The organism is Aquimarina amphilecti (genome assembly GCF_900109375.1).
In the GTDB taxonomy this organism is placed as follows: Bacteria; Bacteroidota; Bacteroidia; order Flavobacteriales; family Flavobacteriaceae; genus Aquimarina; species Aquimarina amphilecti.
In genome coordinates, this window is record NZ_FOAB01000012.1 from 1 (window position 1) to 96,896 (window position 96,896).

The window sequence follows — 96,896 nt, forward strand, 5'->3', positions numbered from 1 at the left end:
CGAAAACAATCTTCATTGCCAGTCGTTAATCGTAAATTACCAAGGAATCGAACCCCAAAAATGAACCTAATCACCCTACTCCAGTATAACTTTTATTCTTATGAACTTCGCTTGTTTCTCAAAGCGGGTGCAAATATACAACCACTTTTTAATTCCACAAAACTTTTTTGAAAAAAAATTAAAGTTTTTTTTAGAACCTAAATCAAATTAAAACAAAACAATAAAGCCCCGTAAAACCTAACCTAACAAACAAAATCAATCTCAATGAACTAACAAAACAATATCCCGTTTTGCGGGTGCAAACATACAACCCTTTTTCTAATCAACAACAAAAAAAATAAGTATTTTTTTAAAGAAATTTAGAACTCTCTGGTTTTTAAAAAGTTGGAAAGCGAAGATAATAAAATTAATCAAAATATAAGGTAAAAGTTTTTAATAATATACTTAAACTTCTTCACTCTCTAAATACTATAACAAACACTAAGTTAACACTTTGAACAAAACACTTAATTAATCAGGATCAAAATCTAAAAGTTTCAAATGAAAGGTAATCATCAGGAAGTGTCCCGTAAATAATGAAAATAAAACAACACTAATTCTTAGTAGCAGTAGTTTTTATAGTGTCATTCCATTTATTCCTAAGATCATAAAAACTAAAATCCAATGCAGTTTTTTGTTCTTCTAATATATTAGACTGGAAACTTCTTTGTAATATATCTTCAATCCAATAATCTTCTTCAATGTTAATTGGGTCATATTCTTCCTTCAAAGAAATACTAAAAAGCTTAGCTGTACTATTATACCAGAAAGCTTTCCAACCACTCCTATACTCCTTTACTAAATCAAACATTGTCTGACCAGTTTGTCTATGTATTAACTTTACCAAAATCTGACCTTCAGTACGAGTCATTTTCTTTAACTCTGCCGTAAATTCTTCCTCCATATACTTTTGAAGAATTTTAATATACTTTTTACGAGCTTTTTTAGACTTAATACTTTTTAATCTTTCATTTAACTCTGTTAATCTGTCTGACGCCAGTTTAGCATACGGATATACTTTTCTTGTTTTACGTCTTAATATAAGGTACTTTCTTCTTGCTAATCTATCTTTAAACTTTAGCTTACCCAATATTACTACCTCATCAAGATCAATAGCATCATGTGGTATTGTATCTCCTTCTATAATATAGTACTGCACATACCCCGTAGAATCGGTTTTTATTGAATCTATTTCTTTTTGACACAAAACGGTCAATGGAAATGATATCATCAATATGTACATTATTTTTTTCTGCATAATAGATTGTGATCTTCTAAAATCATTCCAAAATTAACAATAAACAGTTTGTAAAGTGTAAAATCTTTGTGAATATTATTAACTTCGTACAAAACAAACTTATATAAATGGCTAAAAAAAGTATACTAAATAAAAAGTCTTTGACTTTTCTAGAGAAGTATTTGAACAATGCAGCGCCTACAGGTTATGAATGGGAAGGACAAAAAATCTGGATGGATTATTTAACACCATATGTAGATGATTTTATTACCGATACGTATGGAACTGCTGTTGGCGTCATTAATCCTAAAGCTAAATACAAAGTAGTAATTGAAGGACATGCTGATGAAATTTCATGGTACGTAAACTATATTACAGACAATGGTTTAATTTATGTGATAAGAAATGGTGGTAGTGATCATCAAATAGCAACGTCAAAACGCGTAAACATTCATACCAAAAAAGGAATTGTACAAGGCGTATTTGGCTGGCCTGCTATACATACTAGAAATAAAGCAAAAGAAGAAGCTCCTAAATTAAATAATATATGCATTGATGTTGGATGTAATACTAAAGAAGAAGTTTTAGCTCTTGGAGTTCACGTTGGTTGTGTCATAACATATCCTGATGAATTTTTTATTCTTAATAAAGATAAATTTGTTTGTCGCGCATTAGATAATAGAATGGGTGGCTTTATGATCGCTGAAGTTGCTCGTTTATTAAAAGAGAATAAAGACAAACTTGATTTTGGTCTTTATATTACTAATTCTGTACAAGAAGAAATAGGTCTTAGAGGTGCCGAAATGATAACACATACTATACAACCTGATGTTGCTATAGTTACAGATGTTTGTCATGACACAACAACTCCCATGATCGAAAGGAAAACTCAAGGTGAAACCAAAATAGGTGATGGTCCCGTAATCTCCTATGCTCCTGCTGTACAAAACAGACTTAGAGAATTGTTAATTGATACTGCAGAAAAGAAAAAAATACCTTTTCAGCGTATGGCTTCTAGCAGATCTACAGGGACAGACACTGATGCATTTGCATATAGCAATGGTGGTGTTGCTTCTGCTTTGATTTCTTTGCCGCTGCGCTACATGCATACTACTGTAGAAATGGTTCATAGAGATGATGTAGAAAATGTTATTCGCCTTATTTATGAAAGTTTACTTTCTATAAAACCAGGAGAAACTTTTAGTTATTTTGAAAAACCTAAACCAAGAACAAGAGCTAAATCAAAAAAATAACAAATAAAAAAAAGCCTCTGAAATATGAGGCTTTTTTTATTTATAACACCTATAAAGCATTATCCATTATCTCTTGAACAATCTCAGGGTTTAATAGTGTACTAGTGTCCCCAAGATTAGATGTATCTTTGGAAGCTATTTTCCTTAAGATTCGTCTCATTATTTTACCACTTCTTGTTTTTGGCAATCCAGGTACAAATTGTATTTTATCTAATTTTGCAATTGGACCTATGCGTTCCGTAATCTGTTGATTGACCTCTTTACTTAAATTATCACGATCTCTAGATTCTCCTACTTCTTTAAGAATTACAAAACCATACAAAGCATTTCCTTTAATATCATGAGGGAATCCAACAATAGCAGATTCTGCAACCGCAGGGTGCTCATTAATAGCATCTTCTATCGGAGCAGTACCTAAATTATGTCCTGAAACAATAATCACATCATCTACTCTACCTGTTATTCTATAATATCCAACTTCATCTCTAAACGCTCCATCTCCAGTAAAATATTTATTTTCGAATGCGGAAAAATACGTTTCTCTATATCGTTTATGATTACCCCAAATTGTCCTAGCCATTGACGGCCAAGGAAATTTAATACACAATCGACCCTCTACCTGGTTACCTGCAATTTCGCTTCCATTTTCATCCATTAATACTGGTTGTACGCCCGGCATTGGCAATGTAGCATATGTAGGCTTAGTTGGTGTTGCAAATGGTATTGGTGAAATTAGAATACCTCCTGTTTCGGTTTGCCACCAAGTATCTACAATAGGACACTTCTTTTCTCCAACATGATCATTATACCAATGCCAAGCCTCTTCATTAATTGGTTCTCCAACTGTACCTAATACTTTTAGGCTTGATAGATCGTATTCAGTAACATAATCTAAATTTTCTTTTGCCAAAGCTCGTATTGCGGTTGGCGCAGTATAAAACTGGGTAATCTTATGTTTTTGAACAATATCCCAAAACCTACCAAAATCAGGATAAGAAGGCACACCTTCGAACATTACCGTTGTAGCTCCATTAGCTAATGGACCATATACGATATATGAGTGTCCTGTAATCCAACCAATATCCGCAGTACACCAATAAATATCATCTTCTCTATATTGAAAAACATTTTTAAAACTATAAGCCGTATATACCATATAACCAGCTGTAGTATGCATCATTCCTTTTGGTTTGCCGGTAGATCCAGAAGTATAGAGTATAAACAAAGGATCCTCTGCGTCCATAATCTCCGGAATACATTCTTCATCAGCGCTATCCAACAAAGGTTGTAACCATTCATCTCGATCGGACTTCATCTGTATATCAGAGTTTATTCTTTTTACTACTAAAACTGAGGTAATACCTGGACAATCTTCTAAGGCATCATCAACTATACCTTTTAAGTCAATTGTTTTAGCCCCTCTATAAGATCCGTCTGATGTAATCACCATTTTAGCGTCGCAATCATTAATTCTTGTAGATAATGCTGTAGCAGAAAACCCGGCAAATACAACAGAATGAATAGCTCCTATTCTAGCACAAGCTAATACTGAAACAGCCAGCTCTGGAATCATTGGAAGATAAATACATACTCTATCACCTTTTTTAATTCCTTTACTTTTAAGAACATTTGCAAATTTACAAACTCTTCTATGGAGTTCATTATAGGTAATATGCTCTGCAGGTTCTTGAGGATCGTTAGGTTCGAATAAAATAGCCGTTTTATTACCTCGAACATATAAGTGTCTATCGATACAATTTTCTGTAATATTTAGTTGAGCTCCTTCAAACCATTTTACCTCTGGTTTGGTGAAATCCCAGTCTAACACTTTGTCCCATTTTTTTCTCCACAAAAAATGCTCTTCTGCCACCTCTCCCCAAAAAGTTTCTGGGTTACGAACAGACTTTCGATAAACCTGAAAATACTCTTCAAGATGTTTTATGTGATAATTACTCATTATAGTTGGTTTTATATTTTTTAAACGTTCAATTTTTAATAACCATTTTACCTTTCAAAATTATTTAGGCAAACAACACTTTTCTGTAGCTAAAAAACTACTAATTACATATTTTCTAAACTTTACATCATCTTCTTTTATTCAATTAAATTGTTTATCTCCGCAATAATTTTTTTGACCGAAAATGGTTTCGTAAGGTATTTATCAACCCCCATTTCTAGACCTTTTTCTATATCGGATGATTTATTTTTAGCTGTTAAAAAGACAACCTTAACGTCTTTTGTTTTTTCGTTTTCTCTTATATATCTAAGTGTTTGGTAACCATCTACATTTGGCATCATGATATCCAATAGTATTACACTTGGTATATGAGTTTCTAATATTTGGATTGCTTCACTCCCATCCCTTGCTATATATACTTCAAAACCTTGTTTTTTAAATGAATATTCTAACGACATCACTATATTCGGTTCATCATCAACTATTAGAATTTTTTTCTGCATCTCTTGTTTTTTTATCTTTTTGTAAGATAAAAATTTCTTTGACTTTTCATCCTAAAATCCATCTACTACTCTTCTATTTTTAGATTCTTTGGTAAATCAATCATAAACATCGCTCCTTTACTATAAGAATCATCAATACGTATAACACCATTATGGCCTTCTATTATCTTTTTACAAATTGCTAACCCCAATCCACTTCCTATAGGTTTTTTTATATTTTGGTTATGAGATTGATAAAATTTTTCGAATATACGTTTAGCGTCATTCCTTGGAATACCCTTACCATTATCCTGCACAGAAATTCTTATGAAATCATCTTTCTCTACAACAGCGACTTCAATAAATCCTTCATTCTTGTCTACGAACTTAATTCCGTTGGATAACAGGTTCGTTAACACTTGTAGCATTCTATCCTCATCATACAAAGCTATTATTTGGTCCGAAGACTTAATTAATGAAACTGATATACATTTTTGTTTCGCTATTGTATATACTCCAGCAATTGAATTTTCTACAGTTTCTACTATATTTTTATTTTTTTTATCAAAAACTTCTCTTCCCGACCCTAATTTCTCTAAATCTAATATGTTATGGATCAATGTAGACAGCCTTTCTGAATCCTTTAAAATAGTATCCAAAAACTGAATCCTCAAATTATTTGATATATCATCATCGTTATCTAACAATACTTCTGATGCCGCTCTTATAGAGGTTATTGGAGTTTTTAATTCATGAGCTACTGTATCCAAAAACTCATCCTTTATTTTATCCTGTAGTTTAAGTTCTTCATTCGCCTTCTTTAGGTCATCTGTAAGCTTGACAAGCTCTTCTGATCTTTGCCTTAAAAATTTATTCGTAGAAATTGTTTTTTTACTTTCCTCTAAAATTTTTAAAACCTCTACTAGAGTTACAGGCTGCTCTTTTACCACACTTGCAATTAAAATTCGAGAAGAAGCTCCTCCAATACTTCCGGTAAGCAGTTTTTCGGAAAAGTTTATTAATCTAGAATCCGCTTTCTTTATATCAACCGGAAGATCATGCTTCGCATAAAAGAGTGTTAATGCTCGTTCTGTTCTTTGAATACCTAAAAACCTAATTAATAAGTTTTTTATATCCGAAACATAAGCCTCTCCTTTCCAAACATAAGCGCTTTCTTGCAAAGAATCATAACTATTATTTACAAACATTTCTGCATAGTTACGCTCTCTATAATTACCTTTTCTAGAAAGTGATAAGGACAAATAAATAATTGTATTAAAGAACATACTCCAAAAAAAAGCATGTGTAACAGGCGTCATAAAATCAATACCAAACAACTGATAAGGTCGCAATAATTCTATACCAAAGGCTCCATTTGCTATAAAATCAGTACTACCTATAATTATATCTAAAACAAAAGGTAGGATTAATGTATATATTGTTATAAATGTACCTGCAATGATTCCAGATTTAGCGGCTATTGCAGAGCCTCTATTCCAAAATAAACCAATGAAAAACGCTGGCGCTAGTTGTGCAATAATCACAAAAGATATTTGACCTATTGAAAATAAAGATAATTGCACATTAAAATTGATATAAAACAAATAAGCACCTACTATCAAAGAAAAAATCGCAATTCTTCTAATGTTTTTAATATAGTTAGAGTTTCGTTCGGGATGACTTCTACTAAACTTATCAAGAAATCCATATGGTATAATTAAATTATTACTAAGCATTACGGATAAGGCTAATGTGGAAACAACTACCATAGATATTACTGCAGAGAATCCACCAAGAAATACTAAAATCGCGAGAATCATATTGTTATTTTGTAATGGTAGCAATAACGTATAATAATCAGGATTCAAATTTTCACCAAGACTTAATTTACCTCCCCAAGCAACAAATATCACAAACACATTAAACAACAAAAGGTAAAGCGGAAATAACCAAATAGCTTTTTTTAAATGAGACTCTGAAGTGTTTTCAATAACCGACACTTGAAACTGTCTAGGTAATAAAAAAATAGCAAAGAACGATAGAGCTATCATAAAATACCAATTGATACCAGCCTCTAATCCAGAGAAAGTAATTAAAGATTCAAAATTCTCGGAAGACGAAATTTTTTCATAAATATCGGTTGTACCATCAAATAGGAAATAAGTAACATATACCCCTATGATCAAAAAGAAAACTAATTTCAGTACAGATTCTACAGCAACGGAAAACACTATCCCTTGCCTCCTTCTTGTAGCATCTGTTACTTGCGTTCCGAAAAATGCAGCAAACAAAGCTAAAAGAACAGCCACATAAAAGGTAGTATCCTGAAAAATGGAAGTTGAAGATGAAATTGTATCCTTCGAAATAATTGCAAAGGTTTCCGAAATTGCTTTTAACTGCAATGATATATATGGCAAAATCCCTAATACACAAATTAACGTAACTAATGCTCCTAAAGAACGGTTATTACCATAGCGCAATGACATAAAATCAGCGATACTGGATACTTTTTGCTGTTTAGAAATTCTGATAATTTTTTTAAGCAAAATAATCCATAGGGGAAATGCAATAACAGGCCCCAAATAGGTAGTTAAAAAACTTATTCCAGAAGTAGCTGCAATACCTACACTGCCATAGTATGTCCAAGCAGAACAGTATACCGCAAGTGATAACGAATAAACATAAGCATTATTCACCCAACTACTCTTTGCCCTTTTTTCTGCCCAGAAGGCAATTCCAAATAAAAATGCTAAATAGGCAACAATTATAAATATTAACACGTAGTTATTCATGATACCTTTTTAAAATAAGAGCAGACACTACAATTGCTAAAGCCCAAATCAAGAAAATAAAGAAGTACATTATAGGAAACCCAAACACACTTCCAAATTGATTAAATATTAAGACTAAGGGAATATTGAATAACAACAATAAAACCAATGATAATATGATTAATTTTTGCTGATGACGTTTCTTCATTTATAACCTGTATAGTTTATAAACCTAAGCGATCCACAATAATACTGAATCACTTAGGTCATATATTTCTTTTAATGATCGATAGCTGCTCCTGCTTCACTTGGAATTCTAATATTATCTACGATCTCTTGCACATCTTTAGGAGGTGCGCTAGTAAACTTACATACTACTAACGAAACAACGAAGTTAATGACCATCGCCACTGCACCAAAACCTTCAGGAGATATCCCAAACCACCATTCGCTTGATGGAGGAAGCGTTTCATCAAACCATCCAAGTTTATATTTGATCATATACAATAACATACATAATATTCCAACAATCATTCCTGCAACTGCACCTTCTTTATTCATTCTTTTGTAAAAAATACCCAATACTATTGCTGGAAAAAAGGAGGCTGCTGCCAAACCAAAAGCCAGTGCCACTACTGCTGCCACAAATCCAGGAGGGTTTATTCCAAAGTATCCCGCTACGCATACTGCAGCTACTGCAGAAAGACGAGCAGCAATAAGCTCTCCTTTTTCAGAAATATCCGGTTTGATCATTTTTTTAATCAAATCGTGTGATACTGAAGATGATATTACTAACAATAAACCAGCTGCCGTAGACAAAGCTGCTGCCAACCCACCTGCAGCTACTAAAGCTATTACCCAGTTAGGAAGGTTTGCGATTTCTGGATTTGCCAATACCATAATATCTCTATCTACAAATAATTCATTTTTTGTAGCAGCATTCACATTAGTAATTACTCTTTCGCCATTTTCACCACGATTTTCACCGTCAAAAATTGGTTTATTTTTATTTCCTTTCACAGAATGCCCATTAGCATACTGAACTTGACCATCTCCATTTTTATCCGTCCATCCAAGCAATCCTGTATCTTCCCAGTTCTTAAACCACTCTGGAAGCTCTTCATATTTTTTATTTTGCACAGACTCGATTAAGTTTGTTTTAGCAAAAACAGCAACCGCAGGAGCAGTAGTATATAAAATAGCTATTAATAACAAAGCATATCCTGCAGATTTACGAGCATCTTTAACTCTTTTAACTGTAAAAAACCTAACTATCACATGTGGTAGTCCCGCTGTACCAACCATCAATGCCAATGTTATCGCAAAAACATCTAGTGTTGATTTTGAACCATCTGTATAAGCTGCAAAACCAAGTTCTGTACTAAGCCCATCCAACTTATCTAACAAATACATTTCAGATCCATCTGTCACTGTACCACCAAAACCTAATTGTGGAATAGGGTTCCCTGTCATTTGGATAGAAATAAAGATTGCAGGTACCATAAAAGCAAATATTAATACACAATATTGCGCTACCTGGGTATATGTAATACCTTTCATTCCCCCTAATACAGCATAAAAAAGAACAATTATCATCCCTATAATTACACCTGTATTAATATCAACTTCTAAAAATCGAGAAAAAACAATTCCTACACCTCTCATTTGTCCGGCTACATAGGTGAAAGAAACCAATAAAGCACAGAATACAGCTACTGACCTTGCTGTCTTAGAATAATATCTATCTCCTATAAAGTCCGGCACTGTGAATTTCCCAAATTTCCGAAGGTATGGAGCTAATAATAAAGCTAATAAAACATAACCTCCTGTCCATCCCATCAAATAAACAGCTCCATCATATCCAGCAAATGCAATAATCCCTGCCATCGATATAAATGAAGCAGCACTCATCCAATCAGCAGCAGTTGCCATACCATTGGCTAAAGGAGAAACCCCTCCTCCTGCTACGTAAAATTCTTTTGTCGAACTGGCTCTAGACCAGATAGCAATACCTATATATAATGCAAACGTTACTCCTACTAGGATATACGTCCATAATTGAACACTCATAATTTCATTTCTTAAATTGTTACACTAATTTATTTCTAACATTGGGAGATTTGGATTTCCCAAGAGATTCTTTTTGAATAGAATAAAATTTTAAAACCTTATTCTCAAGATTGATTCAAAGATTGCAGATAATCTAAATATAGTTATCTACATTAATCTTTATCGTAGCCATATTTTTTATCCAACTTGTTCATTAAACGTACATATACAAATATCAAAACAACGAATACATAAATAGAACCTTGTTGAGCAAACCAAAAGCCAAGGCGGAAACCACCTAGTCGTATATTATTTAAAGCATCTTTAAATAAAATACCTGCTCCATATGATACTAAAAACCATATTGCAAGAAGAATAAAAAGATATTTGACATTTTCTTTCCAATAGGCTTTAGCCTTTTTCTGTTTTTCTATCATAATTCTGGATTTTATAAGTATATCATGGCTTGCAAGGTTAACAAACCTTGTGCATCATTATCACCATACTTTGTGTTTTGATACTCTAATGTTAGTTTAGAGTTATGTCCACTAATATATGCATTAGCTCCTATACCAAAACTGGTAGCATTATCATCAATAGCATCTATCGATCTTGTTTTTAATAAAGCATAGGGTTGAAATTTTATTTTCTTATCCGCATTAGGAATTACATATCCCACATGTCCGTACAACATGGATCCTGTTTCATAAGTTTGTCCCAATGTAAAATTCTCTCCATAATCATTATTCTGATACGTAGCATATGCAGTTATAGCCGAACCATTATCTCCAATTGGAGCATCATAAAAAGCATCAACCGCAAAAATTGCAACATTTTCTCCTTCTAAAGTACCATCTGCATTTGCACGAACACTCCCATCGGGATGATAAAAGAATCCCGCACCTACATTAAACACTTTTTTACCACCTAAATAAGTTCCTACTTTGTAAGGTAAGAAATTTGATTCTTTGTCCATGAAATTATACTCGAAATATCCAGCAAAATTCTTTCCCGCATCTTTAGATCCTAACAACCTGCGCCCTGCATATACTGCAGGCCCATTAGCCACAGGATCGGTTGCTTCCTGAAGATTATTGGTTAAAGACTCATTCACAGCAACCTGATATTGAAATTTACCAAAAGAACCTTTAGCATAAATCCCAATATGACGTGCAAATTGATCTGACAATCCTATGGTGGCCCATGATTGTCTGTTATTATCTAAAGTCATCATATTAAGTGTACTCTGATTATTTAATCTAGAAATCCCATTCCAATAATGTAAACCACCACCAATTGCGTGATTCGCTCCAAGACTATATTGTACCCAAACTCCATGAAAAAACAATTGAGAGCTTTCTCCGAGCCCAGTAGGACTTTGATTATTAGCATTTAAACTATTTAATCCAAAATGAGTAAGAATAAGAAAATCTTTATTTATTTGTGAATACAACAATATACGAGCTCTTCTAATACTAAGATTAGTTTTACTTACATCATCAGGAACATCATCATTATATTGCGCCCAAAATTGAGCCCAAGAAATTACTCTAAAATATTTCGAGCCATCCTCATTAAGCTTCACTTTTAATCCTCCTGTATAATCAGGGGAACCTTGTGAATACGAATACTGAAAAGTACAAAGAACTATACCTATCAGCAATATTATTTTTTTAAACATTGAGTTCTAAAGATTAGATTAGTAATAAAATGATATTGTGCACACCACTAATCTCTTAAAAACCACGAGTTAAATAAAAACTAATATAGCTTTTTGTTAATTTGTTATATTTATTTACGAAAACGCTCCCATTTTATAAGCATAAACTTATCCCCTAACTCAGTCACAACAAAACCTGCACCTGATAAATTATCTAAATCTTGAAAATATTTTGACAACTCTGAACCATTAAGAATTTTATAAGTTGGGTGATAATCATAATTATATGGCCTTTTTATATTATACTTTTTCACCCAGTTCATTATACTAACATGTGAAACTCCCAAAATCCGCTCTATTTCTCTATACGTCAAACCTTCTAAATACAACTGAAGCGCCTTATTCACATAGTAATCATCAATTTTCTTTCCTATTTTGTTTACTGAAAAATAATAATCACACGATTTACATCGATATCTCTGCCTATTATTAACTACACCGCTCTTTATGTACCTATTAGAACCACAGTTTGGACAGGTTTGAATTTTCATATATATTTAATTTGCATAAATATATTAATTTAGCAATAAAAAATTAATAATTATTAACATCAAAATCTAACAAATACTTATTTATCCTTAACTTTTAATATTAAAATCGTTAAGTTTTATAAATTATAATGCTAATTTAATTTCTTTGCGTTTATGGCGGATGAACTAATAGACATATTGGATAAAAACGGTGAATTCACGGGAGAAGTAAGATTAAAATCCGAAGCGCATCAACTAGGGCTTTATCACGCAAGTGTCCATATATGGCTATACACAAACGATAAAAAAGTGTTACTGCAAAAAAGAGCCAAGAATAAAGACACTTATCCAAGTCTTTGGGATGTATCCGTTGCAGGACATATCTCTGCAAATGAATCCAAGGAAGATTCAGCTATACGGGAAATTGAAGAAGAAATTGGTTTATCTCTGAACAAAAAAGATCTAGATTTTATTGGAAGTTATCTATCAGAAAAACAACCAACCATTAAGATAATAGATAAGGAGTATCATTATATATACTTAGTAAAGTTAACCCAACCAATAGAAAAGCTTACTCTCCAAAAAGAAGAAGTTGATGATGTTAAACTAATTCCTATTGAACAGATAAAAAATGATTTAAAGAATTTAGAAACCACAAAACAATACGTTCCTCACGATATTGAATATTATAATTTTATTCTTAAAGAAATCACAAATCGATTCGAATAATACCTCAATTACTAGTAACTATCGTAACTTTAAAATAAACATTCAAAACTATAGTATTTTTGTATTGAAATTAAAAAACCAATAAACAAAAACTATGAAAAATTCAAATAATACTACCGTAAAAGAATTAAATGTTCTATTAGCTGATTATCATTTATACTATCAAAAGCTTAGAAACTTTCATTGGAACATAACTGGACGGAATTTTTTTGAGTTACATCTTAAGTTTGAAGAGCTATATGAAGATGCTAAATTAAAAATTGACGAAATAGCCGAAAGAATTTTAACTCTTAGAGCAAAACCTATCAGCAATTATAGTTCTTACCTAACAACTTCTTCTCTAAAAGAAGCTGAAACTAATTTAGTAGATCACGAAATGGTGACTATGATTCTTAGAGATCATGATACTATTTTAAAACAATTAAAAATAGTTACAAAGAAAGCCGAGGAAGCAGGAGATGATGGAACCTTAGACATTACTGGAACATATATTGCGGATTTAGAAAAAACAAGCTGGATGTTAGATGCTTGGAATCAAAAAAGTTAAAACTCATATAAATTGAAACTAAAAATATTCACTCTCTTAGTATGCATTACATTATCTGTTAGTTGTCAAAAGAAAAGTCATCAGGATTTCTTAAAAGTAAATCAATTATCAAATTCGTTAAAGGAAATATCTGGAATTACTGGTTTCCCTAATGAACCACATTTATACGCTATAAATGATTCTGGAAATGATAATGTACTTTTTCGTTTAGATAAAAAAGGCAAAATTCTAAATAAAATCAAGATTCCTAACAGTAAAAATGTTGATTGGGAGGACTTGGCCTATGATCATCAAAACAATTTATATATAGGTGATTTTGGAAATAACAATAACGATAGAAAAAAATTAAAGATCTATAAAATCTCCGGGATTTCTTCAAATACTCCAGAAACTAGTGTTATAGAATTTACTTTAGAAGATCAGAAAAAGTTTCCACCATCTAAAAAGAAAAGAAATTTTGATATAGAAGCTTTCATTTACAAAAATGGAAGCTTTTATCTATTCACCAAAAACCGGAGTACTAAATTTAATGGAAAAACAAAACTATATAAACTACCTAATGCAGTAGGAGAAATACAGATAGCCAAACTAATTGACAGCTATAAAATATGTGATGACTCCAATGATTGCTTCGTATCTGGTGCTGCAATAAACCCCAAAGGAAACAAAATTGCATTACTTACCTATAACAAAATATTTATTTTGTCAGACTTTGATGGAGATAATTTGTTTAATGGAGAGATCAAAAAAATAAAGCTTAATCACTTTTCGCAAAAAGAAGGTATTTGTTTTAAAAACGATTCAACCTTAATTATTGTTGATGAAAAAAGGAAGAATTCTAAAGGAAAAATATACGAATATCGTTTAAACGAATAGTGATATTTAACTATTTCCAATCCTCTTCTAACATAGCAAATTCATAATTATCAGACCAGCCTGTTTTAAGTGGTAACACTTTTCTTTTGTGACCTTCTTTGATCATTCCTATTTTTTCTAGAACTCTTACAGAGCCTATATTTTCAATTGCACAACCTGCTTCCACTCTATGCAATCCAATTTCTTCAAAACTAAATTTCAATATTCTTCTAGCTGATTCAGTCGCATACCCTTTTGACCAAAAATCTGGATGCAATTTATACCATATAGATCCTATGCTATACTTTGGATTTCCAATTTTTAGAGAAACCAAACCCATAAACTCTTCATTAGCAATATTTTGTATCGAAAACACAAACTCTTTTCTCATTTCAAAATCATCTATCCATTCTTGTAGATATACATTTGTAACTTCTTTGTTTGTAGGTATACCCAAAGCATTATATTGATCAACTTCTGGAATAGAAAGTAATTCATGAACCTCAGACAGGTTTGATACTTCAACACTTTTTAATAGTAAACGATCTGTAAGTAATTTAAATGTTTTCAAAATAATTAATTATAATTTATATGATATACAATCTAATCAAACTTTAGGTAATTTAAAAAACCAGAAAGTTATCAACACACTCTCACTTAAACTAAAGGTTTAACTCTTTGTCGACAAAAACAATAAAACCAAGACTTGGTGCGTATAAAAAAGTAGTACAAAACTTACTTTTTAACAATTACTAATATCCAACAACACCTTTACAGTTGATTATTAGCGATTTACAGTGTTTTTTATTATTAAATTAGCAAGAGAGAATCTATTCAAAACTATATGATTTTCTCTATATAACCCCCAAAACCCTATTTTATATATGAAAGCCTATCCAGCTTATCTAATGTTGATAACCTTTTTTTCATCTGGTCTACTTTTTTCACAACAAAACGTACTTATCGATGGAAGCGAAGTTTCTCAACACAAAATACAAGAAACTACAAGTAACAACTCAAAAATTATCAAAAAAAAAGCAACACCTCTATCTATTACAAAAGCACCATTGATTGATAAGGCCAAAACCAATAATATAAAAAGTAAAGCCATTTCAAAAACATCTAATAAACCAGTTACGTCAATACCAAGAACTACAATAGATTTATTTTAAAATAACATTTTGTTTTGTGAGCAGATTAATTAACTGCTCCTTAGTAGAAACTCCTAATATTTCGCATCTTATATTGGGAGTTTCTTATTTATTTCCGTTGTTAACAAAACAATTGCATGGTTAGGAGCACAAAAAAGTTGCAAACTATAAGTTTCAGCACCTTTATTAGTGTTTACATCAAAAGAGTAATTATAAAAACAGAAAGTAGGCCTAAAGTAAAGGTAGCAACTAACTTATATAAAAACCTTACAATATCGATGAACATTCAACCTACAATTCAAAACAGGAATATCAAATATCCAAATCAATTTCTTTTAAAAACTTAATCCTAATCCAAAAGTAAAACGTAAACCATCTTCACTACTAAACAAATTAAACTGACCGGCAATTGTATCCACTGCATTTACCCAAAATCCTCCACCTATAGAATCATGCCAATTATCCGCATCTTCTCCATCGAACCATACTCGCCCAATATCATAACCTCCATATACTCCAAGTTGTAAAGGCAACAGGCCTGTTTTAAATTTATTGAAACTATATCTTAGATCTCCACTAAAAGCTAGCGCCTTATCTCCAGTAAAACGCTCTTCTCTAAAACCTCGTAAACTATTGATTCCGCCCAAAGTTGCTGCTTGATAAAACTCAAAACCATCTCCTATCATAAATTCTCCTTGCACGTCAGTTTTCAATACTAGTTTTCGGTTTTTAGTAATAGCATTATAAAATCCTAACTTAGGATTAACATACCCAAAAGTTCTATCCGAATCATCAAGGTTCATTTTAGAACCTCCCTGAAGTTTAAACACCATTCCTGTGGTTGGATTAGCGCTAATATCAAAACTCTTATATTCGTAATTCAGGTCTATTCCTGCAAAGAATTTTCTTTCGAAGAAATCAGGATCAGAAGTAACTAGACCTAGTCCTGAAGTAATAAATCGTCCCTGCGAATCCTGCACTTCTACTCCTTCATAAGACCCAGTTATTGTAATTCCGTTACCATATCTTCCTTTTTTGGCAACACCCAGATCTACTGACCAAATCCCTGTTTTTACTCTATTAAAATCTAACCCTAAATCATCATCTAGATTTATAGTATTATTTCCAAACCCAAAAAAGTTCTGAGCAAAATTCTCGCTTGTATATTTTCCTCCGATTAATAAATTCCAATTACCGATAGCATTTACAAACTCTCCTTTGTAAGACACATCATAGCCTTCTGTAGCAAAGTAATATGCTGCTTTCATCGTATGCTTACTTTGATAAGGGTTGTTATTAAAACCTCTTACAGTATAAACATCCGTAACATTTATATTAAACCCATCATCCGGATTAAATCCTACTAATGGTGTTAAAGTATTCGTTTTATCTATGTACTTATTATAATCATAAGTATTATGGTTATAATTATTACTAAAAATAAATTTAGCACCTCCCTTTTTATTAATTGTATTTGGTTTTGATTTATGATCATACACTCTTATTTGTCTTCCATTTTCGATAGTATATATATCATTATTTTGCCCACCGACTATCCTAGTACAAATAGGATTACTCCCTTTTCCAGAAACAACAAACTCATCATCATCATCAAGACCATATATCCATATTTCTTTAGTTTCTTTAGAAAAAATAGTTCTTTCATAGAAAGGTTCTTGAGGAACTCCATCTTTTATTCTAGAAATCTGTATCGTTGTTTGATTATCTCCTCTTATTATTTTAAAATAATCATCCTTATCAGTACCTCTAATAATAACTTGTTTTGAAAGGTATTTATAATATCTTTCAGCAATACCCACAACATCATCTCTTCTTTTCTTTAAATATCTTTTTATTCTTTCTACGGTATCATCTTGTAATTCTTCGGGTAAATTTCGAAACGCTTGATCAATTGCATCATCATTAAGGTTTTCCTTTATATACTTTGCTTGTTCCAACCAAACTTCCTTGTTAGAGCTTTGAGCAAACGTCCTATCTAATCGTATTCCTGACTCATTAATCCATCTAACATTTTTTAACTCATCATCATATACTTGAAACTTCCTTGTTAAAGGAACAATAAATTTAATTACATCTAAAAGGCCTCCATCATAGTTAGAAAACACCTGATCTCTATCTTTTGGAATCGGACGGTACATTTTTTTATTTTTCGAATCAAAACGAGACCATCTCCATTGATCAGAATGTCTATCCCAATCCCCTAAAATCATATCAAACAACCTTGTACGAACGTAATGCGGCTCATCCATTTGATATTCTTCATCTTTTCTTAAATTTTTAAGCAAATCATCAGTGCCTTCTATGTCATCAGGTTTTCCGAAAGAAGCAAGACCTTTATGCTCCTTTCCAGGACGTTCTTCAAGAAAATACATTTCATCTCCAAAATCTTTGTTATAAGCTCCTAATGCAGGGTGTTTCGGAACATAATACACCGTTGAGTTAGCATGGTATACATCGATTGCATCAGCTAAACCTCCTACAACCAAAAATGCATAAGGATAACTTGATGTATAAAAATCAGAAAGAAGTTCTTCTGTGAATGTATCATCAAAATCATTTTCTAAATACGTATCCTTGAATGCACCTTTTTGAAGAAACTGGGTAACACTCTTCCTCATAGCTCTTAAGCTATAACGTTTACCAGTACTATCCACCAAACGTAATGATCTAGTAACTTGTCCTCCTCCTCTTCTATCTATGGTAAATCCCCCCATCAAAGTATCTAAAGTAACTATAGGGATTTTAATATCTGTACTATAAACTTTTCTATAATGATCTCCCCATAACGATTGATAAAAATTGGATTTTGAGGTTTCTTCCTTATTATATATAGAAGCAGAAATTTCATTATCAAAAGAATTATTTAGGTTATCGGCGTCATACCCTTCTGGTTCTTTATGTACACTTGTCTGATAAACCAATTTTACACTTCCATCTTCATTTCCGTAAAAGCGTACATTTGATGAGCCATCCTTATAAACATCTAATACTGCAAAACCTTGATTCGGGTATGAAAACAACCCATCTTTCCCTAATGAAGCGGCAGAAACTTTAGAGCCTGATCCAGAAACTATTTGTTTTAGCCCCTTACTATCTATATACTGTAACGAATGCTCGTGTCCAGAAGCGAAAATAACCCTTTCATTATCCCTTGCTATTGTGGATAATCTCCTCATTAATTTATTGTAGCTTTCATTATAGCGATCTTGTGGAGACACTCCTCCTTGCGACCTTATTTGTGTAGCTAAAGAACCCAAAATAGGAAGAGGGATTTTCTTTTTGGAAGGAAATATGTGACTCTTAAAACTATATTTACCACCATGCGGTCCATTTGTAAACATTGGATGATGCATCGCTACCAATATAGTTTTCCCGTTATGTTTTTTAAGTTCTCCTTGTATTTCATTCAAAAACTTATCTCTAGTCTTAATTTCGCAATCATCATTGATGGTTGGGGTTTTATTCCAATCAGCCAAATACCATTGGGTATCCAGAATAATTAACTGAATTTGATCACTTACCTCAATACTTTCTATAGGGCATCCCTTTGATGGTAAAAAAGATTTTTTGTTACTTAACTTCTTTCTTACATACTTTTCTTCTCGCTTTAAACCTTTAACACCGTCATTGTACCAATCATGATTTCCAGGAATAAAAACTACATCTCCATCAAAAGAACCTGCTGCTTCAACCTGAGCATTGATTCTATGTTCGGATAATGATCTTTCTGAAGATCCTTTCTCTGGCATCCCTTGCTGATAAATATTATCTCCTAGATAAATGAGATAATCATCAGTAGTTTTTTCTTTTTCAATGATTTGTTTCAACGCTTCTAAACCAAGAGTACTTTCATTCATATTTGCATTTCCAGCATCTCCGACCAGATAGAAACTTTTTTCTATCTCCTTATTTGGTAATTTTTTTGGAAAATTTTCGTCTAAATATTGAGGTTGATACGTTGCGCAAGCGTTTAATAATAAAATGGAGATAATTAAGAACGTCTGTATATTTTTATTCATAATGGAGTACATTCATTTTTTTTAATTATTTTGGTTACTGAAAAATTACAACATGAACGAGTTAGTTGAAAAAACTGATAATTTTGTTTCTGAACTTTTTACTAAAAAACTTCCTGAAACCTGTATCTATCATAATTATACACACACCAAAAGAGTATTTAAAAGTACAAAAGAAATTATTGACAATACTAATATTTCGGAAGAAGATAAAGATATATTATTATTGACCGCATTACTCCATGACACAGGTTATTCCGAAAGCCTTGATAATCACGAAGAACATAGTGTTATCATATCAAAAGCCTTTTTAAAAGAACAAAATATTTCTGAAGATATTATTAATAAAGTTTCTTCTTTGATATTGGCTACCAAAATGGAACATAAGCCTATTAATTTATTAGAAAAAATTATTAGAGATGCAGATGCTTCACACTTAGCAAAAGGATATTTTAAAGAAACTAGTGAATTTTTAAGACAAGAATTTGAATTTAATAATAAAGAAAAATACAGTAGTAACGACTGGTTAAAAATCAATATTGATTTCTTAAAAAATAAACACGAATTTTATACGGAATATGCTTTAAAAAATTGGCAACCTAAAAAAGAAGAGCATCTTTTAGAAATTCTAAATGAACAAGCAATTCTAAAGAAAAAAAAGAAAAAAGCTAAACTAAAGAAATTAGTTAAAGAAGAAAGCCCTGAAAAAGGAATACAAACGTTGTTTAGAGTAACACTTAGAAATCATCTTAAATTAAGTGATATTGCTGACACAAAAGCCAATATTCTTCTATCTGTTAATGCTATTATCATTTCATTAGCACTTTCTAATTTAATTCCTAAGCTTGATAATCCATCTAATCAATATCTAATTTATCCCACTTTAATATTTATTGTTTTTAGTATTATATCTATGCTACTATCAGTACTTGCAACAAGACCTAATGTAACTGGTGGAGAGTTTACGCGTAAAGAAATAGAACAAAAAAAGGTGAATCTATTATTCTTTGGTAATTTTCATAAAATGCCTTTGGATGAATACAAATGGGCTATGCATGAACTGATGGATGATAAAGAATATATTTATGACACCATGATAAAAGATTTGTACTTTTTAGGTAAAGTACTACATAGAAAGTATAAAATTCTAAGAATTACCTATACAGTTTTTATGATTGGTTTTATTACCTCGGCATTATCTTTTGTAATCGCATTTAACACCTTACAGTAAAAAGAAATTATTTACTAATTTCTTTCATTAAATCCTCATAAGTGTAATATTCTTTATCTTCTTTGTTTTTGTTATAAAGAATATTAACCCTTAACGCCTTTAAACCTGTAACACCTTGTAAGTCATCCAACTCCACAACTTCTACTTCATCTTCTAAATAATTTTTAGACTGTAAGAAATTGATATACTTAATGTATTCTTTTTCATCAGTACGTTGAGAATACACAACGACTAATTTTCCTTTTTCGGTTATTCGTTGATTCGTTCCTTTTATCTTAGCCTTATCTACCCTTTTCTTTACTACTTCATATCTCGCATTATACGTTCCATCAACATCAAAACGTTTTTCATCCATCCTAAATCTTACTGAAAGTGATGCATTAAATACTAATACCATAGAAGCTACGTCTAAAGGAACAGGTAAATCTTGTTTAAGTTGATAATACTCATTCTCCATTTCGCACATTACCTGTAACTGCCATAATCTAAGGTTATATAAGTATATTTTATTAAAACTATTCTGTTTTGTTATAGATTCTCCTATATACATATTATGTTCCACACCATCTGTTTTAAATCTTTCGAAATAATGTGGATACATTTTTTGAGCTTCTTTTTGTTTTTTATCTAATAAAGCGGCCATCTTTTTATTGATCAACATAACAGATTCGTCATACGCTTTCCTATGCTTATATAACATATTGGTATTCTTATCTAAAGAATTATTATATTGATTAATCAAACCTTCAAGCTCAACATTAGTTCCCTTAAGATGCTTAAATAACGGCTTAATTTCATTTTTTATAAAATTAAGTATTCGTTGTTCTGTATCAACCTGCAATTGAGTAGATACCGAATTTATATAGTTTTCTATTCTAAATTTAATCTGATCATAAATTGGTAGAGAATCTATTTCCATCACTTTATTAATCACTTTAGCAATAGCCTTTAACTGTAAAATTAAATCCTTTTGTACAGAACCATTCCGAGCTTCTGAAGAGCCTTTGATATCAATTTGTCCAAATAGTGGGTATACATCTTCAAAAACGACTTCTCGAAACGAAGTAGGGTTTTCTTCTACCTTAGCCAAAATAAAACGTTTAGCCTCTTGTCTAAACTTCCAATATACACTTGGATGTATCGATGTACATTCTTGTTGAATCACAAGTTCTAACTCATCTTCTGCTTTTGCTTTAGATCTTAAAACAGAATCCACCAAATAAGGCATGATATCCAATAATTTATTGGCATTGATACTATTTAACTCCTTAATGTTTGGTGAAACAATTTCTAAAACACCTAATAATTTACCATTATTCTCTATGGGTGCGATAATTGCACTTTTAATATTTTGTTTCGCCAGATTACTATACATAAGTTCATCTGGATAAGTATCATGCATCTTTTGAATGTTAGATATCGCAAAAGGTTCTGATTTTTCAAATAAATATTGATAAGTTCCTTTACACAATGCCGTCTCACAACAGTCAGAAAACTTATCATATAAAACATAACTGTCTATTGTTTTAAAAGGAACTCGCTCTAAAACTCCTTCTTCCTCGTTATAATTAGAAAAACCTACCTTAATTTCAGGGAGATTAAATATCCCTCTAAAAATGTTCTGGAAACTTCCTATAAAATCTCCTTGAGTTTTATCATATTTTAACAGGCTTGTTTTAAAATCAGACAACGACACATCTGTTGTCACATCAAATAGGTTTGCGATTACAATACCTTTAAAAATCCAGCTATTAGGTGGAAACTTTTCCTTCCATATGTCTACGTTATCAAAATTATCAATTAAAATTGCAACATCATCATCTGTAATATCTCTAGCGTTATCTGTTTTAATTACCTCTATAAAATCACCATTATATAAAATTCTATAATGACGCATAATTCCAGATGCATCAGGAATATCATAAAAAAATGGTCTTCTGAAATCTATTTTATATCCATAATATTGACTCAAAATTATACTACATCCCATAATGAAATAATGATCTTCATCTAGGTTTTTAATTTGTGGTTCAAAATTATAACCTGCTGCCTTTACAATGTTTTTATAACGTTGGGTAGATTTTACAACCGTATTATTAAAAGGAATAGTAGCTATCTTTATTTCGTTCTTCTGCAAAATTTGGGCAAAAGAATCTTCCAGCACCAATTCTATCTGTGGTAATAATTCTTGTACTCTTTCTTCTGTTGTTATTCCTTCTTCTAGTTCAGGATATTCTTTAGCAATTTTCAAAATACTTTCCGCACGATCACGAAGCAATTTGTTATCACTTTCTAAAAACTCTCTATATTGATCAAAGAACAAAGAGAAACTTATCCTAATATCCAACGGAAATTCATGCTCCAGCACCTTCATAACGGTTTATTTATGGTAGTTTAACAAAAATAACACAAAACTTTGTCACTTAATATCGGCATTAACAATTAATTAATTGAAAAGTTCTTTTCATAACTCATTCATTAACATATATTAAGACGAATATTATAACCTTATTAGGACTGAAAAATTAAAAAATCCATTTTTTTGGTATAATTTCAGAACAAAACCCCTAGTTACATACCTAATTAGACTCCAAATAAATGGATTTTGTTACACTCATTTCGATGTTTATTTATCCCTTTTTTAGAATACAAGTGAAATATTAACAAATACTTATATTTAAAAGTTAATTATTGGGGTTTAAGAACCATATTATATATTTTTACAAACCAAAAAATACTAAGAATGAAAAAAATAGTACTGCTTGCACTCATATTGCTAACCGCAGCATGCGAAAAACAGGAAAAAGGATATTCAATTTCGGCAGAGACGGAAGGTTTTGAAGATGGAGTAACGGTATACGTAAATGCAATAAACCAATCAAACAGACCTACCATTATAGATTCTACTACAATCCAACAAGGTAAGTTTTCGATTTCTTTACCTGTTGTAGAAGACAATGACTTTAACTATTTAACTTTTAATGGAATTCCACAAAATGTATTATTTCTTGCTGAAAATAATCCAATTAAGATGACTATTTACAAGGATAGTTTACGTTCTTCAGTTATAAAAGGAGGCTCTGAGAATCAATTATTTTTTGAATATTTAAAAAAGATGACTGATTATGGAAAAGAAAAACAAGAACTTAGTAATCAATATCAAATAGCTACTAAACTAAAAGAAACTGATAAGGCTGTTAAGTTATCTAAGCAATTACAGACTATACGTGTTGATGAGAATAACTATAGAACAGAAATTGCTGAAAATAATCCTAATTCTTTAGTAGCTGTAATGGCTCTTACCGATTTATTAAATCTAAAAGCTGCTCCAGCTAAACAGGTTAAGAAAATATATGCAGCTGTTCAAGATACTTTAAAAACATCTCGTTTAGGTAAAAACTTAGATCGCCTAATTACAGCTTCAATTGGAAAAATTGATGTTGGTAGTGAGGCTGAAGACTTTTCTGCACCGAATCCAGAAGGAAAAATAGTTTCACTTAAAGAATCTATGGGTAAAATTACCATTATCGATTTTTGGGCTTCTTGGTGTAAACCTTGTAGGGCAGAGAATCCTAATGTGGTGAGAGTTTACAACAAATATCACGATAAAGGATTAAATATTATAGGAGTTTCTTTAGATAGAAAAAAAGATCATTGGACAACAGCAATCGATCAAGATAACTTAGAATGGAACCATGTATCTCATCTTAAATTTTGGCAAGATCCTATTGCCAAAGCATATGGAGTAAGATCAATTCCTGCTACATTTATTATTGATGACAAAGGGAATGTAATAGCTAAAAATTTAAGAGGTCCTGCATTAGAAACTAAAATTTCAGAATTGTTAGGAGAAACATCTTTGTAAATTCTAATAAAATATAATTTTAAGTAAAAAGGGATCTGATTATAGGATCCTTTTTTATTTAAAGCTTACCTAATCGTTGCATAATGAATAAAACGATGATTGGTATTGCTAACAAACCTATCATTAGAAGGTTTTCTTTAAACAAATAAGGAGCTAGAATCAAAGTTACAATATAACCACCAACTGCACCTCCAAAATGAGCATCGTGTCCTATATTACCTGCTCTACTCTTCATTCCGTAAATTGAATAAAGTAAATATCCGATCCCAAAAATATAAGCAGGAATTGGAATTGGAATAAGCATAAGATATAAATTCATTCCTGGCTGAAATAATATCGCAGAAAAAATAATCCCAGAAACAGCACCACTAGCACCAACAGCACTATAATGGTATTCATCTTTATGAAAAAAAAGCGAAAACAAATTTCCTACAACCAAACTACAGAAGTAAACTACAAGAAATTTAACGTTACCTAAAGCATTCAATACTACTGGAGCAAAAAAGTATAAGGTAAACATGTTAAAAAATAAATGCATATGATCTACATGTAAAAAACCAGAAGTAAGCATTCGTATTTGCTCTCCACGTCGGATACCTCCAATATTAAACTTATAGCGTTCTAAAAAGGAATAATCATTCAACCCCTTTAACGACAAAAGAACGTTAGCTACGATGATAACAATTACTACAACATCAAGATTTAACATATACTATATTTTTCCGTTCAAATATAGTATATATTTTGACCTAAAAAGAAGTGACTTTCTTTAGAAGTAAGATCATTTTATACTTTCTCAAAATAGATTACCTTTAGCCGCTTAAAATAGAATTTAATGCAATTATTGATTTATAGTTTAGTATACCCTCTACTTTGGATAATATCTAAACTACCTTGGAGGTTATTTTACTTGTTTTCAACCTGTATTTATATACTTGTTTATCATATTATTAGGTACCGCAGAAAAACCGTAACAGAAAACCTTAACCTTGCTTTTCCTGATAAGGATACCAAGGAAATAAATCGTATCCGAAAAGCTTCTTACAAACATATGTGTGATATGTTTCTGGAAATGATTCGTTCTTTATCCATAAGTGAAAAAGAAATAGTAAAACGTTTCCATATTACTAATCTAGATGCTTTAGTAACCTTAGAGGATAAAAACAAAAGTATTATTACGATGATGGGGCATTATAATAGTTACGAATGGACAAACTCAATTGACTTAATAAGTAAATTTAGGTGTGTGGGAATCTATAAACCAATCAAGAATAAATATTTTGACAAATTAGTTCATAGAATTAGAGGAAGATTTAACTCTCGATTAATCCCTAGCGCTAAAGTTTTTAGAGAAATGACAATGGATCAAAGAAAAGATAATCCTGAACTAAGCTTGTATGGTTTAATTTCTGATCAATCTCCTAAGCTTAATAATGCTACATTCTGGACAGATTTCATGGGAATAAAAGTACCGGCATTTGTAGGGGGTGAAGTGCTTTCAAAAAGATTAGGTCTTAGTATATTTTATCTTCATGTAGAAAAGGTAAAAAGAGGGTATTATGAAGCCACTTTGGTGCCAATTTCCGAGGATCCAAAAAATGAGGATGAATATACCATTACAAAGAAATTCACACAATTACTAGAAGAGCAAATTAGACATAAGCCCGAAAACTATTTATGGACTCATAAACGATGGAAGCATCGAAATGCACAACCACCAAAAGATGCTGTGATTGCTTAATATTTCACTTTTATTTAGGATTATGCTAAGGTTTTTAGACATCAAATAATTTTATATTTGTAGGCTAAGTTAACGTAATGCAACTACTGGTATATCGTCTTTTGTATCCAATTTTATGGATTATTTCTAAACTACCGTGGCGTGTATTTTACATGTTTTCTACTTGTGTGTACATCTTTGTATACCATGTTATTAGGTATAGAAAAAAAGCAGTAACAGAAAATCTTACGCTGGTCTTTCCTGAAAAATCAAAGGAAGACATTTCTAAAATAAGAAAAGCATTCTATAAACATATGTGTGATATGTTCCTAGAAATGGTCAAATCTATTTCTATTAGTGATAAAGATCTACTCGAACGATTTAAAATAATCGATATTGAATCGCTTAAGGAATTAGAAGCAAAAAACAAAAGTATTGTTGTTTTAATGGCACATTACGCTAGCTATGAATGGGCCACAGTTACACAATTATTAATTGATTTTCCTACGGTTGGTGTCTACAAACAAATAAAGAATAAATACTTTGATCAGCTTGTACATCGAATAAGAAAACGATATGACGCACGACTTATAGCTAGCTATAATGCTATGAAAGAAATCACAAGAGATAAAGTAAATGGTAAACTCTGTTCATATGCATTCTTATCTGATCAATCTCCAAGTCTTGCAAAAGCAACCTACTGGACAGATTTTATGGGAATCAAAGTACCTACTCATGTTGGCGGAGCCATTTTAGCTAAAAGACTAGATATGTCTGTTGCTTACTTACAGGTAGAAAAAATAAAAAGAGGATACTACCAAGGTAAATTTATTCCGATTACAGAAAATGCTAAAAACTGTGAAGACTTCTACATTGTAGAAACATACTTGCGAATGGTAGAAAAACAAATTCGGAAAGCTCCGGAATACTATCTATGGACTCATAAGCGATGGAAACATCGTGATGAAGAAATCCCCAAAGACGCAACTATACATTAAGAAAAAAAACACTCTTATCAGTTGAATTAACAAGAGTGTTTTTTGATTTTATTAAATTCCTGCTATTTCTTTAAGCGCAGTAATTGTTTCATTTGCTAATTGATCAGCTTTTTCCTGACTTAATGCTTCTGTATAAATTCTAATAATGGGTTCCGTATTACTTTTTCTAAGATGAACCCAAGAATCGTTAAAATCAACTTTTACACCATCAACCGTACTAACTTCTTCTGCCACATGCTTATTGTGAAATCCTTTTAAAATTTCATCGACATTTAATTCTGGTGTTAACTGCACCTTATTTTTACTCATAAAGTAAGATGGGTAACTATTACGTAATTCACTTACACTACATTTTTTTTCCGCTAGATGCGTTAAAAATAACGCAACACCTACTAGAGAATCTCTTCCATAATGTAACTCAGGATAAATAATACCTCCATTTCCTTCTCCACCAATAACAGCATTATTAGCTTTCATTTTCGAAACTACATTCACCTCTCCTACTGCACTAGCCTCATAAGTACCGTTATGTTTTTCTGTAACATCTCTTAATGCTCTACTAGAAGATAAATTAGAAACTGTATTTCCTGGCGTTTTTCCTAATACAAAATCTGCACAAGCTACTAATGTATATTCTTCTCCAAACATTTCTCCATCTTCACTCATAAATGCTAAACGATCTACATCTGGATCTACTGTAAGACCAAAATCCGCTTTTTCTTTTACGACCAACTCTGACAAATCAGTCAAATGTTCTTTAAGTGGTTCTGGATTATGAGGAAAGTGACCATTTGGTTCGCAATAAAGCTCCACTACCTCAACTCCCATTTGTTTAAGCAGTTTGGGAATAGCAATTCCTCCCGTAGAATTAACAGCATCTACCACTACTTTAAAATTTGCTTTCTTAACTATCTCTGGGTTTACTAAAGAAAGATTTAGTACTTCTTCAATATGCTTGTCAATATAAGTATCGTTGGTAGTAATTGAACCTAAATCATCTACTTCTGAGAAAAGATAATCATCATTTTCTGCTATATCTAGAATCTTTTTTCCATTTTCTGCATTCAAAAATTCTCCTTTGCCATCTAACAACTTAAGAGCATTCCATTGTTTAGGGTTATGACTTGCAGTTAATATAATTCCTCCATCTGCTTTTTCTAAAGGCACCGCTACCTCAACGGTTGGTGTGGTTGATAATCCTAAATCCACAACGTGTATACCTAAACCTACTAATCCATTCATTACCAATTGCTGAATCATTGATCCAGAAATACGGGCATCTCTACCTACAACAACAATAGGATGTTCTTTATTTGTTTCAGCTTTTAACCAGCTTCCATAAGCTGATGCGAACTTTACAGCGTCAATAGGTGTCAAATTATCTCCTACTTTTCCCCCAATAGTACCTCGAATACCCGAAATTGATTTGATTAATGTCATATATATGGTTAATTAAGTTTTCCTTGTTCGCAAATGTACAAGATACCAGTTATTGCTACAATTTAATACCTAAAAAACTTCAATGAAAAAATTATTGCTCATAAGTTTTTTCAAGAAAAAGAATCTGAAAATTTTAAAACAAAATAACTTAAAATGTGTTTGAAATAGCTTCAATACATCCTCTATCAGCCATAGTTATAAAGAATGTTTCATAGTTAGATCCAAAAGTAATATTTGTTGGTTTTTTCCCATTCAACATATACTCTTTTATAAACACACCCTTTTCCGATAATACTACAATACTTCCTTTACCATAGCGGCATATATAAAGATTTCCTTCATTATCACATCTCATCCCATCCAAACCATAATTATCAAAAGAAAAAAACAGTTTCTTATTTTTAATAAAACCTGTATTTGTGATATCATATACCCAAATTTTTCGTTGAACAGATTCATTCACATATAACTTTTTATTATCAGGACTTACCTCTATCCCATTAGTAGTCCCCATATTTCCTTCTAATAATTCGAATCCTTTTTCTTTAGTTACTTTCCAAACATTACCTGTATTCGTAACCCAATTAGGGTCACTGGCATATAACACTCCAATATCGCTAATTGCTATATCATTTGGTTGATTAGCTAAGGATTGATGTGCAAATACTTCTATCTTTTTTGTCTCTGTAGTAATTTTTAATATGTTATGGTTTATATAATCTGCAACATACATTTTATTTTTCCCTCCAAAACGGATCCCGTTTCCAATACTTCCATTGGGAAGTTTTAGAAATAAAGACGCCTTTCCATCTGGAGTAACTATCCCAATAGTTCCTTCTTCTTGATAGTTCACTGCATAAACATTTCCCAAATAATCAGTTGCCGGGCCTTCAATTCCTTTAGTAAAATCTCCCGGTTGTGTGTAATCAACACTTTGTGATATAACATCAAAAGGCGCTAAAAAAAAGAATAAAATCAAATTAAAAAACAAACAATGCTTCATGCTCCTAAATTAAAGTAGCCTAAATTATTTTTTTTGATTGCAAAAATCCTTTTTTTTATACAAACTACGTTATTTATAGTACAAACAACTTTTAAAATAAGATATCGTAAATAAAACTCGTATTTTAACCTAATGAATTTTTTAGCCCATATCTACCTTTCCGGAGAAGATCAAGAACTTAAAATAGGTAATTTTATTGCTGATTCGGTTAAAGGAAAAAAGTTCTCTCAATTTCCAGAACGAATACAACAAGGCATTACACTACACCGCAAAATAGACACATATACTGACAGTCATCCTACAGTTAGAGAAAGTGTATTGAGGTTGTTCCCAAAATACGGTCATTACAGTACTGTTATTGTAGATATATTATACGATCATTTTCTCGCAGCATATTGGAATGAATACTCAACGATTCCTTTAGAAAAATACGTCTCTGATTTCTACGAACTTTTACAAGAATATTATGAAGTACTTCCTAAACGTGTACAAGATTTTTTACCATACATGTTACGCGATAATTGGCTACTTAGCTATGCCACAATTCCAGGAATAGGAAGAATCCTTTATCAAATGAATCACAGAACAAAAAACAGATCTAAAATGAACTTTGCCATAATGGAATTAGAACAATATTATGACGAGTTTGAAAGAGAGTTCAGATCTTTCTTTGAGGAATTGGAATTATTTACAAAAAATGAAATGAGAAAGCTGTGAAAATACTATATCTCATTTTATTACTTTTTATATTTTCTTGTCACGAAAGACAACGAAATAATACAATAACAAATATATGTGACAAAGAAGCTATTTCATCTTCTAAAAACGGATATAACAAAAATTATTATGCAAACTCTATAAATTTAAAAAGTATTGGTCATTACAAAAATGGAATACGACAAGGGTTTTGGAAATATTTTTATCGAAACGGAAATGTAAAAGCGGAAGGACATTATCAAAATGGTAAAAAACAAGGATATTGGAAAGAATATCACACCAATGGAAATGTTAAATCCGAAGGGCATATAGATCATTGTACGCCTTCTGGATATTGGAAATATTATGATAAAAAAAATAACGTTACTAAAGAAATTAATTACTAATAAAACATCTAACACTATGCGATTGCTTTATCTCTTACTTTTTACACTAGTTATCTCATGCAAAACCAATCAAGAGCCAAAAATTACTTCTGAAATAAAACCAGTATTTGGAGTTATTGAAAAAAATGCAATGGTAGTTTCTGCAAGAAAAGAAGCTTCTAAAATTGGAAAAGATATTCTTCAAAAAGGGGGTAATGCATTCGATGCGATGGTTGCTACAGAAATGGCATTGGCAGTCTCCTACCCATATGCGGGTAACCTTGGAGGTGGCGGGTTCATGGTATACAGAAAAAACAACGGAGAAACTGGAGCAATTGATTATCGTGAAAAAGCTCCTCTTGCAGCTTCTAAGGACATGTATCTTGATGAAAATGGAGATCCAATTCCAGAAAAAAGTCAACTCGGTCCTTTAGCGGTCGGAGTTCCTGGCACCATTGCTGGTATATTCGAAGTACATAAAAAATTTGGAACACTCTCCATAAAAGAATTATTAACTCCAGTTGTTGAACTTGCCAAAAAAGGATACGTAATTACAGAAAATCAAGAGAAACGACTCGAACATTTTAGAGAATTATTTATCGAAACAAATAAAGATACTATCTTATATGCTAAGACAATTAAAGCGAATGACACTCTTAAGAATCCAATGTTAGCAAAAACTCTTGAGAGAATTATTGAAAACGGAAAAGATGAATTTTATCAAGGAGTAACAGGAGAAAAATTAGTCGCATACATTAAGTCACAAGGGGGAATAATGACTATGGAGGATTTGAACAAATACGAAGCTAAATGGCGTGATCCTGTTCAGTTTTCTTATAAAGATTTAAATATCATATCTATGTCTCCTCCTTCTAGCGGTGGCGTTTGCCTAGCACAAATCATGAAGATGATCGAGCCATATAACCTTAGTGAATATGGACATAACACATTAAAATCTATTCAAATTATTACTGAGGCTGAAAGAAGAGCTTATGCAGATCGGAGCTTCTACTTAGGAGATCCTGATTTTGTAAAAATTCCAATCGATACATTAATCAGTAATGAGTACTTATCAGAAAGAATGAAAGATTTTGATATGGATAAAGCTACTTTATCCTCGGACCTCAGTTATGGAAGTATTCCTGGGTATGAAAGTAGTGAAACTACTCACTATTCTATAATTGATCAATTCGGAAATGCAATTTCCGTAACTACTACCTTAAATGGAGCGTACGGTTCTAAACTTTATGTTCCTGAATTAGGTTTCTTTTTAAATAATGAAATGGATGACTTTAGTGCTAAACCTGGGACTCCAAATATGTTTGGATTATTAGGCGCTGAAGCAAATGCAATTGAACCAGAAAAAAGAATGCTTAGTTCAATGACACCAACACTGGTGGAAAAAGATGGGGAACTATGGATGTCAGTCGGTACTCCAGGAGGATCTACCATTATCACTTCTGTATTACAAACTATTTTGAACGTAAAAGAATATGGTATGACTATGCAAGATGCAGTAAATGCTCCTCGTTTTCATCATCAATGGTTACCAGATGTTGTTATTTTTGAGCCTAACTCATTTGATAAAAAAATACTCGATAGTTTAAAAACAAAAGGTTACAAAACTAATGAAGAAGAAAGTAGAGTAATCGGTAAAGTAGATGGTATTTTAGTATTGCCTGATGGAAATTTAGAAGGTGGAGCTGATAAACGCGGAGATGACGCAGCCGTTGGTTTTTAATTTTATTGTAGAAATCAATCAACAAAGAAAGCTAAATTATTCGCAAATTATTAGCATATAAATCAATATTCATATAAGAAAAAAGTTAAAAAAACTAAATTACATCAACAAAAACCAACTCCAAAGGCTTTTATTCAATGCCAATGCAACAATATTATCATTAATTGCCACAATTTTTACACCAGAGCTTTCTCCTTAAGAATACTTTAGTAGAAACTTAATTAACATTGTTAAAAACGTAAACACTTTTGAAAAAACAATGTTTAAAATATGTAATTATGATAAAAACATTATTTTCACTTCTGCTATGCGTATGCTCTATTTTTAGCGTGAACGCTCAGTATTCAATTAGTTATGATTCTACTGACCCTATTACTGTTATTGCAGGTCAATCTGTAACATTAAACTATACATATTCTGCATCTATGCAAGTCGACGCTCAATTTCAAATTTTTGAAACTGATAATCCAGGTATTTTTGGAGGAACTACTGCGGTAGGAACGGCAGTTGCAGAATTTCCTACTCTCGATGTAGGTACAGATGCAATGGGCACTATTACTCTAAACATTCCAGCAAATTTACCATTAAGCTCGTCTCTCTCCGGAACAGAATATCGCATTTTCGGAAAACTATCGTCTGAAGCCAATTCTGACGCTACTGCAGACGTTACTTGGGATACTGGAGGTGTATATCCATCAATAATAATAACAGCTCCTCCTTACTCCATATCTTATGATTCTACAAACCCAGTTACTGTTGCTGCAGGAGAATCTATAACATTAAATTACACGTATACAGCATCTATGGATGTAGCTACACAATTTCAAATTTTTGAGGCGGATGTTCCAGGTATATTTGGCGGAACTACTGCAAATGGTACTGCAGTAATTGTTACTCCGACTGTTGTAGCAGGAACAGATATATCAACTACAGTTACTCTTGACATACCGTCAGACCTCCCAATAAGTTCATCACTTTCAGGAACCAAGTATTACATTTTTGGAAAATTGTCTTCCGCGGACAATCCAGATGCAAGTTCTGATGCGGATTGGAGCGTCTCTGGAGAATATCCAGAAATCACTGTTTCGCCAGTACTTAGCACTAATGATTTTACCACTTTCGATAGAGATAAATTATACTTTAATAATGCTTCAACATCTTTAGTTATCAATGATATAAATGATATAAAATCTTTGAGTATTTATAATACTATCGGTAAAAAAGTATACGAAGTTGAAGATATAAAAAACGCAACAAATATCAACTTATCAACACTTCCAAAAGGGCTATATATCGCACGATCTGATTCGAAGTTTTTAAAATTTATTAGATAGAAAAAACATAACAGAATGAAACACTGTTAAAGTCGAAAAAGAATTAAAAAGCCAATGGAATGCATCATTGGCTTTTTAATTCTTTTTTAATTTGATTAACTAATCATAAATTTCATCAAGACTATAATACATAAGGCATCTCAACAAACTAAAAAGCACAAGAAGTAGTATTCTAAATCTGGGAATGATAAGTATTCATAACCTCTCTTCTTTTTCCGGAAGAAAGCAAAGGAATTTCATCTACATAAAGTATATCTATATTTGCATCTATTCCTAAATACCCTTTAAATTCCGTTAACATTTCAGCCTCATTTACTTTGTTATCTGTATTTAGCCTGATCTTATAATTCTTTTCTCCGTACTGAACTAATTGAAACTGTTTATAATCACCGTATTTACATAGTTTATAAGAAACATGAGAAGGAATAATTTCTCCTTTAGTATCATAAATCAAATCTAATTTTCTACCCTCAATTGACGAGAGATAACTGATATTATTTTTATCTAAACTTATAACTCCTATATCTCCTGTATCATATCGAATTATTGGCATTGCATAATTATGTAAATCAGTAACAATAATTCTTCCTCTCTCGCCTGGTGATACTGGAACATCCTTATAAAAATCAAAAACCTCAATAAAATAACTTGCAGAATTGATAATAAATTTAGAACATCCTCGTCTATTATCTTCTTGGGCTAAAATTCCATTCTCATTATTAGAATATCTCGAAATTGGTGAAACTCCAAAATACTTTTCCATACGATTTCTCACATAATCATTAAGTCCTTCTGACATTGTAATAATAGACTGCACATTCGTTTTTATTGGATCAGCCTCGATTTTGTCAAGATATTGACAGATTGTAGTAAATGCCGAAGTATACCCTAGAAAACTTTTTCTTACAGTATTTGATTTGAGTTCTTTTATAAATTCCTCTATTTCTTTATTAGAAAGATTAAAAACACTTTTAGGATATATATTCTGCCACCAGAATCTTGACATAAAATTATGTTTATAATTATCCGGCCAAATTTTCACGTATATTAATTTTTGGCCAATCTCATATCCCGATTTGTATGAAAAATATAAATTATCTCCCGTATTACGACAGCGCTTGCTCATATTCTGCAATATAGAAAACGGAGCTCCTGTAGAGCCACTAGTAGAAACTAATACGCAGTTCTTAGTTTTATATTTTGAAGATTTAAATTCTTCAAAATTATCGCGAATTATGTTTTTATTAATGACTGGAAAATCTAAAATTGAACTATAACCAGAATATTTCTGATAAAACCAAGTAGTACTAACAGCATGTTGAAGAATTTTCTGAAGGTATTCATCTTTTTTGGCCTGTACCGATTGAGAATTTGGATTTTCAATCAATTCCTTTATATCCTTAAAATGATTTTTGATATCATTTCCTTTAAGAATATCAAAAAACCAAAAGATTTTTCTACGAAAAACTTGTGATAGATTCATTAGTATATTCTATTACTCAGACCTATTAAAGATAGGTTCTATAAGCGATTTGCTCTATTAAGAATAACTGTGTGTGAATAAGATTATAAACAGGGGTATTGTTAAGCTTTGATAAAAGTAAACTATTTTTAAATATAAAAACAAAAAAAAAGCACAGTTTTCACTGTGCTTTTTTATATAGAATAACAATTCTTATTTAACTTCTTCAAAATCTACATCCTCTACATCACTACCTTCAGAGTCTCCTCCTTCAGGTTGTGCTCCAGCTTCTGGTCCTGCAGCTCCTCCTTGTTGAGCTTCAGCTTGCGCTTTATACATTTCCTCACTAGCTGCTTTCCAAGCTTCATTGATTTTATCAAGTGCTGGTTGTATAACAGCAAGATCTTTAGTTTCGTAAGCCTTTTTTAATTCCTCTAAAGCTTCTTCTACTGGCTTCTTATTATCATCAGAAATTTTATCTCCAAATTCCTTAAGCTGCTTTTCTGTCTGGAAAATCATTCCGTCAGCTTCATTTAACTTATCCGCAGTTTCTTTAGCTGTCTTATCTGCTTCTGCATTTGCTTCAGCTTCTTGTTTCATTTTTTCGATTTCTTCTTCTGTTAATCCAGAAGATGCTTCAATACGAATATCCTGAGACTTATTTGTAGCTTTATCGGTAGCAGACACTTTGATAATACCATTAGCATCTATATCAAAAGTAACTTCGATCTGAGGTGTACCCCTTTGTGCTGGTGGAATTCCGTCCAAATGAAAACGACCAATCGTTTTATTATCAGCTGCCATAGGACGCTCTCCTTGTAACACATGAATCTCTACAGAAGGTTGGTTATCTGCTGCTGTAGAAAATACTTGTGATTTTTTAGTAGGAATCGTTGTATTCGCTTCAATAAGCTTTGTCATAACATTCCCCATTGTCTCTATACCAAGAGAAAGTGGAGTAACATCTAATAACAATACATCTTTTACATCACCTGTAAGAACTCCTCCTTGGATAGCGGCTCCAACAGCAACTACTTCATCAGGATTTACTCCTTTACTCGGCGCTTTTCCAAAGAACTTTTCTACTGCTTCCTGAACAGCAGGAATACGAGTAGAACCTCCTACTAATATAATTTCATCAATATCACTTGTTGATAATCCTGCCGCTTTTAGTGCAGTTCTACAAGGTTCTATTGTACGCTTTACTAAATCATCAATTAATTGATCAAATTTAGCTTTTGTTAATGATCTTACTAAGTGTTTAGGACCACTTGCTGTAGCTGTAACATATGGCAAATTTATTTCTGTCTGAGAAGAAGAAGATAATTCAATCTTTGCTTTTTCAGCAGCTTCTTTTAAACGTTGTAAAGCCATTGGGTCTTTACGAAGATCCATATTTTCTTCAGCTTTAAACTCTTCTGCTAACCAATCAATAATTTTCTGATCAACATCGTCTCCTCCTAAATGTGTATCTCCATCTGTCGATAATACTTCAAATACACCATCTCCTAATTCAAGAATAGATACATCATGAGTACCACCACCAAAATCAAATACTACAATTTTTTGATCAGTACCTTTTTTATCAAGACCATATGCTAATGCAGCCGCTGTAGGCTCATTAATGATTCTTTCTACTTTAAGACCTGCTATCTCTCCTGCTTCTTTAGTTGCCTGACGCTGTGCATCATTAAAATATGCCGGTACAGTAATTACAGCTCTACTTACATCCTGTCCAAGATAATCCTCTGCTGTTTTCTTCATTTTCTGAAGCGTCATTGCAGACAATTCTTGCGGTGTATATAAACGACCATCGATATCAACTCGAGGCGTATTATTATCTCCTTTTACTACTTTATATGCAGCTCTTTCTGCTTCTTTTGCTGATTCAGAGAATTTATTCCCCATAAATCTTTTAATAGAAGAGATTGTTTTCGTAGGGTTCGTAACGGCCTGACGTTTTGCAGGATCACCAACCTTAATTTCTCCTCCTTCTACAAATGCAATTACAGATGGAGTAGTTCTCTTTCCTTCCGCATTAGGGATAACAACAGGCTCATTACCTTCCATTACAGAAACACAAGAGTTTGTTGTCCCTAAATCTATTCCTATTATCTTACTCATATTAGTATATAAATGTTTTAGTGTTGTTCTAAATTATTTATTGCACTTAAGTCAATGATTATGCCATGACAATTTATATGACAGGATGTCATTACTTTATAATCATAATTGAGTAATTTAAAAATACTCTCAAAAAACAAAACCAATCCACCTATCTAAGTATTCAATAAAAAAAAGTGTTCTTTTTTATCAATCCCCTATATTTACCAACATAATTTCACACTCAATTAAGAATTATGGAATGCATTAGTGTTTTTGATATGTTAAAGATCGGTGTCGGCCCTTCTAGTTCACATACATTTGGCCCTTGGAGAGCTGGAAGACGATGGATTGCTGAACTCAAGAAAAACAATCAGTTTGATCTAGTTCAATCAATAAAAGTTGATCTATTCGGATCTTTATCTCTTACTGGTAAAGGTCACGCTACTGATATAGCTTCTATATTAGGCTTATGTGGATATGATCCCCAGACAATTGATGTGGGAACAATCTCTTCAATAATTGAGGATATCAAATCAAAGAAAGTCCTATTATTTAATAAAGAATTATCCATCAATTTTAATCCAGAAACTCAAATTATTTTTAACAAGGAATTTAAAGAGTTTCATCCAAACGCTATAACGTTTACTGCTATCTTAAAAAACAAACAAGAAACAGCATCTACTTTCTATTCTATTGGTGGCGGTTTTGTTGTTCAAGAAACCAGAAAGAGAGAAAAGAAAAAAATGGAGGCATTTAGAGAGTTTCCACTTCCTGTTCAAAAAGCTACAGATCTTTTAGAATATTGTAAGAAGAAGAACAAAAAAATATCTGAAATTGTATTAGAAAACGAACTTTCTCTTCAGACTACTGAAGAAATAAATTCTAGAATAGGTGATATCTGGAATGTTATGCTAGAATCAATGTATCTAGGTTGTCATACAGAAGGAACACTTCCTGGTGGATTAAATGTAAGGCGTAGAGCATTTGATACTCATAAAAAATTAATTAGCGATTCTGCAAGCTATACTAATCCAACGGAATGGATAGAATCTATTAGAGATACTGAGGTTAAATTTCGCCAAATACTTAAATGGGTTTCTTGTTTTGCTCTTGCTGTTAATGAGGTAAATGCCTCACTAGGAAGAGTAGTTACTGCTCCCACAAATGGAAGTGCAGGCGTTATACCTGCAGTTATGATGTATTATATGGTTATTGAAAATCACGATGCGAATTTTGATGATATAAAGCAATTTATGCTAGTTGCAGGAGAAATTGGTAGTTTATTTAAAAAAGGGGCCACAATATCTGCTGCTATGGGCGGTTGTCAGGCAGAAATTGGAGTTTCATCTGCAATGGCCGCAGGAGCTTTAACTGAGTTAATGGGAGGAACACCAGAACAGGTAGTAATGGCTAGTGAAATTGCTATGGAACATCATTTAGGGTTAACTTGTGACCCAATTGGTGGTTTAGTACAAATCCCTTGCATAGAACGTAATGCAATGGGCGCTATAAAAGCAATCAACGCTTGTGAAATGGCTTTAGATTCTGACGCTGCAAATGCCAAAGTACCTTTGGATAAGGTAATAGAAACTATGTGGGAAACAGCAAAAGACATGAATACTAAATATAAAGAAACTAGTGAAGGAGGTTTAGCTATCAAGGTTAGTTTAAGCGACTGTTAATACTTACTGATGTCTACAGAAGTCTTATTTTACAAAATAAAAAAATTACTTGTTAGCTACTTTCGATTATTTGGATTGTATATACTCTTCTTTATCTGCGTAGCATTACTTCAGAGTATATTTCCTTACTTAGATCTAGAAAAATATTCTCAAGATGGGATTTTTGAAATTCTAAAGGAAAATAAGCTCAAAGCTTTTTTAGCAATGGTAGTCTTTGCTCCCTTTATAGAAGAATTAATGTTTAGAACATTACTAAAACCAAAAACAACAGATCTCCTCTTATTCCTGACCTCTTGGTCTCTTTTTATAATTACATTATTTATTACTTTAGAATTCGAATGGTATTATAGATATCTCTTATCAATAGCGTTAGTGACAGTATTATTTTTTACTTACAAAAAGATAATATCAATATCATTTTTAGAAAAAGCCGTAACTTACTTAAACAATTATCGATCAATTACACTTCAGGTCACATCGATAATTTTCGGTTTCCTACACATCTTTAATTATGTAGACTCTTTTAGGATAGATAGTATCTTATTTTTATTGATTGTTCCACGAATTATAGCTGGCCATATGTTCGGTAAAATAAAAATAGAAAACAACCATATGATTTGGCCGATACTTTTGCACTCGATTAATAATGGCGTTGTATTTTTAATAATAAGTAATAGATACTAAATTATTTACAACCTTTTCTTTTTCTAGTATCAGCAATTGCTATAATTCTCCAAGTAGTTCCATCATTAAATAATTGAAACACATTGACTCCGCAATGACTAAATTGATCATTTACATAAAACTCATATGGAGTCCAAATCTGAGCTATATGTTCATCTGCTTCAATTTTAAAGTCTAACAATTTCTCTAACCATTTCTGATCTTCAGGCCTATTATGTATAACTTCTAGAAAATTATTCATATTAGTTTTCATTGTTTTTACTTCACCTTCCTTTGTTTTTGCTATTGTCTGCATAACAATATTATCATCAATTGTTTTTCTTATTTTAGAGGTATCTCCTTTATGAAATCCATCAAAAAAATCTAAAACTGCTTGTTTTGCATTTTTTTGGTTAATATTCATTTCTTTTTGGGAAAAAATAATATTACAAGAAATTAATAAAGAACATATAATTAAAAATCTACACATAACATTGGGAGTTTAATAGACCTAAAATTAGGCTTTTAATTATTTTATTAAAAATATAAACATTACTTCCTTTAAATAAAAGTAAATCAAAAATAACATACTCTTGTTACGATCTTACTAATTGATTACTTTTACAACACTAAATTAACTTATAAAATGTCTACAGCAAAAAAGGATTACAAGCGTGTTACCGTAAAATCTCTAGTCGAGATGAAAGCCAATCAAGAAAAGATATCTATGCTTACTGCATATGATTATACTATGGCAAAAATTGTAGATGGCGCTGGAGTAGATGTAATTTTAGTAGGAGATTCTGCCTCTAATGTTATGGCTGGTCATGAGACTACACTGCCAATTACATTAGATCAAATGATCTATCACGCATCTTCTGTTATCAGAGCAATACATAGAGCATTAATTGTAGTAGATTTACCTTTTGGTAGTTACCAAAGTGACCCTAAAGAAGCATTACGTTCGGCTATAAGAATTATGAAAGAATCGGGAGGACACGCGGTAAAACTTGAAGGAGGAAAAGAGGTGAAAGAATCTATAAAAAGGATTTTGAATGCAGGGATTCCGGTAATGGGTCATTTGGGATTAACACCTCAATCTATTTATAAGTTCGGTACTTATACAGTTCGTGCAAAAGAAGAAGAAGAAGCTAAAAAACTTAAGGAAGATGCTTTAATGCTTGAAAAAGCAGGATGTTTTGCGTTGGTTTTAGAAAAAGTTCCAGCAAAATTGGCGAAAGAAGTGGCAGAAAGTCTAACAATTCCTGTAATAGGTATTGGTGCAGGAAATGGTGTAGATGGACAAGTATTAGTTACTCATGATATGCTTGGAATGACTCATGAATTCAACCCTCGCTTTTTGAGACGTTACTTAGATTTATATACGGAAATGACTAATGCTTTTCAAAAATATGTTGCTGATGTAAAATCAGTAGATTTTCCGAATGACAATGAACAATACTAATATTAGTCTGGTTTATTAGTTTAAGATAATTCTTATTACCTAAGAGAAATTGTTCGAAAAAACGACATCAAATAAATCTAATCTTCAAGTGCTCTACGAAGACAATCATCTTATTATCGTTAATAAACGATCAGGAGATATTGTACAAGGAGATAAAACTGGAGACAAACCACTAAGTGAAGTGGTAAAAGAATATATCGCAGAAAAGTATCGTAAACCTGGTGCGGTTTATTTGGGTGTGGTACATAGACTCGATCGTCCTACTAGTGGTATTGTGGTATTTGCAAGGACAAGTAAAGCATTACCTAGACTTAATAAACTTTTTGCTAATAAAGAAGCTAAAAAAACATACTGGGCAGTTGTAAAAAACACTCCACCAAAAGAAAATGATACGCTCACACATTGGCTAAAACGTAATCCGAAACAAAACAAATCGTATGCTCATAAAAAGGAGATACCGGATAGTAAAAAAGCAATCTTGGATTATAAAATTATCAAAAGATTAAATAATTACTGTGTTTTAGAAATTGACTTACATACTGGTAGACATCATCAAATAAGATCGCAACTATCTACTATTGGGTCTACAATAAAGGGGGATTTAAAATATGGAGCCGATCGAAGTAATAAAGATGGTAGTATTCATCTTCATGCAAGAAAACTTATATTAATACATCCAGTAAAAAAAGAACCCTTGACAATTATTGCTCCTCCTCCATTGGACCCCATCTGGAATGACAGTATCTAAAAATATTTTTACACGCATTTTTTTTAGGTAACATTTCAAGCAATTACTATACTAATAGGTAAAGGAAAACTGATTTTTTTATTTCATTACTTAATAAGAATACATGGATTATATTTCATATTCATCAGAGTTATTTAAAAATATTGATTGGAGCTTCATCTGGAGTATTCTTAAAGATATCGTGCTTCCTAATTCTGGAACTTTGATTTTCAATATCATACTGTTTTTATTTTTAGGCTTTATTATAGCTGTTGTATACTGTATTATACTATGGCGTAAAGGAATTTTTAAAAGAGCGCCTAAATATTATAATTGGGCGGTAAAATTATACATTCCATTACTGATTGTAGGTATTCTTTATGTTTTTGGTCAATGGGGTTTCATAAGAGGTATCTATAAAATACTTGACAATGAAAAGACAATGATTGTTGAAGGTGTTTATAATGCGTCCGTTCAGCAAATTTTTGAATCTGAAGATGCAAAAAATAAATTTGTGTTATCTGCGCAAATCCTAGCTATGAAAGCCAAATCAGATTCACAGAATTATGCTGTGTTTTTTGAGAAATACTTTAAGAAATACGACACAGGTAGTTCTTTTCTAAATAAAACCAAGAATAAACTGGCAAAATTTATTGTTAATAATTACAGTGATGAACTGTACAAATTAACCATGTATGCATTTATAACTTCTGCTGGCAGAGGACATATTGACCTTTCTGAAGCATTACCTTATGAAGAGTTTAGCGCTGTTATGGATGCATTATTAGAAATAGGCTATCAGGATATAGAAAAAGTAGTTTTAGACAAATTAAGTCAATGGTTTTCTATGGGTATTACCTCTCAATATAATGGAATGGTAAAATCATTATTGATCTTACTATTTATTATTCTTATCATCCCGATATTGGAATATTTTATTTACAAAAAATGGATTGCCCCCAAATATATTTCTAAAACTATGTAAAACATATATTCTACAAGTTTATACCATCCACATTTTTCACGATTATTTCAAACAAGAAACGGCATTACTTATAAGACCTAACGCTTTCTATCACCACAGAAGTTAGAATTAACACCCCACCTATAATCGTAGTTAAAACGGGAATTTCTTTAAGAAAAATTATCCCTATAATAATACCATACACTGGCTGTATACTACTTATGATACTGGCCGTAGTCGCAGAAAAACGCTTTAAACTAAATAAAAATAGTGTATGACCAATAGCGGTAGTAAGGATTGCCAATATTAATGTCCAAGGCCATTGGGTTACAATCCCAGAGCTATCCATAATAAAAAATATTGGAAATAACATAACACTAATAATCACAAGCTGATACCACATAAGTATAGAACCATGATAATTACTTACTTTAGTTTTCATAATTAAGTTTCTCAGTGCATAACATAATGCAGAAATCACACCAAACCCAACTGCTTTTGCGTAAGAATTATCCAAACTAAAATCGGGTACTAAAAAATAAATTCCTAACAAAACCAGCGCTCCTAAAACTAAATGCATTTTTTGAAATTTAGTTTTCAAAAGTATAGGCTCTAAAAATGATGTTATCACTGGATATGTAAATAAAGACAACATTCCGATAGCTACATTAGACATCTTTAATGCATAGAAATATGTAATCCAATGCAACCCCATCAATACACCTCCAATTATTATTGTAAATCGATCTGTAGAGGCTACACTAAAAGATATTTTTTTCCATTTACAAAATAAAAATAATATAGTTCCGGCTAAAATAGCTCTAAAAGCAATTGTAACTGGTACCGGCATATCTATATGCCTCCCTAACGCACCAGAAGTACTGATAAAAAGCATTGCTAGATTTAACTCCAGAATATTACGTAAATGACTCGTATTCTTTGGCATAGATTAAATGATTAGCGAATCAACTTTTTTGATTTCTCTTTAATAATATCAGCAACTGGTCTATTCTCAATATTACTCTCCAACCAAGATAAAATATCTAAATATAAAAATGCTCGTTTTTCATAAGGATGATCCTCATACTGTTTTAGAGTTTTATGAAGCTTTCTAAATTCATCCTTGATTTGATGAGGAAATATATCTCCAAGGTTTTTAAGAAATTTAATCATCTCTTTCTGTACTTCATAAAGGTCATCCATTTTGATTAAAAACCTATAAGTTTCCTTTAACTGAGTCTCTAAATGATAATCCATCCCCGCTTCATAATGCGCTACAAGGCTTAAAACTCTAGCAAAACACATTAAATCTTCTCTCATCTTTAAAGACCTGTTATTAATAATCTTGCTAAGATATTCTATGCACTTACGATGATCAGCCATCCCAAAATATAAACAACCTATTTTATAATATAAAACCATAATATGATGATCATCTAAACGGTTTTTATACTCAGTGACACCATCTAAGATCTCGGTAACTAAATATTCTCCTTCATCAAAAGTACCTTCCAGAAAATGTACATTCAATCTATTATTATAAATAAATTGAAATGAAAGTACTTCAATGTTATCATCTATCGGAAAATCATCTGATTTAATAGTTTTTTCAAACTTACTCAATGTTAATTTTAATTGCGTTTTATCCTGAATCAGATACAATGATTCTAACAAATAATGATTTCCTCTAAGAAAAAACACAGGATTAAGAATGATCATTTTCGGGTTTTCATAAAACAGATCTACCCATTTTTTAGAATATTTATAACAGGATAAAAAATCTTGAACCATGAAGCTATACCATAAATGAGCTTTGTACAACCATAGTTTCTCTCTAAATCCTAGAATACTCCAATCGTACTTTGGTAATTTACTTTCGAAATAATTAGTAATTACATTATGTTCTTTATCATTACGTACATACCCGCTTTTTATCATCAGGCCATACAATTGAAGTGACAGATTAGACAATCGACTTGTAAGCACGTTTTTCATACTCAACATCTTTGCCTCTATGGTTAACTCATCTGCACGACTATTGATACTTCTTGTTATATATTGAGTTTCTATTACCTTTTCTAATTCTACTATTTCATAGGCAATATTATTCTCTTCATTTTCTTTTGCTAAAGTTTTTGCTTTATCCAAAATCTTTAAACTTTGTTTATATAACCCTTTATGATATAAAATAGTAGCAAAATCAAGTTGTTCCCTTATCTGTGATCTCACATTTTGATGCAATGGACTTAATCTAAGACTGATTAGGATTTGTTTATATAAATGCGCTTTGAGATTAGAAAGTTGTTGTTTTTTCACAATTCCTTTAGCTACAATTAGCTCTTCATCTAAGCTTTCATTCTTATCGAGATGATTAAAAAGTGCTAAAAATTTGGAATCCGTATTTACACCAAGCCTACCAACATACACTTTAAATTGTCGTTTTTCGGACTTGGATAGTGACTTCACTAAAACAAACAAAGGATCTTTTTGATCATTAGTCATTGTAAGAAAATATATTGTAATTAACTGATTAAAAAGAAGTTAAGTTGATTTCAAAACATTTCAACATTGTAAAACATGTAGCTAAATCCCTTCTTTTTGAATAACCAAAATATAAATTCGTAAGAGAATACTAAAACATCTTAGAATATATTTTCAAAAGATATTATCAAAAATTAATAATTCACATAATTCTTATGAGCGATAATAAAGTCCAAATTTTTGACACCACATTAAGAGACGGAGAACAGGTCCCTGGTTGTAAATTAAATACGAAACAAAAGTTAGTTATTGCGGAACGATTAGATCTTTTAGGAGTTGATATAATAGAAGCCGGGTTTCCCGTTTCTAGTCCTGGAGATTTTACCTCAGTGAATGAAATTGCGAAAATTGTAAAAAATGCAACAGTTTGTGGATTAACGAGAGCTGTAGAAAATGATATTAAAGTAGCAGCTGAAGCTCTTAAATATGCAAAAAAACCAAGAATTCATACTGGAATCGGGACATCAGAATCTCATATTAAATATAAATTTAACTCTACACAAGATAAGGTTATTGAGCGAGGAATTGCCGCTGTAAAATATGCTAAGTCTTTTGTAGAAGATGTAGAGTTTTATGCGGAAGATGCTGGCCGTACTGATAATGAATTTTTAGCCAGAGTTTGTGAAGCTATGATTAAAGCTGGAGCGACAGTACTTAATATTCCTGATACAACTGGTTACTGTTTACCAGAAGAATATGGTGAGAAAATAAAGTATCTAAAAGAAAATGTAAAAGGTATTGATAATGTTATCATTTCTTGTCACTGTCATAATGATCTAGGATTAGCAACTGCTAATTCGATTGCTGGAGCTATACATGGTGCTAGACAAATAGAATGCACAATTAATGGTATTGGGGAGCGAGCTGGAAATACAGCATTAGAAGAAGTAGTGATGATTATGAAACAACATCCCTATTTACACCTTAATACGGATATCAATTCTAGATTATTGTATGATACCAGTTTAATGGTTTCCGAAAGCATGGGAATGATGGTACAACCTAATAAAGCTATCGTTGGAGCAAATGCTTTTGCTCATAGTTCAGGAATACATCAGGATGGAGTTATTAAAAATCGTGAAACATATGAAATTATTGATCCTGCGGAAGTAGGAGTTACGGAATCTGCAATTGTACTTACCGCAAGAAGTGGTAGAGCAGCATTAGCATATAGAGCCAAAAAAATCGGATATGAATTAACAAAACTTCAACTGGATCAAGTGTATAAAGAATTCTTGAACTATGCTGATAGAAAGAAAGAAGTAATCAATGATGATATTCATGAAATCATGAAAACTGTTCACGTAGAAGCTGCAGCAGTAGCATAGCATTTTTTTTTAGATTACTTCCAGAATAATATAACATATGAAGAAGACATTATTTGATAAAGTTTGGGATGCTCACGTCGTCAAAGAAGTAGAGAATGGCCCTCAAATACTTTATATAGATCAACACCTAATCCACGAAGTTACAAGTCCACAAGCATTTAATGAACTTGAACAACGTGGAATTCCTGTTTTAAGACCAAATCAAGTTGTTGCAACTGCAGATCATAATACACCAACCGTAGATCAGCATTTACCGGTAAAAGATCCGTTATCCAGAAATCAGTTAGAACAGCTCACAAAGAATTGTGAGAAAAATGATATCACTCTTTACGGTCTGGGACATAAGTACAATGGAATTGTACACGTAATAGCCCCAGAACTAGGTATTACACAACCAGGGATGACTATGGTTTGTGGTGACAGCCATACCTCTACCCACGGTGCATTTGGTTCTATTGCATTTGGAATAGGAACCAGCCAAGTAGCTCAAGTATTTGCAAGTCAATGTTTATTACTACAAAAGCCTAAAAGCCTTAGAGTAAGCGTAAATGGAAAATTACGATCTGGTGTACTACCAAAAGATGTTATACTATACATAATTGCGAAACTAGGAACCAATGCTGGTACCGGATATTTCTGCGAATATGCAGGTAATGTATTTGAAGAAATGTCGATGGAAGGTCGTATGACCGTATGTAACATGAGTATCGAAATGGGAGCTCGTGGAGGTATGATTGCTCCTGATGAGACTACTTTCGAATATGTAAAAGGACGTGAGTTCGCTCCAAAAGGAGATGCCTATGATAAAAAGGTAACATATTGGAAAACATTGCCTACAGATCAAGGTGCTATTTTTGATAAAGAATACCATTTTGATGCAGTTGATATAGAACCTATGATTACCTATGGAACCAACCCTGGAATGGGGATTAAGGTTACAGAAAATATACCCTCAGAAAACAATGCTTCTTTTGAAAAATCATTAGCGTATATGAATTTTGAAAAAGGACAATCTTTGATCAATCAAGAAATTAATTATGTTTTTATAGGAAGCTGTACAAACAGTAGAATTGAAGATTTTAGAGTAGCTGCTAATTATATTAAAGGTAAGAAAAAAGCAGAAAGTGTAACAGCATGGTTGGTACCAGGATCGCAACAAGTAGCTTCTCAAATTGTTGATGAAGGGTTACACAATATTTTTGAAGAAGCCGGATTTAAACTAAGACAACCCGGATGTTCTGCTTGCTTAGCGATGAACGACGATAAAATACCGGAAGGAGCATATTGTGTTTCTACATCTAATAGAAATTTTGAAGGCCGCCAAGGACAAGGAGCTAGAACAATTCTTGCCAGCCCATTAATTGCCGCTGCGACAGCAGTTGAAGGAAAAATTATTGATATCACTAAACACCTAAATTAAAATTATGGATAAGTTTATCAAACTAACATCCACTGCAATACCATTGTCTATAGAAAATGTAGATACGGACCAAATCATTCCTGCTCGTTTTCTTAAAGCAACAGATCGAGAAGGTTTTGGAGAAAACCTTTTTAGAGATTGGCGTTTTCATAAAGACGGAAGTATTAATACCGATTTTGCATTAAACAATCACAATTACTCTGGGAGCATTTTAGTAGCCGGCGATAATTTTGGTTGTGGTTCTAGTAGAGAACATGCTGCTTGGGCTATTCATGATTATGGAATAAAAGTAGTAGTTTCTAGTTTTTTTGCTGACATATTCAAAGGAAATTCGCTGAACAACGGACTACTACCTGTTCAAGTATCTCCTGAGTATCTTCAGGAACTATTTTCAGAAATCAAAAAAGATGCTTCAGCTCAAATTGAAGTAGATTTAGAAAAACAAAAGATCACAATCATATCTTCAGGATCCTCTTCTGATTTTGAAATCAACGATTATAAAAAAATGTGTTTAATGAATGGTTATGATGATATTGATTTTTTGATTAGTAACCAATCAGAAATAGAAGCTTTTGAAAAAGCTAGGGTATAATAAAAAATGATAAACATCAAGCTAACAAAGTTATTTAACAAGCTTGACATGATATAACAAACTATTTATGAAACTAGAAATTGCTGTATTATCCGGAGACGGAATTGGACCAGAAGTTACTTCTCAGGCCGTAAAAGCAATGGAAGCCATTGCACATCGTTTTGATCACTCATTTACCTTTAAAGATGCATTAGTTGGGGCTATAGCTATTGAGAAGACTGGTAATCCTTTACCAGATAAAACTCTTCAACTTTGTGCAGATACAGATGCTGTTCTTTTTGGAGCGATTGGCGATCCTAAATATGACAATAACCCCAGTGCTCCTGTTCGTCCAGAACAAGGACTATTGCGTTTACGAAAAGAATTAGGTTTATATGCAAATATCCGCCCAGTGAAAGCGTATGAAACTTTATTAGACAAATCTCCTTTGAAAAGGAAAATAATAGAAGGTACTGATATTTCTATTTATAGAGAACTTACAGGTGGGATCTATTTCGGTGAAAAACGTTTAAATGACGAAGGAACAATAGCTTCTGATTTATGCGAATACTCAAAAGAAGAAATCGAGCGTATTTCTCATCTTGCTTTTAAAGCAGCGCAAAAGAGAAGAAAAAAACTAACCTTAGTAGATAAAGCTAATGTTTTAGAATCGTCTCGTTTATGGAGAAAAGTAGTTACTGAAATTGCAACAGAATACCCTGATGTTGGTTTAGATTTCTTGTTTGTAGATAATGCAGCTATGCAAATGATTCTTAATCCTAGCCAATTTGATGTAATTCTGACCGAAAATATGTTTGGAGATATTATTTCTGATGAAGCAAGTGTAATAGGAGGTTCCATTGGATTATTAGCTTCAGCATCAGTTGGAGATACTTGTTGTATGTTCGAACCAATTCATGGCTCATATCCACAAGCAACTGGAAAAGGAATTGCTAATCCAATCGCGGCAATTCTTTCTGCAGCTATGTTACTAGAGCATTTTGATCTTATGGACGAAGCTAACGCAATAAAAGAAGCTGTAGAAAAGGCACTAGAACTAAATATTACCACTCCAGATCTTAATAGTCTAAATCCTTTAACTACAGAAAAAGTGGGAGATTTTATTTATGATTACATCCTCAATCCAGAAGATTCTAACATAAACTTTGAAAATATACACGTAGGACAATCTACGATCATATAATATTAGTTATATATTTTTATTAAAAAGCAATCAGGTGGTTTCATCTGGTTGCTTTTTGTTTATACCTTTTTAATAGTATTCTAACTATATGAACCCCTTATTTTTCGTACCTTATTTTAATGAAAACTTTGATATTACTTCTGACAATGTTACCCATAGTATCTTTCTCTCAAGATCTTGATAAACATCGATGGGAGGATCGCTTGATTTTAGTTTTAGCAGATTCCTATAAAAACCCCAAATTAGTTAAACAACTAAAACAATTTAAAAACAAATCGAAAAGCCTAGAAGATAGAAAACTAATAGTGTATCAAATAACACCTAACTCATATCAAACAGGAATAGATAAAAACACATCTACCAAAAGTAATGCTGTTTACAAGGTGTATAATCCATCTAATGAAGACTTTAAAATTATCCTAATTGGATTAGATGGCAGTATAAAATTAAAGTCAAACAAGGTATTATTATCTACACAAATTTTTGACCAAATCGATCAAATGCCAATGCGTAGACAAGAATTGAGAATTAAGAATTAAACCAATCAGTTTATTATCTACAATAGATTCCAGATCAAGTCTGGAATGACATATGCTCACGTTCTGCGATAATTTTTAACTTAGCTGCATAAATTAAACAGTCTTCAAATACGTTAAGACATTCTCTTCTATCCTACTATCGATATTAGAAACATCTGCTTTTTCAAAAGAAGTTCCGGTAATATTCTCGAATAACTCAATATAACGATCTGATACAGAATTAATATACTCATTACTCATATCAGGAATTTGTTGTCCTTCTTTTCCTTGGAAACCATTACTGATTAACCATTGTCTTACAAACTCTTTGGATAATTGCTTTTGAGCTTCACCTTTTTGTTGCCTCTCTTCATATCCTTCTGCATAAAAATAACGCGAAGAATCTGGAGTATGGATTTCATCTATCAAGACTATTTTTCCATCTTTCGTTTTTCCAAATTCATATTTAGTGTCTACCAAAATCAATCCTCGTTCTGCAGCAATCTCTGTTCCTCTTTGGAATAATTTTCTAGTATAATCTTCGAGAACTAGATAATCAACTTCAGAAACAATACCCTTTTCAAGGATTTCTTCTCTGGAAATATCTTCATCATGTTCTCCATTATCAGCTTTGGTCGATGGCGTAATAATAGGCTCGGGAAATTTATCATTTTCCTTCATCCCATCAGGCATAGAAACACCACATAACATTCTTTTACCAGCCTTATATTCTCTAGCGGCATGACCAGATTGGTATCCTCTAATCACCATCTCTACTTTAAACGGTTCACAAAGATGCCCAACAGCAACGTTAGGATCAGGAGTGGCGATTAACCAATTAGGTACTAAATCTTCTGTTGCTTTCATCATCTGAGTAGCAATCTGATTCAGTATCTGTCCTTTGAAAGGAATTCCTTTTGGCATTACTACATCAAATGCAGATAAACGATCTGTAGCAATCATTACCAACAGATCATCATTTATATTGTATACTTCTCTTACTTTTCCTTTATAAACAGATTTCTGTCCAGGAAAACTATAATTTGTATCTGTAATCGTATTCACTGTAATATTTTATTTTTTAGAGTAGTATCTCTCTAGTATGAAGTACTTAATCGTTTCTGTTTTCTATTTCTTTATATGCCGCAATCACCTTTTTCACCAATTTATGACGGATCACATCTTTATCATCCAAGTGTATTACTCCAATTCCCGAAACTCCTTTTAACACTAACAATGCTTCTTTTAGACCAGAAGTTACTCTACGCGGTAAATCAATCTGTCCAGGATCACCGGTAATCATAAATTTTGCATTTTTACCCATACGTGTCAGAAACATTTTCATTTGGGCATGGGTAGTGTTTTGTGCTTCATCTAGAATTACAAATGCATTATCCAAAGTACGTCCTCGCATAAATGCCATCGGAGCAATTTGTATCACTCCTTTTTCTATAAAACTTTCTAGTTTTTCTGGAGAGATCATATCTCGCAATGCATCGTATAGTGGCTGCATATAAGGATCCAATTTTTCTTGTAAATCTCCAGGCAAAAATCCTAAATTCTCTCCTGCTTCTACAGCAGGACGTGTAAGTATGATTCTCTTTACTTGTTTTTCTTTTAATGCTTTCACAGCTAAAGCAACACCTGTATATGTTTTACCAGTTCCTGCAGGTCCGATAGCAAAAACCATATCATTTTTGTATGTCAACTCCACCAACTTACGCTGATTTGCTGTCTGCGCTTTAATCGCCTTACCTCCTACTCCGTGAACCAATGTTTCTCCACTAACAGCAGAAGTTTCATAATCCGCCTTAGTATCACTAGTTAGTACACGTTCTATAACATTCTCATCAAGTTTGTTGTATTTTCCAAAATGTTCCAAAAGCATATTAAGGCGTGCATCGAATTCCTCGAGCATCTCCTCGTCACCATATACTTTCATTTTACTTCCTCTAGCTACAATTTTTAACTTAGGAAAGTATTTTTTCAATAATTGGATATTACTATTCTGAAGTCCGAAAAACTCCCGTGGATTGATTTCTGTCAGTTCAATAATAAGTTCGTTCAAAAGCTATAGAAATTTTAGTATGATTTGTTTTTTGGATTGACTAAGTTTGTGGTCCCAATAGCTATTGGGATTGTTTGAAGTTTTTGTCGGGGAATCAAAAATGAAAAACGTATTATAAGTTGGATTTTGTTAAAGATCATAAAGAATATTAGTGGTCTAAAATGATAAACTCATATGTTTTTATTGGTTGATTTCTAGATTCAAAAAAACTTTGAATAACTTCATAGCAAATTTACATATTTTTAAGCGCTTATAATTAAAAGATATTAACAATTCTTATAGATGCCAATAATAACTTTAACTACTGATTTCGGAATCAAAGATCACTTTGTGTCTGCGGTTAAAGGTGCTATCTATACGGAATTACCTGAAGCTACAATTGTTGATATTTCTCACGAAATCTCACCATTTCATATTACTGAAGCTGCTTACATTATTCAAAACGCTTATAAAAGCTTCCCGAAAGGAAGTATTCATATCGTTGGTATCGATAGCGAACTTAATCCAGAGAACAAACATATTGCAGTACAACTAGATGATCATTATTTCATCTGTGCTAATAATGGATTGATTTCATTAATTGCTTCAGAATTTAGACCCGAGAAAATAGTAGAGATTAATATACATGATGCTATTGGAACTAATTTCCCTGTATTAGATGTTTTTGTAGCTGTGGCTTGTCATATTGCACGTGGGGGAACACTAGAGGTTATAGGGAAATCTATTTCTGATATTAAACTAATTAAAGGAATCACTCCTATCGTAAACCTTGGTGACAAACAGATCGTAGGAAGCATAATATATATTGATAATTACGGGAACTTAATTACAAATATTACCCGCAAACTGTTTGATGATATAGGTAAAGGAAGAGCATTTAAAATTACAGCAAGAAGTGCTGTATTTAGTACAATATATGAACGCTATAGTGATGCCATAAATTTCAATATAGAAAAAAGCAAACGCGAAGAAGATGGAAAAAAATTAGCTGTATTTAATTCATCTGGATATTTAGAATTAGCAATTTATAAAAGTAACCCAAAAACTGTAGGAGGTGCCTCAAGTCTGTTTGGATTGCACTTTCGAGATACAGTAAGTATTACTTTTGAATGATCCATAATTCTTTTAAATTTTAAAATACTAAAATAACAATGATCATAAGAATCGTGAAATTAGGTTTCATTCCAGAACAAATCGATGCTTTTTTGGAGAATTTCCATCAAAACAAGGATAAAATTCGAAATTTTGAAGGATGCACACACTTAAAATTAATAAGAGATATCCATCAAACCAATCAATTTTTCACTTATAGTCATTGGGAATCTGAAGAACATCTCAATAACTACAGGAACTCTTCGTTATTTAAAGGTGTTTGGGCAAATACTAAAAATAAGTTTAACCAAAAACCAGAAGCTTGGAGTGTTCAAGAAATATAGATAGTATCTTTCTACCTTTGGTAAAAAGAGTCTACTAAATTCTTATTTTCACCGTAAACTAATTCATAAAAAACGACAATACAAAAATATGCTTGCAGTTATAAGAAAAGAGATCAATACATTTTTTGCCTCCTCTGTAGGGTATTTAGTAATCGGTATATTTTTAGTTCTTAATGGCCTTTTTTTATGGGTATTCAAAGGTGAATTTAATATTCTGGATAGTGGTTTTGCTAACCTTTCTCCTTTCTTTTTAATCGCTCCCTGGATTTTGTTGTTTTTGATTCCTGCAATAACCATGAGAAGTATCGCAGAGGAAAGAAAACAAGGTACTCTAGAACTTTTGAAAACTAAGCCTCTACAAAACTGGAAAATAGTTTTAGGAAAATATTTCGGAAGCCTATCTCTTATTATTATAGCACTGATTCCTAGCTTACTGTATGTAATTACTGTGCATCAGTTAGGGAATCCAGTAGGTAATCTAGATGTCGGTAGTACCATTGGATCCTATATTGCTCTTTTATTACTATGCGCTTCTTATACAGCAATAGGAACTTTTTCATCTTCGGTTACGAATAATCAAATAGTCGCTTTTTTAATTGGAGTATTTCTTTGTTTTCTATTCTATTTTGGATTGAATGGATTGGCGGACTACCAATTACTAGGCGCAACGGATTATACTATTGAGCAAATCGGGATTCAGCTACATTATGAACGTATTAGTCAAGGAATTATAGATACTAGAGATATTGTATATTTTATAAGTATTATCTCATTGTTCGTTTTTCTGACAACCATTATACTTCGACAATACCCTTCCAAAACTATTCTAAAATTTGCATCTTTTGCTGCTATCGCAGTTGTAATACTTAACATTGGGGGCAGTTCTTTATACAAGCGTTTTGATCTTACTGCGGATAATCGTTTTACTCTTTCTGAAGCAACAGAAAACTTATTACAAGAAGCAGAAGTACCTATTTCGATTGATGTACTACTAGAAGGTGATTTTCCTTCGGAATTTAGAAGATTACAAGGGGAGACTAAACAAATTTTAGAAGAGTTTAATGCTATAAACCCTAACATACAATATGTTTTCACAAATCCAATTGAAGAAGAAGAATTTAGGAAGGAGACATTAGAAGAATTACAAAGATTAGGATTGACTCCTATGGAAGTTAGCGTCCAAGAAAGCGGAAAAACTGAAATAGAAACTGTTGTTCCTTGGGCAATTATGAATTATCAAAACCGAAGTGTTAAAGTTGCTTTGGTAAAAAATACAATTGGAGCCACTACCGAAGAAAGAGTTAAAAATTCTATTCAACAATTAGAATATGTTTTTGCTGATGCTCTAAAAAAACTAATCCATCCCAAAAAACATAAAATTGCCGTAATAAAGGGAAATGGACAATTACCTGATGTAAAAATAGCAGATTTTATAAAAACACTTCAGGAGTATTATTTTGTTGGGGCCTTTACTTTAGATTCCGTTGCTTCCAATCCCGAAAAAACATTACAAGATTTACAAAAGTTTGATCTCGTAATTAATGCAAAACCAACAAAACCATTTTCTGAAAAAGAAAAATATGTATTAGATCAGTTTATTATGGACGGTGGAAAATCTCTATGGCTAGTAGAATCTGTTGCTATGGAAATTGATAGTTTGTTTACTCCACAGTCCCAAGGTTCGGCAGTAGCTTTTATGCAAGATCTAAGATTAGGGGATGCACTATTTTCTTATGGCGTACGAATTAATCCTGTTATAGTTAACGACCTCTACTCTGCTCCACTAATGCTTGCAGCTGGTCAAGGGAATGACACCCAGTTTACACCTCATCCTTGGTTTTACGCTTCATTGACTAAAAACAACGGAAACCACCCCATAGTTAAAAACATTGAATCCGTAAAATTTGAGTTTTCAAACCAGATAGACACCCTAAAAAATGATATTACCAAAACCGTATTATTAACCAGTTCAGAACGATCAAAGTTAGAAGGGATTCCTGCAGAGATTCGACTTGATAATATCATTGGACAAAAGCCAGATATAACAACTTACACGGAAGGGAACCACAACCTTGCAGTTTTATTAGAAGGTAACTTTAAATCAGTTTATAAGGATCGAATAAAACCTTTTAAACTTAATAATAGTGGAAAGGATACTAGTATCGAAACAAAGATGGTTGTAATTGCGGATGGAGATGTTATTAAGAACGGTATTAGAAAAGGAAGGCCAATTACTTTGGGATACGACCCATACTTAAATCTACAGTATGGAAACAAGGAGTTTTTATTAAACACCGTCAACTATTTACTGGATGATTCTGGTTTAACAGCGGTAAGAGGAAAAGAAATCAACATTGCTTTTTTAAATATAGAAAAAGTAGTAGCTACTAGAAGCTTTTGGCAAATACTGAACATCATAGTTCCATTACTAATTTTAGGATTGTTTGGAGTTGGATTCTCATTTATTAGAAAAAGAAAATACCGAAAATAATTTAGTTGTTTAATTGATCAGAAAACTCCAGTTAAAGAGCTTTCTGATCAAAAAACTGTTTTAATCAATTAAATACAGCATTGCCCATTTTGCACAGTACCAAAGCAAACTGCTCCGCTTGGACTAGGAACAGCGCAATTTACTCCATCAATATCTACAAGGTAAAACCTGTGACATCCTCTCTGACAATCAGACAAACCAAGCATTCCTCCTTTGATTTCTTTTTGAGAAGATTTAGATAATGTTTTAATTCCAGAAATTGAATTCATCATTTTTTTCATAATAAAGGTTTTAAGAATTTAAATTATCTTACATTAATCACAACCAATTAACATAAATTTTCCCTTTAAAACTACAATCTAAAAACTATTAAAATGTTATAAAACTGTTATTTAACTAAAACAAGCTAATCCAAAATCTCTATTTTCTTTAGTTAGCATTATGCATAGGATATACTTTCTAGTAATAAGATGATATGTTTAAAATTTATTATATTATAATCACTAAATAAAAACAATGGATTCATTAGTATATATATCAGGTATTAAAAAACAATTCTTGTATTATAAATCATTAGGAGAAAAAACAATAGATCAAGTCTCTGACAAAAATTTGTTTTGGCAGTATAATGAAGATAGTAATAGTATAGCGATTATTGCAAAACATCTATGGGGTAATATGAAATCTCGCTGGACAGATTTTCTAACCTCAGATGGGGAAAAAGAATGGAGAGCACGTGATAAAGAGTTTGAGAATGATATTAAATCTAAAGAAGAATTATTAATAAAGTGGAACGAAGGATGGGAATGCCTTTTTAGCGCATTGGATGCAATTAATGAAACTAATATTGACCAACCTATTTATATTAGAAATATTGAACATAGTATAACCGAAGCAATTAATAGACAACTAGCTCATTATTCATATCATATCGGACAAATAGTTTTTATCGGAAAAATGCTTAGCGCACAACCTTGGAAATCATTATCTATTGCTAAAGGAGCATCTAAGTCTTATAACACAAAACGTTTTGCCCAACCAAAACATAAAGCACATTATACAGATAAATTAATGAAAGATAAGTAAATTTTGTACAATATTACATTCTCTATAACTTGTATTAGATTGCTCCTTGTTTTTTATTTTTTTTGCCCCAAGCTTTCGCAAAATTTACATGAAACAATACTTCATTATTATTATTTTTAATTCTCTTAAACCATTTTAGTTGTTTAGGGCTTAAGAAATGTGATGCGTCCTTACCGTAACCCAAAGTGCTGTTAATCTTAGTCTGCTGAAGCTTGGTTAATGGTATGTATTTAAATTTTGTTTGTTGTAAGTAGTAATGTATGTCCTTTGACGAAGATTGATAAGATTGTTTATTATCAATTAAAGTCATACCACTAGATTTTGCATATGCATCTAATACTTTTTTAGTCAACTCCTTAGCATCATATACAACTTCTACTACCTCACTATGATTTATAAAACCTGATTCCGTATTTAATACATCTGGTAATCTACCCAACTCTTTTTCACCAGACCAGAAACACGACATCTTGTAGTAAGCTTTATCAGTTTTGTTTACAGACAATTCTTGTTCCAGCAAATTGATATATTCAGGGATTTTTTGTCCTCTCCCCACTATAGCTTCTTGCATACTCTTACACAAACGCAGTGCCGAATAATCATCTGCTATACGATTTATTACATCATCTCCATTACTATCAATAATACGTACTACGGGATTGTTCCAACTAGGTTCATTATACTTGCGAAGTATTTGCGCATCTTTATCGCCTTTGTTATTAAATATAGCTAATGGGATAAATGAATTTTCTATGGCTTCAACCATAAGAGGGTGACTTAAAACATTATGTCCATAGTTTCTACAAGTACTGCAACCTGGAACTTCCTGAAATAAAATTAACACGTCTTTATTTTCTTCTCTAGCAATCTTTATTGCTGTATCGTAATCCCTTAACCATCGTACTTTTCCTAGTTCTTCACTTTGATTAGAAGGATCTGTGGTACTCTGCGCCAGAAGAAGGTTACTTGTTAGTAACACGAATATTATAAATTGAATTTTGAATTTCATAGGTATATCAGCAAGAATTTTACTTTATGCGTCGATATTTGTTGTAAAAACTAACACCAATAAATGGTTTATTTTGAAGAATCCCTTTATTACATAGTAAAGCTAATATCTGCATCTGATCAAACATAGTCAATAACTCCTAGCTGTTTGTTAATAACTAACGTTTTTGGCATAATGAAATCCTTGTAGATTACAATTATATTTGCGTTAGTCATTAAATATGGCAACTGTAAAAACAGTACTAATCTAAAAAAATTAAACGGGTGAAATTCATAGTTTCCAGTTCGTATTTATTAAAGCAACTTCAAGTATTAGGTGGAGTTATCAATAATAGTAATACATTACCTATCCTAGATAACTTCTTATTTGAATTAGATAATAACTCCTTAACAGTTTCTGCATCTGACTTGGAGACTACTATGTCTGCTAAACTAGAGGTTGAGTCTTCTGATGAAGGAATTATTGCAGTACCAGCGAAGTTATTACTAGAGACATTAAAAACGTTTCCGGAGCAACCACTTACGTTTGTTGCGGGAGATAATAATACCATAGAAATTAGTTCTAATCACGGTAAATATGCATTAGCATACGCAGATGGTGAAGAATTCCCAAAAGCGGTAGAATTAGAAGACCCAAGTTCTACAACATTATTAGGAGATATTTTAGCTACCGCGATTAGTAAAACGATTTTTGCTACTGGTAACGATGATCTTAGACCAGTTATGAGTGGAGTATTTTTCCAATTCTCTACAGAAAGTTTAACTTTTGTAGCTACGGATGCACACAAGCTGGTAAAATACTCTCGTGAAGATGTAAAAGCATCTCAATCCGCTGAGTTTATTATGCCAAAAAAACCTTTAAATCTTTTAAAAGGAATTTTAGCAGGAAGTGATACAGAAGTATTAATTGAGTACAATGAATCGAATGCAAAATTCACCTTTGAAGAGACCGAATTAATTTGTAGATTAATAGATGGAAAATATCCTAATTATGAAGCAGTAATTCCTAAAGAAAATCCTAATAAATTAATTATACCTCGCACTCAATTTTTAAACTCTGTACGTAGGGTTTCTATTTTCTCAAACAAAACTACACATCAAATAAGATTAAAAATAGCTGGTGCAGAATTAAACATATCTGCAGAAGATATTGATTACTCTAATAAAGCAGAAGAAAGACTTACTTGTGATTATCAGGGAGATGATATGCAGATTGGTTTCAATTCTCGTTTCTTAAGTGAAATGCTTAATAATCTAAATGCCGATGATGTACAACTAGAAATGTCATTGCCTAATAGAGCTGGAATTCTAACTCCTACAGATGGATTAGATGAAGGAGAGAGTGTTACAATGCTTGTAATGCCTGTAATGTTAAACAACTAAGATACTTCCTTAAATAACAACATAAGAGAGTCTGATTATTATTTATAATCAGACTCTTCTATTTTTAGATATTTAAATAAAATACCTAACAGATAAAACTTATACTTTTTTATATTTTTACAATAGTTAAAATCGTATTTAGAATATACACTCTATGCATCTTCAGGAAATTTTTCAAGGCCTAATATTAAATGAAACGCATAAAAAGATCATTAGCGAAAAGTTAAAAAAAACAACTATTACCAAAGGAGAAACTTTACTATATCCTGATGATACAGCTTCGTATCAATACTATGTAGAAGGTGGATGTCTAAGATCTTTTTTTACAGATACATCAGCTAAAGAACATACCATACAATTTGCTATCAAAGACTGGTGGATTAGTGATTACACCGCCTTTTTTAAAAAAGGTAAAGCAATTCTTCAAATTGAATGCATTCAGGATGCTACTCTTTTAAGACTTTCTAGAGATGATATGAAAGCAATTTTTGATTTAGTTCCTGGAATAGAACGATATTTTAGGATCAAAACCGAATCATATATCAGTTCTTTTCAAAAGAGAATCATTGGAGATCTATCAAAAACAGCAACAGAACAATATGTAGAATTCGTAAATACGTATCCTAATATTGAGCAATTAGTAAAGAATTATCATATAGCATCTTATTTAGGAATTACCTCTGAAAGCCTAAGTAGAATTAGAAAAGAAATCACAAAAAAATAAATATTTTTCTTACCATACATCATTTTTTTGGTTTTCATGTTACTTTAATTTTGCTTTTAAATAACATAGAAAAAAAATGAAAAAAATTATTAGCCTTACCACTCTAATCATATTGTTTGCTTCTTGCGGTAAAGAGACTGAAAATAAAACATCAACAAAACAACAAGATCAGATGAAAAAAGTATTATTTGTATTAACTAGCCATAGTGATTTAGGAGATACTGGAGAAAAAACAGGGTTTTGGATTGAAGAGTTCGCCTCACCTTATTATTTTTTAAAGGATAAAGGAGTAGATATTACGATTGCATCTCCAAAAGGAGGACAACCTCCGATAGACCCTAAAAGTGAACTGCCAGATTTTCAGACTCCAGCTACCAAAAGATTTAACGAAGATCAAGAAACTCAAAATGTATTAAAAAACAGCGTAAAACTAGAGAGTGTTAATGCTAATGATTATGATGCTATATTTTATCCAGGTGGCCACGGACCATTGTGGGATTTAGCTGAAGACAAAAATTCGATCAAATTAATTGAAGCTTTTTACCAACAACACAAACCAGTTGCAGCGGTATGCCACGCCCCAGCAATATTTAAAAACGCAAAAGGAATTGATGGATCACCTTTAGTACAAGGTAAAAAGGTTACAGGGTTTTCGAATACAGAAGAAGCTGCAGTTCAGTTAACAGACGTAGTGCCTTTTCTTGTAGAAGATATGTTAATAGCTAATGGAGGAAGTTACTCTAAAGGAACAGATTGGGCTCCATATGCTCTAGAAGATGGATTTCTAATTACCGGACAAAATCCTGCATCTTCAGAACTTGTTGCCGAAAAACTATTAGGTCAATTGAAATAGCACAAACTTAACAAATACAATAGACCAAATTGAAAAGCGCAAAACTAACTAGTTTGCGCTTTTTTAATATTTTTATGCTAAATTTTATCTCCCAAAATAAAAATATACAGCATAATGACAAAAGAAGAAAAACAACACTATTTTTGCCACACACATCCTAATCTTTTTGCGCAAAGTAAATGTCATAGTTGTTACAAAGGGATGTGTCATACTTGTTTGCACACTAACTCTACGTTATGTGCTTCTTGTTTAAAAAGCAATTTTCTTACAGGAAATTTATACAAAAATCAAAAAGAACTTATATACATTTTTTCTATTGGTTTAGCAATTGGCTTATTATACCACATCTATCAATGCGTTACAATTGCAGGTATTTACAGTAATTTTAATTTCTCAAAAGATCTCCTGTATGTTACCTTAGGAACACTATCAGCTATAAGTGCATATTATATGTATAGCGAGGTAACCCTTATTTCGGAAGTAAGTAAAATTCCATTTATAGGTGGCAAACTTGCCCTTTTATTAATCATCATAAGTCTTGTAATAGGGGTTCCGTTGTTTTATTTACTTTACAAAATATTACTATTCATCAAGCAAAAAATAACCAATCATAAACGCCTGCTTTAAAACATTTTTAGGAAAGGTCTTTTTATTTACTTTTCCTTATAAAAAAAATCAACCCTACTTAAAAAAATAGGGTTGATAACATTTGAAATATTTTAATTAAGATTATTTTTTCGTGAATTTCTTACTCACTTTTTGTTGTCCATTATCTACAATAATAAAATACATACCAGATGATAATCCTTGGAGTTGGATTGACTCTTTAGTAAGTTGACCTTTTTTCATAACCTGACCTACATAATTTACTATTTGATAATTCGCAGTATTAGTTCCTTCTAATTGTAGGTTTAAACTACCTTTTACTGGATTTGGATAAAAACTAAAATCAAATAGATCCGATTTTTCTACTTTTTCTTCAATAGTTTCTATCCCCACTCTAGATGAAGAACTAACGCAGAAGTTCTTACTTTCCTGAGATCCAAAAGAACCTCCTGAAACCAATACACTACCGCTAGCATCTGTTAATTCATAAGAACCATTTCCATAACTACAACAGATACCATCGCCATAGGAATCTTTTACTACTAATGTGTAACATCCTACATCCAAGGTTCTCGATAGATTAATCGTAGAACCATCCGCCTGAGAACCATAGGTTCCTCCAGAAAATACAACTTGGTTACTACCATTTAGGATTTCCCAACTAGTTTCTTCAGGGTACTGATCAAAGGTAAATCTTAAATTAACATCACCAGTTGTAGATCCTCCTCCTGTACTACCAGAGGTAGAAAAACTAACAGCATCAATAGCCATATCTCCCTGCCAAGTAGTCCCTGTTACTCCATTAAAACGTAGTTGTACTTTTTTACCTAAATAAGCTGCTAAGTTTACAGAAGCTGTTTCCCAAGAATTCCCTTGATTTCCTGATTTACTCCAAATAGAGGTCCAACTTGTTCCGTCCAAACTAGCTTCCAACGCGAGACTTCCCATAGCAGAAGTACCATACATATGATACTTAAAAGAAATTGTAGCTTGACTTGCACTGGTAATATCATAACAAGGAGAATATAGTATCGCTCTTTTATTTGAATAATTAGGACTTGAAGATTCCATATATATATAATAAGAACCAGCATTAGCTGAACTTGGACCTGTATTAGAAGATGGTGTACTTCCGGAACGAGTAGTCCAATTAAAATCATCTCCTGAGGTAGCTTGCTTCCACGCTCCAAATGTATTTTCAAACCCCTCGTTATAAGGAAATGTTGTTACCGTAGAACTACACAACGTATTTCCGCCACCTCCAGTGCTTCCAAAACGATCTTCTGCTTGCGGTCCTCCCCATATTTGCGTAGCAAAAGCAGGATTGTCTATAAATGGATTTCTATTTCCTTGTAAGTTTTCAATAATTGGATTTCTTTGTAATTCTAAGGTAGAAACAGGATCTTCCGCATTCCATTCCAAAAATAATTGGATCATATTTGTATCGCCAGAAACAGCTGTACCAATACCAACATTAGAAGGTAAACATCTATTACCATACCTGATATACATAAACATCATCATTCGGGCTACATCACCTTTAAACTCATCTCCTGGATACCAATGCCCTTGTGAAGTAGGTCCTGAAGTCCCTGAACCATCTGCAAATTTACGGCTACCTCTACTAGAATTTCTTTGAACATCAGAAGGTCTAAGGTGATGTGCATCAGCACCTGGTCCTGACGTTCCAAGGTTAGGGTTCCCTAATGATTTTGGATACACATGTTCTCTATTCCAATCAGTAGAACCTCCTCCATTATTATCTACACCTCTAGTTCTATCCGTTGTAGTATTTCCATCGGTATCATTATACCCATAAATTAAAATAACTCTTGAAGAGTTTGTTGGATCAAGATCAGTTTGCTTTAAAGCATCCCAAACCCCTGGAGTATAAGATAAAGTATTTGTTTGTGTATTGGTTACTTTAGTCGCTAATTCATTCTTTAATGATTGACCAGATAAAGAAAGGTTGACATCATTGTAGTAAGAAGGAATTTGGCCAAAACTAGCCAGAGAGTACCCCATTACTAGTAATAGTACTATTTTTTTCATTGAGTGTTGTGCGTTAAGTTAGTAAGTTTTATCAGTTTCGAAACTAAAACTATTTTATCTAATTAACTAGAGAGCTATGTTACCAAATCATTACCCAACCTGTTGAAAATGTAGCGATTAGACAAAAATGCCGAAATAATAAGCTGAAAATCAAATATTTACCCACAACCGTACCTGTTAATAAGTTATCACTTACAAAGTTACATCAGAATAATACTTCAAAATCAAAAAATGTAATAAGGTAGTTATAAAGATTATTTAAAAAACTACTATAAAACCGCACTTATTTAATGTTTTTAACTCAAGCTAATTAGGGAATTTTCACTTATTTTTAGGTAATTAACTTAAATATCTTACACAATGAAGAAAATCTTAGAATTAAAAGGAATTCAAAAACTAAGCAAAGGACAACAAAGATCTATTAAAGGTGCTTGGGGTAATATCTCTTGTTGTAGTTCGGGAAGAGGTTGTCAAATCAGTTTTCCTGGAGGAAGTTTCTGCGAACCGGGATACTGCGATCCATATAGTTTCGGAAGATGTATTCTATACTAATATAAGGTTTATAGCTTTCTTAGATATTCAAAACTAGTATGTCTATAAAAAAGAAATTACATCTTAATATTAATTAACTCAAATACATTACACAATGAAAAAAATCTTAGAATTAAAAGGAGTCCAAGAACTTAGTAAAGGACAACAAAGATCTATCAAAGGAGCGAATACTTATATTTCTTGTTGTAATCCTAATCCAATTAATGGTAGCGGTAACAGATGCCGTATTAGTTATCCTGGAGGAAGTTTCTGTGAACCAGGCAGGTGTACTGGATGGAACGGGTGTATACTATATTAAACATCAATATCATCTAAATATAGAATAAAAAAGAGGCTACCCAAAATAGTCTCTTTTTTTCATGTATTACCTCTACTGTTTTAAGGTCTCCGAACTACACCAATAAGTTCTTTAAATTTATAAATATCAAGAAATTGAGTTTGCATGTCGGTTCATCAACTTGCTATATTGTAACTATAAATAACATAAATATTTACACAATGAAAAAAATCTTAAACCTTGAAGGAATTCAGAAACTAACAAAAAAAGATCAAGAACAAATAAAAGGTTCTTGGAGTAACTACGTTTATTGTGGGCCTCCTAGAAAATGTTGTCAAATGTTCAATGGTTTTGAGTTTTGCGACTTTGGTTATTGTCAGCCTAACGGAAGTTGTATTTGGGCATAACCAAAAAAACCAATGTTTTTAATACTTTAACGATTACCCGAACAGTTTTCGGGTAATCGTTTTTATTTTTATGAAATTAAATTAAAGGACTGTCTAGCTATCTCCAATTCTTCATTCGTTGGAATTACCAATATTTTAACCTTAGAAGAATCTTGACTTATGTCTCTTATCTCTTTTGATCTTATACTGTTTTTCTCTTGATTCAATTCAATTCCTAAAAACTCTAACTCCGAACAAACTAAGTTTCTGACTACATCAGAATTCTCTCCAATTCCTGCCGTAAAAACAATCGCATCAAGACCATTCATAGCCGCTACATAAGCTCCAATAAACTTTTTAATACGATATGCATTCATCTTTAAAGCTTCTTGACAACTAACATTCCCTTTTTCTGCTTCGGATTCTATATCTCGTAAATCACTAAACCCGGTCAACCCAAGCATTCCACTTTCTTTCTGCAGTAATGAATTAACTTCATCTAACGAATGTCCTAAAGAATTTACCATATAAAAAATAACCGCTGGATCTATATCTCCTGATCGAGTACCCATTATTAGTCCGTTCATGGGTGCAAATCCTAATGTATGATCAATGCTTTTTCCATCCTTTACGGCAGTCATACTACATCCGTTTCCTAAATGAATAGTGATAACCTTAGAGCTCTGTTTACCTAAGAAATCAATTGCTTTTTTAGAAACATATTTGTGACTAGTACCGTGAAATCCATAAACCCTTATATTATGGTCATCTAAAAAAGAGTTAGGGATCGCATATTTATATGCTTCTACCGGCATTGTTTGATGAAATGCAGTATCGAAAACTGCTATTTGCTTAGCTTGTTTAAAAATATCTTCTGAAACTAAGATTCCTTGCAAGTTAGCAGGGTTATGAAGAGGTGCCAATGCAGTGAGTTTTTCTATTTTTTGCTTTACTTCATTATCAATTAACACCGTTTCTGCATATGTGCTTCCTCCATGAACTACCCTATGCCCGACGATTTGTATTTCTGAAGCCGTAGTAATTACTCCAAGGTTTGGGTCTAACAAATAATCTGCAATTAACTGAAGTCCTATTTTATGGTTAGTAATAGAAACTTCTTTTTCGATATTATTGTTAGCTGTTTTATAATTTATTTTAGCATTTTCTAATCCAATACGTTCTACCAAGCCTGAGCATAAGACCTCAGCTGATGGCATATTGAATAATTGAAATTTAATTGATGAACTCCCTGAGTTTAATACTAATATCCGCATGTTATTATCTTACTTTTATAGTCCTTGTGCTTGAATTGCTGTAATAATCACTGTATTATAAACATCATCTACTGTACACCCTCTACTAAGATCATTAACTGGTTTATTTAAACCTTGAAGCATAGGACCTATTGCCAAAGCTCCGGTTTCTCGTTGTACTGCTTTATACGTATTATTTCCTGTATTAAGATCAGGAAATATCAAAACACTTGCTTGTCCTGCAACTTCAGAATTTGGAAGCTTACTTTGACCTACTCTCATATCTACTGCCGCATCATATTGAATAGGGCCTTCGATCTTAAGTTCTGGATGTTTCTCCTTTACAATTTTTGTAGCCTCCCTTACCGTTTCTACATCTTCTCCTTTTCCTGATGTTCCCGAGGAATAAGATAACATTGCTACTTTAGGCTCTATACCAAATGCAGCAGCGGATTTTGCAGAAGAAATTGCTATTTCTGCCAACTGTTCTGCGTTTGGATTTGGATTAATAGCACAATCACCAAATACTGAAACTCTATCGTCTAAACACATAAAAAAGACTGAGGACACAACCTTCACTCCTGGTTTAGTTTTGATAAATTGTAATGCTGGTCGTATAGTATGCTGGGTAGTATGTACAGCTCCAGAAACCATTCCATCTGCGTGACCTTTATAAATCATCATAGTCCCAAAATATGACACATCTGCCATCATATCTTTTGCCATATCTAAATTCACATTTTTATGCTTTCGTAACTCATAGAATGTTTGTACATAATCCTCAAAATGGGGTGAATTTATTGGTGAAATAATTTTAACCTTACTAAAATTAATAGGTATATCTAATTTTACCGCTTTACTCTTAATTTTCTTTTCATCACCAATTAAAGTAATATCAACAACGTTTGACGCTTGTAATCTAAAAGTTGCTCTCAAAATTCTTTCGTCAGAACCTTCAGGCAAAACAATATGCTTCTTATTTTTTAATGCTCGTTTCAACAAGTTATACTGAAACATACTTGGAGTCAAACTATCTGACTTAAATGTAATCAATGGATCGACCAAACGATCTTCGTCCACGTATTGTTCAAACGTACTAATAGAAGTATTTATCTTTTGTAAATTATCTGCATGTATTTTCGATCTAATAGCACCTATTCTATTAGTTATAGAAAAAGTTCCTTGCGATACCGATATAATAGGCACTGATAAAGAAACACCTTCTATTAATTTAAGAATTGATTCTTCAGGAATTATACCTCCAGTTAGAATGATCCCAGAAATTTTGGGGTAATTATCTGAAATATTAGCTTGTAAAACCCCTAAAATAATATCTGCCCGATCTCCGGGAGTAATTACTAAACTATTATCCTTGAGATGTGTAAGATAATTTCGTAATTGCATAGCACCTACTCCAAAACTACCTGCTTGATTATTTAAAAATTCCTTTCCAAAAAGGACATTCCCATCTAATTCATTTACAATTTCTCTTATTGTTGGGTTAATTAAGGAACCAATTTTAGGAATGATAATTTTCTCTACTGCTGAGCCAAAATCATCATCTAATTTTGCTCTCAATTCTTTTTCATAACCATTAACTACTTTATTAGCAACAATTGCTAATACTTCTGCATCCTTACTGGTAAAAGTATCATATGCCAGCTTAAGATTTCCTGTTATTTCTTCCTTAGTTTTATCAACTCCACTAGCCACAATAATCGAAGGAATTCCTAGGTTCTTTGCTATAATTACATTTATATCAAATTCAATAATAGAACCTTCATCTGAAAAATCAGTTCCTTCTACAAGAATGAAATCAAATTTTTCTTCGAGATTTTTATATTTTTGGATAATACCATCTATAATTGCTCCTGATCTTCCTTGGTTATATTTTTGAAGAACTTCACTTCTCGTAAAGGCATATGTATTTTTATAATTAATGTCTAATTCGAAATGTGATATTACGGTATTAATATGATTATCTATCTCTCCTTCCTTTGGATCATCTATAATTGGCCTAAAATATCCTACTCTTGCTACTTTACCCAGTAACATTCTCATTAACCCTAAAACAACAATTGATTTACCACTATTCGGTTCGATAGTAGCGATATAAACAGCTTTACTCATGTATATAAATTTGGTAGTACAAAGATATGGTAATAATATAATGTAATATAGCAAGAAATAGCCTATCGATTACGCTTCAAAAACATTAACTTTTTTTCTTTATAATCAACAAAAAAAGGATTAGAAAAATTCTAATCCTTTGATTGATTGTATATATTTTTGAGGTATTAATTTATATCCTCTCCTTTTTTTAATTTTTCCAATTCACCAGACAATCGATCTTTGAACCTTTCAGGAGCTTTACTCATACAAACATTCATTGATTTAATTGCATTTTTATAATCGCCAGTTGCAGAGTATGCTTTTGCTAATCCATAATTAGATGGCCAAGCTCCATTATTATTTTTTACGTTACTTTTTAAAACCTCTAAAGCCTTATCTTTTTGTCCTTGACCTATTAGACCATTACCCAATTGAAATACCTGAGAAGCATTTCCTTTTGTAGCTGCTTTATCTACTATTGCCATTGCCTCCTCCGTCTTACCTTGTTTTGCTAAAATCCTAGATTTAAGAGAAAGGTTACCAAAAGTTTCTTTACTAAAAAAGTTACCACTTATAGAAGCGTTCACCCATTTTAATGCCTGATCTAAATCACCAGAATTAAATGCAAAATTTGCTGCATTATCCCAATTCGATTGTGTGAATCCTGCATTACTTCTCAAATCATCTTTAATCCCATCCATTACAATATTAGTTACATCTACTTCTATCTTAAATGGAATTTCTTTCTTTTCCCAACGCAACGCTGCAATTGTACTAGTAGCATCAAAAGAAGGGAATAAAAATAATAATGTTTCCGTATGTGCTACTTCTTTCGTTTGCACATCTACCCGTAAAGCATCTTCTTTCTCATCATAAAAATAACTCCCCCAAGATGTGGCATTCTTAGAAAATATTACGGTAGCTCCTCCGCCTTCCTTTAAAGCTATATGTAATCCATACAGTCCGGCTTTGATTGCTTTCCCTTCTACTTTTACATCATGCGAAAATGTTACAGTTGTATTCTGATTAGCTCCTGCTCTCCAAGGTGCTGCAGTAGATGTTCCAAATCCTAAGTTATTATACCCAAAAGGAACGAGTTTGCCCCACACCTCACGGTCTTTTACACTTGGCCTACCATAATCGATAGTAATATCTGTTATACCAACTGTCTGCGAAACTTGGGCTCTTTGACTAGCTTCGGGAGTTTTAAGTTGAGCATTTATCTGAATTGATACTAACATTATGGCACTTATAAAAACTGCCTTTATGAGTTTAGTTTGTTTCATGACTCGAATTGTTTGAATTATTTTATTGAATTCTGTATGAAAGAAAAGTCATACACTTCAAACAATAATAAGATGATATTCTTAATCAAGATGTTACCGTAGTGTTAAACTAACGATACAAGTCCTAATAATTGTTAAATCAATTATTCTTTTAACAGCTGATTAACAAAACCTTCAAACTCATTCTTATAATCAATATATTTTTGACCAGTGGCAGGGCCGTTAAATCCAGTATGGATTTTACGTATTTCTCCTTTTTTGTCAACAAAAATTGTAGTAGGATATGACAAAATATGATTTAGCATTGGTAACTTTTCCTGAGCCTTTTCTTTATCAGATGTTCCATATTGAGCTAAAAGAATTGGGTATTCCACTTTTAATTTTGATCGAAGCCTTTCTATAGATTTAAATGCTTTTTCTGAAGTTTTAGCATACTCAAATGCCAATGCTACAAATGCTATATCTTTATCCTTATTTTTATTATAATAATCTACATAGTATTTGGTTTCATCCATACAATTAGGACACCAAGTTCCCATGATTTGTACCATCGTTACTTTTCCTTTAAAACGTTCATCATTTAAGGAAACTTGATTTCCTTTAGCGTCTGGAAAACTAAACTCTAGTTTATCATATCCTTCTTTGATAAAAGTTAAAGAATCTGCAGAAGGTAATTCATACTGTTCATTACGTTTCGCTATAAAAGGTTCTTTCCAATGATTACCAGAATAAAAATTTCCATTCATTGTACTATCGGTTACTTCGGCAGTAAAGAGAAAAGCATGAGCGCCATCGAACGCAGACAACTCTAGTTTGTTATCATTAAGAACTCCTTCTAAAAATCGATAATCTCCTGTAGTCGTTCTAAAAGTTCCGGTTACTATATTCCCATTTTGTTTAAAAATACCTTTAGCAATATATCTGTCTTCTGGAGTGTCTGGGCTAAAAACGGATTCCCAATTACCTTTTATGTCAGCAGTTGGTTTTGAAATAACTTCAAACCTATCTTTTACGCCAAACGTACCATTAAAAGGAACAACTCTATCCAAACTCTCCTTTATAAAACTTCCTGAAATAGTTGTAGAATCCTGGAATTTCGCAGCTATATACCCCTCAAAAACAGGGAATTTAATAAATATAGAATCTCCTTTAATACTTACTTCATCTACATCTATTACTTCCTCTGCATTAAAAATCTTCAATGTTTGATCATCAAAGACTTCAAATAGAAAAGGCAACTCTTTATTATCCTGTACAGTTAAAGAAGCTTTCCAAAGGCCACTTTTGAGAAACATTTCTCTTGACTCAACTTCTTTTTTACAAGAAGTAAAGCTTATTAAAAACATTAAAAAAAATAATTTACTTATATTTTTAAGAAAATTGAATCTTATCATTTACTTGGATAATTAAAAAATTATTGTAGAGTATTTGGTTATTTATTGAAAAAATAAAATGAAGAGTATCTATAAACTATCAGGGTCTTTTTTATCGTATACTTTAATATTTTCTTTTTCCCTTTTTTTAGACAAAGACTTTTCTTTCAATTCTTTATTTTTTTTCAAGCGCTTTTTATGAGATATTTGTAAATCTTGTTCTTCTTTAGCACTCAATTTAGTTGATTTACTTCTTTTCTTAGTATTCAAACTCTTTTTATCAGCTTTTTTGGCTTTCACCAATGTATTTTGGGATTTTTCTATTTCTGGGACTTTTTCATCAACATGTTGTGCAGATAAAGCAAAACAATTAATAAAAAGAAAAATAACAAGTAGGGTTTTCATATTCATAGGGGCATTATTTTAATAAAACTAATATTCAAAAATAAGCAATCTAAATCTAATAGCTATTTAAAGAAAATATCAGAGTATTCTCTAGTTAACAAATAACCTTCTAAACTAAAATATTTTTGTTCCAGATACTCCAAAAACCTTGTTTGTTAACTTTGTCAAAGTAAAAGCATTAGTAATGAGAAATTTATATAAATTACTTAAAATCTTGTAATCTAAAAGAGTATATTGAAAAAACCTCCTTTTTACTAAAACAAAAAGAAGGCTTTAAAAAATTTGAGCAATATTTATTGCTTCTCCTGATATATTTTATTCAGTTTATCTTTTTCTTCTTTTACTTTTTTCTTACCATTTTCTAAGGATTCTTCAAGTGCTTTTAATTTTTTTTCAGCTTTAGCAATCTTACTTTCCTTATCAGCAATTTCTTCTGGTGTCATTGCATCCTCACCTTCTTTAGCTTTAGCTTTTTCTAATCGCTCTCGAGCAGCTTCAATTTTAGATCGTCCTTTTTTTAACCGTTCCTCATCTTTATTTAAGCTTTCTTCACTCTTTGCCGCCATTAGTTTAGCATCTGCGGCTCTTGACTGCCCATATGCCTTACCAGTAAGTCCATCCTTATTTTTACCATATGCATTTCCTTTGAGTTCTTTATCGGCTTTTTTCTCTGCTTTTCTTGCTTCCTTCTCAGCCATCTTTTCGGCTTTCTTAGCCTCGCCTTTTAACTTACTACCTTCTTCTTTAACATCTTCCAACCTGTTTTCTACTGCATCTTCAGATTCCTTTATTTTATCCTTTCCCTTTTGTTTTTCCTTATCGAGTTTCCCTTTAGCGTTTTCCTTAATCTCCTTCATTTTCTCTTGTCCCTTAACTTTTTTCTTAGCTACTTTCTCTTTAGCTTCTTTAGATTTTCCTTGGGACAACGCTTTATGATTACCACAAATAGAAATCAACATCAACAACATAATAATTCTTACTAATTTCATTTTCAAATATTTTTTAGTTAGTCCTTTGAAAGTTTGGGTATGAATAATTTAAAATAGACAAAAGGTTTATATACTGTCTAAATCTTTTAATGAGTCCTCCAGTTCGTCAGCTTTTTTTGTTACTTCTTCTGTAACATTTTCTAACTCTGACTCAACCGCTTCAATTTTCTCGACTGCAGCTTTTGTTTCTTCTTCTTCCTTTTTTTTATCTGTACAAGAAATTACTCCAACAAACAATAATAAAGTAAGAAGTTTAAAGATATTTTTCATATAACAAGGGTTAAATTAATATTGTTCTAAATATACTTAATTTCCTTAAATATAACCCAAAGTTCTTGTTTGTTAGCTTTACCCAAAGTATTATCTTTACCGGCTAATTACAGAATCATCATTAATGAAAATTTCATATAACTGGCTCAAGCAATTTATTAAGCTTGATTGGGATGCAGAAAAAGCTGGGGAGTTACTAACTGACTTGGGGCTTGAAGTAGAAGGAATCGAAACCTATCAAAGTGTACAAGGTGGCTTAAACGGAGTTATTGTTGGACAAGTTATTAGTTGTTCGCAACACTCTAATGCTGATAAATTAAAAGTAACCAAAGTAGACTTAGGTACTGGAGAACCTGTGCAAATTGTATGTGGTGCTCCCAACGTAGCAGAAGGTCAGAAAGTTCCTGTGGCAACCATTGGAACAAAACTATATGATGCGGAAGGCAAAGAATGGACCATAAAAAAGGGTAAAATTCGAGGAGAAGAAAGCCATGGAATGATATGTGCTGAAGATGAATTAGGACTAGGGAAAGGACATGATGGTATTATGGTTCTTGATAAAGATATTCCCGTTGGAACATCAGCTGCTGATATTTTTGATATTGAAAACGATACTGTATTCGAAATTGGTTTAACTCCAAATCGTGCGGATGCAATGAGCCATTGGGGTGCTGCTCGAGATCTAAAAGCAGGTTTACAACAAAAAGATCTTAATTTAGAACTGATCACACCATCTGTTAGTAATTTTAAAATAGAAAACAGATTACATAAATTTGATATCGATGTGAAAAATCCTGAATTAGCACCAAGATATTGTGGTGTTTCTATTTCTGGATTAAAAGTAGGAGAATCTCCTTCTTGGTTACAACATCGATTAAAGGCTATTGGTCTTACTCCAAAAAACAATGTCGTTGATGTTACTAATTACGTATTACATGAGTTAGGACAACCTTTACACGCTTTTGACGCCAATTACATAGAAGGAAATAAGATAGAAGTTAAGACTCTTAAAGCTGGAACAAAGTTCACCACATTAGATGAGGTAGAAAGAGAGCTTCATTCAGAGGATTTAATGATTTGTGATGCAGAAAAACCGCTTTGTATTGCTGGAGTTTTTGGTGGAATTAATTCTGGAGTAACTGAAAAAACGACTTCGATTTTCTTAGAAAGTGCTTATTTTAATCCGGTAAGTATTCGTAAGACCGCTAAACGTCATGGATTGAATACAGATGCATCTTTTAGATTCGAAAGAGGTATTGATCCCAATATTACAGAATATGCCTTAAAAAGAGCAGCATTACTTATACAAGAATTAGCTGGTGGAGATATTACTAGTGAAATTACAGATCTATACCCAAAGAAAACGGAAGACTTTCAGGTGTTTTTATCTTTTGAAAACACGGCAAAACTTATTGGAGAAGAACTTCCTCAAGAAACCATTAAGGATATCCTAAGCTCTTTAGAAATAAAAGTCAATAATATTACAGAAAGTGGTCTTGGACTTACAATACCAGCATATCGAAATGATGTTCAAAGAGAAGCAGATGTAATTGAAGAAATTCTAAGAGTTTATGGTTACAACAATATTAAGTTTACGCAAAAGCTCAATGCATCTATTTCTAACATTGATAAATTTTCTGATTATAATATCCAGAATACAATTTCTAATCAATTAGTAGGTCAAGGATTTAATGAGATGTTGGCAAACTCTCTCACGGCTCCTGAATATATTTCTTTATCCGAACAATTAAATTCGGATAACAATGTAGAGATGCTTAATCCATTAAGTAATGATTTAGCTGTTCTACGCCAATCTTTACTATTTTCTGGATTAGAAGCAGTTTCTCACAACATTAATAGAAAACGTTCTGATCTTAAGTTTTTTGAGTTTGGTAAGACCTATCATAATTACGAAAGCGGAAGAATTGAAAATAAACATCTTAGTCTTCTAATTACAGGAAACAAAACAAAAGAAAGCTGGAAAATAGGACAAGAAAAAAGTGACTTCTTTTATCTAAAAGGAATTATTGAAGCTATCTTAGATCGTTTAGGAATTAAAACTTCTAAAACTTCACCTGCTAAAAATGACGTTTTTTCTGAAGGAGTATCTTATAGTTTAGGAAAATCAAAATTAGTAGAATTTGGAATTGTAAAGAAATCCGTTTTAAAACATTTCTCAATTTCTCAGGAAGTATTATTTGCAGATTTTAACTGGGATACAATATTGGAGTTTGCTAGAAGAAGTAAAATTAAATTTAGTGATATTCCTAAGTTCCCAGAAGTTAAAAGAGATTTTGCGCTTTTATTAGATAACTCTGTTACTTTTGAAGAAATCCATACGATCGCTAAACAAACAGAAAAGCAACTGTTAAAAAATATCAATTTATTTGATGTATACGAAGGAAAGAATTTACCAAATGGTAAAAAATCATATGCTGTAAGTTTCACGTTGCAAGATGAACACAAAACGTTAACGGATAAACAAATTGATAAAATTATGAATAAGCTTCAACATAATTTTGAAAACAAATTAGGAGCAGAATTACGATAAAAAATTAATTGTTAAACTAATTATTTTTACAATGCCTTTAAGTTTCTTAAAGGCATTTCTTATTTAATAAAACAATATCTTTAACCTTAAACCCCAATAAAAACAGCAAATGACAGATAGGTGACACCTAAATGGCGTAATAAATACCAATCCCAATTAATAGTTTTGTCTTGTACAAAAAACATAATCATGGAAAATCAATCTATTTCTAAAAATTTACTATACCAACGTAAATTAAAAGGCTACACACAGGAAGAGCTATCTGATAGAACGACTGTCGGAATAAGAACTATTCAACGTATTGAAAAAGGAGAAGTAACCCCGCATTTACAAACTATAAAACTATTAGCAACAGCTTTAGAAATTAAAGTAGAAGATCTTCTACCTATAGAAAATCCAAAAGAAGAAGCTATACAACAAAAATGGTTGTTACTATTACACGCTACACCTTTCTTAGGACTAATGATTCCAATATGTAATATTCTGCTACCTGTTTTTCTATGGATTCATAAAAGAGAAGACAATAAAATCTACGATGTACACGGGAGAGCAGTTATAAACTTCCAGATAACAATGACAATATTATTCCTATTATCGTTTATAAGTTTAGTAACAATCAAAGGTATCGGTTTCTTTCTATTTATTGCCGTTATTCCTTTTTGCTTTATCGTTATGATTATAAACATTGTTTCTGTTTTAAATTCCCAAAAATTCTACTACCCTTTATCAATACCTTTTTTAAAGAAAAACAAATCGATAAAAAACATTAATTTTTTAATCATTCTGATTTCAATTGGATTTATTGGCTGTACTGATACTAAATCAAAACAAATTGTTAGACTTGATCAATCAATAATTACCAAAGATTCCTTAACCTCTAAAGTAAACCAATTAGTGAGTGATGCTAATGTACATGGCATTGCTATAACTCTTTTTGATGAGAATCAAATTACATATCAAAAAACTTTTGGATATAAGAATTATGAACATAAAAAGCAGTTAACCGATTCTACTAATATGTATGGAGCATCTTTTAGCAAAGCTGTTTTTGGAGTACTAATAATGAAACTCGTGGAAGAAAATGTGATTGACTTAGATACTCCTTTAGAATCTTACCTCCCTAAAAAAGTATACGAATACGAACCAATGACTAGATGGCATGATGACTTTTCTTCTTTAAAGAATGATTCTCTATATCATAAAATTACAGCAAGGATGTGTTTGGCGCATACAACAGGATTTCATAATTACAGATGGTTCGAACCTGATCACAAATTAAGGGTACATTTCGAACCTGGCAGCAAATACAGTTACTCTGGAGAGGGTTTTATCTACCTACAAGTTGTAATAGAGAAGTTACTCGGAAAAGGACTGGAAGAGATAGCACAAGAGAAGATTTTCAAACCTTTAAAAATGAATAACTCTAGCTATCAATGGAATAAAAAATTCGAAAATGACTTTGCGCATGGACATTCTAAAGAAGGAAAATTATTCAAAAAAGATAAAGATAATGAACCAAGAGGTGGAGGAACACTAGAAACTACCACTGAAGATTATAGTAAATTCTTGGAAGCTGTATTACAAAACAAAATTATTACAAAAAGTTCATGGGATGAAATGTTCAAGTCGCAAATAAGAATTCGAACATTAGCCCAGTTTGGCCCACTATCCCATAAAAAGAGTGATATTAATGATGCCATTCAATTAGGTTATGGATTAGGCTGGGGAGTTTTAAAATCTCCATATGGTATAGGCGCTTTTAAGGAAGGACATGGTGATGGTTTTCAACATTATTCTATATTATTTCCAAAAGCTAAAAAAGGAATCATGATAATGACCAATAGTGCTAATGGAGAAAGTATTTTTAAAGAACTACTAGAAGTTGCATTAGGAGACATATACACACCTTGGAAATGGCAAAATTATGTTCCCTACAACCATAAAAAAGTATCTCAGAAAACTAATTCAACATTTGTTAAAAACAATGAAATCTTGTAATCCATATCGTAAATGGTTAATTTAGTGGAGCTAAAGAAAAAGACATGCTATTTCCAAAAACCAATATCGAAAAAAAGTTAACTCAACATAGGAACAAGCAGTTTAATCCCTCTAATTGGGAAAAACAAGTTGAGTCTATTTTTGAACGAGAAGAGAAAAAAGATCATCGAATTCTTAAAACCCTAGAAAACGGAACTACTTCTGAAATAAATACTTTTAATTTTGATCAATTAGAAAGTTCTAATATTTATCATATTGACCAAATTAAAAAGATTTGTATTGATTATCGTTTACGTTTTTTAGATTCTAAATACTTTAAAGGCGAACTTCCTCGTGAGGCTGTTCTACAAATTAAAGAACTAGAAAAAACTCATAAAATAGAAATGAAGGGATTTAAGATCATAGCACCTTCTAAATTGTTTAAACTAGCTAATGCTGATGATCCATTACTTTTTGCGCCAATGGGTAATGATTATTACTACCTCATTCATAAATGGGGCGATGATCTTCACCCATTTCGTAAAATAATGATGTGGTTTTTTAAGAGTTTTGAAAACTTATTAATTCTTACCTTTTTAGTAAGTCTTTTAGTTACCTTTATGGTCCCACAAGGTTTGTTTAGCAAAGAAAGTAATACTTCAGAATTTATCATGATATTCTTTTTTATGTTTAAATCTGTTGCAGCGGTAGTTTTATTTTATGGATTCGCGTTAGGCAAGAATTTTAATACTGCAATTTGGGATAGTAAATATTTTAATGCATAAAAAAACACATATGTTTCCAGAAAGTGAATATGAAAGAGTATACACGGGAAGTCTAATTAATATACAATTTCTTCAAAATATACTGCAGGATAGCGGTATAAATTCAATAACTAGAGATGACATGAAATCAGGTATGGCAGCTGGTTTTGGCGGTGGAATTCCGCATCACATTCAGCTCTTTGTAAAAAAGACAGACGTAGAAGAAGCTATTCCTATTATAGAAAAAAGTTTATCTTAGAGTATTATGAGTCAAGAAAACAACAACCCAAGGAAAAACTGGGATTTTATGATCGGGATAGCACTAGTCCTATTCGGAAGTTTCAGGTTATACCAACGTACAAGAATTGATTTCGAATGGGATTATAAAATTTTCCTTACTATTTCATTTATAGTATATGGTGGTTTTTTGGTTTACAGACATCTTCAAAACAAAGATATTAACGAAGATTAATTTTCTTTTTTCGGAATTTTACTCATTGCTCGCTCGGTTATTGCTGTAATAGATAAAGAAGGATTTACTCCTGGATTAGCAGAAATCATAGATCCATCACATATATACATATTCTCATATCCAAATACCTTATTATTTTTATCAATTACTCCATCTTTTGTACTAGAAGCCATAACCGCTCCTCCTAGTATATGAGCTGTAGACGGTATTCCTGCTAATGGTTCTAATCCAAAAACAGTTTCTTTACCTTCTGTTAGTTCAGAATATTTTTTTGCTAAATTAAGAGATTGTGGTATAAAAGCACTAGGTTTTTTACCTTCTGCAATACTAGTATTCATAAGCCCTAAAGAGTTTCTTTTAAATTTTAGGGTACTATCTAGTGTTTGCATAAACAAAAGAATAGCTGTACTCTTACTCCAATCCTTAGCCGTATATAATTTAAGATAAGATATTGGGTGGCTTATAAAACTTGTGATCATTTTCGTAACACGTACAACCGTATTCTTACCATGGGTTAAAGGCAAATGTGACAAACGCCAAAACCCAGAACCTTTAGCATACCTAACAATTTCTAAATGACTGTTTTTATCAGTATTTAAGATTGATCCAATAGCTACTCCTTTTGACATATCTTTTTTACCATTTAAATTGGTTACACTGATCAAACTTTCGTTATTTGTTCTTATGTCTGATCCTAAATTGCTTGAAAGCTTTGGTAAAGATTTCTTCTTTAACTTTAACAATAATTTTACAGTTCCTAAAACTCCTCCGGAAAAAATAATGCCTTTTGACTTTACTCCTTTCTTAATCTTCAATAGTTTGGTAGAAGATTTAAATTTCACTGTATATCCATCTGAAGAAGGAAGTACATCAAAGACTTCATGCTCTGCTAGAACAGTAGCGCCTAATTGTTGTGCTAGATATAAATAATTCTTGTCTAAGGTGTTTTTTGCCCCAATTCTACAACCAGTCATACAGCCACCACAAAAATTACAACCTGTTCGATCAGGACCTTTTCCACCAAAATATGGGTCAGATACTTTTTTATTAGGAGTACCAAAAAAAACAGCAACATCTGTTTTAGAAAAACCTTCTTTAATATTCATCTTATCGGCTAACTCTTCTAGTGCTTTATCCCCATCAAACAAATATGGATTCTTCTGAGCGCCTAACATTCTTAATGCCGTTTTATAAAAAGGTTCTAATTCTGATTGCCAATCCGCCAATTGCTTCCAACTTCCTGATGTAAAAAAGTCTTTTTTTGGAACAGGCAACGTATTTGCATAGACCAATGAACCTCCACCTACTCCAGTACCAGAAATAACCACTACATGTTTAAAAAAAGACATCTTCATGATCCCAAACCACCGAAAAAAAGGAACCCACAACCATTTTCTAAGATTCCAGTTTGATTTTGGGAAGTCTTTAGCTTTATACCACTTTCCTTTTTCGATAACCAAAACTTTATATCCTTTTTCTGAAAGACGCAATGCACTTACAGATCCTCCAAAACCGCTACCTACGATAACATAATCATATTCTTCTTCAATATTCATACTTTTAATGTTATATCGGTTTTTGGAGTACACATACAGGTAAGTATATATCCTTGATTCATTTCATTTTTTAGGAGAACTACATCTTCTTTATCATTCCAATTTACATCACCTTTTAACAATAAAGTTTTACAGGTACCACAATCTCCCATTTTACATGCATGTGGCAATATGTTTTTAGCATTTATTGAAGCTTCTAATATAGTCTCTGAGCGATCCGAAGTAAAAGAAAATTGATCACTACCCATTTCTACATTTACCTGATATTTAATCCCGGAGAGGTTATTAAAGCCCTGAGAAAACTCTTCTGTTCTAATTAAACTATCCTGAACACCAAGTTTACGCAAAGCTACCTTAGAAGCCTCCATCATAGGAGATGGACCACAGATATAAAAATATGAATCTTTCAATACCTTTGATAAATGTTCATATTGCAAATCAGCTTTTAACATTTCGAAACTCAACAATAATTCAAAACGTTTTGGAAAATTCTTGGAGAGTTCTCTTAATTCTTGGTAGAAAATTACCTCCTCCTCATTTCTACATCCATAAAGCAATGTAACTTTCTCTTTTGATGCTCTTAATATAAATTTGATCATAGATAAAACAGGAGTAATTCCGCTACCTCCTGCTATAAAAACAGATGATTTATTTATCTCCTTAGGCAATAAAAATTTACCAAAAGGGCCAGAAACTCTAAGTTTATTCCCTACTTTAATACTATTTACAAGATGATTGGAAAGTTTCCCTCCAGAAACTCTTTTTATAACTACAGCAAGTTTACCTGTAAAAGGATCTTCGCAAATAGAATAACATCTACTTATTAAATTGCCGTCTACTAGATCAGAAATAACTACATATTGTCCTGCATCAAATAGAAAAGGGATTTCATCCAAATTTTTAAAAACAAGCTTAACAGCATCTACTGTTTCATTAAGTACATCTTCTATTTCTAAAACATAATTCCACTTTTTTCCTGATTTAATATCCGAATATGTATTTTGTTTACTTAACAATTTTAAATCTTGATCCCTATATCCTTCTATGACGGATCCCTTCTCAAAAAGCTCCGGTTCCATATCCAGAAAACAACTTCGGTATTTATAAAAAGGAACTCTAGGGTGTAAATGATGTATAAGATGATAGCTTTGATATAGTGACAAAAACTCTAATCCTGGAATCGTAATGATCCGAGTATTATGATACTTACTTAAATTATTATGAGGGTAATGTGGCAACCAATCAAAAGAAAATGCTAATATCGGTGCAGCAATAAGTGCTGATAAAATAAAAACAAAAAATAATGCACTCCCATACCCTAATAAAATTGTAGTACTTAAAACTGCAATTAGAAAAAATGAAAATGCAACAGATTGCCCTCTAATGTTACGCATCGCTTTATTCTTTCTACTCTGCTTGCCTAAAGCTAATTCGAAATAATAACCAATTAATGTTAAACAGCGAAAGAAAATAGATAAAGGGTTACTGCCATTTACGTAATGATCTGGATCATTTACTGGATCATTTGTATGTGCGTGATGTCTAAGATGAATTACTACAAATGCCGAAAAAGGGAACAACAAAAAGAAACTAGACATCCAACCTAGTACTTTTTCTAATCTCACAAAAGATTGAACTCCTCCAGAAATATTACCATGACTTGCCTCATGAGCTATTGTAAACATTCCATATGCTATTCCTGCTCCAATAACAGATGTCCAGATTGGTGAAAGACCAAATACATAAAAAATCCAAAGGAAAATATATCCTACACATAAAATGGAAAACAAAATTATAGTTGGCCATGCTACTTTTCCAGAATATTTTTGCCAAACTGCTTGATTTTTCACAGGTCAAATGGTTATGTTTGAAAAAGATATTTATTTTTTCGAACTATTTAATCAAATATAGTTCGATTTATAGAAAATACCAAATATGGGAAGAAAATCAATTCATCGAGAAAGAAAAGATAAAAACAAAAAGGTTGAACAATGGACGCAGGCGATACTTCCTAAATTGAGTAATATGGGGCTTGGAGAACTAACTATTGATGATCTAGCTATATTAATGAACAAGAGTAAGTCTACGATTTACCAATACTTCGTAACTAAAGAAGAAATTTTTGAATATATCACACAAGTAAGGGTTGATCGTCTTAAAGCTTATAAAAATGAAATCTCAGGAGAACTTTCTACATTAAATTACCATTATGAGACTTTAGCAAAGATTCTAGCCGAAGGTGTTAAAGATATTTCGCCTTATTATCTAAAACAGTTACAAATGCACTACCCTAGTGCCTGGAGTATTGTAAATGATTTTTTGCAAGGTTTGTTAGAAGACCTTAAGCACTTTTATATTTTTGGAATAGAAAACAAAATGTTTAAAACAGTTTCTCCTGAATTATTAATAAAATTAGATGAATACTTTATTATGCAATTGATTACAGATCACACTTTTTTTAATAGCAATCAGCAAACTTTAGAATCTGCGATCAAAGAATATATGTATATAAAATTTGAAGGTTTAGTTATAAAATAGCATAAAAAAATCCCGCAAAATGCGAGATCCTTTTATAGTTTTAGAAAAAACATATACATTAAACATTAACAGCATACATCTTATCTCGTAATTCTTTAATTTTTTTATCACTCATATACTCATCAAAAGTAGCATAACGATCAATTACTCCACTCGGCGTTAACTCGATTACTCGATTAGCTACTGTCTGCGCAAACTCATGATCGTGTGTCGTAAAAAGAATAGTACCTTTAAAATTCTTCAAAGAATTATTAAATGCAGTAATTGATTCCAAATCTAAATGGTTCGTTGGTTCATCCAGCATCAATACATTTGCTCTTGTCATCATCATCTTAGATAACATACATCTTACTTTTTCTCCTCCCGAAAGTACATTTGATTTCTTTAACGCTTCTTCTCCACTAAAAATCATTTTACCAAGAAAACCTCGGATAAATACTTCTTCTCTTTCTTCTTCTGTAGTTGCCCATTGACGTAACCAATCTACCAATGTTAGGTCATTCTGAAAATATTCGCTATTATCAGCAGGTAAATAAGATTGTGTTGTAGTAATACCCCAAGAGAATTTACCATCATCGGCTTTTTGTTTCTCATTAAGTATTTGATAGAAAGCTGTAGTAGCTCTAGAGTCTTTAGAAAAAACCACGACTTTATCTCCTTTTGCTAGGTTGATATCTACTCCTTTAAAAAGAATATCTCCTTCTATACTAGCTCCTAACCCTTCTACATTAAGAATTTGATCTCCTGCTTCTCGATCTCTTTCAAAAATAATAGCTGGATAACGACGACTAGATGGCTTAATATCCTCTATATTCAATTTCTCGATCATCTTTTTACGAGAAGTAGCTTGTTTTGACTTTGCTACGTTTGCACTAAAACGAGCTATAAATTCTTGTAATTCTTTCTTTTTCTCCTCAGCTTTCTTGTTTTGTTGTGCTCTTTGCCTAGCAGCTAATTGAGAAGATTCATACCAGAACGTATAATTACCACTATAATTATTAATCTTTCCAAAGTCAATATCTGAAATATGTGTACATACAGAATCTAAAAAGTGACGGTCGTGAGAAACAACAATTACCGTATTATCATAATTAGCTAAGAAATGTTCTAACCAAGAAATGGTTTCATAATCCAAATCATTGGTAGGCTCATCCATTATTAGTACATCTGGATTACCAAATAAACATTGTGCAAGTAAAACTCTTACACGTTGTTTAGTATCCAAATCTGCCATACTTGTATAATGCAAGTCTTCTTTTATACCAAGATTGGATAACATTGTAGCAGCATCACTATCAGCATTCCATCCGTTCATCTCTTCGAACTGTACTTGAAGCTCTCCGATCTTCTCTGCATTTTCGTCAGTATAATCAGCATAAAGAGCATCAATTTCAGTTTTGATTTTATACAATTCTTTATTACCCATTATCACTGTTTCTAAAACAGTATACTCATCATAAGCATAATGATTCTGTTCTAAAACTGACATACGCTTTCCTGGCTCCAAGTGCACATGACCTGAAGTTGGTTCGGAAACTCCTGAAAGAATCTTTAAAAAAGTAGATTTTCCTGCTCCATTTGCACCGATAATACCGTAACAATTACCTTGTGAAAAAGTAGTGTTTACTTCATCAAATAAAATTCTTTTACCGAATTGTACTGAAAGATTAGAAACTGATAACATAGTATAAATTGTATTTTCGGCAAAAGTAGAAAAATGGATCCAGAACCTGAAAGAATATAGTAGTATTTTAAGTAAGAGCTTATGAAATAAAAGCTCTAGCAATAATTAGACTCTCACAATAAAAAACCTCTATAACAACACCTTCAAATTGCCTAATAATAACACAATTAACGTATTATTAACAAGTCATACAGGTCATTCCATTTATTTTTGAATGTTTGTCAGTTTAATAATAGCGCCCAAAATGTATTTCTTCAGGATAAAATATTTTATTTATATCTCCACTATTGGTTTTTGTTTGTCTAGTTGTGACTCCAGTACAGAAGTAACTAATGAACACATATATTTTGGCGGCGAAATTGTCAATCCCAATGCAGATTATATTGTTCTTTTTAAAGATGAAGACTTTCAGGATACAATTTACTTAGATAAGAATAATCGATTTTTACATAAAATAGAAGACATTAAAGAAGGTTTATACTCTTTTAGGCATAATCCAGAGTATCAATTAATCCTATTAGAGAAAGGAGATAGTATCTTAATGCGATTAAATACACTAGAGTTTGATGAGTCTTTAGTTTTTACTGGAAGAGGAGCCAGAAAAAATAACTTTCTAATTGATATGTTTTTGCAAAATGAAATAGAACGGAATCAATTGCAAAAAAGAAAATTCAAAAAAAGTCCTAAGTTTTTTAAAAAAGAACAAGACTCTTTATTAGATTTAAGAGTAAAGAGGTTTGATCATCTTACTAATAAATATGAGTTAAGTGATCTTTCCAAAAAATTATGTAGATCTAGTTTTGAATATGATTTCTTTTCTAGATACGAATTGTATTTATATAAGTATCAATACCACAGAATTAAGAATCTTGATCCTGCAAAAGAGTTTTCACAAGGTTTCTTTGACTACAGAAAGGAAGTTAATTTTAATGATGATGACCTTATGAGGCTATATTCTTATAATAGGTTTTTAAATCATTATTTTACCAACTCTTCCTACACGAAATACATGAATAAAAAATCTTTCTCTAAGAGTAAGGTTGAATATACCATGTATAAATTAGATCTTGTAGATAGTTTGATAAACCACTCCTACATTAAAAATAACCTTTTGCGAGGTATAACCACTAATTTTATTTTAGACAATAAAAATGACTATACTTCTCAAAAAGTATTAAATCACTATTTATCAATTAGTACTGATAAGAAGGTTCAAAAAGAGCTCGTGAAATTAGCAAAGGCAACTGCTAGACTAAAACCTAATAATATTATTCCTGATCAAGATCTTATTTCTTCTAATGGAGAAATGGCAAAATTATCTTCGCTTTTTGAAAAACCTGTTACTGCATTATATTTTTGGTCAATTGAAAGGAAGGATCATTACATAGAAGCTCATAAAAAAACGGATCATTTAAGTAAAATATATCCTGAGATTGATTTTATAGCTATCAATACTGATGATGAGCAAACTGACAACTGGTTAAAGACAATTAAGCGTCATAATTATGACTTATCTAATGAATATGAGTTTAAATTCCCTAAATGCTCTTCTGATGAATTGGTAATTCATTACTCTAATAAAGTAATCCTTGTTAATCAAGAAGGAAAAATAATCAATCCAAATGCAGATTTATTTTCCTCTATTTTCGAAAAACAATTGATGAGCTATAGTAGAATGGCGAGTATAGAAAAACAAAAAACTGTTCTCGATTAAAAGAACAGTTTTTAATTCTCAGAAAATCTAAAAAATTAGTTTCCTTTTTTATAATCTGCTAAAAACTTAGCTAATCCAATATCTGTTAAAGGGTGTTTTAATAAACCTTCGATTGACGAAAGAGGCCCAGTCATAACATCAGCTCCAATTTTTGCACAATCAATGACATGCATTGTATGTCTTACAGAAGCTGCTAATATTTGCGTATCGAAACCATAGTTATCGTATACCATTCTTATTTCTGCAATTAAATTTAGACCATCTGTAGAAATATCATCTAATCTACCTATAAACGGAGAAACATATGTAGCACCGGCCTTTGCCGCTAATAATGCCTGCCCGACTGAAAAAACTAATGTACAATTGGTTTTGATTCCTTTATCACTAAAATACTTTATTGCTTTTATACCTTCTTTAATCATAGGTACTTTTACAATGATCTGGTCATGAAGTTTAGCCAGTTCTTCACCTTCTTTAATGATTCCCTCAAAATCTGTAGAAATCACTTCAGCACTTACATCTCCTGTTACTATATCGCATATTTTTTTATAATGCTCTATAATATTATCCTTCCCTGTGATACCTTCTTTAGCCATCAATGATGGGTTTGTTGTTACTCCATCAAGTACACCTAGATCTTGTGCTTCTTTGATCTGATCAAGGTTAGCAGTATCAATAAAAAACTTCATATTGTTGTGTTTAGATTTATGATTTATTTATTACAATTATTATTTACAAATGTTCTTTAAACATGCGGTCAAAATTACAACTTATAATGATTCATTAGTAATTTCTCATATACTTTATCTGGCAAAATTCGCTTTAAGACCACAGAAAATTTTTGCATAAATGCACCTACTTTATAATGAACCTTTGGACTAGAAGTATTAATTACCTTAAATACAACTTTAGCCATTTCATTTGGATTCATACCTTCATCTACGTGTTCATCCATTAATTGTAAAGAATCACCATATGATTTTTCATAAGGAGACCCCTTGCTAACAGGAGCATGATATCTTCCTGCCGCAATATTAGTAGCGAAATCACCTGGAGCAATATTGGTCATACGAATATTAAAGGCCTTTAACTCCATCCTCCAAGCTTCTGTTGTGATCTCTAAAGCTGATTTAGAAGCACTATAAATTCCACGATATGGCAAACCCATATATCCTGCAATCGAAGTGATATTGATAACTAAACCATTATGCTGTTTTCTCATTAAAGGCAATACAGCTTTAGTTACATTAATAGGTCCGAAATAATTAGTCGTAAAATTTCTTATAATCTCTTCTTCTGGTATCTCTTCTAATGGACCAGTAATTCCTGCTCCCGCATTATTGATCAAAACATCTAATCGTCCATGTTTCTGTTCGATTATATTTATAGCATTAGAAATACTTTTTTTATCTGCAACATCCAGTTGTAGTAACGTAAAAACATCAAAGTCCGAAAAACGTGAAGGGTTTCTACTAGTTCCGTATACGATATATCCTTTACCTGCTAAAAAGGCACCAATAGATTTTCCTATACCTGAAGAACCACCTGTTATTAAAACAACTTTAGAATTTTGATCTGCATTCATAACCGCAAATATACATTCGGAATTTAGAATTACGAATTTAGAATTACGAAATAAACTTAAAAAACTTAAAAGAGGAAAGTAAAAGACACAAAAAAAGGCAAGCTACCTACATCACACTGCTACAACCGTTTACCTTTGCTGCGTTCCCGCCCTGGAGGATTCAACAGGAGCTAGTTGTGTAGGACTTGCCGGTGCAAAGATACAATCTTTACTATATAAAACAATGATTTTTTAAACCCAATTAAAATAAATATCTTGCTCTAAATATTACCAAATATCATGAACAAACGTAACCTATTCGTCATCATTACATTATGCGCTATTATTTTTTCCTGTGGCAGCAATATTGATGCGAAAAAAAAATATTTTTCAATTAAAACCGATAACAATAAGACCAAATACAAACTTGGAGAAACGGTTAAAGCGAGTATTGTTAACAAAAAAAAAATCGAAATCGATTCTGTTGTATACTTTTTAGAAGATGCCAGATTAAATACTACTAATGAAAATGGATTAGAAGAGAAGCTCGATAATGAAAGATTAGGAAAACATCTTCTAAAAGCCATTGTATATTATGAAGGTAAAGAAGAAGATATATATCAAAAACTTACTTTTTTTAATAATGCACCTCCCAAACTATATAAATATAGAGTTATAGCCGAATATCCGCATGATCAAAGTGCTTTTACCCAAGGATTGGAGTTTATAGGAGATACTCTCTATGAAAGTACTGGTAAGAATGGTTTATCTTCATTACGAAAGGTGGACTATAAAACTGGAAAAGTAATTATCAAAAAAGATATTGATAAGAAATATTTTGCAGAAGGCATTACCATTATTAATAATAAAGTATTTCAACTCACCTGGCAATCTAAAGAAGGTTTTATCTATGACTTAAATACTTTAGAAAAAACAGGAAGCTTTGCATACAATAAGAGTAAAGAAGGATGGGGATTATGTAATGATGGCAATCAGATATATAAAAGTGATGGTACTGAAAAGATCTGGATATTAGATGCTGAGAATTTGGCTGAAAAAACATACATAGAGGTTGCAACTCACAACAAGGTAAAGTCAAAATTTAATGAATTAGAATGGATAGAGGGGAAAATTTATGCCAACACTTGGCAAAAAGACGGAATTGCTGTAATTAACCCATCGAATGGAGCCGTTGAAGCGGTTATTAATTTATCTGGTCTAAGAGAAAAGGTAAGCCAACATTCTGATCTAGATGTACTAAATGGTATCGCTTACAAAAAGGACACCAAACAATTATTTGTAACTGGTAAAAACTGGGACAAACTTTTTGAAATTGAGATAATTAAGTAATCAGCCGCTTAATCTAAATTTATATTTAAAACAATTATTTTGTAACATCACAATAAGTACTTCGTTATTATTATAGACAGATAATAAACCGTACCTTTGCGGCTTATTTTTATTTATATGAACAAATTTGAAGCATTAGGCCTCAGCGAAGCCATTATTAAGGCGGTGGATGAAATGGGGTTTGAAACCCCTAGTGAAGTACAGGAAAAGGCGATCCCTATTTTGCTTGATGAAGATACCGATATTGTAGCATTAGCTCAAACGGGAACAGGAAAGACCGCTGCATTTGGTTTTCCTCTTATTGAAAAAGTAGACAGTAATAGTAGAATTACGCAAGGATTAATTTTATCTCCTACTCGTGAACTTTGTTTACAGATTACCAATGAATTAAAAAACTACTCTAAGTTTGTCAAAGGACTTCGTACAGTAGCCGTTTATGGAGGCGCGAGTATCCATGATCAATCTAGAGAAATCAAACGAGGTGCGCAGATTATAGTTGCAACCCCAGGTCGTATGCAAGATATGATTAATCGAAAAATGGTAGATATATCCAATATTGGTTATTGTGTTCTTGATGAAGCCGATGAAATGCTTAATATGGGATTTTATGAGGATATAAATGCTATCCTATCTCATACACCAGAAGACAAAAGCACTTGGTTATTCTCTGCTACGATGCCTAGAGAAGTTTCTACTATTGCAAAACGTTTTATGCACGATCCCGTAGAAATTACAGTTGGGCATAAAAATACTGGATCAGAAAACGTTTCTCACGAGTACTATGTAGTAAACTCAAGAGATCGTTATGCTGCTTTAAAAAGGTTATCAGATGCGAACCCAGATATATTTTCAGTAATATTTTGTCGTACTAAAAGAGATACACAAAAAGTTGCAGAGAGTTTAATTGAAGATGGATATAATGCGGCAGCTTTACACGGAGATTTAAGTCAGAATCAACGTGATTTAGTAATGAAAAGCTTTAGGAATCGTCAGATTCAGATGTTAGTTGCCACAGATGTGGCTGCTCGTGGAATTGATGTAAATGATATTACACATGTAATTAATTATCAGTTGCCAGATGAAATCGAAACGTATACACATAGAAGTGGAAGAACGGGTCGTGCTGGAAAAAATGGTGTCTCGATGGTAATTGTTTCTAAAAGTGAACTTAGAAAAATTAAGACCGTTGAGCGAATTATCAAAAAGAAGTTTGAAGAAAAGGAAATTCCTAGTGGTGAAGAAATCTGTCAGGTACAATTATTTCATTTAGCTAATGATATTGCAAAAGCAGAAATCGATCATGAAATAGATAGTTATTTACCTTCTATTAATGAGGTGCTAAAAGATTTTTCTAAAGAAGAGCTTATCAAAAAATTCTTCTCTGTAGAATTCTCTCGTTTTCATAACTATTATAAGAAAGCTAAAGATCTTAATGCGGCAGGAGAAAGCAGAGGAGATTCCAGAAGAAGCGATGGTAGCACGCGTTACTTTATTAACGTAGGTGAAAAAGATGGATTTGACTGGATGAGATTAAAAGATTTTCTTAAAGAAACCTTAGATCTAGGGAGAGATGCAGTAAGTCGCGTAGATGTAAAAGAAAGCTTTTCTTTTTTCAATACGGAATCAGAACATCAAGATAATATACTTGCAATTTTTGAAGATTTTAAATTAGAAGGAAGAAAAGTAAACGTAGAAATATCTAAGGATTCTGGACGAAGCAGAGGTGGCAGAAGAAGAAGAGACGGCAACGGCGGTGGTGGTTTTAAAGGAAAACGAAGAAGCGATGGTTTTAAACCAAAGGGAAGAAATCGTCGTGATAATGATGGTGGTGACCGCGGAGGTAATGGAAGAAGAGACCGAAGAAAACGTAGTGATCGTAGATAATTTTTCTATGAATTAACTAAGTTATATGATTTTTGGTCCAATTTTTATGTTATGTTCGTACATATAGACCGTCATATATAATAGTTAGTGAATAGAATAATTATAAAATTAAGCTTTTGAAAAGAATTTTAATATACATACTACTTATTGCAGGCATTAATGCATATGCCCAGGATACTGAATCAGAAACTGTATCCGGAAAAGTGCTTAATGCCTCTACTGATAGTAAATTACAAAACGTTCACGTTGTGAACCTAAGCCAAGTTATAGGTACCGTTACTAACAAAGAAGGTGATTTTGAAATTAAAGCAAAAGTTAACGACACCTTATATTTTACATATATTGGATATAAACCGCTAAGAGTTCGAGTTACGAACGACTGGAAAAAATTTGGCGATGTAAAAATTAAAATGACAGAACTTGGTATCGCTCTTGAAGAAGTTGTAGTTGCAGATGTACAACTTACTGGATACTTAGAAATTGATGCGAAAAAAATACCCGTATATAATAACTACAGATACAGTATTTCTGGATTAAACTCTGGATATGAAGGAGGTAGTAGACAACCAGGAGCGGTGAATAAAGTTTTAGGTGCTATTTTTAATCCAGCTGATTTTCTTTATAATATTTTTAGCAAACGATCTAATGAATTGCGTAAGCTAAGAAAGATGAAGAAAGATGATGAAATAAGAAACCTACTAGAAACAAAATTCGATAGGGCTACCCTAATGGCATTATTACAAGTAGAACGTCTAGATATTGATGAGATACTGCGAAATTGTAATTACTCCGCGGATTTTATAAAATTTGCTAATGACCTACAGATTCTTGATGCTATTAGCGAATGTTATGAAGAATATAAAGTCTTAGATAGAAAGTAACACATTCTTATTTTAGAGAATGTAGTGATATACGATTACCTTCGGAATCAACAAAATAAGCCATATATCCATGTTCTTTGGATATCTGTGTTTTATTCGCTAATATTTTCCCTCCAGCATCCTCTACTCGACTCATTTCATTTGCTACATCGGTACAAGAAAAATAAATCATAACACCATTCTGACTTGGTTTATAATTATCTCCCGCTTCTATTAAAGAACCAGTAACTTCTCCAGCTACATTTTTATTAGGAAACCACCCCATTTGCAATCCACCTACATTATGGATGCCAATTTCTATTTCAAAAACTTTTTCATAAAAAGATTTAGCACGATCCATGTTTAGGACAGGGATTTCAAACCAAGTAACCATAATTATCTATTTAAAAATTTAGTGTTTAAGTTACAAATTAGATTTAAAATTATGTAGACGCTTTAAAAAAAAATTAAGTGCTTGTTAACCTTTAAAATTATTTAGCACTAATAAAGGTAACTTTAAACAACATACCATATTATGAAAAAATTAAAAATAGTTTGCATATGCTTAGTTTCTTTATTCTTATTTAATTGCTCTAATGAAGACGACACAACATTTACCGATGATATATCTTCATTAGAAAAAAGTAACGCTATAAATTGGGTAGGAACTTGGAACTCGACTTATGGCGAATTAAGACTGGTAGAGCATGGACAACTAATTTATGGGGATTATGCTAATATTGGTGTTATATATGGGTATAGACATTATATCAATGGTAAAGAATATTTTGAAGGAACTTTTGAAAATTACTCAATGAATAGAAAAGGAATTATTCGTTTTGAAATGAATAACTCTAATTACAATAACTCTTTCTCGGGAAAATGGACTTGGGGTAACTCACCTAATTGGTATAACTGGAATGGCACTAAAACATCCAAAAGAGAACCTACTCTTCAAAGCTTTTATAATGTAAAAGGTCGTGTTTTTGACAATAGTACTTTTCAAACTATTCAAGCCCCTATATCAATTGAAGTTTTTAAAAATGGAATTAGACACTTTACGACACTATCAAAGAATGGATCCTATTCTCTTCAGTTACCTAAAGGCCAGTGGGATTTGGTAGTTTCAAATGCTGCATACCAGAGCTTTTCACGAAATATTGAAGTAAAAGAAAATTATGACTACAATAATTATTTTACGCAAAACATATACCTAATCAAAAAATAAATTTCAGGATTTTATGAGTATATCCAAAGTTAAATATATCATCTTTGGGTATACTTTTATTCTATTTTCAAATAGAATTCTAAGAAGTACTTGTTCTTTTTTGAAAAATGTCGTGTACTACTTCTGATGTATAATTAATCGTTGTTTTATTAGGTTTAATTCCTGTTCTCACTTGCTTAAGAAGTGACTTAATCTTGTTGGTAGGCGACTGTTTTTTGCTCATGACAAACATGTTTTTAGGGAGTTAAAACGATTAGTCCTTATCAAATATAGGGAATTAATTAATAAAACCTCTGATTTAAGCACATTAACCTTTTACGCGTAAACCATTATTTATAAGTTAATTACAAAAACAAAACAGGATGTCTAATTAGAATTTGTGACTCGTTTATCACAATTCGTAAATGATTGTTTAGTATCTGTCAATTACCTTCTTTTTCGTATCTAGCAATTATTTTTTCATGACTTTTGATCACTTTTTTAGCCCAATCCAATCTTTTTTCTAATTTCTCTTCCTTTGATAACCCCCAACTAATATCAGAGTTTCTTAATAATGAAGTAACTTGTTGTAAAATAATAGCTGCAGAAACCGAAATATTAAGGCTTTCTGTGAAACCGACCATAGGAATATGTAACTTAACATCAGCTTCATCTAATATCATATCACTTAACCCTTCTTGTTCTTGCCCAAAGAAAAATGCAGAAGGTTTACTAATATCAAAATCTTTTAATTCAATAGAATTATCATGTGGTGTTGTAGCTACAATTTGATATCCTCTATTTTTCAATTCAGTAACACATGCCTTAGAAGTTGTATACCGATTTATGTCAACCCACTTTTGAGCTCCCATTGCAATCTCTCTATCTATACGCTTTGCATTTATTTCTTCAATCACATGTACATTCTGAATACCAAAAACATCACAACTTCTGATCACAGCACTAGTATTATGTAATTGATACACGTCTTCTACTGCCACTGTAAAATGATTAGTTCGTTCCTCAATTACCTTTTTATATAAACCTTGTCGCCTGGTCGTAAGAAAAGATTCTAAATACTCTAACAATTTATAATCTACCATAGATTGCTAAAATATAAAACATTGATAATTTAGAAATAAAAAAAAGATGTTACTTAAAACATTTGATGTAATCACACCTTTATTTTTTTTAAAATACTTTTGAAAATAGCAGTAAGGGAATATCTTGAATAATCCGGTAATAAGGAAGACCTCTCTAATGTTACCCATACATAAGAGAGGCCATACTAAAATAAGATCAAAAGTTTTGTAAAATGTTGCTTAACGTTTTTATTCCCATCGTCATATAAAAATAAAAAACACAATATTTCGAAATTAAATTAGCTCCCATTAACAAATCAAATTATTCTTTCTCATATTTTTTTAAAAATCATTTCAATATTTATGCCTAATTGTATTCTTAATGATTAAGAATCAAAAAAATATTACTCGTCACTCTAATAAAATAAATTCACTTCTTCTATTTTCTTGATGTTGTTTTTCATTACAATTAGTAGTATTGTCACATTCATTTACCAAAGAAGATTCTCCATATCCTCTACCAGTAATTCTGGATGGATCAATCCCTCCTCTTTCGACTATATATTTAATTGTACTTTTTGCTCGACGTTCACTTAAAGCTAGGTTATAGCTATCTGGGGCTCTACTATCTGTATGCGAACGAACATCAATCTTAATCTCAAGATATTCTTTCATTGCAGCTATTATTTTTTGTAATTCTATTTCTGCATCTGGCCTTATAAAAGACTTATCTAAATCAAAATAAATTATTTGAAGATCTAATACTTTAGCCAAATCATCACCAGGAAGTATTTCTTTGTTATTAAGACCTCCTTTTGATAATTGTAGAGGTACTTTATGAGTATACTCCAAGGCGGTATTAGTCAATAATATATCTTCGGATGGGTTATAATTATCCTTAAGTGCTCTAATAATATAAGATTCTTCGCATTCTACATTAAAAGAATATACACCTTTATCATTACTTATCGTTTTTTCAATTTCATTACCATCGTTATCCAATAAAATCACATTAGAATTAGGCAATACAACTCCTGTAAGGTCTTCTGTTATTACTCCAGACACATATTGTCTACAAGTAGTAATCAATTCATCTATTTGCTTAAAGCTATAAATATCATCATTCCCTTTACCTCCTTTTCGATTACTAGAAAAATAACCGATCTTGGTTTCCTCATTTAAAACAAAACTAAAATCATCTTCTGAACTATTCACTGGCTTCCCTATATTATAAGGTATAGAAAAAGTACCTTCTTCTGGAACCGTAACAAATATGTCCAATCCCCCTAAACCGACATGTCCATCACTAGCAAAATACAATCTTCCAGAATTACTTATATATGGGAAAGTTTCTCTTCCTTCTGTATTTATTTTATCTCCAAGATTGATAGGCTCACCAAACGTACCGTCCGGAAACACTTCTACTTTATACAAATCCGACAACCCTCTAGTATCAGGCATATCACTGGCAAAATATAGATATTTACCATCTGCGGTTAATGCCGGGTGAGCTACTGAATACTCTTCGCTATTAAATGGTAACTCTTCTATATCAACCCACTTACTACCTTCTAATCTTGCTCGATATAACTTTAAAAGAATAGTTCCATTAGCATCTGATTTAAGTTTCTTTTTTGTGAAATTATTTCGTGTAAAATACACTATTTGCCCATCAGAACTAAAAGAAGTGGAGGATTCATGAAACTTAGTATTTATCTTACCTTTTAATTTTTTAGCTTGTCCTAATTCGTCTTTTTCATTTATAATATCAGATTTATAGAGATCTAAAAAAGGCATTTCGTTCCATTCATGAATGACTTTTGACACAGAGCGATAACTTCCTCTAGATGATGCAAATACAAGATTTCCAAGATTATCAAAACTAGGAGCATAATCAGAAAAAGAAGAATTGATACTTATCTTTTTGAGTGTAAACTTCCCAGATTGCATTTCAATAAACCTTAGATAATCACGTGTACTTACAAAATATACCGCACGCTGATCTGTATTTGTTATGTTATAAAACATTTGCATTATCTGATCTGCTTCATCATACTGCTTAATACTTTTTAAACTTTGTGCATATCTAAATAAATATTCTGTATCTAAATCATCAGAGTACTCTTTTACAAGTTTTTCATACCATACAACAGATTTTTCTAATTGTCCATTAAAGTAATAAGAATCACCAATTTTTTTAAATAAATCAGCAGAAGCATATCCCTTCTCCGCCACATCCAAATAAATTTTACGAGCATCTACAAATGCATATCTTCTAAAATTTTCATCTGCTCTCATAAGCCGTTTTTCTTGAGCAATCAAAACACCAGAAAACATAAAAATTAAAAATGTAGAAATAATATATTTTACAAAATTCATAATCATTATTTTCTAAAAGAAACGTGGTGTTAACATTCTGTTGTACTTTCTGAATAACTCAAAACGCAACATAACTTCGTAACTACCATCATTGAACTGAGTTCTACCTAATTCTGTAGATTCTTTGTCATATGCAAATCCTATCATTAAAGAATCAGACACTTGGAATCCAGCCATAGCACTAAACGCTGCACTCCATCTATATCCTACTCCTAATGTTAACTTATCATATAAAAGAAAGTTTGCTGACAGGTCTACCTGTAAAGGAGCTCCAAAAACTAATTTACTTAATACAGCTGGTTTAAATTTCACTGTATCACTAAGATCAAAAACATGTCCAGC

Annotated in this window: 86 protein-coding genes and 1 other RNA gene; 45 read left to right on the plus strand and 42 right to left on the minus strand. The window is 31.9% G+C overall.

Going from position 1 to position 96,896, the window contains the following annotated elements; genetic code table 11:
* Nucleotides 1–592: 592 nt before the first annotated feature.
* The gene (locus tag BMY33_RS22245; RefSeq protein WP_091412624.1) at nt 593–1,297 is read right to left on the minus strand and encodes a DUF4294 domain-containing protein; all 705 of its coding nucleotides are present in this window, start codon (nt 1,295–1,297) and stop codon (nt 593–595) included.
* Between the two features lie 107 nt (nt 1,298–1,404).
* On the opposite strand from BMY33_RS22245, the gene BMY33_RS22250 reads away from it, so the two are divergent.
* A complete protein-coding gene (locus BMY33_RS22250; protein WP_091412625.1) occupies nt 1,405–2,529 on the plus strand; it encodes a M42 family metallopeptidase in 1,125 nt (374 codons plus the stop codon).
* 49 nt (nt 2,530–2,578) lie between these two features.
* On the opposite strand, the gene acs is transcribed toward BMY33_RS22250, so the two are convergent.
* From acs to BMY33_RS22290, 7 genes are all read right to left on the minus strand, one after another.
* The gene (acs, locus tag BMY33_RS22255; protein WP_280139551.1) at nt 2,579–4,519 is read right to left on the minus strand and encodes an acetate--CoA ligase; all 1,941 of its coding nucleotides are present in this window, start codon (nt 4,517–4,519) and stop codon (nt 2,579–2,581) included.
* 104 nt (nt 4,520–4,623) lie between these two features.
* Complete coding sequence (locus tag BMY33_RS22260) at nt 4,624–4,989, minus strand: response regulator transcription factor (RefSeq protein ID WP_091412630.1); 366 nt, start codon at nt 4,987–4,989, stop codon at nt 4,624–4,626.
* A gap of 65 nt (nt 4,990–5,054) precedes the next feature.
* The gene (locus BMY33_RS22265; protein WP_091412633.1) at nt 5,055–7,760 is read right to left on the minus strand and encodes a sensor histidine kinase; all 2,706 of its coding nucleotides are present in this window, start codon (nt 7,758–7,760) and stop codon (nt 5,055–5,057) included.
* A 258-nt stretch (nt 7,761–8,018) separates the two neighbouring features.
* Entirely contained in the window at nt 8,019–9,809 is a 1,791-nt protein-coding gene (locus tag BMY33_RS22275; protein WP_091412638.1) for a sodium:solute symporter family protein, read from the minus strand.
* Nucleotides 9,810–9,961: 152 nt separating this feature from the next.
* Nucleotides 9,962–10,225, minus strand: a complete 264-nt coding sequence (locus BMY33_RS22280) for a DUF4212 domain-containing protein (RefSeq protein ID WP_091412640.1) — start codon at nt 10,223–10,225, stop codon at nt 9,962–9,964.
* A gap of 11 nt (nt 10,226–10,236) precedes the next feature.
* On the minus strand, nt 10,237–11,469 hold the full coding sequence (locus BMY33_RS22285; protein ID WP_091412643.1) for a hypothetical protein: 1,233 nt from the start codon (nt 11,467–11,469) through the stop codon (nt 10,237–10,239).
* A 110-nt stretch (nt 11,470–11,579) separates the two neighbouring features.
* Nucleotides 11,580–11,999 carry an IS1/IS1595 family N-terminal zinc-binding domain-containing protein gene (locus BMY33_RS22290; RefSeq protein ID WP_091412645.1) on the minus strand — a complete coding sequence of 140 codons (420 nt, stop codon included), beginning with the start codon at nt 11,997–11,999 and terminating at the stop codon, nt 11,580–11,582.
* A gap of 153 nt (nt 12,000–12,152) precedes the next feature.
* On the opposite strand from BMY33_RS22290, the gene BMY33_RS22295 reads away from it, so the two are divergent.
* From BMY33_RS22295 to BMY33_RS22305, 3 genes are all read left to right on the plus strand, one after another.
* Nucleotides 12,153–12,707: an NUDIX hydrolase gene (locus BMY33_RS22295; protein ID WP_091412647.1), complete on the plus strand. Its 555-nt coding sequence runs from the start codon at nt 12,153–12,155 to the stop codon at nt 12,705–12,707.
* 94 nt (nt 12,708–12,801) lie between these two features.
* Nucleotides 12,802–13,254, plus strand: a complete 453-nt coding sequence (locus tag BMY33_RS22300; protein WP_091412650.1) for a Dps family protein — start codon at nt 12,802–12,804, stop codon at nt 13,252–13,254.
* A gap of 12 nt (nt 13,255–13,266) precedes the next feature.
* Nucleotides 13,267–14,130, plus strand: a complete 864-nt coding sequence (locus tag BMY33_RS22305) for an SdiA-regulated domain-containing protein (RefSeq protein ID WP_091412652.1) — start codon at nt 13,267–13,269, stop codon at nt 14,128–14,130.
* Nucleotides 14,131–14,140: 10 nt separating this feature from the next.
* Here BMY33_RS22305 and BMY33_RS22310 read toward each other — a convergent pair whose 3' ends face one another.
* Nucleotides 14,141–14,680 (minus strand): GNAT family N-acetyltransferase, encoded by a 540-nt coding sequence (locus BMY33_RS22310; RefSeq protein ID WP_091412654.1) that lies wholly within the window; start codon nt 14,678–14,680, stop codon nt 14,141–14,143.
* A gap of 313 nt (nt 14,681–14,993) precedes the next feature.
* On the opposite strand from BMY33_RS22310, the gene BMY33_RS22315 reads away from it, so the two are divergent.
* Complete coding sequence (locus tag BMY33_RS22315) at nt 14,994–15,281, plus strand: hypothetical protein (RefSeq protein WP_091412656.1); 288 nt, start codon at nt 14,994–14,996, stop codon at nt 15,279–15,281.
* Nucleotides 15,282–15,595: 314 nt separating this feature from the next.
* Here the strand turns inward: BMY33_RS22315 and BMY33_RS22325 are convergent, their stop codons facing one another.
* Nucleotides 15,596–19,300, minus strand: coding sequence for a metallophosphoesterase (locus BMY33_RS22325; protein ID WP_091412661.1), 3,705 nt, complete (start codon nt 19,298–19,300; stop codon nt 15,596–15,598).
* Nucleotides 19,301–19,352: 52 nt separating this feature from the next.
* Between BMY33_RS22325 and BMY33_RS22330 the strand changes: the two genes are divergently transcribed.
* On the plus strand, nt 19,353–20,528 hold the full coding sequence (locus BMY33_RS22330) for a Pycsar system effector family protein (RefSeq protein WP_091412663.1): 1,176 nt from the start codon (nt 19,353–19,355) through the stop codon (nt 20,526–20,528).
* Between the two features lie 7 nt (nt 20,529–20,535).
* Here BMY33_RS22330 and BMY33_RS22335 read toward each other — a convergent pair whose 3' ends face one another.
* A complete protein-coding gene (locus BMY33_RS22335) occupies nt 20,536–22,902 on the minus strand; it encodes a GAF domain-containing protein (RefSeq protein WP_091412666.1) in 2,367 nt (788 codons plus the stop codon).
* A gap of 369 nt (nt 22,903–23,271) precedes the next feature.
* Between BMY33_RS22335 and BMY33_RS22340 the strand changes: the two genes are divergently transcribed.
* Complete coding sequence (locus BMY33_RS22340) at nt 23,272–24,393, plus strand: TlpA disulfide reductase family protein (protein ID WP_091412668.1); 1,122 nt, start codon at nt 23,272–23,274, stop codon at nt 24,391–24,393.
* A 58-nt stretch (nt 24,394–24,451) separates the two neighbouring features.
* On the opposite strand, the gene BMY33_RS22345 is transcribed toward BMY33_RS22340, so the two are convergent.
* The gene (locus BMY33_RS22345; protein WP_091412671.1) at nt 24,452–25,102 is read right to left on the minus strand and encodes a rhomboid family intramembrane serine protease; all 651 of its coding nucleotides are present in this window, start codon (nt 25,100–25,102) and stop codon (nt 24,452–24,454) included.
* Between the two features lie 126 nt (nt 25,103–25,228).
* On the opposite strand from BMY33_RS22345, the gene BMY33_RS22350 reads away from it, so the two are divergent.
* Together BMY33_RS22350 and BMY33_RS22355 are read left to right on the plus strand one after the other, a co-directional pair.
* Nucleotides 25,229–26,134 carry a lysophospholipid acyltransferase family protein gene (locus BMY33_RS22350; RefSeq protein WP_091412672.1) on the plus strand — a complete coding sequence of 302 codons (906 nt, stop codon included), beginning with the start codon at nt 25,229–25,231 and terminating at the stop codon, nt 26,132–26,134.
* Between the two features lie 77 nt (nt 26,135–26,211).
* Nucleotides 26,212–27,111: a lysophospholipid acyltransferase family protein gene (locus BMY33_RS22355; protein ID WP_091412674.1), complete on the plus strand. Its 900-nt coding sequence runs from the start codon at nt 26,212–26,214 to the stop codon at nt 27,109–27,111.
* 51 nt (nt 27,112–27,162) lie between these two features.
* On the opposite strand, the gene glmM is transcribed toward BMY33_RS22355, so the two are convergent.
* Together glmM and BMY33_RS22365 are read right to left on the minus strand one after the other, a co-directional pair.
* A complete protein-coding gene (gene glmM / locus BMY33_RS22360) occupies nt 27,163–28,551 on the minus strand; it encodes a phosphoglucosamine mutase (RefSeq protein WP_091412675.1) in 1,389 nt (462 codons plus the stop codon).
* 148 nt (nt 28,552–28,699) lie between these two features.
* Nucleotides 28,700–29,554, minus strand: coding sequence for an SMP-30/gluconolactonase/LRE family protein (locus tag BMY33_RS22365; RefSeq protein WP_091412677.1), 855 nt, complete (start codon nt 29,552–29,554; stop codon nt 28,700–28,702).
* A 132-nt stretch (nt 29,555–29,686) separates the two neighbouring features.
* Between BMY33_RS22365 and BMY33_RS22370 the strand changes: the two genes are divergently transcribed.
* The 4 genes from BMY33_RS22370 to BMY33_RS22385 all read left to right on the plus strand — a co-directional run bounded on the left by BMY33_RS22370 (nt 29,687) and on the right by BMY33_RS22385 (nt 33,711).
* Nucleotides 29,687–30,271, plus strand: a complete 585-nt coding sequence (locus BMY33_RS22370; RefSeq protein WP_091412680.1) for an acyl carrier protein phosphodiesterase — start codon at nt 29,687–29,689, stop codon at nt 30,269–30,271.
* Nucleotides 30,268–30,657 carry a toxin-antitoxin system YwqK family antitoxin gene (locus tag BMY33_RS22375; protein WP_091412683.1) on the plus strand — a complete coding sequence of 130 codons (390 nt, stop codon included), beginning with the start codon at nt 30,268–30,270 and terminating at the stop codon, nt 30,655–30,657. The genes BMY33_RS22370 and BMY33_RS22375 overlap by 4 nt, the downstream gene beginning before the upstream one ends.
* A gap of 16 nt (nt 30,658–30,673) precedes the next feature.
* Nucleotides 30,674–32,377, plus strand: coding sequence for a gamma-glutamyltransferase (ggt, locus tag BMY33_RS22380; protein WP_091412790.1), 1,704 nt, complete (start codon nt 30,674–30,676; stop codon nt 32,375–32,377).
* Nucleotides 32,378–32,655: 278 nt separating this feature from the next.
* Nucleotides 32,656–33,711 carry a T9SS type A sorting domain-containing protein gene (locus tag BMY33_RS22385; RefSeq protein WP_091412685.1) on the plus strand — a complete coding sequence of 352 codons (1,056 nt, stop codon included), beginning with the start codon at nt 32,656–32,658 and terminating at the stop codon, nt 33,709–33,711.
* A 172-nt stretch (nt 33,712–33,883) separates the two neighbouring features.
* Here BMY33_RS22385 and BMY33_RS22390 read toward each other — a convergent pair whose 3' ends face one another.
* Nucleotides 33,884–35,194, minus strand: a complete 1,311-nt coding sequence (locus BMY33_RS22390) for a phenylacetate--CoA ligase family protein (protein ID WP_091412687.1) — start codon at nt 35,192–35,194, stop codon at nt 33,884–33,886.
* 192 nt (nt 35,195–35,386) lie between these two features.
* A complete protein-coding gene (gene dnaK, locus BMY33_RS22395; protein ID WP_091412689.1) occupies nt 35,387–37,297 on the minus strand; it encodes a molecular chaperone DnaK in 1,911 nt (636 codons plus the stop codon).
* A gap of 236 nt (nt 37,298–37,533) precedes the next feature.
* On the opposite strand from dnaK, the gene BMY33_RS22400 reads away from it, so the two are divergent.
* Both BMY33_RS22400 and BMY33_RS22405 read left to right on the plus strand, forming a co-directional pair.
* Nucleotides 37,534–38,961 carry an L-serine ammonia-lyase gene (locus BMY33_RS22400; protein WP_091412692.1) on the plus strand — a complete coding sequence of 476 codons (1,428 nt, stop codon included), beginning with the start codon at nt 37,534–37,536 and terminating at the stop codon, nt 38,959–38,961.
* Between the two features lie 9 nt (nt 38,962–38,970).
* Nucleotides 38,971–39,645: a CPBP family glutamic-type intramembrane protease gene (locus BMY33_RS22405; protein ID WP_091412694.1), complete on the plus strand. Its 675-nt coding sequence runs from the start codon at nt 38,971–38,973 to the stop codon at nt 39,643–39,645.
* 1 nt (nt 39,646) lies between these two features.
* Here BMY33_RS22405 and BMY33_RS22410 read toward each other — a convergent pair whose 3' ends face one another.
* Nucleotides 39,647–40,048 carry a nuclear transport factor 2 family protein gene (locus BMY33_RS22410; RefSeq protein WP_091412696.1) on the minus strand — a complete coding sequence of 134 codons (402 nt, stop codon included), beginning with the start codon at nt 40,046–40,048 and terminating at the stop codon, nt 39,647–39,649.
* 222 nt (nt 40,049–40,270) lie between these two features.
* Between BMY33_RS22410 and panB the strand changes: the two genes are divergently transcribed.
* The 3 genes from panB to BMY33_RS22425 all read left to right on the plus strand — a co-directional run bounded on the left by panB (nt 40,271) and on the right by BMY33_RS22425 (nt 42,801).
* Nucleotides 40,271–41,089, plus strand: coding sequence for a 3-methyl-2-oxobutanoate hydroxymethyltransferase (gene panB, locus BMY33_RS22415; protein WP_091412698.1), 819 nt, complete (start codon nt 40,271–40,273; stop codon nt 41,087–41,089).
* An 88-nt stretch (nt 41,090–41,177) separates the two neighbouring features.
* Nucleotides 41,178–41,837, plus strand: coding sequence for an RluA family pseudouridine synthase (locus BMY33_RS22420; RefSeq protein ID WP_425284241.1), 660 nt, complete (start codon nt 41,178–41,180; stop codon nt 41,835–41,837).
* A gap of 103 nt (nt 41,838–41,940) precedes the next feature.
* On the plus strand, nt 41,941–42,801 hold the full coding sequence (locus tag BMY33_RS22425; protein ID WP_091412702.1) for a hypothetical protein: 861 nt from the start codon (nt 41,941–41,943) through the stop codon (nt 42,799–42,801).
* 64 nt (nt 42,802–42,865) lie between these two features.
* Here the strand turns inward: BMY33_RS22425 and BMY33_RS22430 are convergent, their stop codons facing one another.
* Both BMY33_RS22430 and BMY33_RS22435 read right to left on the minus strand, forming a co-directional pair.
* The gene (locus BMY33_RS22430; RefSeq protein WP_091412704.1) at nt 42,866–43,726 is read right to left on the minus strand and encodes a DMT family transporter; all 861 of its coding nucleotides are present in this window, start codon (nt 43,724–43,726) and stop codon (nt 42,866–42,868) included.
* A gap of 11 nt (nt 43,727–43,737) precedes the next feature.
* A complete protein-coding gene (locus BMY33_RS22435; RefSeq protein WP_091412706.1) occupies nt 43,738–45,282 on the minus strand; it encodes a hypothetical protein in 1,545 nt (514 codons plus the stop codon).
* 194 nt (nt 45,283–45,476) lie between these two features.
* Between BMY33_RS22435 and BMY33_RS22440 the strand changes: the two genes are divergently transcribed.
* From BMY33_RS22440 to BMY33_RS22460, 5 genes are all read left to right on the plus strand, one after another.
* A complete protein-coding gene (locus BMY33_RS22440) occupies nt 45,477–46,649 on the plus strand; it encodes a 2-isopropylmalate synthase (protein WP_091412708.1) in 1,173 nt (390 codons plus the stop codon).
* 37 nt (nt 46,650–46,686) lie between these two features.
* Complete coding sequence (gene leuC / locus BMY33_RS22445; RefSeq protein WP_091412710.1) at nt 46,687–48,069, plus strand: 3-isopropylmalate dehydratase large subunit; 1,383 nt, start codon at nt 46,687–46,689, stop codon at nt 48,067–48,069.
* 4 nt (nt 48,070–48,073) lie between these two features.
* Entirely contained in the window at nt 48,074–48,661 is a 588-nt protein-coding gene (leuD, locus tag BMY33_RS22450) for a 3-isopropylmalate dehydratase small subunit (protein ID WP_091412712.1), read from the plus strand.
* A gap of 67 nt (nt 48,662–48,728) precedes the next feature.
* Nucleotides 48,729–49,844 carry a 3-isopropylmalate dehydrogenase gene (leuB, locus tag BMY33_RS22455; protein ID WP_091412714.1) on the plus strand — a complete coding sequence of 372 codons (1,116 nt, stop codon included), beginning with the start codon at nt 48,729–48,731 and terminating at the stop codon, nt 49,842–49,844.
* Between the two features lie 146 nt (nt 49,845–49,990).
* Nucleotides 49,991–50,383 (plus strand): DUF4174 domain-containing protein, encoded by a 393-nt coding sequence (locus tag BMY33_RS22460; protein WP_170837157.1) that lies wholly within the window; start codon nt 49,991–49,993, stop codon nt 50,381–50,383.
* Between the two features lie 93 nt (nt 50,384–50,476).
* On the opposite strand, the gene BMY33_RS22465 is transcribed toward BMY33_RS22460, so the two are convergent.
* Together BMY33_RS22465 and BMY33_RS22470 are read right to left on the minus strand one after the other, a co-directional pair.
* Nucleotides 50,477–51,427 (minus strand): phosphoribosylaminoimidazolesuccinocarboxamide synthase, encoded by a 951-nt coding sequence (locus BMY33_RS22465; protein ID WP_091412717.1) that lies wholly within the window; start codon nt 51,425–51,427, stop codon nt 50,477–50,479.
* Nucleotides 51,428–51,473: 46 nt separating this feature from the next.
* On the minus strand, nt 51,474–52,430 hold the full coding sequence (locus tag BMY33_RS22470) for a PhoH family protein (protein WP_027394006.1): 957 nt from the start codon (nt 52,428–52,430) through the stop codon (nt 51,474–51,476).
* A 282-nt stretch (nt 52,431–52,712) separates the two neighbouring features.
* Between BMY33_RS22470 and BMY33_RS22475 the strand changes: the two genes are divergently transcribed.
* From BMY33_RS22475 to gldG, 3 genes are all read left to right on the plus strand, one after another.
* A complete protein-coding gene (locus tag BMY33_RS22475) occupies nt 52,713–53,543 on the plus strand; it encodes an SAM hydrolase/SAM-dependent halogenase family protein (protein WP_027394007.1) in 831 nt (276 codons plus the stop codon).
* 38 nt (nt 53,544–53,581) lie between these two features.
* Nucleotides 53,582–53,866 (plus strand): putative quinol monooxygenase, encoded by a 285-nt coding sequence (locus BMY33_RS22480; protein WP_091412719.1) that lies wholly within the window; start codon nt 53,582–53,584, stop codon nt 53,864–53,866.
* A gap of 88 nt (nt 53,867–53,954) precedes the next feature.
* Nucleotides 53,955–56,357, plus strand: coding sequence for a gliding motility-associated ABC transporter substrate-binding protein GldG (gldG, locus tag BMY33_RS22485; RefSeq protein WP_091412721.1), 2,403 nt, complete (start codon nt 53,955–53,957; stop codon nt 56,355–56,357).
* 68 nt (nt 56,358–56,425) lie between these two features.
* Here gldG and BMY33_RS22490 read toward each other — a convergent pair whose 3' ends face one another.
* Nucleotides 56,426–56,638 carry a hypothetical protein gene (locus BMY33_RS22490; RefSeq protein WP_091412723.1) on the minus strand — a complete coding sequence of 71 codons (213 nt, stop codon included), beginning with the start codon at nt 56,636–56,638 and terminating at the stop codon, nt 56,426–56,428.
* A gap of 235 nt (nt 56,639–56,873) precedes the next feature.
* On the opposite strand from BMY33_RS22490, the gene BMY33_RS22495 reads away from it, so the two are divergent.
* The gene (locus BMY33_RS22495) at nt 56,874–57,443 is read left to right on the plus strand and encodes a DUF1572 family protein (RefSeq protein WP_091412726.1); all 570 of its coding nucleotides are present in this window, start codon (nt 56,874–56,876) and stop codon (nt 57,441–57,443) included.
* A 34-nt stretch (nt 57,444–57,477) separates the two neighbouring features.
* On the opposite strand, the gene BMY33_RS22500 is transcribed toward BMY33_RS22495, so the two are convergent.
* On the minus strand, nt 57,478–58,452 hold the full coding sequence (locus BMY33_RS22500; RefSeq protein ID WP_091412728.1) for a VPGUxxT family thioredoxin-like (seleno)protein, type 2: 975 nt from the start codon (nt 58,450–58,452) through the stop codon (nt 57,478–57,480).
* A 263-nt stretch (nt 58,453–58,715) separates the two neighbouring features.
* Between BMY33_RS22500 and dnaN the strand changes: the two genes are divergently transcribed.
* From dnaN to BMY33_RS22520, 4 genes are all read left to right on the plus strand, one after another.
* Nucleotides 58,716–59,834, plus strand: a complete 1,119-nt coding sequence (dnaN, locus tag BMY33_RS22505) for a DNA polymerase III subunit beta (RefSeq protein WP_091412730.1) — start codon at nt 58,716–58,718, stop codon at nt 59,832–59,834.
* 154 nt (nt 59,835–59,988) lie between these two features.
* Nucleotides 59,989–60,558 carry a Crp/Fnr family transcriptional regulator gene (locus BMY33_RS22510; RefSeq protein WP_139195723.1) on the plus strand — a complete coding sequence of 190 codons (570 nt, stop codon included), beginning with the start codon at nt 59,989–59,991 and terminating at the stop codon, nt 60,556–60,558.
* A gap of 76 nt (nt 60,559–60,634) precedes the next feature.
* Nucleotides 60,635–61,411 (plus strand): type 1 glutamine amidotransferase domain-containing protein, encoded by a 777-nt coding sequence (locus BMY33_RS22515; protein ID WP_091412732.1) that lies wholly within the window; start codon nt 60,635–60,637, stop codon nt 61,409–61,411.
* Between the two features lie 114 nt (nt 61,412–61,525).
* Nucleotides 61,526–62,038: a hypothetical protein gene (locus tag BMY33_RS22520; RefSeq protein WP_091412733.1), complete on the plus strand. Its 513-nt coding sequence runs from the start codon at nt 61,526–61,528 to the stop codon at nt 62,036–62,038.
* 102 nt (nt 62,039–62,140) lie between these two features.
* Here the strand turns inward: BMY33_RS22520 and BMY33_RS22525 are convergent, their stop codons facing one another.
* Nucleotides 62,141–64,069 carry an endonuclease gene (locus BMY33_RS22525; RefSeq protein WP_091412736.1) on the minus strand — a complete coding sequence of 643 codons (1,929 nt, stop codon included), beginning with the start codon at nt 64,067–64,069 and terminating at the stop codon, nt 62,141–62,143.
* Nucleotides 64,070–64,429: 360 nt separating this feature from the next.
* Here BMY33_RS22525 and BMY33_RS22530 point away from each other — a divergent pair, with 360 nt between their 5' ends.
* The 3 genes from BMY33_RS22530 to BMY33_RS22540 all read left to right on the plus strand — a co-directional run bounded on the left by BMY33_RS22530 (nt 64,430) and on the right by BMY33_RS22540 (nt 65,305).
* Nucleotides 64,430–64,621, plus strand: coding sequence for a hypothetical protein (locus BMY33_RS22530; RefSeq protein ID WP_091412739.1), 192 nt, complete (start codon nt 64,430–64,432; stop codon nt 64,619–64,621).
* Between the two features lie 94 nt (nt 64,622–64,715).
* Nucleotides 64,716–64,919 (plus strand): hypothetical protein, encoded by a 204-nt coding sequence (locus BMY33_RS22535; protein ID WP_091412741.1) that lies wholly within the window; start codon nt 64,716–64,718, stop codon nt 64,917–64,919.
* A 200-nt stretch (nt 64,920–65,119) separates the two neighbouring features.
* A complete protein-coding gene (locus tag BMY33_RS22540; protein ID WP_027394018.1) occupies nt 65,120–65,305 on the plus strand; it encodes a hypothetical protein in 186 nt (61 codons plus the stop codon).
* 68 nt (nt 65,306–65,373) lie between these two features.
* Here the strand turns inward: BMY33_RS22540 and BMY33_RS22545 are convergent, their stop codons facing one another.
* The 7 genes from BMY33_RS22545 to BMY33_RS22575 form a co-directional block, all read right to left on the minus strand.
* Nucleotides 65,374–66,558, minus strand: a complete 1,185-nt coding sequence (locus tag BMY33_RS22545) for an acetate/propionate family kinase (protein ID WP_091412743.1) — start codon at nt 66,556–66,558, stop codon at nt 65,374–65,376.
* A 15-nt stretch (nt 66,559–66,573) separates the two neighbouring features.
* Nucleotides 66,574–68,667, minus strand: coding sequence for a phosphate acetyltransferase (gene pta / locus BMY33_RS22550; protein WP_091412745.1), 2,094 nt, complete (start codon nt 68,665–68,667; stop codon nt 66,574–66,576).
* Nucleotides 68,668–68,834: 167 nt separating this feature from the next.
* Nucleotides 68,835–69,935: a DUF2911 domain-containing protein gene (locus tag BMY33_RS22555; protein ID WP_091412747.1), complete on the minus strand. Its 1,101-nt coding sequence runs from the start codon at nt 69,933–69,935 to the stop codon at nt 68,835–68,837.
* Nucleotides 69,936–70,078: 143 nt separating this feature from the next.
* Entirely contained in the window at nt 70,079–71,281 is a 1,203-nt protein-coding gene (locus tag BMY33_RS22560) for a peroxiredoxin family protein (protein WP_091412749.1), read from the minus strand.
* 117 nt (nt 71,282–71,398) lie between these two features.
* Nucleotides 71,399–71,719, minus strand: a complete 321-nt coding sequence (locus tag BMY33_RS22565) for a hypothetical protein (protein WP_091412751.1) — start codon at nt 71,717–71,719, stop codon at nt 71,399–71,401.
* Nucleotides 71,720–72,006: 287 nt separating this feature from the next.
* On the minus strand, nt 72,007–72,702 hold the full coding sequence (locus BMY33_RS22570; protein ID WP_091412753.1) for a hypothetical protein: 696 nt from the start codon (nt 72,700–72,702) through the stop codon (nt 72,007–72,009).
* Nucleotides 72,703–72,768: 66 nt separating this feature from the next.
* Entirely contained in the window at nt 72,769–72,972 is a 204-nt protein-coding gene (locus BMY33_RS22575) for a hypothetical protein (protein ID WP_091412755.1), read from the minus strand.
* Nucleotides 72,973–73,096: 124 nt separating this feature from the next.
* On the opposite strand from BMY33_RS22575, the gene pheT reads away from it, so the two are divergent.
* The 5 genes from pheT (at nt 73,097) to BMY33_RS22600 (ending at nt 78,736) form a co-directional block, all read left to right on the plus strand.
* Nucleotides 73,097–75,523, plus strand: coding sequence for a phenylalanine--tRNA ligase subunit beta (gene pheT / locus BMY33_RS22580; protein WP_091412757.1), 2,427 nt, complete (start codon nt 73,097–73,099; stop codon nt 75,521–75,523).
* A gap of 189 nt (nt 75,524–75,712) precedes the next feature.
* Nucleotides 75,713–77,521 (plus strand): serine hydrolase, encoded by a 1,809-nt coding sequence (locus BMY33_RS22585; protein WP_091412759.1) that lies wholly within the window; start codon nt 75,713–75,715, stop codon nt 77,519–77,521.
* Between the two features lie 44 nt (nt 77,522–77,565).
* Complete coding sequence (locus BMY33_RS22590) at nt 77,566–78,285, plus strand: hypothetical protein (RefSeq protein WP_091412762.1); 720 nt, start codon at nt 77,566–77,568, stop codon at nt 78,283–78,285.
* Between the two features lie 10 nt (nt 78,286–78,295).
* Complete coding sequence (locus tag BMY33_RS22595) at nt 78,296–78,523, plus strand: putative signal transducing protein (RefSeq protein WP_091412794.1); 228 nt, start codon at nt 78,296–78,298, stop codon at nt 78,521–78,523.
* Nucleotides 78,524–78,529: 6 nt separating this feature from the next.
* Entirely contained in the window at nt 78,530–78,736 is a 207-nt protein-coding gene (locus tag BMY33_RS22600; RefSeq protein ID WP_091412763.1) for a hypothetical protein, read from the plus strand.
* Here BMY33_RS22600 and BMY33_RS22605 read toward each other — a convergent pair.
* Both BMY33_RS22605 and BMY33_RS22610 read right to left on the minus strand, forming a co-directional pair.
* The gene (locus BMY33_RS22605; RefSeq protein WP_091412765.1) at nt 78,733–80,292 is read right to left on the minus strand and encodes a GMC oxidoreductase; all 1,560 of its coding nucleotides are present in this window, start codon (nt 80,290–80,292) and stop codon (nt 78,733–78,735) included. The genes BMY33_RS22600 and BMY33_RS22605 overlap by 4 nt on opposite strands.
* On the minus strand, nt 80,289–82,142 hold the full coding sequence (locus tag BMY33_RS22610) for a fatty acid desaturase (RefSeq protein WP_091412767.1): 1,854 nt from the start codon (nt 82,140–82,142) through the stop codon (nt 80,289–80,291). Before BMY33_RS22610 ends, BMY33_RS22605 begins: the two co-directional genes overlap by 4 nt.
* A gap of 85 nt (nt 82,143–82,227) precedes the next feature.
* Here BMY33_RS22610 and BMY33_RS22615 point away from each other — a divergent pair, with 85 nt between their 5' ends.
* Nucleotides 82,228–82,830: a TetR/AcrR family transcriptional regulator gene (locus BMY33_RS22615; RefSeq protein ID WP_091412769.1), complete on the plus strand. Its 603-nt coding sequence runs from the start codon at nt 82,228–82,230 to the stop codon at nt 82,828–82,830.
* Between the two features lie 58 nt (nt 82,831–82,888).
* On the opposite strand, the gene BMY33_RS22620 is transcribed toward BMY33_RS22615, so the two are convergent.
* Nucleotides 82,889–84,514 carry an ABC-F family ATP-binding cassette domain-containing protein gene (locus BMY33_RS22620; RefSeq protein ID WP_091412771.1) on the minus strand — a complete coding sequence of 542 codons (1,626 nt, stop codon included), beginning with the start codon at nt 84,512–84,514 and terminating at the stop codon, nt 82,889–82,891.
* Nucleotides 84,515–84,758: 244 nt separating this feature from the next.
* On the opposite strand from BMY33_RS22620, the gene BMY33_RS22625 reads away from it, so the two are divergent.
* On the plus strand, nt 84,759–86,228 hold the full coding sequence (locus BMY33_RS22625) for a hypothetical protein (RefSeq protein ID WP_091412773.1): 1,470 nt from the start codon (nt 84,759–84,761) through the stop codon (nt 86,226–86,228).
* Between the two features lie 35 nt (nt 86,229–86,263).
* Here BMY33_RS22625 and fsa read toward each other — a convergent pair whose 3' ends face one another.
* The 3 genes from fsa to ffs all read right to left on the minus strand — a co-directional run bounded on the left by fsa (nt 86,264) and on the right by ffs (nt 88,004).
* A complete protein-coding gene (gene fsa / locus BMY33_RS22630; protein WP_091412775.1) occupies nt 86,264–86,917 on the minus strand; it encodes a fructose-6-phosphate aldolase in 654 nt (217 codons plus the stop codon).
* A 74-nt stretch (nt 86,918–86,991) separates the two neighbouring features.
* Nucleotides 86,992–87,813, minus strand: a complete 822-nt coding sequence (locus BMY33_RS22635; protein ID WP_091412776.1) for an SDR family oxidoreductase — start codon at nt 87,811–87,813, stop codon at nt 86,992–86,994.
* Between the two features lie 92 nt (nt 87,814–87,905).
* Nucleotides 87,906–88,004, minus strand: an RNA gene (gene ffs, locus BMY33_RS22640) — signal recognition particle sRNA small type.
* Between the two features lie 88 nt (nt 88,005–88,092).
* On the opposite strand from ffs, the gene BMY33_RS22645 reads away from it, so the two are divergent.
* The 3 genes from BMY33_RS22645 (at nt 88,093) to BMY33_RS22655 (ending at nt 91,907) form a co-directional block, all read left to right on the plus strand.
* Complete coding sequence (locus BMY33_RS22645; RefSeq protein ID WP_091412778.1) at nt 88,093–89,142, plus strand: glutaminyl-peptide cyclotransferase; 1,050 nt, start codon at nt 88,093–88,095, stop codon at nt 89,140–89,142.
* Between the two features lie 117 nt (nt 89,143–89,259).
* The gene (locus BMY33_RS22650) at nt 89,260–91,026 is read left to right on the plus strand and encodes a DEAD/DEAH box helicase (protein ID WP_091412780.1); all 1,767 of its coding nucleotides are present in this window, start codon (nt 89,260–89,262) and stop codon (nt 91,024–91,026) included.
* 116 nt (nt 91,027–91,142) lie between these two features.
* Complete coding sequence (locus BMY33_RS22655) at nt 91,143–91,907, plus strand: carboxypeptidase-like regulatory domain-containing protein (RefSeq protein ID WP_091412782.1); 765 nt, start codon at nt 91,143–91,145, stop codon at nt 91,905–91,907.
* 7 nt (nt 91,908–91,914) lie between these two features.
* Here BMY33_RS22655 and BMY33_RS22660 read toward each other — a convergent pair whose 3' ends face one another.
* Nucleotides 91,915–92,280: a VOC family protein gene (locus BMY33_RS22660; protein WP_091412784.1), complete on the minus strand. Its 366-nt coding sequence runs from the start codon at nt 92,278–92,280 to the stop codon at nt 91,915–91,917.
* A 141-nt stretch (nt 92,281–92,421) separates the two neighbouring features.
* On the opposite strand from BMY33_RS22660, the gene BMY33_RS22665 reads away from it, so the two are divergent.
* Complete coding sequence (locus BMY33_RS22665) at nt 92,422–93,114, plus strand: peptidase associated/transthyretin-like domain-containing protein (RefSeq protein ID WP_091412786.1); 693 nt, start codon at nt 92,422–92,424, stop codon at nt 93,112–93,114.
* A gap of 79 nt (nt 93,115–93,193) precedes the next feature.
* Here the strand turns inward: BMY33_RS22665 and BMY33_RS23655 are convergent, their stop codons facing one another.
* The 4 genes from BMY33_RS23655 to BMY33_RS22680 all read right to left on the minus strand — a co-directional run.
* Nucleotides 93,194–93,337 (minus strand): hypothetical protein, encoded by a 144-nt coding sequence (locus BMY33_RS23655; RefSeq protein WP_170837158.1) that lies wholly within the window; start codon nt 93,335–93,337, stop codon nt 93,194–93,196.
* A gap of 199 nt (nt 93,338–93,536) precedes the next feature.
* Nucleotides 93,537–94,196 carry a TrmH family RNA methyltransferase gene (locus BMY33_RS22670; protein ID WP_091412787.1) on the minus strand — a complete coding sequence of 220 codons (660 nt, stop codon included), beginning with the start codon at nt 94,194–94,196 and terminating at the stop codon, nt 93,537–93,539.
* Between the two features lie 390 nt (nt 94,197–94,586).
* Nucleotides 94,587–96,554: an OmpA family protein gene (locus BMY33_RS22675; protein WP_091412789.1), complete on the minus strand. Its 1,968-nt coding sequence runs from the start codon at nt 96,552–96,554 to the stop codon at nt 94,587–94,589.
* Between the two features lie 12 nt (nt 96,555–96,566).
* A partial coding sequence (locus BMY33_RS22680) for a type IX secretion system membrane protein PorP/SprF (RefSeq protein ID WP_139195724.1) occupies nt 96,567–96,896 on the minus strand: 330 nt, incomplete at its 5' end.

What these genes read in the sequence shown, in the direction of transcription:
- BMY33_RS22245 (WP_091412624.1), bottom strand. Translation starts at nt 1,297, where the DNA reads ATGCAGAAAAAAATAATGTACATATTGATGATATCATTTCCATTGACC.
- BMY33_RS22250 (WP_091412625.1), top strand. Translation starts at nt 1,405, where the DNA reads ATGGCTAAAAAAAGTATACTAAATAAAAAGTCTTTGACTTTTCTAGAG.
- BMY33_RS22260 (WP_091412630.1), bottom strand. Translation starts at nt 4,989, where the DNA reads ATGCAGAAAAAAATTCTAATAGTTGATGATGAACCGAATATAGTGATG.
- BMY33_RS22265 (WP_091412633.1), bottom strand. Translation starts at nt 7,760, where the DNA reads ATGAATAACTACGTGTTAATATTTATAATTGTTGCCTATTTAGCATTT.
- BMY33_RS22275 (WP_091412638.1), bottom strand. Translation starts at nt 9,809, where the DNA reads ATGAGTGTTCAATTATGGACGTATATCCTAGTAGGAGTAACGTTTGCA.
- BMY33_RS22280 (WP_091412640.1), bottom strand. Translation starts at nt 10,225, where the DNA reads ATGATAGAAAAACAGAAAAAGGCTAAAGCCTATTGGAAAGAAAATGTC.
- BMY33_RS22285 (WP_091412643.1), bottom strand. Translation starts at nt 11,469, where the DNA reads ATGTTTAAAAAAATAATATTGCTGATAGGTATAGTTCTTTGTACTTTT.
- BMY33_RS22290 (WP_091412645.1), bottom strand. Translation starts at nt 11,999, where the DNA reads ATGAAAATTCAAACCTGTCCAAACTGTGGTTCTAATAGGTACATAAAG.
- BMY33_RS22295 (WP_091412647.1), top strand. Translation starts at nt 12,153, where the DNA reads ATGGCGGATGAACTAATAGACATATTGGATAAAAACGGTGAATTCACG.
- BMY33_RS22300 (WP_091412650.1), top strand. Translation starts at nt 12,802, where the DNA reads ATGAAAAATTCAAATAATACTACCGTAAAAGAATTAAATGTTCTATTA.
- BMY33_RS22315 (WP_091412656.1), top strand. Translation starts at nt 14,994, where the DNA reads ATGAAAGCCTATCCAGCTTATCTAATGTTGATAACCTTTTTTTCATCT.
- BMY33_RS22325 (WP_091412661.1), bottom strand. Translation starts at nt 19,300, where the DNA reads ATGAATAAAAATATACAGACGTTCTTAATTATCTCCATTTTATTATTA.
- BMY33_RS22330 (WP_091412663.1), top strand. Translation starts at nt 19,353, where the DNA reads ATGAACGAGTTAGTTGAAAAAACTGATAATTTTGTTTCTGAACTTTTT.
- BMY33_RS22335 (WP_091412666.1), bottom strand. Translation starts at nt 22,902, where the DNA reads ATGAAGGTGCTGGAGCATGAATTTCCGTTGGATATTAGGATAAGTTTC.
- BMY33_RS22340 (WP_091412668.1), top strand. Translation starts at nt 23,272, where the DNA reads ATGAAAAAAATAGTACTGCTTGCACTCATATTGCTAACCGCAGCATGC.
- BMY33_RS22345 (WP_091412671.1), bottom strand. Translation starts at nt 25,102, where the DNA reads ATGTTAAATCTTGATGTTGTAGTAATTGTTATCATCGTAGCTAACGTT.
- BMY33_RS22350 (WP_091412672.1), top strand. Translation starts at nt 25,229, where the DNA reads ATGCAATTATTGATTTATAGTTTAGTATACCCTCTACTTTGGATAATA.
- BMY33_RS22355 (WP_091412674.1), top strand. Translation starts at nt 26,212, where the DNA reads ATGCAACTACTGGTATATCGTCTTTTGTATCCAATTTTATGGATTATT.
- glmM (WP_091412675.1), bottom strand. Translation starts at nt 28,551, where the DNA reads ATGACATTAATCAAATCAATTTCGGGTATTCGAGGTACTATTGGGGGA.
- BMY33_RS22365 (WP_091412677.1), bottom strand. Translation starts at nt 29,554, where the DNA reads ATGAAGCATTGTTTGTTTTTTAATTTGATTTTATTCTTTTTTTTAGCG.
- BMY33_RS22370 (WP_091412680.1), top strand. Translation starts at nt 29,687, where the DNA reads ATGAATTTTTTAGCCCATATCTACCTTTCCGGAGAAGATCAAGAACTT.
- ggt (WP_091412790.1), top strand. Translation starts at nt 30,674, where the DNA reads ATGCGATTGCTTTATCTCTTACTTTTTACACTAGTTATCTCATGCAAA.
- BMY33_RS22385 (WP_091412685.1), top strand. Translation starts at nt 32,656, where the DNA reads ATGATAAAAACATTATTTTCACTTCTGCTATGCGTATGCTCTATTTTT.
- BMY33_RS22390 (WP_091412687.1), bottom strand. Translation starts at nt 35,194, where the DNA reads ATGAATCTATCACAAGTTTTTCGTAGAAAAATCTTTTGGTTTTTTGAT.
- dnaK (WP_091412689.1), bottom strand. Translation starts at nt 37,297, where the DNA reads ATGAGTAAGATAATAGGAATAGATTTAGGGACAACAAACTCTTGTGTT.
- BMY33_RS22400 (WP_091412692.1), top strand. Translation starts at nt 37,534, where the DNA reads ATGGAATGCATTAGTGTTTTTGATATGTTAAAGATCGGTGTCGGCCCT.
- BMY33_RS22405 (WP_091412694.1), top strand. Translation starts at nt 38,971, where the DNA reads ATGTCTACAGAAGTCTTATTTTACAAAATAAAAAAATTACTTGTTAGC.
- BMY33_RS22410 (WP_091412696.1), bottom strand. Translation starts at nt 40,048, where the DNA reads ATGAATATTAACCAAAAAAATGCAAAACAAGCAGTTTTAGATTTTTTT.
- panB (WP_091412698.1), top strand. Translation starts at nt 40,271, where the DNA reads ATGTCTACAGCAAAAAAGGATTACAAGCGTGTTACCGTAAAATCTCTA.
- BMY33_RS22425 (WP_091412702.1), top strand. Translation starts at nt 41,941, where the DNA reads ATGGATTATATTTCATATTCATCAGAGTTATTTAAAAATATTGATTGG.
- BMY33_RS22430 (WP_091412704.1), bottom strand. Translation starts at nt 43,726, where the DNA reads ATGCCAAAGAATACGAGTCATTTACGTAATATTCTGGAGTTAAATCTA.
- BMY33_RS22435 (WP_091412706.1), bottom strand. Translation starts at nt 45,282, where the DNA reads ATGACTAATGATCAAAAAGATCCTTTGTTTGTTTTAGTGAAGTCACTA.
- BMY33_RS22440 (WP_091412708.1), top strand. Translation starts at nt 45,477, where the DNA reads ATGAGCGATAATAAAGTCCAAATTTTTGACACCACATTAAGAGACGGA.
- leuC (WP_091412710.1), top strand. Translation starts at nt 46,687, where the DNA reads ATGAAGAAGACATTATTTGATAAAGTTTGGGATGCTCACGTCGTCAAA.
- leuD (WP_091412712.1), top strand. Translation starts at nt 48,074, where the DNA reads ATGGATAAGTTTATCAAACTAACATCCACTGCAATACCATTGTCTATA.
- leuB (WP_091412714.1), top strand. Translation starts at nt 48,729, where the DNA reads ATGAAACTAGAAATTGCTGTATTATCCGGAGACGGAATTGGACCAGAA.
- BMY33_RS22460 (WP_170837157.1), top strand. Translation starts at nt 49,991, where the DNA reads ATGTTACCCATAGTATCTTTCTCTCAAGATCTTGATAAACATCGATGG.
- BMY33_RS22475 (WP_027394007.1), top strand. Translation starts at nt 52,713, where the DNA reads ATGCCAATAATAACTTTAACTACTGATTTCGGAATCAAAGATCACTTT.
- BMY33_RS22480 (WP_091412719.1), top strand. Translation starts at nt 53,582, where the DNA reads ATGATCATAAGAATCGTGAAATTAGGTTTCATTCCAGAACAAATCGAT.
- gldG (WP_091412721.1), top strand. Translation starts at nt 53,955, where the DNA reads ATGCTTGCAGTTATAAGAAAAGAGATCAATACATTTTTTGCCTCCTCT.
- BMY33_RS22490 (WP_091412723.1), bottom strand. Translation starts at nt 56,638, where the DNA reads ATGAAAAAAATGATGAATTCAATTTCTGGAATTAAAACATTATCTAAA.
- BMY33_RS22495 (WP_091412726.1), top strand. Translation starts at nt 56,874, where the DNA reads ATGGATTCATTAGTATATATATCAGGTATTAAAAAACAATTCTTGTAT.
- BMY33_RS22500 (WP_091412728.1), bottom strand. Translation starts at nt 58,452, where the DNA reads ATGAAATTCAAAATTCAATTTATAATATTCGTGTTACTAACAAGTAAC.
- BMY33_RS22510 (WP_139195723.1), top strand. Translation starts at nt 59,989, where the DNA reads ATGCATCTTCAGGAAATTTTTCAAGGCCTAATATTAAATGAAACGCAT.
- BMY33_RS22515 (WP_091412732.1), top strand. Translation starts at nt 60,635, where the DNA reads ATGAAAAAAATTATTAGCCTTACCACTCTAATCATATTGTTTGCTTCT.
- BMY33_RS22520 (WP_091412733.1), top strand. Translation starts at nt 61,526, where the DNA reads ATGACAAAAGAAGAAAAACAACACTATTTTTGCCACACACATCCTAAT.
- BMY33_RS22525 (WP_091412736.1), bottom strand. Translation starts at nt 64,069, where the DNA reads ATGAAAAAAATAGTACTATTACTAGTAATGGGGTACTCTCTGGCTAGT.
- BMY33_RS22530 (WP_091412739.1), top strand. Translation starts at nt 64,430, where the DNA reads ATGAAGAAAATCTTAGAATTAAAAGGAATTCAAAAACTAAGCAAAGGA.
- BMY33_RS22535 (WP_091412741.1), top strand. Translation starts at nt 64,716, where the DNA reads ATGAAAAAAATCTTAGAATTAAAAGGAGTCCAAGAACTTAGTAAAGGA.
- BMY33_RS22540 (WP_027394018.1), top strand. Translation starts at nt 65,120, where the DNA reads ATGAAAAAAATCTTAAACCTTGAAGGAATTCAGAAACTAACAAAAAAA.
- BMY33_RS22545 (WP_091412743.1), bottom strand. Translation starts at nt 66,558, where the DNA reads ATGCGGATATTAGTATTAAACTCAGGGAGTTCATCAATTAAATTTCAA.
- pta (WP_091412745.1), bottom strand. Translation starts at nt 68,667, where the DNA reads ATGAGTAAAGCTGTTTATATCGCTACTATCGAACCGAATAGTGGTAAA.
- BMY33_RS22555 (WP_091412747.1), bottom strand. Translation starts at nt 69,935, where the DNA reads ATGAAACAAACTAAACTCATAAAGGCAGTTTTTATAAGTGCCATAATG.
- BMY33_RS22560 (WP_091412749.1), bottom strand. Translation starts at nt 71,281, where the DNA reads ATGTTTTTAATAAGCTTTACTTCTTGTAAAAAAGAAGTTGAGTCAAGA.
- BMY33_RS22565 (WP_091412751.1), bottom strand. Translation starts at nt 71,719, where the DNA reads ATGAATATGAAAACCCTACTTGTTATTTTTCTTTTTATTAATTGTTTT.
- BMY33_RS22570 (WP_091412753.1), bottom strand. Translation starts at nt 72,702, where the DNA reads ATGAAATTAGTAAGAATTATTATGTTGTTGATGTTGATTTCTATTTGT.
- BMY33_RS22575 (WP_091412755.1), bottom strand. Translation starts at nt 72,972, where the DNA reads ATGAAAAATATCTTTAAACTTCTTACTTTATTATTGTTTGTTGGAGTA.
- pheT (WP_091412757.1), top strand. Translation starts at nt 73,097, where the DNA reads ATGAAAATTTCATATAACTGGCTCAAGCAATTTATTAAGCTTGATTGG.
- BMY33_RS22585 (WP_091412759.1), top strand. Translation starts at nt 75,713, where the DNA reads ATGGAAAATCAATCTATTTCTAAAAATTTACTATACCAACGTAAATTA.
- BMY33_RS22590 (WP_091412762.1), top strand. Translation starts at nt 77,566, where the DNA reads ATGCTATTTCCAAAAACCAATATCGAAAAAAAGTTAACTCAACATAGG.
- BMY33_RS22595 (WP_091412794.1), top strand. Translation starts at nt 78,296, where the DNA reads ATGTTTCCAGAAAGTGAATATGAAAGAGTATACACGGGAAGTCTAATT.
- BMY33_RS22600 (WP_091412763.1), top strand. Translation starts at nt 78,530, where the DNA reads ATGAGTCAAGAAAACAACAACCCAAGGAAAAACTGGGATTTTATGATC.
- BMY33_RS22605 (WP_091412765.1), bottom strand. Translation starts at nt 80,292, where the DNA reads ATGAATATTGAAGAAGAATATGATTATGTTATCGTAGGTAGCGGTTTT.
- BMY33_RS22615 (WP_091412769.1), top strand. Translation starts at nt 82,228, where the DNA reads ATGGGAAGAAAATCAATTCATCGAGAAAGAAAAGATAAAAACAAAAAG.
- BMY33_RS22620 (WP_091412771.1), bottom strand. Translation starts at nt 84,514, where the DNA reads ATGTTATCAGTTTCTAATCTTTCAGTACAATTCGGTAAAAGAATTTTA.
- BMY33_RS22625 (WP_091412773.1), top strand. Translation starts at nt 84,759, where the DNA reads ATGTATTTCTTCAGGATAAAATATTTTATTTATATCTCCACTATTGGT.
- fsa (WP_091412775.1), bottom strand. Translation starts at nt 86,917, where the DNA reads ATGAAGTTTTTTATTGATACTGCTAACCTTGATCAGATCAAAGAAGCA.
- BMY33_RS22635 (WP_091412776.1), bottom strand. Translation starts at nt 87,813, where the DNA reads ATGAATGCAGATCAAAATTCTAAAGTTGTTTTAATAACAGGTGGTTCT.
- BMY33_RS22645 (WP_091412778.1), top strand. Translation starts at nt 88,093, where the DNA reads ATGAACAAACGTAACCTATTCGTCATCATTACATTATGCGCTATTATT.
- BMY33_RS22650 (WP_091412780.1), top strand. Translation starts at nt 89,260, where the DNA reads ATGAACAAATTTGAAGCATTAGGCCTCAGCGAAGCCATTATTAAGGCG.
- BMY33_RS22660 (WP_091412784.1), bottom strand. Translation starts at nt 92,280, where the DNA reads ATGGTTACTTGGTTTGAAATCCCTGTCCTAAACATGGATCGTGCTAAA.
- BMY33_RS22665 (WP_091412786.1), top strand. Translation starts at nt 92,422, where the DNA reads ATGAAAAAATTAAAAATAGTTTGCATATGCTTAGTTTCTTTATTCTTA.
- BMY33_RS23655 (WP_170837158.1), bottom strand. Translation starts at nt 93,337, where the DNA reads ATGAGCAAAAAACAGTCGCCTACCAACAAGATTAAGTCACTTCTTAAG.
- BMY33_RS22670 (WP_091412787.1), bottom strand. Translation starts at nt 94,196, where the DNA reads ATGGTAGATTATAAATTGTTAGAGTATTTAGAATCTTTTCTTACGACC.
- BMY33_RS22675 (WP_091412789.1), bottom strand. Translation starts at nt 96,554, where the DNA reads ATGAATTTTGTAAAATATATTATTTCTACATTTTTAATTTTTATGTTT.